The sequence below is a fragment of the Streptomyces sp. NPDC058671 genome (assembly GCF_042716475.1).
Classification (GTDB): domain Bacteria; phylum Actinomycetota; class Actinomycetes; order Streptomycetales; family Streptomycetaceae; genus Streptomyces.
On sequence record NZ_JBHXSA010000004.1, the window covers coordinates 100,928 to 213,976 of the forward strand.

The 113,049-nt window shown below is 72.2% G+C and carries 98 protein-coding genes and 2 pseudogenes (1 of these 100 running past the window's edge); 45 read left to right on the forward strand and 55 right to left on the reverse strand.

Annotated features, from left to right (window positions below; translation table 11 throughout):
- The coding region (locus tag ACFWV2_RS06865; protein ID WP_384402768.1) for a CARDB domain-containing protein at nt 1-3,183 on the forward strand (3,183 nt) is incomplete at its 5' end.
- 183 nt (nt 3,184-3,366) lie between these two features.
- On the opposite strand, the gene ACFWV2_RS06870 is transcribed toward ACFWV2_RS06865, so the two are convergent.
- Nucleotides 3,367-3,951, reverse strand: a complete 585-nt coding sequence (locus ACFWV2_RS06870; RefSeq protein ID WP_384402771.1) for an excalibur calcium-binding protein — start codon at nt 3,949-3,951, stop codon at nt 3,367-3,369.
- 490 nt (nt 3,952-4,441) lie between these two features.
- Here ACFWV2_RS06870 and ACFWV2_RS06875 point away from each other — a divergent pair, with 490 nt between their 5' ends.
- The 5 genes from ACFWV2_RS06875 to ACFWV2_RS06895 all read left to right on the forward strand — a co-directional run bounded on the left by ACFWV2_RS06875 (nt 4,442) and on the right by ACFWV2_RS06895 (nt 11,635).
- Complete coding sequence (locus ACFWV2_RS06875) at nt 4,442-5,857, forward strand: ABC transporter substrate-binding protein (protein WP_384402774.1); 1,416 nt, start codon at nt 4,442-4,444, stop codon at nt 5,855-5,857.
- 121 nt (nt 5,858-5,978) lie between these two features.
- Nucleotides 5,979-6,938: a carbohydrate ABC transporter permease gene (locus tag ACFWV2_RS06880; protein ID WP_384402777.1), complete on the forward strand. Its 960-nt coding sequence runs from the start codon at nt 5,979-5,981 to the stop codon at nt 6,936-6,938.
- 15 nt (nt 6,939-6,953) lie between these two features.
- On the forward strand, nt 6,954-7,829 hold the full coding sequence (locus ACFWV2_RS06885; RefSeq protein ID WP_384402779.1) for a carbohydrate ABC transporter permease: 876 nt from the start codon (nt 6,954-6,956) through the stop codon (nt 7,827-7,829).
- Between the two features lie 117 nt (nt 7,830-7,946).
- Nucleotides 7,947-9,551: a glycoside hydrolase family 13 protein gene (locus ACFWV2_RS06890; protein ID WP_384402782.1), complete on the forward strand. Its 1,605-nt coding sequence runs from the start codon at nt 7,947-7,949 to the stop codon at nt 9,549-9,551.
- A 47-nt stretch (nt 9,552-9,598) separates the two neighbouring features.
- Nucleotides 9,599-11,635 (forward strand): glycosyl hydrolase family 28-related protein, encoded by a 2,037-nt coding sequence (locus tag ACFWV2_RS06895; RefSeq protein WP_384402785.1) that lies wholly within the window; start codon nt 9,599-9,601, stop codon nt 11,633-11,635.
- 68 nt (nt 11,636-11,703) lie between these two features.
- On the opposite strand, the gene ACFWV2_RS06900 is transcribed toward ACFWV2_RS06895, so the two are convergent.
- The 4 genes from ACFWV2_RS06900 to ACFWV2_RS06915 form a co-directional block, all read right to left on the reverse strand.
- Nucleotides 11,704-12,390, reverse strand: a complete 687-nt coding sequence (locus ACFWV2_RS06900) for a class I SAM-dependent methyltransferase (RefSeq protein WP_384402788.1) — start codon at nt 12,388-12,390, stop codon at nt 11,704-11,706.
- 152 nt (nt 12,391-12,542) lie between these two features.
- Nucleotides 12,543-12,824 carry a hypothetical protein gene (locus tag ACFWV2_RS06905; RefSeq protein ID WP_384402791.1) on the reverse strand — a complete coding sequence of 94 codons (282 nt, stop codon included), beginning with the start codon at nt 12,822-12,824 and terminating at the stop codon, nt 12,543-12,545.
- 308 nt (nt 12,825-13,132) lie between these two features.
- Nucleotides 13,133-14,044: a glucose-6-phosphate dehydrogenase assembly protein OpcA gene (gene opcA, locus ACFWV2_RS06910; protein ID WP_384402794.1), complete on the reverse strand. Its 912-nt coding sequence runs from the start codon at nt 14,042-14,044 to the stop codon at nt 13,133-13,135.
- 224 nt (nt 14,045-14,268) lie between these two features.
- Complete coding sequence (locus ACFWV2_RS06915; protein ID WP_384402797.1) at nt 14,269-14,802, reverse strand: DoxX family protein; 534 nt, start codon at nt 14,800-14,802, stop codon at nt 14,269-14,271.
- Between the two features lie 245 nt (nt 14,803-15,047).
- On the opposite strand from ACFWV2_RS06915, the gene ACFWV2_RS06920 reads away from it, so the two are divergent.
- Nucleotides 15,048-15,650, forward strand: coding sequence for an HdeD family acid-resistance protein (locus ACFWV2_RS06920; RefSeq protein WP_384402800.1), 603 nt, complete (start codon nt 15,048-15,050; stop codon nt 15,648-15,650).
- Between the two features lie 166 nt (nt 15,651-15,816).
- Entirely contained in the window at nt 15,817-16,239 is a 423-nt protein-coding gene (locus ACFWV2_RS06925) for a DUF350 domain-containing protein (protein ID WP_384402802.1), read from the forward strand.
- 22 nt (nt 16,240-16,261) lie between these two features.
- Here the strand turns inward: ACFWV2_RS06925 and ACFWV2_RS06930 are convergent, their stop codons facing one another.
- Nucleotides 16,262-16,741: a hypothetical protein gene (locus tag ACFWV2_RS06930; protein ID WP_384402805.1), complete on the reverse strand. Its 480-nt coding sequence runs from the start codon at nt 16,739-16,741 to the stop codon at nt 16,262-16,264.
- 337 nt (nt 16,742-17,078) lie between these two features.
- Between ACFWV2_RS06930 and ACFWV2_RS06935 the strand changes: the two genes are divergently transcribed.
- Nucleotides 17,079-17,675 (forward strand): DUF1349 domain-containing protein, encoded by a 597-nt coding sequence (locus tag ACFWV2_RS06935; protein WP_384402808.1) that lies wholly within the window; start codon nt 17,079-17,081, stop codon nt 17,673-17,675.
- 140 nt (nt 17,676-17,815) lie between these two features.
- Here ACFWV2_RS06935 and ACFWV2_RS06940 read toward each other — a convergent pair whose 3' ends face one another.
- From ACFWV2_RS06940 to ACFWV2_RS06955, 4 genes are read right to left on the reverse strand one after another with little or no spacing between them, the layout of a single operon-like run.
- The gene (locus ACFWV2_RS06940) at nt 17,816-18,841 is read right to left on the reverse strand and encodes a LacI family DNA-binding transcriptional regulator (RefSeq protein WP_384402811.1); all 1,026 of its coding nucleotides are present in this window, start codon (nt 18,839-18,841) and stop codon (nt 17,816-17,818) included.
- Nucleotides 18,842-18,870: 29 nt separating this feature from the next.
- The gene (locus ACFWV2_RS06945) at nt 18,871-19,749 is read right to left on the reverse strand and encodes a carbohydrate ABC transporter permease (RefSeq protein ID WP_384403268.1); all 879 of its coding nucleotides are present in this window, start codon (nt 19,747-19,749) and stop codon (nt 18,871-18,873) included.
- Nucleotides 19,750-19,772: 23 nt separating this feature from the next.
- Nucleotides 19,773-20,696, reverse strand: coding sequence for a sugar ABC transporter permease (locus ACFWV2_RS06950; RefSeq protein WP_360787503.1), 924 nt, complete (start codon nt 20,694-20,696; stop codon nt 19,773-19,775).
- The gene (locus ACFWV2_RS06955) at nt 20,693-22,009 is read right to left on the reverse strand and encodes an ABC transporter substrate-binding protein (RefSeq protein WP_384402815.1); all 1,317 of its coding nucleotides are present in this window, start codon (nt 22,007-22,009) and stop codon (nt 20,693-20,695) included. The genes ACFWV2_RS06950 and ACFWV2_RS06955 overlap by 4 nt, the downstream gene beginning before the upstream one ends.
- 204 nt (nt 22,010-22,213) lie before the next feature.
- Between ACFWV2_RS06955 and ACFWV2_RS06960 the strand changes: the two genes are divergently transcribed.
- Together ACFWV2_RS06960 and ACFWV2_RS06965 are read left to right on the forward strand one after the other, a co-directional pair.
- Nucleotides 22,214-24,238 carry a beta-galactosidase gene (locus tag ACFWV2_RS06960; RefSeq protein ID WP_384402819.1) on the forward strand — a complete coding sequence of 675 codons (2,025 nt, stop codon included), beginning with the start codon at nt 22,214-22,216 and terminating at the stop codon, nt 24,236-24,238.
- A gap of 148 nt (nt 24,239-24,386) precedes the next feature.
- Nucleotides 24,387-25,976: an arabinogalactan endo-beta-1,4-galactanase gene (locus ACFWV2_RS06965; protein ID WP_384402822.1), complete on the forward strand. Its 1,590-nt coding sequence runs from the start codon at nt 24,387-24,389 to the stop codon at nt 25,974-25,976.
- Between the two features lie 59 nt (nt 25,977-26,035).
- Here ACFWV2_RS06965 and ACFWV2_RS06970 read toward each other — a convergent pair whose 3' ends face one another.
- A complete protein-coding gene (locus tag ACFWV2_RS06970; RefSeq protein WP_384402825.1) occupies nt 26,036-26,167 on the reverse strand; it encodes a hypothetical protein in 132 nt (43 codons plus the stop codon).
- A 403-nt stretch (nt 26,168-26,570) separates the two neighbouring features.
- Between ACFWV2_RS06970 and ACFWV2_RS06975 the strand changes: the two genes are divergently transcribed.
- Nucleotides 26,571-27,599 carry a LacI family DNA-binding transcriptional regulator gene (locus ACFWV2_RS06975; RefSeq protein WP_384402828.1) on the forward strand — a complete coding sequence of 343 codons (1,029 nt, stop codon included), beginning with the start codon at nt 26,571-26,573 and terminating at the stop codon, nt 27,597-27,599.
- 152 nt (nt 27,600-27,751) lie between these two features.
- Here the strand turns inward: ACFWV2_RS06975 and ACFWV2_RS06980 are convergent, their stop codons facing one another.
- Genes ACFWV2_RS06980 through ACFWV2_RS06995 form a run of 4 tightly spaced genes read right to left on the reverse strand, consistent with a single transcriptional unit; the run spans nt 27,752 to nt 33,715 of the window.
- Complete coding sequence (locus ACFWV2_RS06980) at nt 27,752-30,037, reverse strand: glycoside hydrolase N-terminal domain-containing protein (protein WP_384402831.1); 2,286 nt, start codon at nt 30,035-30,037, stop codon at nt 27,752-27,754.
- A 35-nt stretch (nt 30,038-30,072) separates the two neighbouring features.
- Nucleotides 30,073-30,990, reverse strand: a complete 918-nt coding sequence (locus ACFWV2_RS06985) for a carbohydrate ABC transporter permease (RefSeq protein WP_384402835.1) — start codon at nt 30,988-30,990, stop codon at nt 30,073-30,075.
- On the reverse strand, nt 30,987-32,009 hold the full coding sequence (locus tag ACFWV2_RS06990) for an ABC transporter permease (RefSeq protein WP_384402838.1): 1,023 nt from the start codon (nt 32,007-32,009) through the stop codon (nt 30,987-30,989). Before ACFWV2_RS06990 ends, ACFWV2_RS06985 begins: the two co-directional genes overlap by 4 nt.
- 2 nt (nt 32,010-32,011) lie before the next feature.
- Entirely contained in the window at nt 32,012-33,715 is a 1,704-nt protein-coding gene (locus tag ACFWV2_RS06995) for a Tat pathway signal sequence domain protein (protein WP_384402842.1), read from the reverse strand.
- A gap of 668 nt (nt 33,716-34,383) precedes the next feature.
- On the opposite strand from ACFWV2_RS06995, the gene ACFWV2_RS07000 reads away from it, so the two are divergent.
- The 12 genes from ACFWV2_RS07000 to ACFWV2_RS07055 all read left to right on the forward strand — a co-directional run bounded on the left by ACFWV2_RS07000 (nt 34,384) and on the right by ACFWV2_RS07055 (nt 48,048).
- Nucleotides 34,384-35,034 carry a GntR family transcriptional regulator gene (locus ACFWV2_RS07000; protein WP_360787479.1) on the forward strand — a complete coding sequence of 217 codons (651 nt, stop codon included), beginning with the start codon at nt 34,384-34,386 and terminating at the stop codon, nt 35,032-35,034.
- Between the two features lie 14 nt (nt 35,035-35,048).
- Entirely contained in the window at nt 35,049-35,957 is a 909-nt protein-coding gene (locus tag ACFWV2_RS07005; protein WP_384402846.1) for a dihydrodipicolinate synthase family protein, read from the forward strand.
- The gene (araD, locus tag ACFWV2_RS07010; protein ID WP_384402849.1) at nt 35,954-37,792 is read left to right on the forward strand and encodes an L-arabinonate dehydratase; all 1,839 of its coding nucleotides are present in this window, start codon (nt 35,954-35,956) and stop codon (nt 37,790-37,792) included. Before ACFWV2_RS07005 ends, araD begins: the two co-directional genes overlap by 4 nt.
- A 144-nt stretch (nt 37,793-37,936) precedes the next feature.
- Nucleotides 37,937-38,875 (forward strand): sugar ABC transporter permease, encoded by a 939-nt coding sequence (locus ACFWV2_RS07015; RefSeq protein ID WP_360787470.1) that lies wholly within the window; start codon nt 37,937-37,939, stop codon nt 38,873-38,875.
- Nucleotides 38,872-39,786, forward strand: a complete 915-nt coding sequence (locus ACFWV2_RS07020) for a carbohydrate ABC transporter permease (protein WP_384402852.1) — start codon at nt 38,872-38,874, stop codon at nt 39,784-39,786. Before ACFWV2_RS07015 ends, ACFWV2_RS07020 begins: the two co-directional genes overlap by 4 nt.
- A complete protein-coding gene (locus ACFWV2_RS07025; RefSeq protein ID WP_384402855.1) occupies nt 39,783-40,976 on the forward strand; it encodes a Gfo/Idh/MocA family protein in 1,194 nt (397 codons plus the stop codon). Before ACFWV2_RS07020 ends, ACFWV2_RS07025 begins: the two co-directional genes overlap by 4 nt.
- A complete protein-coding gene (locus tag ACFWV2_RS07030) occupies nt 40,973-41,818 on the forward strand; it encodes a PmoA family protein (protein ID WP_384402858.1) in 846 nt (281 codons plus the stop codon). The genes ACFWV2_RS07025 and ACFWV2_RS07030 overlap by 4 nt, the downstream gene beginning before the upstream one ends.
- Nucleotides 41,815-43,362 (forward strand): family 43 glycosylhydrolase, encoded by a 1,548-nt coding sequence (locus ACFWV2_RS07035; RefSeq protein ID WP_384402861.1) that lies wholly within the window; start codon nt 41,815-41,817, stop codon nt 43,360-43,362. The genes ACFWV2_RS07030 and ACFWV2_RS07035 overlap by 4 nt, the downstream gene beginning before the upstream one ends.
- Nucleotides 43,363-43,456: 94 nt before the next feature.
- The gene (locus tag ACFWV2_RS07040; protein WP_384402864.1) at nt 43,457-44,797 is read left to right on the forward strand and encodes an ABC transporter substrate-binding protein; all 1,341 of its coding nucleotides are present in this window, start codon (nt 43,457-43,459) and stop codon (nt 44,795-44,797) included.
- Nucleotides 44,794-45,600, forward strand: coding sequence for a rhamnogalacturonan acetylesterase (locus ACFWV2_RS07045; RefSeq protein WP_384402867.1), 807 nt, complete (start codon nt 44,794-44,796; stop codon nt 45,598-45,600). The genes ACFWV2_RS07040 and ACFWV2_RS07045 overlap by 4 nt, the downstream gene beginning before the upstream one ends.
- Nucleotides 45,597-46,892 (forward strand): polysaccharide lyase family 1 protein, encoded by a 1,296-nt coding sequence (locus ACFWV2_RS07050; protein ID WP_384402870.1) that lies wholly within the window; start codon nt 45,597-45,599, stop codon nt 46,890-46,892. Before ACFWV2_RS07045 ends, ACFWV2_RS07050 begins: the two co-directional genes overlap by 4 nt.
- 25 nt (nt 46,893-46,917) lie before the next feature.
- Nucleotides 46,918-48,048, forward strand: a complete 1,131-nt coding sequence (locus ACFWV2_RS07055) for a pectinesterase family protein (RefSeq protein WP_384402872.1) — start codon at nt 46,918-46,920, stop codon at nt 48,046-48,048.
- Between the two features lie 79 nt (nt 48,049-48,127).
- Here the strand turns inward: ACFWV2_RS07055 and ACFWV2_RS07060 are convergent, their stop codons facing one another.
- A complete protein-coding gene (locus ACFWV2_RS07060) occupies nt 48,128-49,630 on the reverse strand; it encodes a carboxylesterase/lipase family protein (protein WP_384402875.1) in 1,503 nt (500 codons plus the stop codon).
- Between the two features lie 71 nt (nt 49,631-49,701).
- Complete coding sequence (locus ACFWV2_RS07065) at nt 49,702-49,881, reverse strand: hypothetical protein (RefSeq protein ID WP_384402878.1); 180 nt, start codon at nt 49,879-49,881, stop codon at nt 49,702-49,704.
- Between ACFWV2_RS07065 and ACFWV2_RS07070 the strand changes: the two are divergent.
- A pseudogene (locus tag ACFWV2_RS07070) lies at nt 49,880-50,289 on the forward strand (hypothetical protein). The gene ACFWV2_RS07065 and the pseudogene ACFWV2_RS07070 sit on opposite strands and share 2 nt — an antisense overlap.
- 15 nt (nt 50,290-50,304) lie before the next feature.
- On the opposite strand, the gene ACFWV2_RS07075 reads toward ACFWV2_RS07070, so the two are convergent.
- The 4 genes from ACFWV2_RS07075 to ACFWV2_RS07090 form a co-directional block, all read right to left on the reverse strand.
- On the reverse strand, nt 50,305-50,976 hold the full coding sequence (locus ACFWV2_RS07075; protein ID WP_384402880.1) for a hypothetical protein: 672 nt from the start codon (nt 50,974-50,976) through the stop codon (nt 50,305-50,307).
- The gene (locus tag ACFWV2_RS07080) at nt 50,976-51,515 is read right to left on the reverse strand and encodes a SigE family RNA polymerase sigma factor (protein ID WP_384402883.1); all 540 of its coding nucleotides are present in this window, start codon (nt 51,513-51,515) and stop codon (nt 50,976-50,978) included. Before ACFWV2_RS07080 ends, ACFWV2_RS07075 begins: the two co-directional genes overlap by 1 nt.
- Nucleotides 51,496-52,569 carry a LacI family DNA-binding transcriptional regulator gene (locus ACFWV2_RS07085; RefSeq protein ID WP_384402886.1) on the reverse strand — a complete coding sequence of 358 codons (1,074 nt, stop codon included), beginning with the start codon at nt 52,567-52,569 and terminating at the stop codon, nt 51,496-51,498. Before ACFWV2_RS07085 ends, ACFWV2_RS07080 begins: the two co-directional genes overlap by 20 nt.
- A gap of 192 nt (nt 52,570-52,761) precedes the next feature.
- A complete protein-coding gene (locus tag ACFWV2_RS07090) occupies nt 52,762-55,683 on the reverse strand; it encodes a glycoside hydrolase family 48 protein (protein ID WP_384402889.1) in 2,922 nt (973 codons plus the stop codon).
- A 277-nt stretch (nt 55,684-55,960) separates the two neighbouring features.
- Between ACFWV2_RS07090 and ACFWV2_RS07095 the strand changes: the two genes are divergently transcribed.
- The 3 genes from ACFWV2_RS07095 (at nt 55,961) to ACFWV2_RS07105 (ending at nt 60,244) form a co-directional block, all read left to right on the forward strand.
- The gene (locus tag ACFWV2_RS07095) at nt 55,961-57,511 is read left to right on the forward strand and encodes a cellulase family glycosylhydrolase (RefSeq protein WP_384402892.1); all 1,551 of its coding nucleotides are present in this window, start codon (nt 55,961-55,963) and stop codon (nt 57,509-57,511) included.
- A 38-nt stretch (nt 57,512-57,549) separates the two neighbouring features.
- Nucleotides 57,550-59,292, forward strand: a complete 1,743-nt coding sequence (locus tag ACFWV2_RS07100) for a glycoside hydrolase family 6 protein (RefSeq protein WP_384402895.1) — start codon at nt 57,550-57,552, stop codon at nt 59,290-59,292.
- Nucleotides 59,293-59,551: 259 nt separating this feature from the next.
- Nucleotides 59,552-60,244 (forward strand): D-Ala-D-Ala carboxypeptidase family metallohydrolase, encoded by a 693-nt coding sequence (locus ACFWV2_RS07105; protein WP_384403271.1) that lies wholly within the window; start codon nt 59,552-59,554, stop codon nt 60,242-60,244.
- Between the two features lie 398 nt (nt 60,245-60,642).
- Here the strand turns inward: ACFWV2_RS07105 and ACFWV2_RS07110 are convergent, their stop codons facing one another.
- Nucleotides 60,643-61,665 (reverse strand): LacI family DNA-binding transcriptional regulator, encoded by a 1,023-nt coding sequence (locus ACFWV2_RS07110; RefSeq protein WP_384402898.1) that lies wholly within the window; start codon nt 61,663-61,665, stop codon nt 60,643-60,645.
- Between the two features lie 370 nt (nt 61,666-62,035).
- Between ACFWV2_RS07110 and ACFWV2_RS07115 the strand changes: the two genes are divergently transcribed.
- The 4 genes from ACFWV2_RS07115 to ACFWV2_RS07130 all read left to right on the forward strand — a co-directional run bounded on the left by ACFWV2_RS07115 (nt 62,036) and on the right by ACFWV2_RS07130 (nt 66,916).
- The gene (locus ACFWV2_RS07115; RefSeq protein WP_384402901.1) at nt 62,036-63,385 is read left to right on the forward strand and encodes an ABC transporter substrate-binding protein; all 1,350 of its coding nucleotides are present in this window, start codon (nt 62,036-62,038) and stop codon (nt 63,383-63,385) included.
- Between the two features lie 93 nt (nt 63,386-63,478).
- A complete protein-coding gene (locus ACFWV2_RS07120) occupies nt 63,479-64,483 on the forward strand; it encodes a sugar ABC transporter permease (protein ID WP_360787414.1) in 1,005 nt (334 codons plus the stop codon).
- 4 nt (nt 64,484-64,487) lie between these two features.
- Nucleotides 64,488-65,402, forward strand: a complete 915-nt coding sequence (locus tag ACFWV2_RS07125) for a carbohydrate ABC transporter permease (RefSeq protein ID WP_384402904.1) — start codon at nt 64,488-64,490, stop codon at nt 65,400-65,402.
- 80 nt (nt 65,403-65,482) lie between these two features.
- Nucleotides 65,483-66,916, forward strand: a complete 1,434-nt coding sequence (locus ACFWV2_RS07130) for a GH1 family beta-glucosidase (protein WP_384402907.1) — start codon at nt 65,483-65,485, stop codon at nt 66,914-66,916.
- A 77-nt stretch (nt 66,917-66,993) separates the two neighbouring features.
- Here ACFWV2_RS07130 and ACFWV2_RS07135 read toward each other — a convergent pair whose 3' ends face one another.
- A complete protein-coding gene (locus ACFWV2_RS07135) occupies nt 66,994-67,464 on the reverse strand; it encodes a hypothetical protein (RefSeq protein WP_384402910.1) in 471 nt (156 codons plus the stop codon).
- A 168-nt stretch (nt 67,465-67,632) separates the two neighbouring features.
- Complete coding sequence (locus ACFWV2_RS07140; protein ID WP_384402913.1) at nt 67,633-68,352, reverse strand: IclR family transcriptional regulator; 720 nt, start codon at nt 68,350-68,352, stop codon at nt 67,633-67,635.
- A 149-nt stretch (nt 68,353-68,501) separates the two neighbouring features.
- Here ACFWV2_RS07140 and ACFWV2_RS07145 point away from each other — a divergent pair, with 149 nt between their 5' ends.
- Nucleotides 68,502-69,449, forward strand: coding sequence for a glycerophosphodiester phosphodiesterase family protein (locus tag ACFWV2_RS07145; RefSeq protein ID WP_384402916.1), 948 nt, complete (start codon nt 68,502-68,504; stop codon nt 69,447-69,449).
- 97 nt (nt 69,450-69,546) lie between these two features.
- On the opposite strand, the gene ACFWV2_RS07150 is transcribed toward ACFWV2_RS07145, so the two are convergent.
- From ACFWV2_RS07150 to ACFWV2_RS07165, 4 genes are all read right to left on the reverse strand, one after another.
- Nucleotides 69,547-70,602, reverse strand: coding sequence for a CU044_5270 family protein (locus ACFWV2_RS07150; protein ID WP_384402919.1), 1,056 nt, complete (start codon nt 70,600-70,602; stop codon nt 69,547-69,549).
- Entirely contained in the window at nt 70,599-71,309 is a 711-nt protein-coding gene (locus ACFWV2_RS07155; RefSeq protein ID WP_384402922.1) for an RNA polymerase sigma factor, read from the reverse strand. Before ACFWV2_RS07155 ends, ACFWV2_RS07150 begins: the two co-directional genes overlap by 4 nt.
- The gene (locus tag ACFWV2_RS07160; protein ID WP_384402925.1) at nt 71,306-71,860 is read right to left on the reverse strand and encodes an HD domain-containing protein; all 555 of its coding nucleotides are present in this window, start codon (nt 71,858-71,860) and stop codon (nt 71,306-71,308) included. Before ACFWV2_RS07160 ends, ACFWV2_RS07155 begins: the two co-directional genes overlap by 4 nt.
- A gap of 63 nt (nt 71,861-71,923) precedes the next feature.
- Nucleotides 71,924-72,628, reverse strand: a complete 705-nt coding sequence (locus ACFWV2_RS07165) for a DUF2470 domain-containing protein (protein ID WP_384402928.1) — start codon at nt 72,626-72,628, stop codon at nt 71,924-71,926.
- A 172-nt stretch (nt 72,629-72,800) separates the two neighbouring features.
- Here ACFWV2_RS07165 and ACFWV2_RS07170 point away from each other — a divergent pair, with 172 nt between their 5' ends.
- Nucleotides 72,801-74,120: a hypothetical protein gene (locus tag ACFWV2_RS07170; RefSeq protein WP_384402931.1), complete on the forward strand. Its 1,320-nt coding sequence runs from the start codon at nt 72,801-72,803 to the stop codon at nt 74,118-74,120.
- 100 nt (nt 74,121-74,220) lie between these two features.
- Entirely contained in the window at nt 74,221-74,691 is a 471-nt protein-coding gene (locus tag ACFWV2_RS07175) for a hypothetical protein (RefSeq protein ID WP_384402934.1), read from the forward strand.
- Nucleotides 74,692-74,776: 85 nt separating this feature from the next.
- Here ACFWV2_RS07175 and ACFWV2_RS07180 read toward each other — a convergent pair whose 3' ends face one another.
- Nucleotides 74,777-75,052: a hypothetical protein gene (locus tag ACFWV2_RS07180; RefSeq protein ID WP_384402937.1), complete on the reverse strand. Its 276-nt coding sequence runs from the start codon at nt 75,050-75,052 to the stop codon at nt 74,777-74,779.
- A 155-nt stretch (nt 75,053-75,207) separates the two neighbouring features.
- On the opposite strand from ACFWV2_RS07180, the gene ACFWV2_RS07185 reads away from it, so the two are divergent.
- Genes ACFWV2_RS07185 through meaB form a run of 3 tightly spaced genes read left to right on the forward strand, consistent with a single transcriptional unit; the run spans nt 75,208 to nt 80,173 of the window.
- Nucleotides 75,208-77,019: a methylmalonyl-CoA mutase family protein gene (locus tag ACFWV2_RS07185; RefSeq protein WP_384402940.1), complete on the forward strand. Its 1,812-nt coding sequence runs from the start codon at nt 75,208-75,210 to the stop codon at nt 77,017-77,019.
- Complete coding sequence (scpA, locus tag ACFWV2_RS07190) at nt 77,019-79,193, forward strand: methylmalonyl-CoA mutase (protein ID WP_384402942.1); 2,175 nt, start codon at nt 77,019-77,021, stop codon at nt 79,191-79,193. The genes ACFWV2_RS07185 and scpA overlap by 1 nt, the downstream gene beginning before the upstream one ends.
- A complete protein-coding gene (meaB, locus tag ACFWV2_RS07195) occupies nt 79,190-80,173 on the forward strand; it encodes a methylmalonyl Co-A mutase-associated GTPase MeaB (protein WP_384402945.1) in 984 nt (327 codons plus the stop codon). Before scpA ends, meaB begins: the two co-directional genes overlap by 4 nt.
- A gap of 143 nt (nt 80,174-80,316) precedes the next feature.
- On the opposite strand, the gene ACFWV2_RS07200 is transcribed toward meaB, so the two are convergent.
- Nucleotides 80,317-80,667 (reverse strand): winged helix-turn-helix transcriptional regulator, encoded by a 351-nt coding sequence (locus tag ACFWV2_RS07200; RefSeq protein ID WP_384402948.1) that lies wholly within the window; start codon nt 80,665-80,667, stop codon nt 80,317-80,319.
- A 78-nt stretch (nt 80,668-80,745) separates the two neighbouring features.
- On the opposite strand from ACFWV2_RS07200, the gene ACFWV2_RS07205 reads away from it, so the two are divergent.
- Entirely contained in the window at nt 80,746-81,648 is a 903-nt protein-coding gene (locus ACFWV2_RS07205; protein ID WP_384402951.1) for an NAD(P)-dependent oxidoreductase, read from the forward strand.
- A 64-nt stretch (nt 81,649-81,712) separates the two neighbouring features.
- On the opposite strand, the gene ACFWV2_RS07210 is transcribed toward ACFWV2_RS07205, so the two are convergent.
- Nucleotides 81,713-82,930 carry a nitric oxide synthase oxygenase gene (locus tag ACFWV2_RS07210; RefSeq protein WP_384403274.1) on the reverse strand — a complete coding sequence of 406 codons (1,218 nt, stop codon included), beginning with the start codon at nt 82,928-82,930 and terminating at the stop codon, nt 81,713-81,715.
- Nucleotides 82,931-83,124: 194 nt separating this feature from the next.
- Here ACFWV2_RS07210 and ACFWV2_RS07215 point away from each other — a divergent pair, with 194 nt between their 5' ends.
- Complete coding sequence (locus ACFWV2_RS07215; protein WP_384403277.1) at nt 83,125-83,769, forward strand: DNA alkylation repair protein; 645 nt, start codon at nt 83,125-83,127, stop codon at nt 83,767-83,769.
- A gap of 16 nt (nt 83,770-83,785) precedes the next feature.
- Here ACFWV2_RS07215 and ACFWV2_RS07220 read toward each other — a convergent pair whose 3' ends face one another.
- The 13 genes from ACFWV2_RS07220 to ACFWV2_RS07280 are packed head-to-tail and all read right to left on the reverse strand — an operon-like array spanning nt 83,786 to nt 95,763.
- Complete coding sequence (locus tag ACFWV2_RS07220; RefSeq protein ID WP_384402954.1) at nt 83,786-84,490, reverse strand: hypothetical protein; 705 nt, start codon at nt 84,488-84,490, stop codon at nt 83,786-83,788.
- A 49-nt stretch (nt 84,491-84,539) separates the two neighbouring features.
- Nucleotides 84,540-85,094 carry a hypothetical protein gene (locus ACFWV2_RS07225; protein ID WP_384402957.1) on the reverse strand — a complete coding sequence of 185 codons (555 nt, stop codon included), beginning with the start codon at nt 85,092-85,094 and terminating at the stop codon, nt 84,540-84,542.
- A 26-nt stretch (nt 85,095-85,120) separates the two neighbouring features.
- Nucleotides 85,121-85,732: a hypothetical protein gene (locus ACFWV2_RS07230; protein ID WP_384402960.1), complete on the reverse strand. Its 612-nt coding sequence runs from the start codon at nt 85,730-85,732 to the stop codon at nt 85,121-85,123.
- Nucleotides 85,729-86,289, reverse strand: coding sequence for a hypothetical protein (locus ACFWV2_RS07235; RefSeq protein WP_384402963.1), 561 nt, complete (start codon nt 86,287-86,289; stop codon nt 85,729-85,731). The genes ACFWV2_RS07230 and ACFWV2_RS07235 overlap by 4 nt, the downstream gene beginning before the upstream one ends.
- On the reverse strand, nt 86,286-87,575 hold the full coding sequence (locus tag ACFWV2_RS07240) for an MCE family protein (protein ID WP_384402965.1): 1,290 nt from the start codon (nt 87,573-87,575) through the stop codon (nt 86,286-86,288). Before ACFWV2_RS07240 ends, ACFWV2_RS07235 begins: the two co-directional genes overlap by 4 nt.
- On the reverse strand, nt 87,572-88,798 hold the full coding sequence (locus ACFWV2_RS07245; RefSeq protein WP_384402968.1) for an MCE family protein: 1,227 nt from the start codon (nt 88,796-88,798) through the stop codon (nt 87,572-87,574). Before ACFWV2_RS07245 ends, ACFWV2_RS07240 begins: the two co-directional genes overlap by 4 nt.
- The gene (locus ACFWV2_RS07250) at nt 88,795-89,829 is read right to left on the reverse strand and encodes an MCE family protein (protein ID WP_384402971.1); all 1,035 of its coding nucleotides are present in this window, start codon (nt 89,827-89,829) and stop codon (nt 88,795-88,797) included. Before ACFWV2_RS07250 ends, ACFWV2_RS07245 begins: the two co-directional genes overlap by 4 nt.
- Complete coding sequence (locus tag ACFWV2_RS07255; RefSeq protein ID WP_384402974.1) at nt 89,826-90,872, reverse strand: MCE family protein; 1,047 nt, start codon at nt 90,870-90,872, stop codon at nt 89,826-89,828. The genes ACFWV2_RS07250 and ACFWV2_RS07255 overlap by 4 nt, the downstream gene beginning before the upstream one ends.
- Nucleotides 90,869-91,930 (reverse strand): MCE family protein, encoded by a 1,062-nt coding sequence (locus ACFWV2_RS07260; RefSeq protein WP_384402977.1) that lies wholly within the window; start codon nt 91,928-91,930, stop codon nt 90,869-90,871. The genes ACFWV2_RS07255 and ACFWV2_RS07260 overlap by 4 nt, the downstream gene beginning before the upstream one ends.
- Nucleotides 91,927-93,180 (reverse strand): MCE family protein, encoded by a 1,254-nt coding sequence (locus tag ACFWV2_RS07265; protein ID WP_384402980.1) that lies wholly within the window; start codon nt 93,178-93,180, stop codon nt 91,927-91,929. Before ACFWV2_RS07265 ends, ACFWV2_RS07260 begins: the two co-directional genes overlap by 4 nt.
- Nucleotide 93,181: 1 nt before the next feature.
- Nucleotides 93,182-93,988 carry an ABC transporter permease gene (locus ACFWV2_RS07270; RefSeq protein WP_056555096.1) on the reverse strand — a complete coding sequence of 269 codons (807 nt, stop codon included), beginning with the start codon at nt 93,986-93,988 and terminating at the stop codon, nt 93,182-93,184.
- 3 nt (nt 93,989-93,991) lie between these two features.
- Nucleotides 93,992-94,756, reverse strand: a complete 765-nt coding sequence (locus ACFWV2_RS07275; protein WP_384402983.1) for an MlaE family ABC transporter permease — start codon at nt 94,754-94,756, stop codon at nt 93,992-93,994.
- Nucleotides 94,753-95,763 carry an ABC transporter ATP-binding protein gene (locus ACFWV2_RS07280; RefSeq protein ID WP_384402986.1) on the reverse strand — a complete coding sequence of 337 codons (1,011 nt, stop codon included), beginning with the start codon at nt 95,761-95,763 and terminating at the stop codon, nt 94,753-94,755. Before ACFWV2_RS07280 ends, ACFWV2_RS07275 begins: the two co-directional genes overlap by 4 nt.
- A 628-nt stretch (nt 95,764-96,391) precedes the next feature.
- On the opposite strand from ACFWV2_RS07280, the gene ACFWV2_RS07285 reads away from it, so the two are divergent.
- The 4 genes from ACFWV2_RS07285 (at nt 96,392) to ACFWV2_RS07300 (ending at nt 101,247) form a co-directional block, all read left to right on the forward strand.
- A complete protein-coding gene (locus ACFWV2_RS07285; protein ID WP_360787329.1) occupies nt 96,392-97,027 on the forward strand; it encodes a hypothetical protein in 636 nt (211 codons plus the stop codon).
- Nucleotides 97,028-97,145: 118 nt separating this feature from the next.
- On the forward strand, nt 97,146-98,789 hold the full coding sequence (locus tag ACFWV2_RS07290) for a DUF6801 domain-containing protein (protein ID WP_384402989.1): 1,644 nt from the start codon (nt 97,146-97,148) through the stop codon (nt 98,787-98,789).
- An 83-nt stretch (nt 98,790-98,872) separates the two neighbouring features.
- A complete protein-coding gene (locus ACFWV2_RS07295) occupies nt 98,873-99,817 on the forward strand; it encodes a hypothetical protein (protein ID WP_384402992.1) in 945 nt (314 codons plus the stop codon).
- A gap of 218 nt (nt 99,818-100,035) precedes the next feature.
- Nucleotides 100,036-101,247, forward strand: coding sequence for a helix-turn-helix domain-containing protein (locus ACFWV2_RS07300; protein WP_384402995.1), 1,212 nt, complete (start codon nt 100,036-100,038; stop codon nt 101,245-101,247).
- A 23-nt stretch (nt 101,248-101,270) separates the two neighbouring features.
- On the opposite strand, the gene ACFWV2_RS07305 is transcribed toward ACFWV2_RS07300, so the two are convergent.
- The 4 genes from ACFWV2_RS07305 to ACFWV2_RS07320 all read right to left on the reverse strand — a co-directional run bounded on the left by ACFWV2_RS07305 (nt 101,271) and on the right by ACFWV2_RS07320 (nt 104,572).
- On the reverse strand, nt 101,271-102,062 hold the full coding sequence (locus ACFWV2_RS07305; RefSeq protein ID WP_384402998.1) for an ABC transporter permease: 792 nt from the start codon (nt 102,060-102,062) through the stop codon (nt 101,271-101,273).
- Complete coding sequence (locus ACFWV2_RS07310) at nt 102,059-103,042, reverse strand: ATP-binding cassette domain-containing protein (protein WP_384403001.1); 984 nt, start codon at nt 103,040-103,042, stop codon at nt 102,059-102,061. Before ACFWV2_RS07310 ends, ACFWV2_RS07305 begins: the two co-directional genes overlap by 4 nt.
- A gap of 80 nt (nt 103,043-103,122) precedes the next feature.
- Nucleotides 103,123-103,971 (reverse strand): DUF4097 domain-containing protein, encoded by an 849-nt coding sequence (locus ACFWV2_RS07315; RefSeq protein ID WP_384403004.1) that lies wholly within the window; start codon nt 103,969-103,971, stop codon nt 103,123-103,125.
- A gap of 82 nt (nt 103,972-104,053) precedes the next feature.
- Nucleotides 104,054-104,572, reverse strand: a complete 519-nt coding sequence (locus ACFWV2_RS07320; protein WP_384403007.1) for a toxin-antitoxin system HicB family antitoxin — start codon at nt 104,570-104,572, stop codon at nt 104,054-104,056.
- Nucleotides 104,573-104,789: 217 nt separating this feature from the next.
- Between ACFWV2_RS07320 and ACFWV2_RS07325 the strand changes: the two genes are divergently transcribed.
- A complete protein-coding gene (locus ACFWV2_RS07325; RefSeq protein ID WP_384403009.1) occupies nt 104,790-105,326 on the forward strand; it encodes a hypothetical protein in 537 nt (178 codons plus the stop codon).
- An 81-nt stretch (nt 105,327-105,407) separates the two neighbouring features.
- On the opposite strand, the gene ACFWV2_RS07330 is transcribed toward ACFWV2_RS07325, so the two are convergent.
- The 7 genes and pseudogenes from ACFWV2_RS07330 to ACFWV2_RS07360 form a co-directional block, all read right to left on the reverse strand.
- Nucleotides 105,408-106,808 (reverse strand): aspartate aminotransferase family protein, encoded by a 1,401-nt coding sequence (locus ACFWV2_RS07330; protein WP_384403280.1) that lies wholly within the window; start codon nt 106,806-106,808, stop codon nt 105,408-105,410.
- Nucleotides 106,809-106,988: 180 nt separating this feature from the next.
- Nucleotides 106,989-108,263 (reverse strand): annotated as a pseudogene (locus ACFWV2_RS07335) (methylaspartate mutase); the annotation flags it as partial.
- Nucleotides 108,256-108,702, reverse strand: coding sequence for a cobalamin-dependent protein (locus tag ACFWV2_RS07340; protein ID WP_384403012.1), 447 nt, complete (start codon nt 108,700-108,702; stop codon nt 108,256-108,258). The gene ACFWV2_RS07340 and the pseudogene ACFWV2_RS07335, both read right to left, overlap by 8 nt.
- Before the next feature lie 50 nt (nt 108,703-108,752).
- Nucleotides 108,753-109,970, reverse strand: a complete 1,218-nt coding sequence (locus tag ACFWV2_RS07345) for a fatty acid desaturase (protein WP_384403015.1) — start codon at nt 109,968-109,970, stop codon at nt 108,753-108,755.
- 46 nt (nt 109,971-110,016) lie between these two features.
- A complete protein-coding gene (locus ACFWV2_RS07350) occupies nt 110,017-111,540 on the reverse strand; it encodes a pyridoxal phosphate-dependent decarboxylase family protein (protein ID WP_384403019.1) in 1,524 nt (507 codons plus the stop codon).
- A gap of 146 nt (nt 111,541-111,686) precedes the next feature.
- Nucleotides 111,687-112,964, reverse strand: a complete 1,278-nt coding sequence (locus ACFWV2_RS07355; RefSeq protein WP_384403022.1) for an MFS transporter — start codon at nt 112,962-112,964, stop codon at nt 111,687-111,689.
- Nucleotides 112,961-113,049, reverse strand: partial view of an ATP-grasp domain-containing protein gene (locus tag ACFWV2_RS07360; protein WP_384403025.1) — the final stretch only. It continues 2,545 nt past the right edge of the window; only the last 89 of its 2,634 coding nucleotides appear in the window; its start codon lies off the right edge, out of view; it ends in the stop codon at nt 112,961-112,963. Before ACFWV2_RS07360 ends, ACFWV2_RS07355 begins: the two co-directional genes overlap by 4 nt.

The window sequence follows — 113,049 nt, forward strand, 5'->3', positions numbered from 1 at the left end:
ACGGACAACCGCCCCGCCAACCAGACCGTCACCTACCACGTCAGGGCCAAGGACGCCGCCGGAAACCAGTCGGGCAACAGCAACACCGTCACCCGGCAGGCCGACTCGGGGGACACGCAGGCGCCGACGGCCCCGGCGAACCTGGCGTACACCGAGCCCGTGACCGGCCAGGTGAGACTGGTGTGGAACGCCTCCACCGACAACACCGCCGTCACCGGCTACGACATCTACGCCAACAACACCCTCCTCACGAGCGTCGCCGGCAACACCACCACCTACACGGACAACCGCCCCGCCAACCAGACCGTCACCTACCACGTCAGGGCCAAGGACGCCGCCGGAAACCAGTCGGGCAACAGCAACACCGTCACCCGTAACGGCAGCGGCTCCACCGGTTCCAACCTGGCCGTCGGCAAGCCCATCAGCGCATCCTCCACGGTCCACAGCTTCACGGCGGAGAACGCCAACGACAACAACACCGGCACCTACTGGGAGGGCGCGGGCGGCAGCTACCCGAACACCCTCACCGTCAAGCTCGGTGCCAACGCCGACCTCGACCGGCTGGTCCTGAAACTGAACCCCGACACCGCCTGGGGCGCGCGCAACCAGACCATCGAGGTCCTCGGCCGCGAGCAGAACGCGTCGGGCCTCACCAGCCTGGTCGCCCCGAAGAGCTACACCTTCGACCCGGCCGGCGGAAACACGGTGACCGTCCCGGTCACCGCTCGCGTCGCCGACGTCCAGCTGAGGTTCACGGCCAACTCCGGATCCGCGGCGGGGCAGCTCGCCGAGTTCCAGGTCGTCGGCGTCCCCGCGCCCAACCCGGACCTGGAGGTGACCGGCCTGGCCACGACGCCGGCCGCGCCGGTCGAGTCGGACGTCATCACCGTGTCGGCCACGGTCCGCAACAGCGGTCCTGCCACCGCGCCGGCCAGCTCCGTCGCGCTGCGCCTGGGCGGCACCAAGGTCGCCACCGCCCCGGTCGGCGCCCTCGCCGCGGGAGCGCAGACGACGGTCACCGCCACCCTCGGGGCGCGGGACGCCGGGTCGTACCAGCTCAGCGCCGTCGCGGACGAGGCGAACGCGGTCGTCGAGCAGAACGAGACCAACAACACCTTCACCAGCCCGAGCGCGCTCGTCGTCAAGCCGGTGTCGAGCTCCGACCTGGTCACCGCCTCGGTGACCACGTCACCGTCGAGCCCGGCCGCCGGTGACACGGTCACCTTCAAGGTGGCCGTGCGGAACCAGGGCACCCAGGCGTCCGCCGCGGGCGGCCACGGCGTCACCCTCAGTCTGGTCGACTCCACGGGCGCGACGGTCAAGACCCTCACGGGGGCGCACACCGGGACCATCGCCGCCGGAACCACGGCGGAGGTGAACCTCGGCCCCTGGACCGCGGCCAACGGCTCGTACACCGTGCGGACCGTCCTCGCCGCGGACGCCAACGAGCTGCCGGTCAAGCGGGAGAACAACACGTCCGCCCAGCCGCTCTTCGTGGGGCGGGGCGCCAGCATGCCGTACGACATGTACGAGGCGGAGGACGGTACGGCCGGCGGCGGCGCGACCGCGGTCGGTCCCAACCGGACCGTCGGTGACATCGCGGGCGAGGCCTCGGGCCGGAAGGCGGTGAACCTGGACGCGACCGGCGAGTACGTCGAGTTCACCACCCGGGCGTCCACCAACACCCTGGTCACCCGCTTCTCGATACCGGACGCCCCGGGCGGCGGCGGCATCGACTCGACGATCAACGTCTACGTCAACGGGGTGTTCACCAAGGCCCTCCCGCTGACCTCGAAGTACGCGTGGCTCTACGGCGCCGAGACCATGCCGGAGAACGCGCCGTCGGCCGGTGGCCCCCGCCACATCTACGACGAGGCGCACCTCGTGCTGGGGCAGACGGTCCCGGCGGGCAGCAGGATCCGCCTCCAGAAGGACGCCGCCAACAGCGCCGCCAACTACGCGATCGACTTCGTCAACCTGGAGCAGGTCGCCCCGGTCGCCAACCCCGACCCGGCCGCGTACGCCGTCCCGGCCGGCTTCGGCCAGCAGGACGTCCAGAACGCGCTCGACCGGGTGCGGATGGACTCCACGGGCAAGCTCGTCGGCGTCTACCTCCCGCCCGGCGACTACCAGACGTCGAGCAAGTTCCAGGTCTACGGCAAGCCGGCGAAGGTCGTCGGCGCGGGCCCCTGGTACACGAGGTTCCACGCGCCCGCCTCCCAGAACAACACCGACGTCGGCTTCCGGGCCGAGGCCGCGGCGAAGGGCTCGACCTTCCGTGACTTCGCCTACTTCGGCAACTACACCTCGCGCATCGACGGTCCCGGCAAGGTCTTCGACTTCGCCAACGTGACCGACATGCAGATCGACAACATCTGGACCGAGCACATGGTGTGCCTCTACTGGGGCGCCAACACGGACCGGATCACGATCAAGAACTCCCGGATCCGGAACATGTTCGCCGACGGCATCAACATGACCAACGGCTCCACGGACAACCACGTGGTCAACAACGACGCCAGGGCGACCGGTGACGACAGCTTCGCGCTGTTCTCCGCGATCGACGCCGGCGGCGCCGACATGAAGAACAACGTCTACGAGAACCTCACGTCGACGCTGACCTGGCGGGCGGCGGGCGTGGCCGTGTACGGCGGCTACAGCAACACCTTCCGCAACATCCACATCGCCGACACCCTGGTCTACTCCGGCGTCACCATCTCCTCGCTGGACTTCGGCTACGCGATGAACGGCTTCGGGACCGAGCCGACGACGCTGGAGAACATCTCGATCGTCCGGGCCGGCGGCCACTTCTGGGGGAACCAGACCTTCCCCGGCATCTGGCTGTTCTCCGCCTCCAAGGTGTTCCAGGGCATCCGGGTGAACAACGTCGACATCGTGGACCCCACCTACAGCGGCATCATGTTCCAGACCAACTACGTCGGTGGTCAGCCGCAGTTCCCGATCAAGGACACCGTCCTCACGGACATCTCCGTCACCGGGGCCCGCAAGAGCGGTGACGCCTGGGACGCCAAGTCCGGCTTCGGTCTCTGGGCCAACGAGATGCCCGAGTCCGGGCAGGGCCCCGCCGTCGGCGAGGTCACCTTCAACGGGCTGCGGATGAACGGCAACGCCGTCGACGTCCGCAACACCACCTCCACCTTCAAGATCAACATCAACCCGTAGCCGGTCACTCCCCCGGCGGCCTCCCGTAGGCCGCCGCCCGACGGCGCGGGCCTCCAGGAGGCCCGCGCCGGCGGACCGCCGCGGTGGGATCCCGCTGCCCGAAGGACCCGGCCGCCCGCAGCCCCGAGCGCGGGCGGCCGCCTGCTGTCCGGACCCGGAGCCGCCGCCTCCTGGGCCTCACGGTCACGGCTGCTTCGATCCGCGGCGCAGGCGCCGTGCGGTGAGGTATCCGCCCGCCACGGTGGCCCCGACGGCCAGGGCGAGGCCGATGCCCACGCTGAGGCCGGACGGGCCGGACGCTCCGCCGATCCCCGCCCGGGTGCCACGGCTCGGAACGACGGGGGCCGTGGGCTGCGAAGGGGCGGCGCCGGGATCCGCCGGCTGGACGGCGGTGGAGCGCGGGCTCACCGGCGGCACAGTCGGGACGTTCGGAAGCAGCGGCGCCGCGGTCGGGGCACTCGGAAGCGGCGGCGACACCGTGGGAGCGCTCGGGCGCACCGGCGGCATGCTCGTAGCGCTCGGGCTCACCGGCGGCACCGCGCCCATGCCGCTGCGGCGGGGAAGTGCCTCGCAGGCGATGCCGTCATCGGGGCCCTGGTCCTCGTCGAGCCGGTTCGGATCGCGCGTGTCCCGGTCGAACTCCTCCTGGGCGTCTTCCTGATACCGGAAGTGCCGACAGTCGAGATCCTGGGCGTGCGCGACACCGGACACCGGTGCGACGGAGGCGATCGCCAGGGCTATGCCGACGACCACGCTGCGACTGCTCATCGGAAGACCTCCTCAGTACCTCGTAGGCGTCACCCCACGCTAAGAGCGGCCGGCGACCGGGGCCGCGTGACGCTAGGCCGAACGGGCATCACGCCGGGTGGCCCACCCGCGCGCCCGAGGGCGTCCTGCCCTGACGTTCCGTGGCGCGCCGCGACTCCGACGGTCGGTGCGAGCGGCACGCGGACCGCGGCGACGACCTCGCCCACCCGCCTTCCCCCCGCCTTCCGATCCCAGGGCGGAGGCGCGTGCGCGGCATGCGAAACGTGGGTGCTGTGCCCTCATCCCCGTCGGGCGGCGTCCCTGTCCCCCGCCCGACCGGGCTGTCGATTCACTGCGACGTGATCACGGTTGCGTTACACGTGACTGTCAGGCAATTACGAAATCAGCGCGAGATCTTGCGTTCACTTGTTCGTGGTGATTGAGTGTGCCGCGCCCCACAACGCACCGGCGATGGGGCCACCTCCACGTTCTTGCCCGAAGGGGTCCACCCATGAGAAGTGCCCGGTTCCGCCGCAGCCGCCGTGCCGCCGCAGTCACCCTCGTCTCCGCACTCTCGCTGACCGCGCTCGCCGCCTGTGGCACGAGCAGCAGCGACGACGGCAGCGACGGAGCCCAGCAGAGCGGGTCCTCCGACCCGTCGGCCCCGCTGGACCCGAAGACCAAGGTCACGCTCACGATCGACTGCATGCCGCCCACGGCGAAGGCGGCCGAGCTGAAGGAGTGGAAGGAGGACGTCGCCGAGTTCAACAAGACGTACCCGAACGTCACGATCGAGGGCCGTTCCACCCCCGGCCAGTGCCTCGAACCCCCGCGCTTCACCGCGATGCTGAAGGCCAAGTCGCAGCCGGACGTGTTCTACACGTACTTCACCGACCTGCCGCAGGTGCTGTCCGAGGACGGGGCCGCGGACATCACCGCGTACGTCCACGACAAGAGCGTGCCGGCGCTGAAGGACATCGACCCGAACGTCCTCGACTCCCTCAAGCAGGGCGGAAAGCTCTACGGGCTGCCGACCAGCAACTACACCATGGGCCTGCTGATCAACCGCAAGCTCTTCAAGGACGCCGGTCTCAACCCCGACGCCCCGCCGCGCACCTGGGAGGAGGTCCGCGCCGCCGCCAAGAAGATCGCGGGCCTGGGCAAGGGCGTCGCCGGCTTCGGCGAGTACAGCGCGGGCAACACCGGCGGCTGGCACTTCACCGCGCAGATGTACAGCATCGGCGGCGAGGTCGTCGACGCGAGCGGCAAGAAGGCCGCGTTCAACAACGACCTCGGCAGGCAGGTCGCCGCGAACCTCCACGCCATGCGCTGGGAGGACGACTCCATGGGCAAGACCCAGCTGCTCAAGTGGGGTGACCTGCAGAAGCAGATCGCCACCGACAAGCTCGGCATGTTCCTCGCCGCCCCCGACGACATCGCGTACATGGTCCAGCAGTTGGGTGCCCAGTACGAGAACTTCGGCATGGGACCGATACCCGGCGGCAAGAACACGCTCGCCGGCGGCAACAACTACATGATCAAGAAGGGCATCTCCGGCGACAAGATCAAGGCCGCCGTCGCCTGGCTCAACTTCAAGAACCTCACCGTCGGCAAGGGCCAGTTCGACTGGGCCCGCACCAAGGCCGACGGCCTCCCGGTGGGCATCCCGCAGCCCAACTTCTGGCTGAACGGGTCCAAGACGACGGACGACGCCGCTCGGGTGCAGCACGCCACCATGCCGGTCGCCAACTTCAAGGCGTTCATGGACAACCCCGTCGCCGGCAAGAACGAGCCGCCGAAGGCGCAGGAGGTCTACAAGGTCCTGGACAACGTGATGTCGGGGCTCCTGACCAACAAGGACGCGGACATCGACAAGCTCCTCGCCGCCGCGGAGGCGCAGGTCAACCAGGTCCTCGCCAACCAGTGACGGGCCGGGCGGGGGCGGGGCCGCGCCCGCCCCCCGCCCGCGGACCGGACCTTCACGACCGGCCCCTCCCCCACCGCCCGTCCCGATCTCCCGAACCGGCAGCCAGTACCAAGGAGCGACGATGTCGGCCCCCAGCCTGACCCCGAGCAAGGCGGACAGCCCCCGCCCGTCCCCGCCGACCGAGGCCGGTCCCGTGCCCGCCGGCGGCCGGTTCGCCCGGAGCCTGCGGCGCAATCTGACCGCCCACGGATTCCTCATCGGCGCGGTCCTGTGCTTCGGGGTCTTCTCCTGGTACCCGATGGTCCGGGAGTTCTTCCTCGCCTTCCAGAAGACCGAGAACGGCCGCACGACCTGGGTGGGGCTCGACAACCTGGCGACGGTGGTCAACGACCCGGCGTTCTGGCAGGCCTGGGGCAACACGGCCCTGTTCACCGTGCTGGCGCTCGTCCTCGGCTTCGCGGTGCCCTTCCTCGTCGCGATCGTCATCAACGAGTTCCACCACGGCCAGGGCTACCTCCGGCTCCTCGTCTACCTGCCGGTGATGCTGCCGCCGGTCGCCTCCGTCCTCCTCTTCAAGTACCTGTACGACCCGGGCTACGGCCTCCTCAACGAGCTGTTCGCCTCCTTCGGCCTGCCCGAGCAGCAGTGGCTCCAGGACCCCGACATCTCGATGGTCGCCGTCGTCGTCGCCTCCACCTGGATGAACATGGGCGGCGCGACCCTGATCTACCTCGCCTCCCTCCAGTCCATCCCCGGCGAGCTGTACGAGGCCGCCGAGCTCGACGGCGCGGGACTGCTGCGCAAGATCTGGCACGTCACCGTCCCGCAGACCCGGCTCATCCTGTCGCTGATGGCGCTCATGCAGGTCATCGCCACGATGCAGGTCTTCGTGGAGCCGTTCCTGCTCACCGGCGGCGCCGGCCCCGAGGGGTCGACGACCACCGTCGTCTACCTGATCTACCAGTACGCCTTCAACTTCAACAACTACGGTGCCGCGGCGGCGCTCGGCCTGCTCCTGCTCGTACTGCTCGCCGGATTCTCGGCGGTGTACGTCAGGCTCAGCCGCGCCGAGGACGAGTAGGACCGGAGAGCAGCCATGTCCACACGCACACTCATCTCGCCGGCGGTCCTCGCCAGGCCCCGCGGCAAGGTCCTCTACTGGACCGTCTTCGCCGCCGTCGTCCTCCTGTTCACCCTGGTCTTCCTCGGTCCCCTCTACTGGCTGGTGTCCAGCGGCTTCAAGGACGCCCAGGAGGTCATCCAGACCCCGCCCACCCTCGTCCCGGACAGCTTCGAGCCCGAGAACTACTCGCGGGCCTGGGAGGTCATGGACCTGGCCACCCTCCTCTTCAACACCCTCTACTACGCCTTCGGAGCTCTCGCCTTCCAGCTCGTCCTGGACGTGGCGGCCGCGTACTCGCTCTCGAAGCTGCGGCCCCTCTTCGGCAAGGCGATCCTCGGCATGATGCTCGCCACGCTGATGATCCCGGCGACGGTGCTCGTCGTGCCGCAGTACCTCACCGTGCTCGACGTACCGGTGATCGAGCGCAACCTGCTCAACACGCCGTGGGCGATCTGGCTGCCGGCCGTCACCAACGCCTTCAACATCTTCCTCCTGAAGCGGTTCTTCGACTCCATCCCCAAGGAGCTCCTCGACGCCGCCTCCATGGACGGGGCCTCGTCCACACGGGTCCTGTGGTCGATCGTGCTGCCGATCTCGCGGCCCATCCTCGGCGTCGTGTCGATCTTCGCGGTCGTCGGCGTGTGGAAGGACTTCCTCTGGCCGATGCTCACCCTCCCCGACCCGACGAAGCAGACCCTCAACGTCGGCATCTACTCGCTCTCCAACGGCGTCCCGGTGAACGTCCTCATCGCCGCCCTCACCATCGCCTCCATTCCCACCCTGCTGCTCTTCCTGATCTTCCAGCGCAACATCATGAGCGGCCTCACCGCCGGCGGGCTCAAGGGCTGACCGAGCCCCTCCGTCCTCCCCACCGCACCCCAGAACCTCGTCGCCGGCCCGTCTTCCCGTGCCCCGCCGCACCGGGCCGGCGACGAGGAACCCCGACCTGCCCGAAAGGACCCTCACGTGGCAGCCCCTGACCTCCCCCGCACCGATGACTGGTGGCGCAGCGCCGCCATCTATCAGGTGTACCCACGCAGTTTCGCCGACGGCGACGGCGACGGCACCGGGGACCTCGCGGGCGTCCGGGCGAGACTGCCCTACCTCGCCGAACTCGGTGTCGACGCGCTCTGGTTCACGCCCTGGTACCTCTCTCCACTGGTCGACGGCGGCTACGACGTCGCCGACTACCGCACCATCGACCCCGCCTTCGGCTCCCTCGCCGAGGCCGAGAAGCTCATCCAAGAGGCCCGCGACCTGGGCCTCAGGGTCATCGTCGACATCGTCCCCAACCACGTCTCCGACCAGCACGCCTGGTTCCGGGCCGCCCTGGCGGCGGGCCCCGGCAGCCCCGAGCGGGCCCGCTTCCACTTCCGGCCCGGCCGGGGCGAGAACGGCGAACTCCCGCCCAACGACTGGCCGTCGCAGTTCTCCGGGAACACCTGGACCCGCGTCGCGGACGGCGAGTGGTACCTCCACCTCTTCACCCCGGAGCAGCCCGACCTCAACTGGTCCCACCCCGACGTCCGCCGCGAGCACGAGGACATCCTCCGCTTCTGGTTCGAACGAGGAGTCGCCGGCGTACGGATCGACTCCGCGGCCCTGCTCACCAAGGACCCCGACCTCCGCGACTTCGTCGAGGGCGTCGACCCGCACCCGTACATCGACCAGGACGAGATCCACGACGTCTACCGCGCCTGGCGCGCGATCGCCGACGCGTACGGCGGTGTCTTCGTGGGGGAGGTCTGGCTGCCCGACGCCGAGCGCTTCGCCCGCTACCTCCGCCCGGACGAACTGCACACCGCCTTCAACTTCAACTTCCTCTCCTGCCCCTGGGAGCCGGACCGGCTCCGCCGGACCATCGACGACACCCTCGCCGAACACGCGCCCGTGGGCGCCCCCGCGACCTGGGTCCTCTGCAACCACGACGTCACCCGCACGGTGACCCGGTACGGCCGCGACGACACCGGCTTCGACTTCGCCAAGAAGCGCTTCGGCACCCCGACCGACCTGGCCCTCGGCACCCGTCGGGCCCGGGCCGCCGCCCTCCTCACGCTCGCCCTGCCCGGCTCCGTCTACCTCTACCAGGGCGAGGAACTCGGCCTTCCCGAGGCCGACATCCCCCGCGACCGCATCCAGGACCCGATGCACTTCCGCTCCGAAGGGGTCGACCCCGGCCGCGACGGCTGCCGCGTCCCGCTCCCCTGGGAGGCCGGCGCCCCGTCGTACGGCTTCGGCGCCGGTACGGATCCCTGGCTGCCGCAGCCCGCCGACTGGGCCCGCTACGCCGTCGACCAGCAGGCCGCCGACCCCGGCTCCATGCTCCATCTCTACCGCACCGCCCTGGCGCTGCGCAGCACGGAGGCCGGGCTCGGGGACGGTCCCATGGGCTGGCTGCCGTCCCCCGACGGGGTGCTGGCCTTCGCCCGCGCGGAGGACCTCCTCTGCGTCGTGAACCTCTCCGGCGAGCCCGTACCCCTTCCGCCGCACGCCGGCGTCCTGCTGGCCAGCGACGAGCTGTCGGCCGGCGGCGCGCTCCCCCCGGACACCGCCGTCTGGCTGCGTACCTGACCGCGCCGCCCCACGGCGGCATCACCTCTGACAGAAGCGAGCCCGACATGCATCCGAGCCGATCCGGCCGCGGCGCGCGCGGCGGCCGAAGAGCCGTCCTGGCGACCGCCGCCCTCGCACTGAGCCTGAGCATGGCCCTCGACGGCATCGCGGCGGCGGGGACCGCGGACCGGGAGGCCGCGGCCGGTCCCGTGGTCACCAGGGCGGCCCTCGCCCCGGACCTCGTCGCCGGCCGCGGTGCCACCGTCGCCTTCGACGAGCAGGAGGCGGAGAACGCCACCACCGACGGCACGGTCGTCGGACCGGACCGGACTCCCTACACGCTTCCGTCCGAGGCGTCAGGACGCTCCGCCGTGCGCCTGACCGCAGGGCAGTACGTCGAGTTCGTCCTCCCACGGGACGCCAACGCCCTCACCGTCCGCTACAGCATCCCCGACGCGCCCGGTGGCGGCGGCATCACCGCCCCGCTGGACATCAGCGTCGACGGACGCCACCGCAGGACGATGACCCTGACCTCCCAGTACTCCTGGCTCTACAACCAGTACCCCTTCACCAACGACCCCCGCGCCGACCTGCTCCACCCCGACTGGTGGATCACCGAGTGCGCCTGCGTCCCGGCCGCCACGACCCCCGCGCCGGAGATCACCAAGCCCTTCCGGCCCACCCACTTCTACGACGAGCAGCGCCTCCACCTCGACCGCACCTTCGAGGCGGGCGACCGGGTCCGGCTGAGCGTCCCCGCGGGCAGCCCCGCCGCCTGGACGGTGATCGACCTGCTCGACACCGAACTGGTCGCCCCGCCGCACGTGGAGCGCGGCGGCGTGAACGTCCTGGCCTTCGGCGCCGATGCCACCGGCCGCCGCGACGCCGCCCCCGCCATCGAGCGCGCCATCGCCCTCGCCCGCAGGACCGACCGGCCCGTGTACCTGCCGCCGGGCACCTTCCGGGTCGACCGGCACATCCTCGTCGACGACGTCACCGTCGTCGGCGCGGGCAACTGGCACACCGTCCTCAAGGGCCGCCAGGTCACCCTGGCCGAGCCCGCACCCGACGGTTCCCGTCACACCGGTGTCGGCCTCTACGGCAGGAGCGCCGCCGAGGGCGGCAGCCGGAACGTGCACCTCTCGGGCTTCGCCGTCGAGGGTGACGTCCGCGAGCGGATCGACAGCGACCAGGTCAACGCGATCGGCGGCGCCATGAGCGACTCCACTATCGACGGCCTGTACCTCCACCGCACCAAGGTGGGCCTCTGGTTCGACGGCCCGATGCGGAACGTGAAGGTCACGGACAACGTGATCACCGACCAGATCGCCGACGCCCTCAACTTCCACACCGGCGTCACCGACTCGCTCGTCCACGACAACTTCATCCGCAACACCGGGGACGACGGCCTGGCGATGTGGTCGGACGGGACGGCCGACGCCCGCAACACCTTCTCCCGGAACACCGTCCAGTCCCCGACCCTGGCGAACGGCATCGCGATCTACGGCGGCGAGGACAACACCGTCAGCGGCAACCTCGTCGCCGACCCCGTACGCGAGGGGAGCGGACTCCACGCCGGCGCCCGCTTCGGCGCCGAGCCGTTCACCGGCACGCTCCGCTTCACCGACAACACCACGGTCCGCGCGGGCACCCTCGACCTCAACTGGAGGATCGGCCTCGGGGCTCTCTGGTTCTACGCCCTCGACGGCTCGATCGACGCCGACGTCCGGGTCACAGGGGACCACTACCTCGACTCCACCCACAACGCGATCATGCTGGTCAGCGAGTACGGGGTGAAGGACCGCCACGGCATACCGGCCGTCCACTTCAAGGACATCCGGGTCGACGGCACCGGCAACTCGGTGCTCAGCGCCCGGACCAAGGGCTCCGCCACCTTCGAGAACGTCGACGCCCGCAACGTCGGGGCCGTCGGCGTGAACAACTGCGGCTCGTTCAACTTCCCGGCCACCGGCGCGGAGTTCGCGCTGACCGACCGCGGAGACAACGACGGCGGCTGGCTGGCGCCCTGGCTGCTGCCCAACACCATCACGTGCGACGACCGCCCGCCCGTCGTCGCACCGCCGGCACCGTCCACCTGGTGACGCGCGGCCGGAACGCCTGAGGGGCGCGGGCCGGCCCCGGTCCACGGACCGGGGCCGGCCCTCCGGACTCAGCGCAGTCGGCGGGCGCGCAGGACCACGTCGTCGGTGTGGTGCGCGCCGGCTCCGCCGTCCGGTGCCACGCGCGGGCGCTGCTCGTCCACCTCCACCACCCAGTCGTCGTCGAGCAGCGCCATGACCATGGAGGGCCAGACGTAGTCCGCGGGGTCGAAGCCGCTCTCGTCGACCTGCTGCGATTCCATTCCCGCGTGATGGACGAGCAGGAGCACACCGCCGACCGCGACGGCCGAGAGCAGCGCGCGCTCGGCCGAGGCGTCGGGAGTGCGCTGCAGTGCCGGGTACTGCGCGGAGACCAGGTCGAAGGAGCCGGCGGGGAGCGCCGCCTCCGTCAGCGTGGCGTGGACCCAGTGGATGTCGACGCCGGCGTCCCGGGCGTGCCCGGCCGCCCGCTCCAGGGCCACGCCCGAGACCTCCAGGGCGGTCACGTCCCAGCCTTCGCCCGCCAGCCATACCGCGTCCGCGCCCTCGCCGCAGCCGACGTCGAGCACCCGGCCGGGGGTGAGTCCGGCCGCGGCGACCTCGGCCACGAGCGCGCCGTTGGGTCGGCCGCTCCACAGTCGTTCCCGGTCGGCGTACCGGTTGTCCCACTCCGCCCGTACCGCGGGGTCTCCGACGTATCCGTCGGCGGGCGGGGAGGTGTCGGAGGCGGGCGTTCCCGCTGCGATGTCGTCGGTCATGGGTCCACCGTCGCCGACCCCGCCCCCGTCCCGCCACTGCTGTTGCCGGTCCGGCAAAACGCTGTTCGGTCGAGGGTGGGGGTGAGGAGGCAAGGCGCTGGGTGGTGGAGGACAGGCCGTGGGCCGCTGTCCGCCGGGCGGGAGCCCGCCGTTCACTCGCCGGACACGCCCAGGAGCCGGCGCGTGCGGGAGCTCGCCCCGCTGAGCGCCAGCGGAATGCCCAGGCTCGCGCACATCCGGTGGGCGCGGGTGAGGGTGCTGAGGGTGGCGGGGGTGGGGTCGGCGCTCGGGACGGCGATGACCACCCTGGTGGGCCGGTGCGCCTGCACCAGGGCCTGGATCTGGAGCGCGCCGGCGGCCCGGTTGGTGACGTCCAGGTCGCGGTGGAGGGTGACCGTCAGGACCTGGTCGCTTACGGCATGGCTGATGAGCATGGTGATCCTCCGCGCGGGACGAGGAAGACCCACGTCCGGACACGGGGTGGGCGATTCGTCCGAGGATGTCACGGAGATCGTCCCGACGACGTGCTCGTGGCGTCGGCGGCGCGGAGTGTCCGGCCGGACGGGGCCCCGGCCGCTCCCGCGCGGGAGCGGCGTCGACGGCACGGGAGTGGCCGGGTCGTCCGGGCCACGGCCGCTCCGGCCCGCGGCGAGGTACGGCGCGGGGGCATCGTGCGCGGCATGGCGACGCTGTCGGCGGACGTTCACCTCCGTGGGCTGAACGTCCGCCGGAGCGAAGGGCGTCAGGCGCGGCCGCGCAGCGCGGCCGCGTAGGCCTCGTCGGGGTCGAGACGGCGCAGTTCCTCGGCGATCAGCTCGGCGGTGGTCCGCACCTTCAGGGCGAGGACCCGGCTGGGCTGGCCGGGGATCGCGAGCCTGGCCACCGGCCCCTCGGGACGGTCGATGCGGATCTCGCCGTCCGCGGTGCCCATGCGGACGGCCGTGACGACGGGACCGTCGGTGACGACCCGGTCGACGGGGACGCCGAGCCGCACCTCGAACCAGCGGGCGAGGAGTTCGGCGCTGGGGTTCTCCGCCTCGCTCTCGACGGCGGCCGAGGTCACGGTCAGCGGGGCCTGGTCGAGCGCGGCGGCCAGCATCGACCGCCAGGGGGTGAGCCTGGTCCAGGCGAGGTCCGTGTCCCCGGGCGCGTAGGAGGCGGCTCGGACCTCCAGGGCGGCGAGGGGGTCTTCGACCGCGTACATGTCGGTGATGCGGCGCTGCGCGAGGGAGCCCAGCGGGTCCCGGGAGGGCACGTCCGGGGCGTCGACGGGCCACCAGACGACGATGGGCGCGTCCGGCAGGAGCAGCGGCAGGACCACGGAGTCGGCGCGGGCGCCGAGTTCACCGTGGAGCCGGAGCAGGACCGTCTCCCCGGATCCGGCGTCGGTGCCGAGGCGGACCTCGGCGTCGAGCCGGGTCCCGTGGCGCTCGCGGGGTGAGCGGGCATGGCGCTTGATGACCACGAGGATGCGGGAGGGGTGTTCCCGGGAGGCCTCGTTGGCGGCCCTGACGGAGTCGTAGGCGTGCTCCTCGTCGGTGACGACGACAAGGGTGAGCACGACGCCGGCGGCGGGGGTGCCGACCGCCCTGCGGCCTTGCAGAATCGCCTTGTTGATCTTACTGGAGTCGGTGTCCGTCAGATCGATCTTCATGCGCGGCGGCCGTCCCTTCCTCTGTGGCGAGCCTAACCCTCCCGCGCGGCGCAGGCGTTGCGGACCCCCACCCCGGGACGGGCCGGCCGGCTTCCGGACCCGGCTGGGGGTCACGCGGCTTTCGGATCCGCCCTTGGGGGTTCCGGGGGGGGCCGGGGTCCCACCGGGGTGGGGGCCCGACCGAACTGGGGGCCTGACCGAAGGGGGGCCCGACCGAAGTGGGGTTACGCCTCTTCCGCGTCCGGCTCCGCGGCGGACTGGGCCTCGGCGCGGCGGCCGACCACGGCGGCGGCGGCGAGGGCGGTGCCGAGGAAGGCGGTGGCCACCACCCAGGGGCGGTCGAGGACGTGCCCCGTGGCGTGGTCGACCGAGTACCGGCCCGCGCCGGTGACGCCGATCGCGGCGGCGACGAAGCCGAGGAACGCCGGGTACTCGTAACCGCCGCCCTGGGCGAAGAAGCCCGCGGGGGCGTGGACGGCGACGGCGCCCGCCATGGCCCCCGCGGCCGCGGCTCCGGCGGCCGGGGTGGCGAGGCCGAGGGCGAGCAGGACACCGCCGCCCGCCTCGCCGAGACCGGCGGCGACGGCGCTCTCCCGGCCCGGCCGGAAGCCCATGGCCTCCATCGCCTTGGTGGTGCCCTCGATGCCGCCCCCGCCGAACCAGCCGAGGAGTTTCTGGGTGCCGTGCGCGGCGAGTACGGCACCGGTGCCGACCCTCAGGACGAGGAGGCCGAGATCGCGCCGGTTGGGGTGGCCCATGTGTTTCTCCTGTGCGGGTGGACGGACACGTACGCCCTCCACTGTCGTCGCCCTCTCCGGCCCGCGCCTGCCGGGGCGGCGGCCGGATACTCCGCTTGAGTCATGTTTTGCGGCATGTGTTCGCTGTTGCTTTAGTGGGAGGGCCGTCACCGTCCACGAGGGCCTCACGAGCCGCGCCTCGCGGCGGCCCGGGGACGTGCGTACGCATGACCGCCGAGTCCACCGCGAAGGGACGGAGACCGTTCATGACACAGACTCATGACCGCTCGCGACAGCAGGACATACCGCCGGGACCGCTGAGCGCGCTCGCGGGCGCCGCCTGGCAGGCGCTGCTGGTGGCCGGAGTCGCGGCGCTGGTCCTCGGTGTCCTCGTCCTGGTCTGGCCCGGCGCCTCCCTGCTGGTGGCCGGAGTGCTCTTCGGTCTCTACCTGCTGTTCAGCGGGGTGATGCAGCTGATCGCCGCGTTCGGTACGCACGCGAGTACCGCGCTGAGGGTCATGGCCTTCATCAGCGGCGCCCTGTCGATCCTGCTCGGCCTGCTCTGCTTCCGTGGCCCGATGCAGTCGATCCTGCTGCTTGCGCTCTGGATCGGCATCGGCTGGCTGTTCCGCGGCATCACCCAGACCATGGCGGCGGCGTCCGATCCCGCGATGCCGGCGCGCGGCTGGCAGATCTTCCTGGGCGTCGTCAACGCGCTCGCCGGCGTGGTGCTCATCGTGTCCCCGCTGGAGTCCGCGGCGGTGCTCGCGCTCCTCGGCGGGATCTGGCTGGTCGCCGTCGGCGCGGTCGAGATCGTGACGGCGGTCCAGGTGCGCTCGCGCGCCAGGCACCTGCCGACAGGGGCGTGACGCGACGGTTCGCCCTCTCCCCTCTGTCCCGTCCGTCGCACGCGTCCCACCCCGCCGTCCGCCCGATTCCCGGGCGGGCGGCGGACACTGTTGACGCGTGCGCTACATTTTGCCGGTCCTAGACCACCGATCCCCCGTGATCGCGACCTTGCGGAGCCGGCACCCCATGAGCGACATCGTCAACGGCCTCGGCCGGGCCGGCGCCTACGGCGCCCTCGGCGTGGTCCTGCTGATCCTCGGCATCGTGCTCGTGGACCTGCTGACCCCCGGGAAGCTCGGGCGCCAGATCTGGGAGGAGCGCAACCGCAACGCGGCGACGCTGCTGAGTTCGGCGCTCCTCGGCATCGGCGGCATCGTCTTCACCTCGATCTGGACGACGTACGACGACTTCGGCAAGGGCCTCGTCTCGACGGCCGCCTTCGGGCTCCTCGGCCTGGTGATGATGGCCGTGGCGTTCCTGGTCGTGGACCTGGTCACGCCGGGGAAGCTGGGCGCCACACTGGTCGACCCGCAGCCGCACCCGGCGGTCTGGGTGACCGCCTCCTGCAACCTCGCGGTCTCGGCGATCGTCTCCGCCTCGATCGCCTGACACCCGGCTCCTTGCCCCCGGTTCACCCTCGGATGGGCTCCACCTCCAGGAAGCGGCGCCCGCGCGGGCCCTTGTAGAGGAGGGCCTCCCAGCCGAGCCGCGCCAGGGCCGGCACACACGCGCCGAGCGCCGCCTCCTCCTCCCGCGCGGCGCCCGAACCCGACGGGCCCAGCCACTCCACCACCGCCGTGCCGGACCGGTCCCCCGCGCGGACCCGGTATCCGGTGGTGACCCGCACTCCCGAGGCGTCCACGGCCGAGGCCACGAGTCCTCCGGACTCCAGGGCGAGGGCCACGGCACGAACGGGCTGCCGGCGCTCCCAGTCGGCGGGCGCCGTCCTCGGGTCCCCGCCCCGGCCCCGGGTGAGCCGTCTGATCTGAAGCAGCCCGTCGACAGCGGCCCGTATCTCCCGGGACCGCTGCTCGGCATCGGCAGGGGGCAGCGGCGGTCCGTCGCCGGTGGCCGCCTCGAAGGCGCCACCGGCCCCCGGCCCCGCCGTCATCGCAGCCGCCGTCCGGCGGCGGTGACATCCTGCGGCCGCCTCGGCCTGGTCGTCGTCGTCATGGTGAAAACCGTAGGGGCACCCACTGACATCGGTACGCATGGGCGAGGAGACGGGACCGGCTGCCGGACGAGCGTCGGTCCCCGGCCTCTGACAGGTGCCCCTAGCGCGGCAGCCTGTCCATCCGCGGGAACGGGCGGGCGTCGGGCATGTGGCGACGCCCGCCCAGGGGCCTGGTCCTGGCGGGCGGAGGTCGTCGGCTTGGACTTTCGTGCCGGTTCGTGGATCCTCTTCCGACCCCGTGGCGGGCGGTCGGCCGGCTCGCGATCATGGCCGTATGAACGATGACATCCCGCTCCCGCTCGCCATGGCCTGGGTGACCGCGCCCAAGGCGTGGTCCCTCGCCGCAGGCGTCCTCTCGGTCACGGCCGCCCCGCACACGGACGTCTTCACCGACCCGATCGGCGGTGGCGCCCGCCGCGACGCCGCCGTGGCCCTGACCGTTCCGCCGGAGGGCGACTGGCAGCTCTCGGCCCGGCTCCGGGTCGACTTCCGGTCCGCCTGGGACGCGGGCGCGCTCGTCGTGTGGGCGGACGACGACCACTGGGCCAAGCTCACCTTCGAGCAGGCGCACGACGGAGCTCCGAGCGTCTACTCGGTCGTGACCCGCGGCCGGTCCGACGACGCGCTGGCGGGCCCGGTCGCGGCGGACGCACTGTGGCTGCGCATCAGCCGGACCGGGGAGGGCTACGCCTTCCACGTATCGGACGACGGCGCGATCTGGCGCCTGGTACGGCAGTTCGCCCTGGGCGGCGACGGTGCCGCACGGGTGGGCGTCGTGGCGCAGTCGCCCGTCGGCGAGGGCTGCCGCGTCGACTTCGACGCGTTCCGTCTCGCCCCGACGACGCTCGCGCACCTCTTCGACGGTCGGTGACCGTCGGCGGACGCGTGCGTACGGGCGTCAGCGCCCGGTCGACCTCCAGTGACGGACGACCGGTTCCGTGAGGAGCGGCACGTGTTCGTGCGGGTGGGCGCCGCCCGCTCGCCCACCGTCGAGCAGGCGCCGCCCTGCGCCTACGCCGATTCCCGGTGGACGAGTTCCGTCGGCAGGATCACCGCCGACGGTTCCTCGCCCGCGATCCGGGCCAGCAGCATCCGTACCATCTCGGAACTGATCCGGTCCCAGGGCTGGCGGATCGTGGTGAGCGAGGGCCGCGAGGACAGGGCGGCCGGGGAGTCGTCGAAGCCGCCCACGGCGATGTCCTCGGGCACCTTGCGGTCGGCGCGGGCGAGCGCGTCGAGGACTCCCTGGGCCATCAGGTCGGAGGCGACGAACACGGCGTCGACGTCCGGGGCCCGTTCCAGGAGGGCGCGGGCCGCGTCCTCGCCGCTGGCCCGGCTGTAGTCGCCGGCGGCGATCAGCGTCTCGTCGACGGGCAGCCCGCACTCGGCGAGCGTCTCGCGGTAGCCGGCGAGGCGTTCCACCCCGCCGGGGGTGTCGAGCGGTCCGGTGACGGTGGCGATCCGGCGCCGCCCGGAGGCGTACAGGTGGCGGACCATGTCGCGGGCGCCGTCGCGGTCGTCCGCGGCGACGTACCCGATCTTGGCGGTCTGACCGAGCGGCTTGCCGCAGGCGACGACGGGGACGCCGGCCTCGTGCAGCCGGGCCACCACGGGGTCGCCGGAGTGGCTGGAGACGAGGAGGACGCCGTCGACGTGGCCGGCCTCGATGTAGCGGAGGTTGCGGCGGCGCTCGTCCTCGGTGCCCGCGATCATCAGGAGCAGCGGGATGTCCTGGGCGGCGAGCGCCTGGGTGCAGGCGCGGAGCAGCACGTTGAAGTTGGGGTCCTCGAAGAAGCGCTCCTGCGGCTCGGTGAGGAGGAAGGCGACGGAGTCCGACCTGCCGGTGATCAGCGAGCGGGCGTGCCGGTTGACGACGTAGCCCGTTCTGCGGATGGCGGCGTCGACGGCGGCCTTCGCCGTCGGGCTGACGTAGTGGCCGCCGTTGAGGACCCGGGAGACGGTGCCGCGCGAGACCCCGGCCTCGCGGGCCACGTCGTGGATGGTCGCCGGTCGGCGCCTGCTCGCTGCTGCGCTCATGCTCTGTGTTTCCCCTCGATCCCCTGTGCTCAGGACTTTACGGCGCCGGAGAGCAGGTCGAGGCTCCAGAAGCGCTGGATGACCAGGAACAGGGCGATGAGCGGGACGATCGCGAGGAGCGCGCCGGTGATCACCAGGGTGTAGAGGGCGGGCGTGTTGGAGCCCTGGGCGAGCAGGGTGAAGAGGCCGACGGTCATCGGGAACTTCTCGTCGTCGCTGAGCATGATGTACGGCAGGAGGAAGTTGTTCCAGATGGCGACGAACTGGAAGAGGAAGATCGTCACCAGGCCGGGGCCCATCATCGGGACGGCGATCCTGAGGAAGATCCGCCACTCCCCCGCGCCGTCCATCCGGCCGGCCTCCACCAGCTCCGCGGGGACGGCGGCGCCGGCATAGACGCGGCCGAGGTAGACGCCGTACGGGGAGAGGATCAGCGGCAGCAGGACGGAGAGATGACTGTCCGTCAGGTCGACTTTCGCCATGAGCAGGTACTGCGGGACGGCGAGGATGACCGGGGGCATCAGGACGCCGGTGAGCAGGACGTTGAAGACGGTCTCCCGGCCGCGGAAGCGGTACATCGCGAGGGCGTAGCCGGAGACGGCCGAGACCATGGTGGAGAGGATCGCGCCGAGGCCCGCGTAGAACAGCGAGTTGCCCATCCACTTCCAGTAGACGCCGTCCCGGTAGGCGTCGAGGTCGGCGAGGTTGTCGGCGAATCCGCTGCCGGGGAGGAAGGTGAAGGTGGAGAAGAGTTCGGTGCCGGACTTGGTGGAGGCGACCACGACCCAGGCGACGGGGAGCAGGCAGTAGGCGGCGCCGAGCAGCAGGGCCGCCGTGGGCAGGACGGCGGTGCGGCGGGGGCGCGGGGGGCCGGGGGTGGTGCCGGCGGCGGGGGCGGACGTGCGGATCGGGGCGGTGGTGTCGAGCGTGCTCACCGGCTCCCTCCTTGCTTCGTGCGGGTGGTGGTGAGCCTGAGCAGGCCGAAGGAGAGCAGGAACGTGGCGAGGGCGAGGACGACGGCGGTGGCCGACGCACTGTGGACGTTCCCGGCGACGAAGGCGTCGCTGTACACCTTCATCAGGGGGCTCCAGGTGGTGGAGATGCCGTTGGTGAGCGGCTTGAGCGTGGTGGGCTCGGCGAAGACCTGGAGGGTCGCGATGATCGAGAAGAAGAAGGTGAGCACCAGGGAGGGGGCCACCATCGGGATCTTGATGCGGAGTGCGATCTGGAGCGGGGTGGCGCCGTCGAGCTCGGCCGCCTCGTACACCTCGGTGGGGATGGAGCGCAGCGAGGTGTAGATGACGATCATGTTGAAGCCGGTGCCGCCCCAGACGGCGATGTTGGCCATGGCGCCCATGAGCATGCCGCCGTCGAGGAGGTCGGGGCGGGGCAGGCCGGCCCGGTCGAGCAGGTGATGGAAGGGGCTGACGTCGGGCAGGTAGAGGAAGCCCCACAGGAGCGCGGCGACGACGCCGGGAATGGCGTACGGGAGGAAGATCGCGAGTCGGGCGAAGGAGCGGGCGCGGACCCGTTCGGTGTCCAGGAGCAGGGCGAAGAGCAGGGCGAGGCCCAGCATGACGGGGACGACGATCGCTCCGTAGCCGAGGACGCGGAGGGCTCCGTGGCCGAGTTCGGGGTCGGTGAGGGCGTCCGTGTAGTTCTCGATTCCGGCCCACACCTCGGAGCGGGCGCCCTTGCCGAGGCCGAGGCCCTTCACCTGGACCTTGTGGAGGCTGAGCCAGAGGGCGTAGCCGATGGGCAGGGCGAAGAAGAGGGCGAAGAGGACGACGGCGGGGAGGAGGAAGCCGTACGGGGCGGCCTTCACCCCGTACGGCGTCCGGCGTGCGGTGGTCACCGAGCGACCTCGAAGCCCTGCTTCTCCAGGTCGGCGACGGTGGCGTCCCGCATCGCGGTGAGCGCCTCGCCGAAGCCCGACCTGGCCTTGGCGGCCTTGCCGTAGCCGTCCTTGAAGGCGGAGTAGGCGACGTTCACGTTGGGGCCCCAGGCGGCCGGCGCGGTGGTCTTCGCGATCTCGGCGGCGCGGGCGTAGAAGTCGGGCTGCTGGGGGAAGTGGTCGGGGGCCTTGGCGAGGGCGCCGCTGGTCTGGGCGGCGGTGGCCGCCGGGTAGATGCCGCTCTCCTTGACGAGGGCGGCGAGGGCCTTCGGGTCGGTGTTCAGCCAGACGGCGAACCGGGCGGCGGCCTCCTTGTGCTTCGAGTCCGCGGTGACGGCGGTGGAGGAGCCGCCCCAACTGCCGGTGACGGAATCGCCCTTGGTCCACTGCGGGAGGGGCGCCATGGCCCACTTGCCCTTGGTGTCGGGGGCGGCGGTGGTCAGGACGCCGGGGGCCCAGACGGCGCTGACCCAGCCGATCTGCTTGCCGGTGTTGAGGGCCTTGTTCCAGGCGGGGGTGTACATCGGCTGGTTGTCGACGGCGCCTTCGGCGACCAGGCCGCCCCAGAAGTCGCTGACCTTGCGGGTGGCGGCGTCGTCGATGCCGACCTTCCAGGTGTCGCCCTCGAAGGTCCACCACTTGGCGCCGGCCTGCTGGGCGAGGCCGGCGAACTGGCCGGCGTCGTTGGCGGAGAACGTGGTGAGCGCCTTGCCGGGGGCCTTCTTCCGCAGCTCCCTCGCGGTGGTGGCGAACTCGTCCCAGGTGGTGGGGACGGAGAGGCCGTACTGCTGGAAGAGGTCCTGGCGGTAGAAGAACATCATCGGCCCGGAGTCCTGCGGCAGCGCGTAGACGGCGTCGCCGCCGAAGGTGGTCTGCTGCCAGACGCCGGGGGCGAAGTCGTCCTTCGCGTCCTGGGTCTCCTTCGCTATGTCGGCGAGGGCGTCGTTGCTGACGAGGGTCGGCAGCGCCTGGTACTCGGCCTGCACCAGGTCGGGGCCCTTGTGGGCCTTGGCCGCTGTGATGATCTTGGTGACCAGGTCGTCGCCGGAGGCCTGCTTCTGCACCGTGACCCGGATGTCGGGGTGTTCGGCGTTCCACAGGGCGGCGACCTTGTCCATGCCGGGCGCCCAGGCCCAGTAGGTGAGCTCGACGGGGCCGGATCCGGCGCCCGCCCCGCCGTCGGAGCCGGAGCCGGACCCGCAGGCGGTGAGCGTGGTGGCGCCGACGAGGACGGCGGTGGCGGCGGCGAGGCCGCGGCGCGTGAGGTGGGGCATGGGGATTCTCCCTGACCGAAAGGGGCCTCATCCAGGGAGGGTGAGGCCGGCCATGCATCTGTGAGCGTTCACAGTAGAGAAATGTTCCGGACACTTGTCAATGGTTGTTCGTGTGCGGTTATGTTGCGTTGCCCGCTCGTCATCGAGTGTGTGCACGTTCCCAGTTAACACGGCTTTCATCGATCGAGGTTTCAGGAGAGACTCATGACGCAGCCCACGCCCAAGGGCCTGCACCGGCTCGCGTTCGGCGGGGACTACAACCCCGAGCAGTGGCCGGAGAGCGTCTGGTGGGAGGACGTCCGGCTCATGCGGGAGGCCGGCGTCACCATGGTGAGCGTCGGGATCTTCTCCTGGGCCCTCCTCGAACCGGAGCCGGGCCGCTACGACTTCGGCTGGCTCGACCGGCTGCTCGACCTGCTCCACGAGCACGGCGTGCGGGTCGACCTCGGCACCCCTACCGTGGCACCACCCGCCTGGTTCTACCGCGCCCACCCGGAGGCCCTGCCCGTCACCGCCGAGGGAATCCGGTACTCGTACGGCTCACGCGGAGCGATCTGCCACAGCTCCGCCGCCTACCGCACGGCCGCCGCCGGCATCACCACCGCACTGGCCCGCCGCTACGGCGACCACCCCGCGCTCGCGCTCTGGCACGTCCACAACGAGTACGGCGTCCCCGTCAGCGCCTGCTACTGCGACAGCTGCGCCGCCCACTTCCGCCGCTGGCTCCACGGGACGTACGGCTCCGTGGAGGCCGTGAACGAGGCCTGGGGCACCGCCTTCTGGGGGCAGCGGTACGGCTCGTACGAGGAGATCGACCCGCCCCGGCTCACGCCCACCGTCGGCAACCCGGCGCAACGCCTCGACTACCGCCGCTTCACCGACACCACCCTCCGCGAGAACTTCCTGGCGGAACGGGACATCCTCCACGAGCTGGCGCCCGGCATCCCCGTCACCACCAACTTCATGACCGCCCTCAGCCAGTGCGACTCCCTCGACTACTGGGCCTGGGGCCGCGAGGTCGACCTCGTCACCAACGACCACTACCTCATCACCGACGGACGCCGCACCCACGTCAACCTCGCCATGGCCGCCGACCTCACCCGCTCCGTCGCCGGCGGCGCGCCCTGGCTGCTCCTCGAGCACTCGACGTCCGGGGTGAACTGGCAGCCGCGCAACCCGGCCAAGCGCCCCGGCGAGATGGCCCGCAACTCGCTCGCGCACGTCGCCCGCGGCTCCGACGGCGCCCTGTTCTTCCAGTGGCGGCAGTCCCGGCGCGGTGCCGAGAAGTTCCACTCCGCGATGCTCCCGCACGGCGGCACCGACACCCGGATCTGGCGCGAGGTCGTCGCCCTCGGCGCCGGCCTGGACGCGCTCAGCGGGGTACGCGGCACCCGGACCGTCCCCGACGTCGCCGTGCTCTGGGACTGGCACTCCTGGTGGGCGCAGGGCCTGGAGTGGCGCCCCAACGAGGCCCACGACGCCCGCGAGCGCGCCGACAGCTTCTACGAGGCCCTCTACGACCGGCACCTCACCGTCGACTTCGCCCACCCCGAGTCCGACCTCTCGGCCTACCCCCTGGTCGTCGTCCCCGCGCTCTACCTCACCACCGAGGCCTCCGGGCAGAACCTCCGCGCCTACGTCGAGAACGGCGGCACCCTCGTCGTCTCGTACTTCTCCGGGATCGTCGACGAGCACGACGCCGTGCACCCCGGGTCCTACCCCGGCGCGCTGCGGGACGTCCTCGGCGTGACCGTGGAGGAGTGGTCGCCGCTCCTCGACGACCAGCGCGTACGGATCGCGGGGCCGGACGGTGCCACCCTCACCGGCGACGTGTGGACGGAGTTCGTCCGGCCGTGCGGCGCCGAGACCGTCTGGACGTACGCGGACGGGCCCGCCGCCGGCGGGCCCGCCGTCACCCGGCACCGGCTCGGCCGGGGCACCGCCTGGTACGTCTCCACCCGGCTGGACGCGGCCGCGCTCGACGCGATCGTCGCCGCCGCCTGCGAGGACGCCGGAGTCGCCCCGCGCACCGCGCTCCCGCGAGACGTGGAGGTGGTGCGGCGCGCCGGGGAAGGCGGGACGTACGTCTTCGTCCTGAACCACACCGGCGAGGACGCGGAGGTGCCGCTGGACGGCGCCGGGACCGAACTCCTCACCGGCGGGACTCCGGCGGTCGGCACGCTCACCGTCCCGGCCGGCGCCGTCAGGGTCGTACGCCTGGACGCCTGACCGCACCGCCCCCTACCCCGGCCGGTCGCCGGGGCCCCCGTTCTCCCCGGGGACGGCGGCGCCCGCCGCCCCGCCCCCGGGCGAGCCGTGCCCCACGAGGAACCACCGCACGACACCTCCCGTCCGCCACCGTCGAAGGGACTCGACCATGCACCCCGCCCCCCGCAGACGCCGCTTCCGGCTGCGCGCCTCTGCCGTCGCCGCCGCGCTCGGCGCCCTCCTCCTGGCGCCGTTGCCCGCTGCCCCGCGAGCCGATGCCGCCGCCACCCTCACCAACGCCGGGTTCGAGGCCGGCGCCACCGGGACCGCCACCCCGGCCGGCTGGTCCACCTACTCGGCCGCCGGGCAGCACGCGGCCTCTTTCACCGAGGCCGGGGGCCGCGGCGGCGGGCACCGCCTCAGCCACTGGTCGGCGTCCGCGTACAAGGTGGAGACGTACCAGTACCTCTCCGGGCTCACCGACGGCACGTACACGCTGAGCGCCTGGGTGCGCTCGGGCGGCGGCCAGAACGCGGCCTACCTGGCCCTGCGCGGCTGCGGCTCCGCCGAGCGGCGCACCGACCTCCCGGTGACCTCGAACGGTGCCTGGATACGGCTCGTCACCTCCGTCGAGGTGACCGGCGGCGCCTGCACGGTCAGCATCAACTCGGACGCCGGAGCGGGTCATTGGCTCAACGTCGACGATCTCGCCTTCACCCCGGGGTCGACCGGGCTCACCGTGAAGGGCGTCGACCTGTCCACGCTCAAGAAGAGCCAGGACCTGGGCGGCGTCTACCGGACGAGCGCGGGCGCCGCCGGAGACCCGGTCGCGATCCTGCGGAACGCGGGCGCGAACTACGGACGTCTCAAGGTGTGGGTGAACCCCGCCGACGGCTACAACGACAAAGCCCGCGTCCTCGCCACCGCCCAGCGCGTCAAGGCCCAGGGCATGAAGCTGCTCGTCGACTTCCACTACTCCGACATCTGGGCCGACCCGGGCGCCCAGACCAAGCCCGCCGCCTGGCAGGGCCACTCGTACGCACAGCTGAGGACGGACGTGTACCAGCACACGTACGACGTCCTCAACGCCCTGAAGGCGCAGGGCACCACGGCCGACATGGTGCAGATCGGCAACGAGATCAACACCGGCATGCTGTGGCCCGAGGGTTCGACGAGCAACTGGTCACAGCTCGCGGGGCTGCTCGACTCGGGGATCTCGGCCGCCAAGGCGGTCTCCTCCGGCACGCAGATCGCCCTGCACCTCGCGCACGGCGGCGACAACGCCCTGTACCGGACGTGGTTCGACAACGCGAAGGCGCGGGGCGTGAACTACGACGTGATCGGGCTGTCCTTCTACGGCTACTGGCACGGCGCCCTCTCCTCGCTCCAGACCAACCTCGACGACATCTCGGCCCGTTACGGCAAGAAGGTCCTCGTCGTGGAGACCGCGTACCCGTTCCGCCTCGACAGCGAGGACACGCACGAGAACATCATCGACCTGCCGTCGGAGCTGGTCCCCGGCTATCCGGCGAGCCCGGCCGGGCAGTCGGCCTGGCTGCGGGACGTCATGAACGTCGTCGAGGCCGTCCCGAACGGCCGTGGCCTCGGAGTCGTCTACTGGGAGCCGGCCTGGACCGCCGTCGACGGCAACGGCTGGGACCCCGCCGACCCCTCCTCCGGCAACGGCTGGGAGAACCAGGCCCTGTTCGACTACGACAGCAGGCTGCTGCCGGCGGCGGGCCGGTTCGCCCACCGCTGACCGCACACCAGGAGGAGGGGGCGGGCTCGTGTCCGGGCCCGCCCCCTCCGGCTTCCCCCCTACCACTCGGCCGGCGAGCCGTCGTCCCGGCGCCAGGCCGGGTTGCGCCAGCGGTGCCCGGCCTCGGCCGTCCGCTCGACCGCCTTCGCGTCGACCTCGATGCCCAGGCCCGGTCCGGTGGGCAGGGCCACGTGCCCGTCCTCGTACCGGAAGACCGAGGGGTCGACCGGGTGGCCGAGGAGGTCGGAGGGCCCGATCGGCCGGATGCGCCGGCCCCGGGAGCGGCGGGACGGCCGGCGTGCCGGGTCCGCAGCCGCGGAGGCCTGAGGGGAGCGTCCGGAGCCTGGGCGGTCCCCGGTTCGCGCCCTCGGTCCGCGCCGCCCGCGGTCCGCGCCCCCGGGTCCGCGACCCCGTCAGGGCCTCCTCTGCGTCGAAGCGCTTCGATCTTCCTCTGCTCGTTCTCTGGACACGTCCACCCGGCCGCGTTACGGTCTCGCTGAGCTGCCGACGTGATCGTTCGACCGTGATCCTCCGACGGCGCGGCAGATCTTCGTCGAAGCGATTCACCACAGTCACGGCCCGCGGGGAGAACGGATGGTCACGCTTGCCGAGGTCGCCCGGCACGCCGGGGTGTCGGCCAGCACCGTGAGCTACGTCCTCAGCGGCAAGCGACCCATCTCGGAGGACACCCGGCAGCGGGTGCGGGACAGTATCGACCGGCTCGGCTACCAGCCCCACGCCGGCGCCCGCGCGCTCGCCAGCAGCCGGTCACGGATCATCGCGCTCATGGTGCCGCTGCGCACCGACATGTACGTTCCGGTGATGCTGGAGATCGCGGTCGCCGTCGCCACCGCCGCCCGCGCCCACGGCTACGACGTCCTGCTCCTCACCGGGGAGGAGGGCCCGTCGGCGCTGCGCCGGGTCACCGGCAGCGGGCTCGCCGAGGCGGTGATCCTCATGGACGTGCAACTCGACGACGAGCGGCTGCCGGTGCTGCGCGCGGAGGGCCCGCCGGCCGTCCTCGTCGGCATGCCCGCGGATCCCGCGGGGCTCAACTGCGTCGACCTGGACTTCGCGGCGGCCGGGGCGCTGTGCGTGGAGCATCTGGCCGGTCTCGGACATCGGGAGATCGCAGTGATAGGCGAGTCCCCCGGTGTCTACGCGCGGCACACCGGCTTCGCCGAGCGGACCCTGCGCGGGCTGCGCGACCGGGCGGCCGGACTCGGGGTCCGCCTGCTCCACCGGCCGTGCGAGGGCGGTCACGACGCCGTGGCGGCGGTGCTCGCCCGGATCCTCGACGAGCGGCCGGCGACCAGTGCCTTCGTCGTGCAGAACGAGACGGCCGTCGAGCCGCTGCTCGCGCTGCTGCGGCGGACGGGCAGGGCCGTACCGGAGGACGTGTCGGTGGTCGCGGTGTGCGCCGACCAGATCGCCGCCCAGGCCTCGGTGGCCGTGAGCTCGGTGCCGATCCCGGCGCAGGAGCTGGGCCGCAGGGCGGTGGAGCGGCTCGTCGGGCGCCTGACCCGGCCGGAGGGGGAGGGCGCCGTCGGAGTCGAACTCCTGACTCCCGCACTGACGGTACGGGCCAGCTCGGGCCCGGCACCGCGCGCCGGCGGGGACTGACGGCCCGCGCCGGACGCCCCACGCGGGTAGGGGGAACCCGCGCGCGCCGCACCCCCGCGAGACGGGCCCTGCACCCCCACGAGACCCGGGTCCCCCACCCCCACCGCCACGAGACGCCGGCCCCACGCCCCCCACCCCCGCGAGACGCGCCCTCAGGAGTCGACGGTCCGCTCCTCGCCCGCGTGCAGGACCAGGCGGCTCGTCCCCCTCGGGGTCCTGAGGTCGATCTCCGCGTCCCGGTCGGGGTGGAGGACCGCCCGGTACGCCCCTGGTGACCACGTGAGGTCCAGGCGGGCGCCGAACCGGGTCCGTACGCCCGTCAGTCGCCCGCGCGGGCACCGGTCCGGCGGCGCGGGCAGCAGGACGAGCCGCCCGGGCGTGGACTGGACGAGGGCCTCGATGAGGAGTGCGGGCAGGGTGTGCGCGGCGTCGGCGTTGTAGACGTCACGGGCCGGGTAGTGCGCGCTCATCAGGGAGTCGTGGAAGTAGTCGCCGGTGAGCACGCGCGCGAGTGCGGCGCCCGTACGGCCCGCGTCCCCCAACCGGGCCGCGACCAGGCCGTGGTGGAGGTGTCCGTGGGCCGAGTCGTTCTCGGGGCCCCGGAGTTCGAGGGCGCGCAGGGCGGCCCCGGCGAGGGCGGGGGTGTCGTACGGGTTGATCTCGTCCAGCGGCCAGACGGGGTAGAGGTGGCTGAGGTGCCGGTGGTCGTAGCGGTCGTCGAGTCCGGCCCAGGCCCATTCGGCGAGCGCTCCGTCGCCGTTGACCCGGTACTCCGGGAGCCGGGCGGCGAGCGCCCGCAGACGGGTGGCGTCCGGGGCCGACGCCCGCTCGGCGGCGGCGCGCAGGGCGTGCCGGGCGGCGGCGACGTCCATGGTGGCGTTCACGGCCGCGCCCCCGCTCCATCCGCGCGGCCGGTTCTCCGGGGAGTAGGAGGGGACGACGGCGATCCGCCCGTCGGGGCCGGTCCGGGTGAGGAAGTCCTCGTAGAAGAGGGCGAGTTCGCGGAGGAGGAGCGAGGTCCTGGGGTCTCGCCGTCCGTGTGCCTCCTCGTCGTCGAGGAGCGGTTTGAGGAGCCAGTCGGCGCCCGCCGTCCACAGGTGGAGCGGGTAGTCGCGGCTGAAGTGGTACGAGTGCCCCGAGATGCCGTCGGTGTGGGAGGGGGCGACGATGCCACGGGTCCCGAAGATCGCGCGGGCGTTGTCCCGCCAGTCCTCCACCTGCCGGTGGAGCAGGGCCGCGTGGGCCTCCGTCACCTCGGGGAGGTCGGCGACGACGGCGGACGCGGTCTGGAGGTTGAGGTTGGCGTCGGTGGTGAACGCCCCGGACCAGGCCGTCTCCCACTCCCCCGTCCAGAGGCCCGTGAGCCGGGGCGGGTGCGTACCGGAGGAGGAGAGCAGGTGGTAGCGGCCCGCGGCGAAGAGGCGTTCCAGGAGGGCGGGGCTGTCGGGGCGACGGAGGAGGGCCGAACCCGGCAGGGCCCGGTCGGCCTCGTCCGCGCCGAGGTCGAGGGTGACACGCCGGTAGGCGGTGCCGTGCAGGGCGGTGTGGCGGGCGAGCAGCCGGGCGTGCAGCGCCTCGGGGTCGACGGGCGGTCCTCCGCCGGCCAGCGCCCGCAGGGCTTCCGTCCCTCCGGTCGTGTCGGGGTCCCCGGTGTGGCTTCGTACCCGGGTGAGGAGCAGCAGCCGTCCGGCGCCCTCGACGCGGAGGCCGGAGGCCGTGACGGTGGTGCGTCCGCCGTCGGTGAGCAGGAGGGTGAGGCCGGTGTAGCCGAGTGCGCTGCCGGGGTAGCGGACCCGCAGGGTGAGGACGGTCTCCCCGCGGGCGGTGGCGACGCCGCGCCCCGCCTCCAGGTCGGCGGGGACGCCGGGCAGCCGGTGGTCGAGCTCGATCTCCACGACGGGCCCGGGCGAGGTGACGTACTGGACGAGGACGTCGTCGGCGCGGGAGACGAAGACCTCGCTCCGCCGCTCCCCGCGGAGGCAGGAGACGACCCCGGTGGTGAAGTCCACGGAGCGGCGTACGGGGAGGGCGGGGATGTCGGGCGGTCGCCGGACCCGGGTCAGGAAACCGGGGTGGAAGGGCCGCACCCAGCGCAGGGGTCGCCCGTCCGTGAACGCTGCGGCCGCTGTCGGATCCCCCGCGAGCAGGGCGTCCTGGAGGGCGGGGAGCGCGGCGGCGAGCCGGGGCGGCGCGGTGGCGGCGGGCGGGTTGTTCGGCCGTACGAGGGTGTGGTGGGTGACGATCACCCGGTCGTCCTCGGGGTCGCCGTGGACCAGCGCGCCGTGGCGGCCGTTGCCGGTGAGGAAGGCGTCCTCCCAGCGGGAGGCGGGCGCGGGTTCCCAGGTGCCGTGCACGACGGACGTTCCCCCGCCGCCGTGACCGGTGGCGGAAGCGGTCGCGTACGTGCGGGGCGGGGTCACGTCATCGGGGATCGGCATCCGGCTCTCCGTGGGCGAGGGGGACTTCGGGTGGGTCAGCCCTTCACGGCGCCGGTGAGCATGCCCTTCCTGAAGTGCTTCTGGACGAAGGGCGAGAGGACGGCGACGGGGAGCAGCGCGAGGACCATGACCGCCATCTGGACCGCGAGCCCGGAGAGGTCTCCCGCCTTGACGGCCTGGCCGAGACCGACGGGGATCTCCTGCTTCTGGACGAGCTGGATGAGGACGTTCTGCAGCGGCATCATGTTCTGGTCGCTGAGGTAGATGGAGGCGTTGAACCAGGCGCTCCAGTAGCCGACCGCGTAGAAGAGGGTGATGACGGCGATGACCGCCCGGGACAGCGGCATCACGATCTGCCAGAGGATCCGCAGGTCTCCCGCACCGTCGATACGGGCGCTGTCGACGAGTTCGGGCGAGACGCCCATGAAGAAGCCGCGCAGCACGAGGATGTTGAAGACGCTGACGGCGCTCGGGAGGATCAGCGCGAGGTAGGTGTCGGTCAGACCGAGGGTCTGCACCAGGAGGTACGTGGGGATGAGGCCGGCGCCGAAGAACATGGTGGCCATCAGGGTCAGCAGCAGGAAGCGGTGGCCGAGCGAGCCGGGCCGGGAGAGTCCGTACGCGCAGAGGATCGACACGGCCATGGAGAAGAGCGTGCCGGTCAGGGTGACGAGGACGCTGACGACGGCGGCGCGGGTGACCTGGCCGCCGCTGAGGAGTTCCTGGTAGGCGATGAAGGTGATGTCCCTGGGGACGACCACCAGACCGCCGGTCTCCGTGATCGTCCTCTTGGAGGAGAGGCTGGTGACGACCACGATCCACAGGGGGAACAGGACCGCGAGGCAGGCGAGGACGAGGACCGCGCCCTTGGCCGCGAGTCCGGCCCTGCCGGGCGGTTCCTCCCACACGGGTCGGGTGGGCGCCGCCCACCGGGACCTGGGACTCCGGGTCACTTCCGGTACACCCCCTGCTCGCCCATGAGGTGGGCCGCCTTGTTCGCCGAGAGGACGAGCACGAGACCGACGACTCCCTTGACCAGTCCGGCCGCGGCCGCGTAGCTGAAGTCCTGGCTGCGCAGACCGGTCCACCACACGAAGGTGTCGAGGACTTCGGCAGCCCCCGGCCCGACGGCGTCGCGCTGGAGCAGCAGTTGTTCGAAGCCGACGGTCAGGGCGTCGCCCACGCGCAGGACGAGCAGCAGCGCGATGACGGGACGCAGCGCGGGCAGGGTGACGTGCCACATGCGGCGCCACCGGTTCGCGCCGTCCATGGCGGCGGCCTCGTACAGGTCCTGGTTGACGGCGGCGAGTGCGGCGAGGAAGACGATGACGCCCCAGCCCGCGTCCTTCCAGATGCCCTCGGCGGTGACGAGGAACTTGAAGACGGCCGGGTCGGTCATCAGGTCGAAACCCTCGTGGCCGTGCTGCCGGAGCGTCTGCGCGATGATCCCCGCGCCGCCCAGGATCTGCTGGAAGACCGTGATGACGAGGACCCAGGAGAAGAAGTGCGGCAGGTACAGGACGGCCTGGACGATCGCCCTGACCCGGGGCCGCAGGACGCTGTTGACCAGCAGGGCGAGCGCGATGGGCACCGGGAAGAAGAGCAGCAGCTGGAGGAGGAACAGGACGAGGGTGTTCTCGACGGCGTGCCAGAACCCGGGGTCGGCGAGGACCCGTTCGAACTGGGCGAGTCCGACCCAGGGGCTCTCCAGCATGGCCGTGACGCCGTTGGTGGAGACGTACGGGTCGTAGTCCTGGAAGGCGACCACGTTCCCGAGGATCGGCACGTAGTGGAAGACCAGGACGAGCGCGAGGGCGGGGGCGGTCATGAGGAGGAGGGTCCGGTCGCGCCGGAGCCGTCTGCCGAGCGGGACGCGCCCGTCCGTTCGGCTCCGGCGGCGGTCGCCGCGCGGAGGCGGGCCGGCGGCGGCCCGCCCTGCCGGGTCCGGCCTGTGGGTGTCGAGCGTGCTCACGGTCAGCTCGCCGTGGAGCCGTTGGTGTCGAGGAGCTTGCGGTACCAGTCGCGCAGCTGGTCGCCGCCCTTCGTCTTCCACTCGGAGACGGCCTGCTGCATGTCGGAGATCTTCTTGCGGCCCCGGACGATGTCCTTCTCCAACTGCTCGAAGTCGTTCATCAGGCCGGTCCACCGGGAGGGTTCGGTGACCGTCATGCCGTAGAAGGAGGACTTGGAGGTGACGGCGCCCATGCGCTGCTGCCACTCGATCATGGCCCGGGTGACGTCGGGGGTGTCGGGGTGGGCGATGTAGGGGGCGGGGCTGGCGACGAACATCCAGGAGCTGCTGACCTCCTGGTTGCCCTTGTCGGTCTTGACCGGCAGGCCGTCCTTGACGGTGTGGTGGACGCCCTCGACCCCGTAGTCGGTGAGCATCCGCTCCTTGGTGCCGTAGGGGGCCGCCGTGAAGTCGGCCATGGCGAGGACGTCCTCGATGAGCGCTTTGGAGCTGCCCTTCCTGACGAAGGCCCAGATGTTGGCGGGGTTGGTGGCCCACAGCTTCGGGAGGCCGCCCGCGTGACCCGGGATGTCCATCGCGGCCATGGCGAACGACGGGTTCTGCGCCGCCTGTTCGGCGGACTTGGCGTACCAGTGGGAGAGGTCGTTGTTGTAGATCAGGCACTGGCCGGCGGTGAAGCGGTTGCCGGTGTCGCCCTGGTTCTGGGCCCTCTCGTCGGGGTGGACGACTCCGGCGTCGTAGAGCTTGCGGGTCCACTCCAGGGCTTCGAGGTACTCGGGGGTCTCGATACGGTTGACCAGCTTGCCGTCGACCAGGTGCCAGCCGAGCGCCTTGTCGCTGCCGGGCAGCACGCCGAACATGTTGTACGCGGTCCAGGTCATGTCGCCGCAGGCCCACACCTTCGCCCTGGCGCTGGTGATCTCCTTGGCGAGCGCGAGGAACTCCGCCGCGCTCTCGGGGAGTTGCCAGCCCTTGGCGTCGAAGAGGTCCTTGCGGTAGAAGGGCGCGATGTTGGTGACGGAGGAGGCCGGCATGGGCAGGCCGCGGAGCCTGCCGCCGAAGAGGGAGCGCTGCCAGGCGTCGGTGGGGATCGCCGCGAGGTTGGGGTAGGCCTTGACCTTGTCGCCGGAGAGGTACGGGCCGAGGTCCTCGAACTTGGCGTCGATCGCGCTCGGGATCTTGCCTCCGAGGTTCCAGCTGGGGACGACGACCACGTCGGGGATCTCGCTGGACGCGAGGACGGCGCCGAGCTTCTGGTCGTAGACGTTGCCGTCCTGGTTCTGCCAGGCCGCCCGGACGCCGATGGCCTCGTTCATGGCCGTGTAGTACGGGTTGTCGGGGGCGGGCGGGGGTCCCCAGAAGGGGGCCATGACGGTGACGGCGCCGCCCTTGCCCCGCTTCGCGGCGACGGAGGCCTTGAGGTCGGCGCTCGGTACGGCGCGGGTGAAGCCGGCCGCCGAGCCGTTCTTCGGCGCGATGTCGGGGGCGACGACGGCGCTGGGGACGAAGGCGGGGAGGAGCTTCGCCGCGTCCTTGCCGGTGGTGGTGCCGTCCTTCTTCCCGTCGTCCGTTCCGCCGCCCCCGCAGGCCGTGAGCAGCGGTGCGCCGCCGGCCACCGCCGCGGCGGCGACGGCGGTGGAGGCGAGGAAGCCCCTGCGGCTCGGGGCGGCTCTCCGGGAGCCCGTGGAGACGGCGTTCGGCGTCATTGCGTCAACCCTTCATGGCACGCGCCAGGACCAGCGGCCCGTGGAGGTGCCGGCCGGCTGCGGTGGTGGAGGTGGTGCGGGGCGGGGCGGATCCCGGGCGCCTGCGACGGTGGAGTCGAAGCGCTTCGACATTGCTGCGAGGTTAAGTGAACGTCACGGACGCGGCAAGGGTCGTTCCGCAGAAACTCACCGGATCTCCGCGCCCAAGTGCGGCCGGACGCGGGGGAGATGACCGTCGAAGCGCTTCGAAATGACTGCCCGGCCAGGAGCCGACGTGGTCCTGGTGGGGGGACGGAAACCTCCTTCGCGACCGTGGACCCGTGGACGGGTGGCTACGTCTCTGTCGCCGCCGGGGGCGTGGAGGTTGCCGCCGACCTGAGATCCGCGGATCCGCGGGGCGGGCGCGAACGCGCGGCGGCCAGGGCGCCGGGCAGCGCCACCGCGACGAGCACCTTGCGCCACACCGGTCCTCGTACCGCCCGTGTGTTCGTCATGACCCCCGGCCCCAGGGCCGCCGCCCGCGGGCGACGGAAGGAAGGCCCCAGGCCGGGGCCGTAGAAAACGCTTGCGCGAAGCATTGACGAAACACCCACGTCCCCCTAGCTTCATGCCCGTTGCACTTCGTACGTCATATATGAGACGCGATACATGAGATCTGAGAGCGCGCCATGTCCTTCGCCCCCAGTCCCATCCCCTCCCGCACCCAGTACGTCCTCGAAGCGATCAAGCACGACATCCTCACCGGGGGACTCAGACCCGGCCAGGCGCTGGTGGAGACCGAACTCGCGGCCCGTTTCGGGGTGTCGAAGACCCCGGTCCGCGAGGCGCTCAAGACCCTCGCGGGCAGCGGACTCGTGGTGATGAGCCAGTACAAGGGCGTCACGGTCCGGATGGTCGACGCGGACATGGCCCGTGCCGTCTACGACGTACGGCTGCTCCTCGAGCCCGAGGCGGTCCGCCGCGCCGTCGCCTCCGGGGCCCCGCTCGACACGGCCCACGAGGCCCTGCGACGCGCCGCCGGCGCCGAGGACCCGGCCGAACGGTCCCTGGCCAACCGGGACTTCCACCGCGCGCTCTACCTGCCCTGCGGCAACCCGCTGCTCGGCCGCATGCTCGACGAGGTTCGTGACCAGGCCGCGCTCGTCTCCACGGTCGCCTGGGCCGCCGTCCCCTCCTGGGAGCGCGAAGCGGCGGAGCACGAGGCGATCCTGCGGCTCGCCGTCGCGGGTGACGTCGACGGGGCCGGCCGGGCCGTGCACGCCCACATCGCGTCGTTCGTCGAGCGCGCCTTCCCCCACTCCCCCCTGGACAGCGAATGAGCGGGCAGCAGCACGTGAGCATCGATTTCGAGACCCTCAGGACCGCCCTCGCCGACGTCGTGGCCATCCCGGTGACCCCGTTCGCCGAGGACGGCTCCGTGGACACCGTCACGCACCGCGCGCTGCTGCGCCGGCTGCTCGACGGCGGGGTCCGCACCCTCACCCCCAACGGCAACACCGGGGAGTTCTACGCCCTCACCCCCGAGGAGCGCCGCCTCCTCACCGAGGTGACCGTGGAGGAGGCCGGCGACCGCGCCGCGATCCTGGTCGGCATCGGCCATGACGTACCGACGGCGGTGGAGGCGGCCCGGCACGCACGGGCCACCGGTGCCGGGATGGTGATGGTCCACCAGCCGGTCCACCCGTACGTCTCCGAGAGCGGCTGGGTCGACTACCACCGGGCCATCGCCGAGGCCGTCCCGGAACTCGGTGTCGTCCCCTACATCCGCAACCCGCTGCTGAGCGGGGCCCGGCTCGCCGAACTCGGCGCCGCCTGCCCCAACGTCATCGGGGTGAAGTACGCGGTCCCCGACGCGGCCCGGTTCGCCGGCTTCGCCCGGGACGCGGGCCTCGACCGGTTCGTGTGGGTGGCGGGGCTCGCCGAGCCGTACGCCCCCGCCTACTTCGCGAGCGGCGCCACCGGCTTCACCTCGGGCCTGGTCAACGTCTCCCCCGCCGTCTCCCTGGAGATGCTGGGCGCCCTGCGGGCGGGCGACTACACGGCCGCCATGAAGGTGTGGGAGCGGATCCGTCGCTTCGAGGAGCTGCGCGCGGCGAACGGCAGCGCCGACAACGTGACCGTGGTCAAGGAGGCCCTCGCCTCCCTCGGGCTCTGCCGCCGCTCCGTCCGCCCGCCGAGCCGGGAACTCCCGGAGTCCGAGCGGGCCGAGGTCGCCGCGATAGCCGCCGGCTGGTCGGCATGAGCGGCGACGGGACCCGGCGCACCGAGCAGGGACCCGACGAGCTGCGGTCCACCGGACAGGGGCCGATCGAACAGCGTCCCGCCGCGCCGCGGTCAGCCGGGCAGCCGTCCACGGGAGGGCTGCGGCCCGAGCAGCTCCGGAGCCACCAGTGGTACGGCACGGACGGGCTGCGGTCGTTCAGCCACCGTGCCCGCACCCGGCAGCTCGGCTATCTGCCCGAGGAGCACCTCGGCAAGCCGGTGATCGCGATCCTCAACACCTGGTCCGACATCAACCCGTGCCACGTCCATCTGCGCGACCGCGCCCAGGCCGTGAAGCGGGGGGTGTGGCAGGCGGGCGGCTTTCCGCTCGAGTTCCCGGTCTCCACCCTTTCGGAGACCTTCCAGAAGCCGACCCCGATGCTCTACCGCAATCTGCTCGCCCTGGAGACCGAGGAGCTGCTCCGCTCGTACCCGGTGGACGGGGCGGTGCTGATGGGCGGCTGCGACAAGACGACCCCGGCGCTCCTGATGGGCGCGGCCTCGGTCGACCTGCCGACCGTGTTCGTGCCGGCGGGGCCGATGCTGCCGGGGCACTGGCGGGGGGAGACTCTCGGGTCCGGCACGGACATGTGGAAGTACTGGGACGAGAAGCGGGCCGGTCTCATCGGGGACTGCGAGATGGCGGAGCTGGAGAACGGCCTCGCCCGCTCCCCCGGTCACTGCATGACGATGGGCACGGCCTCCACGCTGACGGCGGCCGCCGAGACCCTGGGCGTGACCGTGCCGGGCGCCTCGTCGGTGCCGGCGGTGGACTCGGGGCACGACCGGATGGCTGCGGCGTCGGGGCTGCGGATCGTGGAACTCGTACGGCAGGACCTGCGTCTTTCGCGGCTCCTGACGGCGGAGGCCTACGAGGACGCGGTCGCCGCGGTGCTCGCGCTCGGCGGCTCGACCAACGCGGTCATCCATCTGATCGCGATGGCGGGGCGGTCGGGGGTGAAGCTGACGCTCGACGACTTCGACCGGATCGCGCGGACGGTCCCGGTGCTCGCGAACCTGCGGCCCGGCGGCCGGTATCTGATGGAGGACTTCCACTTCGCCGGCGGGATGACGGGCTTCCTCTCCCGGCTGACCGACGTCCTGCACCTGGACCGGCCCACCGTCTCCCACCCCACGCTGCGGGAGCAGCTGGAGGGGGCCCTCGTCCATGACGACGAGGTGATCCGGGTCCGGTCGAGGCCGCTGGCGGCCGAGGGCGGGGTGGCGGTGCTGCGCGGCAACCTGTGCCCCGACGGCGCGGTCATCAAGCACATCGCGGCCGAGCCCCGGTTGCTCGCGCACACCGGTCCGGCGGTCGTCTTCGACGACTACCGCTCGATGCAGCGGACGATCGACGATCCGGCGCTCGGCATCACGGCCGACCACGTGCTGGTGCTGCGGGGTGCGGGTCCCAAGGGCGGTCCGGGGATGCCGGAGTACGGCATGCTGCCCATCCCCCGGTACCTCCTGGAGCAGGGGGTACGGGACATGGTGCGGATCTCCGACGCGCGGATGAGCGGGACGAGCTACGGGGCGTGCGTGCTGCACGTGGCGCCCGAGTCGTATGTCGGCGGGCCCCTCGCCCTGGTCCGCACGGGCGACACGATCACCCTCGACGTCGCGGCGCGCTCCCTCCACCTGCACGTCCCGGACGAGGAGCTGGACCGCCGCAGGGAGGCGTGGACCCCGCCGCCGCCCCGGTACGAACGCGGCTACGGCGCGCTCTACATGGAGCAGATCTCGCAGGCCGACACCGGCTGCGACTTCGAGTTCCTGGCGCGGCCGGGCGCCACCCCCGATCCGTACGCGGGCTGAGACCCCACCCGTACACCCCACCGGCCGCAGCCGCGCCACGCGCCCCTCCGGCCCCCTGTCTCCACCCTGCCCGCACCCCGTCCGACCTGTCCGACATCTCGCACGTCGTTCGCGAAGCGCTTCACCGAGAACGGAGCCGCCGTCATGGCCTCAGCTGTGACCCCACCGCCCCAAGCCGTCACGGCACGGGTACGCCGCCGCACGGGGGCGGCCCCCCGCCGCCTGCCGTACCTGCTGATCGCCCCCGCCGGACTGCTGATGCTGGGCTTCATCGCCTACCCGGTGCTCAGCGTCTTCTACTACAGCCTCCAGCACTACAACCCGACGAAGCCCTGGCGGAACGGCTTCGCCGGACTGGAGAACTTCACCCGGATCTTCACGGACGACCCGCACTTCTGGGGGACGCTGACCTTCAGCCTCAAATGGGTCGTCGTCGAGGTGACGCTCCAGCTCCTCTTCGGTCTCGCGCTCGCCCTGATCGTGAACCAGACGTTCGTCGGCCGCGCCCTCGGCCGGGCCCTGGTCTTCTCGCCGTGGGCCGTCTCGGGTGTGCTGACCTCCGCGATCTGGGTGCTGCTCTACAACTCGCAGACCGGCATCAGCCGTTACCTGGCGGACATGGGCCTCGGCACGTACGGCACGTCCTGGCTCTCCGACACGGCCACCGTGTTCCCCGCGGCGATCGTCGCCGACCTCTGGCGCGGGGTGCCCTTCTTCGCCATCCTCATCCTGGCCGACCTCCAGTCCGTACCGAAGGACCTGTACGAGGCGGCCGAGGTCGACGGGGCGGGCCGGGTCCGCCAGTTCGTCCACATCACGCTGCCCCACATCCGGGACGCGATCGTCCTGTCCACGCTGCTGCGCGCGGTGTGGGAGTTCAACAACGTCGACCTGCTGTACACGCTGACCGGCGGCGGCCCCGCGGGCGTGACGACCACGCTGCCGCTCTACATCGCCGAGACCAGCGTCGAGGCCCACAACTTCGGTTACGCGTCCGCCCTCACCACGGTGGCGTTCGTGATCCTTCTCTTCTGCTCCGTGATCTATCTGCGCCTGAGCAAGTTCGGAGGCGACGGCAAGTGACTGCCGAGTCCATCCTCAGCCCGGCCCCGGCCCCGGCCGCGCAGGCGGCGCCGCCGCCCGACCGGACCCCGCCCGTCCCCGCCCGCTCCAGGCACCGCGCCTGGGACGAGGTGCCCCGCTGGCAGATCTACCTGCCCCTCGGGATCTACCTCCTCTTCACCCTGATCCCCTTCTACTGGATCCTGCTCTTCGCCGTACGGCCCGCCGGGTCCACGTCGCTGCTGCCCTGGCCGATGACGACCGCGCACTTCGAGAAGGTGTGGAACGAGCGCAGCTTCGGCGTCTTCTTCCAGAACAGCCTGCTCATCGGCGTGGCGGTGCTGATCAGCACGACGTTCGTCGCCCTGGCCGGCGGTTACGCGCTCGCCCGCTTCGACTTCCGGATCAAGAAGGGCTTCATGCTGGCCCTGCTCTGCTCCCAGTTCGTGCCGGGCGCCCTGCTCCTCGTCCCGCTGTTCCAGATCTTCGCCGAGCTGCGGATGATCAACTCCCTGGGCAGTGTGATCATCGCCGAGACCGTCTTCCAGCTGCCGCTGTCGATGATCCTCATCAGCGGGTTCATCAGGAACGTGCCGTACTCCCTGGAGGAGGCGGCGTGGGTCGACGGCTGCAACCGCTTCCGCGCCTTCCGGGTCGTCGTCCTCCCACTGCTGAGGCCCGGTCTGGTCGCGGTCGGCTCCTTCGCCTTCGTGCACGCCTGGAACCACTTCCTGTTCGCCCTGATGTTCCTCAGCAGCCAGGACAAGCAGACGATCCCGGTCGGTCTCAACACCCTCATGGGCGCCGACAGCGTCGACCTCGGGGCGCTCGCCGCGGGCGGGGTCATCGCCGCCGTCCCCGTCGTCATCGTCTTCGGCTTCATCCAGAAGTGGCTGGTCACCGGGTTCAGCGCCGGGGCGGTGAAGGGATGAGCGGCGCCCACCCGAGCCAGGAGGGCGTGCGCGCCGCACGCGGCCCGCTGCCCGTCGTCCTCGCGGGCGCCCGCGGCCACGGCCGCAGCCACCTCCTCAACATCCGCCGCATCGAGGAGCGGGGGCTCGTCCGGCTGGCGGGGGTGTGCGAGCTGCGCCCCCTCGACGCGGCCGAACTCGACGGCATCGGGAACCCCGAGCAGTCCACTGACTTCGAGGCGCTGCTCGCCTCGACCGGAGCCCGGATCGCCGTGCTCAGCACCCCCATCCAGACCCACACCGACATGGCCCTCGCCGCGGCCCGGCACGGGGCGCACATCCTCCTGGAGAAGCCTCCCGCCCCGTCGTTCGCGGAGTTCCGCAGGATGACCGAGGGCGTCGAGGCGGCCGGGGTGGCCTGCCAGATCGGTTTCCAGTCGCTCGGCTCGCACGCGGTGCCCGCGATCCGCCGACTGGTCGAGGAGGGTGCCATCGGCGAACTGCTCGGGGTCGGCGCGGCCGGGGCGTGGGTCCGCGACGAGGCGTACTTCCGCCGCTCCCCCTGGGCGGGACACCGCCGGCTCGGCGGGGTCGACGTCGTCGACGGGGCGCTCACCAACCCCCTCGCCCACGCCGTCGCCACCGCGCTCGCGCTGTCCGGCTCGACCCGGGCCGAGGACGCCGTGCACATCGAGACCGAACTGCTGCGCGCCCACGCCATCGAGTCCGACGACACCTCCGCGGTACGGGTGGTGACCTCGGCGGGCACGCAGGTCACGGTCGCGACGACGCTGTGCGCCGAGACGTCGTCGGAGCCGTACGTGGTCGTCCACGGCAGCCACGGCCGGATCACCTTCTGGTACCGGCAGGACCGGGTCCTCGTGCAGCGGGCCGGGCACGGCCCGGTGGAGACCGAGTACGGCCGCACCGACCTCCTGGAGAACCTCGTCGCGCACGTCACCGACGGTGGGGCGCTGCTCGTGCCGCCGGCGGAGACCGGCGCGTTCATGCGGGTCGTCGAGGCGGTACGGACGGCACCGGACCCGGTGGAGATCCCCGCCGCGCACTGGCACACCGAAGCCGGTGGCAGCGCGCCGCGCCGCGTCGTCGACGGCGTCGACGCGCTGGTGGACGCCAGCGCCGACGAGCTGCGCCTCTTCTCCGAACTCGGCGCAGCCTGGGCGCCCCCGACCCGGGCGGGGGTCCGATGACCCCGGATGCCCCGACGGTACTGCGCTGCGCGGGGCGGGTGGTCGCCCACTACACCACCCGGCCCGGCCTCGCCCTCGACCACTCCCCCCGGCCGTACCTCCACCCCGTCACCACCCTCGGGGGGCGGCCGGTGACCGAGACGGTGCCGGCGGACCACCGGCACCACCTGGGGGCGGGCGTCGCCGTCCCCGATGTGGCGGGCCACAACTTCTGGGGCGGCCGCACCTTCGTCCGCGGTCGCGGTCCCGTCGCGCTCGACAACCACGGGGTGCAGCGGCACGACGGGTTCAAGCTCCTCGATCCGGACGGGTTCGTGGAGGAGCTGAGCTGGACGGCGGGTGGCGAGCGGCTGCTCCGTGAGCACCGTACGGTGGCGGCCGTCGCGCTCACCGACTCCGCCTGGGCGCTGGATCTCACGTTCTCCCTCACCAACGCGTCGGGGCGGGACCTGTCGATCGGCAGCCCGGCCACCAACGGCCGGCCCGGCGCCGCGTACGGCGGCTTCTTCTGGCGGGCGCCGATGGAGGCGACGGCCCCGGTGGTCTTCGGGGCGGACGCCGACGGCGAGGAGGCGGTGCACGGGGTCCGCTCCGACTGGGTGGCGCTGGCGGGCGAGGGCTGGACCCTGGTGTTCGCCGGGGCGACCGCGCGGACCAGTGAGGACCCGTGGTTCGTCCGCGCCGCCGAGTACCCGGGGGTCGGCTCCTCCCTCGCCCACGGGGAGCGGCTCGCGGTCGGGGACGGGGAGACCGTCGTACGGAGGGTGGTGACCGTCGTCGCCGACGGCCGTCTCGACCGTGACGGGGCCGCGGCCCTGGTCCGCAAGGCGGTGGCGTCATGAGCGCGGCGACCGTCACCGGTGACCTGGGCGACGGTACGTACCGCAATCCGGTCCTGGCGGCCGACTGGTCCGACCCGGACGTCCTGCGCGTGGGCGAGGACTACTACCTGACCGCGTCCAGCTTCGGCCGTGCTCCCGGCCTGCCGCTGCTGCACTCACGGGACCTCGTCAACTGGACGCTCGTCGGCCACGCCCTCGAACGGCTCGAACCTGCCGCCGCGTTCACCGAGCCCCGGCACGACCGGGGGGTGTGGGCGCCCTCGCTCCGGCACCACGACGGGCGGTTCTGGATCTTCTGGGGCGACCCCGACCACGGGATCTTCCAGGTCAACGCCCCTTCCGTGCGCGGCCCCTGGACGGCGCCGCACCTGGTGAAGGCCGGCTTGGGGCTGATCGACGCCTGCCCCCTGTGGGACGAGGAGTCGGGCGAGGCGTACCTCGTGCACGCCTTCGCCAAGTCCCGCGCCGGCTTCAACAACCGGCTCCTGGGACACCGGATGAGCCCGGACGGCACGAAGGTGCTCGACGAGGGCCGGGTCCTCGTCGACGCGGACCGGATACCGGGCTGGTTCACCCTGGAGGGTCCGAAGCTGTACCGGCACGACGGGCGGTTCTGGATCCTCGCGCCGGCCGGGGGCGTGGCCACCGGCTGGCAGGGGGCGTTCCGGTCGCGGTCGTTCCTCGGGCCGTACGAGGAGCGGATCGTCCTCGCGCAGGGCGACACCGACGTCAACGGCCCGCACCAGGGCGGCTGGGTGCGCACCCAGCGCGGCGAGGACTGGTTCCTGCACTTCCAGCAGTCGGGCGCGCACGGCAGGATCGTCCACCTCCAGCCGATGCGGTGGCAGGCGGACGGCTGGCCCGTGCTCGGCGACGGCGGCGCGCCGGTCCTGGTCCATCGCAAGCCGGACCTGCCGGAGCAGCCGCCCGCACGGCCGGCCGTGGACGACACGTTTCCGGGCGGGCGGTTCGGGCTCCAGTGGCAGTGGACCGCCAACCCGGTCGAGGGCTGGGCCGGTCAGCACGCGGGGGACGGTCTGCGTCTCGGCTGTGTGCGCACGGACCGCCTCGGTGATCTGCGGGGCGTGCCGCACGTGCTCACCCAGCGGCTGCCGGCCGGGGCCCTCGTGGTCGAGGTCGGGCTGCGGCTGGACTCCGCGGCGCCGGGGGCCCGCGCGGGGCTCGTCGTCCTCGGCGACGCGTACGCGTGGATCGGTCTCGAGCGTGCCCCGGACGGCACGGCCCGGCTCGTGCACCGCTTCGCCCCGGCCAGCGCCGACGTCGAACGGGACGCGGCGCACCCGGTGCCCGTCGCCGGTGACCGGGTCCTGTTACGGATCGAGGTCACGGCGGACGCGCGCTGCCGGTTCTCGTACGCCGACGCCGCCGACGCCGCCGCCGGTCCGGTCCGGCTCGGTCCGGAGTTCGCCGCCACGCCCTGGCGCTGGGTCGGCGCGCTGCTCGGTCTGTTCGCCGGGGCTCCGGCCGGCGCGGGACACGCCGGGACGGCCGTGTTCTCCGCGTTCCGTGTCACCCCCGCCTGAACGGTTCCTCCCCCGGGCGTCCCCGACGCCCCCGTACTCCCCCACATCGCATCCCCCGTACGTCCCCATCACATCCGAGAGAAGAGAGCCGACGATGACCATCTTCCCCGGCGGACGGCGCAGAGCCGCCCTCGCCCTCGCCCTGTCCGGTGTCCTCGCCCTGACCGCCACCGCCTGCGGTGACGACGGCAGCGGCGCGGGCGGCGGCAAGGGCACCGAGGGATCGGGCAAGGGAAAGATCACCTTCTGGGACAACAACGGCGGTGTCCGCACCGACATCTGGAAGGAGATCATCGCGGACTTCGAGAAGGCGAACCCCGACATCGACGTCGAGTACGTCGGGATCGCCTCCAAGGAGGTCCAGTCCAAGTACGACACCGCGATCCAGGGCGGTGGACTGCCGGACGTGGGCGGCGTCGGCGCGGCGATGCTCGCGGGGATCGCCGCGCAGAACGCCCTCGAGCCGCTGGACGCCCGTGTCGAGGCGAGCTCGCTCAAGGGCAAGCTGAACACCGCCATGGTCACGAGCGTCACGGCGGCGGGCGGTCAGGACAAGCTGTTCACCGTCCCCACCTCCGCCAGCAACGGCGTCCTCTACTACCGCACCGACCTGTTCAAGGCGGCTGGTCTTCCGGAACCCTCCACCTGGTCGAAGTTCTACACGGCGGCCGAGAAGCTGACGGACACCGACAAGAACCGTTTCGGCTACACGATCCGCGGCGGCGCGGGCTCGATCGCGCAGGCCCTGGACGCCATGTACGGCCAGAGCGGCATCACCAGCTTCTGGAACGGCGAGAAGACCACCGTCAACGATCCGAAGAACGTGGCGGCCCTGGAGAAGTACGCGGGCCTGTTCAAGCGGACCACCCCCGCCGCCGACGTCAACAACGACTTCACCAAGATGGTCGCGCAATGGGACAGCGGCGAGATCGGCATGCTGAACCACAACCTGGGCTCCTACCAGGACCATGTGAAGGCGCTGGGCACGGACAAGTTCCGGGGCATTCCCAACCCGACCCTCGACGACGGCACCCGGGTCCAGGTCTCCAACCCGGTCGACGGTCTCGGTCTGTTCTCCACGAGCAAGAACAAGGCAGCCGCCTGGAAGTTCATCGAGTTCGCGGCCTCGCACGCCTCCAACAGCAAGTGGAACAAGTCGGCCGGCGCCATCCCCGCGAACACGGACGCCGCCAAGGACCCGTGGCTCCAGGAGTCCGAGCCGACGAAGCTGGGCGCGGAGGTCCTCTTCAGCGGCGAGGCCACCATCGTGGAGCTGCCGTACTACCTGCCGGACTGGAACACGATCTCCAAGGCCGAGAACGAGTCCGGCTTCCAGAAGGTCCTGCTCGGCACGTCCACGGCCAAGGCGTTCCTCGACCACCTGGCCGAGCAGCTGAACGCGGCGCAGGCCGAGTGGCAGCAGCAGAACTCGTGAGCGTAGGCCGCCGCGCGGTGGTCACGGCCGGGGCGGGCCTCGCGCTCGCCCTGGCCGGGGCTCCCCCGGCCCGTTCCCAAGGACACCCCCGTATGCGCACCCTCTTCCTCGCGGGCGACTCCACGGCCGCCCAGAAGTACGCCGACGCGGCGCCCGAGACGGGGTGGGGGATGGCCCTCCCCTTCTTCCTGCACCGGGGCGTACGGGTCGCCAACCACGCCGTCAACGGGCGCAGCACCAAGAGCTTCCTCGACGAGGGGCGCCTCGACGCGATCCTGACGGCGATCCGCCCCGGCGATCTGCTCCTGGTCCAGTTCGGCCACAACGACCAGAAGGTCGCCGACCCCTCCCGCTACACCGAACCGTGGACCACGTACCAGGACAACCTGCGGGTCTTCGTCGAGGGCGCGCGGGCCCGGGGCGCCCTCCCCGTGCTCGCGACCTCCGTGGAGCGGCGGAAGTTCGGCGCCGACGGCACCGCCCTGCGGACGCTGGGCGCGTACCCGGCGGCGATGAGGGAGACCGCCCGCGCCTCGGACGTCCCGCTCCTCGACGTCGAGGCCCTGTCGTTCGCGCTGTGGCACCGGCTCGGCCCCGAGGCCACGAAGCCGTACTTCAACTGGACCGCGACCGAGCAGGACAACACCCACTTCAACCCGCGGGGAGCGATCGAGGTGGCCCGTCTGGTCGCCGCCGAACTGCTCCGCACCCATGTCCTCGCGCCGCGTGAGACGCGCCGCCTGGACGACGACATCCCCACCGACCTGATCACCTGGCCCGATGCCGAGGAGAGCCGTCCATGAATCGACGCAAGCAGCTGGGAGTGGTGGCCGCGACCGCGCTCGCCCTGACGGTCACCGCCCCCGCGGCCGGCGCGCACGCCGGTCACCGGCCGGGGGCCGACCCCGCCCGCGCGACCCTGCCGGCCGGTGACGGCTGGGCGTCCACCGGGACCGGCACCACCGGCGGGGCCGCCGCCGACGCCTCCCGGGTCTTCACCGTCACCACCTGGGAGGAGTTCCGGGCCGCGCTCGCCGTCCCGGGCACCGAGCCGAGGATCGTCAAGGTGGCGGGCACGCTGAACGCGACCGCCGCCGGCTGCGCCGCCTTCGAGGCCCCCGGCTACGACTTCGCCCGCTACCTCGCCGACTACGACCCGGCCGTCTGGGGGTACGAGACGGAGGTCAGCGGTCCCCAGGAGGACCTGCGGGCCGCGTCCGCGACCGCCCAGGGCCAGGCGATCAAGGTCAAGGTGCCGTCGAACACCACGATCGCCGGGGTCGGGAGGCACGCCGGGATCACCGGTGCCAGCCTCCAGGTGCAGGGCGTCGACAACGTCGTGATCCGCGACCTCACCCTGGAGAGCCCGCTCGACTGCTTCCCGCAGTGGGACCCGACGGACGGTGCGACGGGGGCGTGGAACTCCGAGTACGACAGCCTCGTCGTGTACGGCTCCACCCATGTGTGGATCGACCACAACACGTTCACAGACGGCGCCCACCCGGACAGTTCGCTGCCCTCGTACTACGGGGAGGTCTACCAGCAGCACGACGGCGAGCTGGACGTCGTACGCGGCGCTGACCTCGTCACGGTGTCCTGGAACGTCTTCACCGACCACGACAAGACCCTGATGATCGGCAACAGCGACAGCGCGGGCGCCACCGACCGGGGGAAGCTGCGGGTCACCCTCCACCACAACCTCTTCAAGAACGTGATCGAGCGGGCGCCCCGGGTCCGGTTCGGTCAGGTCGACGCGTACAACAACCACTTCGTGGTGCCGGACGCGGCCTACGCGTACAGCCTGGGCATCGGGCAGGAGTCCCAGCTGGTCGCGGAGAAGAACGCGTTCACGCTGGCCGCGGGCGTGCCGGCCGGGAAGATCCTGAAGAAGTGGAAGGACGCGCCGGTCACCACCGTCGGCAACTACGTGAACGGCAGGCCGGTGGACCTCCTCGCCGTCCACAACGCGCAGTTCCCCGAGGAGCTGCTGCGCGCCGACGCGGGCTGGACGCCCGTCCTGCGCACCCGCGTCGACCACCCGAGGGCCGTGCCCTGGCTCGTCGGCCTCGGCGCGGGCGCCGGCCGTTCCCGCTGAGCTCCCACCCTCCAGGAGACCCCGCATGCCCTCGTACCCCACCGGAGCCGTCCCAGGACGCCGCTCCCTGCTCCTGGGCGGCGCCGGAGCCGCGCTCGCCCTCGTCCTGCCGGCCGCGCCCGCCGCGGCCTCGCCGCTCCGGCGCCCGTTCGGCCGGTTCGGTTCACCCGCCGACCGGCTCACCGGGCGGACGCTGTACGTGCATCCCGGCGGTCTCGGCGACCACACCACGGTCCAGGCCGCGGTCACCGCGGCCGACGGGCCCGGCCGGACCCTGGTGCTGGCCCCCGGGACGTACCGGGAGACGGTCGCCGTCGGTCCGTCCCGTACCGGCATGACCTGGATCGGCGCGAGCGGGGACCCCCGGGACGTCGTCGTCGTGTACGCCAACGCGGCCGGGACGCCCCGGCCGGAGGGCGGTACGTACGGCACCTCCGGCTCCGCCACGACCACCGTCCAGGCCGACGGCTTCACCGCCCAGGGGGTCACCTTCGCCAACGACTTCCTCCGCACCGACCTGCCGGGGAACCCCGGCACCCAGGCGGTCGCCCTGAAGGTGCAGGGCGACCGGTCGGCCTTCTTCCACTGCCGGTTCCTCGGCCACCAGGACACCCTGTACGCCGACTCCTCGGCCCTGTCCGCCTTCGCCCGCCAGTACTTCGCGCACTGTCACGTGGAGGGGGACGTCGACTTCGTCTTCGGCCGGGGCACCGCCGTCTTCGAGCACTGCCGCTTCCGTACGCTGCTCCGCCCGGACCTGGCGTCGGCGCCGCACGGCTTCGTCTTCGCCCCGTCGACGGCCCGGGCCAACCCGTACGGGTTCCTCGCCACCCGCTGCCGGGTCACCGGCTCGGCCCCGGACGGCTTCTACAAGCTGGCCCGGCCGTGGGTGCCGAGTTCGGACCTCACCGCCCGGCCGTCCCTCGTCGTCCGGGACAGCTTCCTCGGCGCGGGCGTCGACGCGGTGACCCCGTACGCGAACATGCGGGAGACCTTCCCGTGGCAGGAGCAGCGCTTCGCCGAGTACCGCAACACCGGTCCGGGCGCGCGGATCGACGTCCCGGCGAACCGTCCCCAGCTCACGGCCGACGAGGCGGCCACCGTGACGGCGGCGGCGTACCTGGGCGACTGGGTCCCCCGCCGCCCCTGCCCCTGACGGGAACACCCCACCACCGGGCCCCTCCACGGGGTCCGGTGGTCTTCCCGTTCCCCGGCGGGCTCCGGCCGGAGAGTCCTCACGGGCGCAGCAGGGGGAAGCGGGCGTCGGCCCACAGGGTGCGGGGGGCCGTGGGGACGTCGTCGGCGGGGGTGTCGTCGGTGCGCCATGTCCGTGCGTGGGTGCCGGAGTCGTCGACCGGAGGCCAGCCCGGGTCTCCGGTGGCGGAGAAGTCGGCCCAGGCCCGCACCATGCGGTGGGAGAGGTCGTGGTCCTCGGGGGTGGGGGCGCCGCCGATGAGGAAGGCGATGTCCTCGCTGTCGACGTTGCCGAAGGCGAAGGGAATGTCCGCGCAGTGCCAGGCCCGCACCTCCCCGTCCGGGCCGGTGCGGCGTCGGTCGAAGCGCGCGAGGTACGTCCGGCCGCCGGCGCGGGCGTGCAGCTCGGCGAGCCGGTGGGCGTACTCCGCGAACAGGAGGTCGCCGAAGACGGCGAGGTAGACGTCGAGCACCGGCGCCCCGGGCAGCGCGGCGCGATAGCCGGCCACCAGACCGCCGGGGAGGCCGAAGTCCTGGGCGAAGCGGGCCAGTCGCGCGTCGGTGGTGACCTTGGCGCTGCTGCCGACGGCGTCGAGCAGCCAGTACTCCTCGGTGGTGTGGCAGACGAGGAGGTCCACTCCCGTGCTCAGTCCCGCGGCCATCCCGGTGAGGGGGTCGGTGGGCAGGACGTCGCCGTCGAGGACGGGGGCGTAGAGGGAGGGGTCGTAGTGCCGGGACCCGGAGGCGGGGTCTCTCCGGTAGGTGTCGACCACCTGGTCGGAAGCGAGCACCAGGGCCTGCGGGGTCGCGCCCGCGAGGCCGTCGGGCGTGGCGGGGCAGCCCGCGGCGGCGGCGACCTCGCGGGTGGTCGCGGCGGCGACGTCGAGCGGGTGGCAGGGGCTGGCGGGGCTGTGGACGACGGCCCGGCGGAACAGTCCACGGGCGCGGTCCATCACCATGAGGCAGGCCACCGAACCGCCCCCGGAGGACTGCCCGGCGACCGTCACGTTGTCGGGGTCGCCGCCGAACGCGGCGATGTTCTCGCGCACCCAGCGCAGGGCCGCGACCTGGTCGAGCAGGCCCCGGTTGTCCGGGTGGGCGGTGGTCCCGTCGGCTGGGACGTGGCCGAAACCCTCGAAGCCGACGCGGTGGTTGAAGGTGACCACGACCAGACCGGCGCGGGCGAGCGCGTCGCCGTCGAAGTCGGGCTGGGCCGACGAACCGAAGGTGTAGGCGCCGCCGTGGATCCAGACGAGAACGGGCAGGGCCCCGCCGTCCGGGGCCGGGGTCCAGACGTTGACGGTGAGGATGTCCTCGTCGCCGGGTGACCACACGGGCGCGCCGGGCAGCTCCGCCGACTGGGGGGCGACGGGGCCGAAGGCGGTGCCGTCCCGTACCCCGGTCCACCCGGACGCGGGGGCGGGCTCTCGGAACCGGTGGGCGCCGAACGGCGGGGCGGCGTAGGGGATGCCGAGCACGGCGACGACATCGGCGGAGGCCCGGAAGCCGCGCACCGCGCCGTGTGTCGTCCTGAAGAGGTCCATGGCCCCAGCGTGGCATCGCGGTTGCGGGCGGCGCCAACACCGAGATCGCCACGATTCACGCGCGGGTGATGTCAATACGAGGGCAGGGGCGGCGACTTCGGCTCCGGCAGCCGGGCGCAGCGGCGGCAGGCGCGCGCCGAGGTCGCCACCGCCGCGTGGGAGGCGGCCGCGAGGGCTCCGGCGCAGGCGAGCAACGGCCAGTTCACGGCGAGGGCGGCGGCGGTGGCGAGGGCCAGCGTCGTCACCGCCATGGCGACGCCCGCGCGCCACGCGCTGCGGGCCTGCCGCGGGGAGACGCCGGACGGCAGCCCCGAGGGGCTCGGGACGGCCGTCCTCCTGCACCGCGTCTGCTCCGTCTACGCCGTCGCGGGGTCGTCGTGCCGGTGTTCGGAATCGCCACCGGCGCCCGGCTCGGCGTGCTGACCGACGCCTGGCTGATCGCCTCGCTCCTCCTCACCACGATCGCCGCGGCCCTCCTCGGGCTTGCCGTCCTGCCCGGCCAGCGACGCCTGCTCGCCCTGGCCGAGGGCCCCACGACCGAGACGGAGGCCCGGCCCACGGCGACCCGTCTGGCGATGCTCACCGGCGTCTTCAACGTCCTCTGGGCGGTCGTCGTCGTCCTGATGATCGTCCGGCCCGGCTCCACCACGGGCGCGTGACCGCACCCCCGCGGGTCACTTCGCGGAAGTCGCCCCGAAGGCGCCCCGAAGCGTGGACCGGCCGCCGTCGGAGCCCGTCAGGACGACGGTGTACGTGTCGGCCGAGGCGTCCCGTACCCCCTCGGCGTGGTTGTACTGGCCCGCGAAGACATGGGGGCCGGGCGGAACCGTGCGGCCCGGCCTGAGGGTCCAGCGGTAGACCAGGGCCCCGGCCTCCTCGGCCACCGTCACGGTGAAGTCCTCGGCGGGGCGGGTGCGCCAGTGGCCCGTGCTCACGACATCGGGGGTGCGGGCCACCCGCAGTTCGACGGTGAGCCCGCCGACCGGGGTCTCCGTCGTCAGGGCCAGCTCGCTCTGCGCCCACCAGCGGTTGCCGGCCGGGTCGATGGTGGCGGCCACCCGCGCCAACGGGCCGGGCGCCGGCACCGCGGTGGCGGGTCCTTCGGGCCGCTCCCCCAGGGTGGTCGCCGCGAGACCGCCGAGGCCGACCAGCCCGGCGACGGCCGCGGTCACGGCCACGACCGCCGTCATGCGCCGCCCGCTCCACCGGCCTGCCGGCCGTGGCGGCCGGGCTCCCGGGGCGGGCTCGGCGAGGCCGCGTTCCACCCGGGCGAGGATGCGGGCCCGGTCGGGCCGGTGCGCGAGCGCCGCCTCCCGCAGCTCGCGACGGAGCCGTGTCTCGTCCATCAGTGCCTTCCCGAGGCGAGTTCGGATGCGGCCCGGGGACCGAGCGACCGCTGGAGTTCCGCCATGCCCTTGGCGGTCTGGCTCTTGACCGTACCGACCGAGACGCCGAGCGCGAGGGCCGTGTCCCGCTCGGAGAGGTCGAAGGCGTGCCGGAGCACGACACAGGCGCGCTTGCGGAACGGCAGGGCCCGCAGCGCCGCCCTGACGTCGAGGACGGCGGGCACGTCGGGGCCCTCGGTGTGGTCGGGGCGCCGGTCCCAGAAGGCGGCGATACGGCGCCGCTCGCGGACGGTCCCCCGGATCCGGGTGCGGACGAGGTTGGCGACGACGCCCCGGGCGTAGGCGGCGGGGTGGTCGGCGGCGCGGACCCGGTCCCAGCGGTGCCAGAGGGCGAGCATGGCGTCGGCCGCGAGGTCGTCGGCGGCGTCGGTCTCACCGGTCAGCAGATGCGCGAGCCGGGCGAGTTCGGCGTAGTGGCGCTCGAAGAAGTCCCGGAACTCCGCGGCCTTTTCGCCGCCCTCAGTGTCCGTCGTGATCACGCCGGTCCTCGGTGCGGGCGGAGGGGGCGCCGGGCGCGGCCGGACCCGTGCTGGCGCGGGCGGTGAGCCGGGGCGCGATGAGCTCCGTGCCCCGGGGGTCCTGCCCCGAGAGGCGTCGGACGACCCGCTCGACCGCGAGCCGCCCCATGTCCTGCGCGGGTACGGAGACGGCGGTCAGCGGTACGGAGGCGTGGACCGCGACCTGGTCGGGGCAGATGGCGACGACGGAGACGTCCTCGGGCACGGCGCGCCGCTGCTGGCGCAGGAGCGCGAGCAGCGGTTCGACGGCGGCCTCGTTCTGGACGACGAGCCCCGTGGTGCCGGGGCGTTCCTCGAAGATCCGGGTGAGGGCGGCGGCGACGGCCGCGTAGGTGCCGTCGACGGGCCGGTGGAGCAGCCCGACGCCGTGGGCGCGGGCGGCGGCGCGCAGACCGGTGAGGGTGCGGGCGGCGAAGCCCGTACCCCGTGCGTACACGGCGGGCGGTTCGCCGAGGACGGCGATCCCGGTGTGGCCGAGGCCGGCGAGGTGATCGACGCAGCGGGCCCCCGCGGCCTCGAAGTCCAGGTCGACGCAGTCGAGTCCGGCGGTGTCGGCGGTCTCGGCCGACTCGGTGGGGAGCCCGATGAGGACGGCGGGCCGGCGGGCCTCCCGGAGGCAGGGGAGCCGGGGGTCGTCGATCCCGACGTCCATGACGATCATGGCGTCGGCGATGGCGCTGCCCTCGACGCGGCGGACGGCCTCGGGGCCCTCCTCGCCGGTGAGCAGCAGGACGTCGTAGCCGTGGGAACGGGCCGTGGTGGTGACGGCCATGGCGATCTCCATCAGGACCGGTACGTAGAGACCGGTGCGGAGCGGCATCATCAGGGCGAGGATGCCGGTCCGGCTGCTGGCCAGCGCGCGGGCGCCGGCGTGCGGCCGGTAGCCGAGGGCGTCGATGCTGTGCTGGATCCGCTCGCGGGTGGGTGCGGATATGGAGCGTTTGCCGCTCAGCACGTAGCTGACGGTGCTGGCCGACACCCCGGCGTGGCGGGCGACATCGGCGAGGGTGACCACGTGCGCGCTCCTCGGCAGTCCCGGTGTTCCGGGCGTCCGGTGCCCGTCGGTGATTCGAACCCTGACCCTAAGCGGCCGCTCGGCGGGCTGTCCAGGCGGGTTCGGGTCAGGACGGCGGTCGGGACCGGGCGGTCCCCTCGCGGGGCCCGCCCGGTCTCGTCGTACGCGGAGTTCCTCCGTGCGGGGCGGCTGCTATTCGAGCAGCTCCGCGTACGAGCCCATGGCCAGGGCGATGTCCGCCTGGGCCCAGAACCGGTGGTACGTGAAGACGGGGGCGGCGCCGCCCGCCAGGTAGGCCTCGATCTTCGGCCAGGCCGGGTCGTCCTGGTAGAAGCTGCGCATCGAGGCGAAGGTGGAGGTGTTGTTCACCGTGTCGCCGTTCGGCATGACGCCGGTCCAGCCGCTCGGCACGTACACCGGGTCGTCGAAGCGGTTGTAGTCGGCGCGGGTCTCCTCGACGGCGACGCCCAGCGGGTCCTGGTGGTGGTCCCACATGCCGTCGAGGAGGGCCTTGGCGACCCGCTTCGCCTCCGCGTGGCCGGACTTGGCCGCGTAGTAGGTGAGGGTCTTGGCGTAGGCGGCGGCGACACCGACGTCGTTCGTGTAGTCGGCGACGGTGACGTGCAGGCCGGCGTTGGCGCCGGGGTTCGCCGCGTTCCAGGTGTCGGGCCTGCCGGACCACTGGAGGGTCGACGGGATGCGGTAGGTGCCGTCCGGGTTGATCGTGGTCTTGGACAGCGCCCAGGAGACCCACTTGTCGAGGACGGTCTTCGCCTCGGCGTCACCGGTCTGCTGGTAGTACTCGGCGACCCGTTCCATGGACCAGGCCTGGAAGCCGAACCACTGGTTGGACGCGGGGTCGTGGTAGACGGGCTTCTCGTCGTAGTACAGGCCGTGGAAGGTGGGGGTGCCGGCCGGCGGGGTGGCGTAGCGGCCCTGCCAGCTGTTGGTGGCGCCGCCCGCGATGGCGCCCTCGTCGGACTGGAGCCAGCGGTAGAACTCCAGCTGCCGGTCGAGGCTGGTCGCCCAGTCCGCCTGTCCTGTCGCGGACTTGGGCTTGAGCGGGGCGTAGGAGCTGAGGGCGTAGGCGGCCAGCGGGTTCTGGTAGCCGCCGTGGGCGTGGCTGGATCCGATGCGCCAGGACCAGCCGGCGGAGGTGTCGGTGGCGCCGCCCCAGGCGTAGTACCAGGACATCAGGTAGTGGGCGCTGTTCTTTCCGGTGCCGGCCGGGCAGGCGGTCGGGCCGACGCAGTTCCCGGCCCTCTTGAAGTACTTGTCGAACATGGCGTACCGCAGGTAGTCGCCCATCTTGGCGGCCTTGCCGACGGTCGCGGACACCTGGGTGCCCTTGCCCTGCTGCTTGGCCCAGAGATCGGCCCAGTAGGCGGCCTGGACGGCGCGGGCGTCGGCGTCGGGGGCGTTGGTGAACTTCCACTGCTTGGCGTAGGAGGCGTCCCCGGTGAAGAGGTCGAGGTAGCCGTTCTTCCCGCCGTACGTGAAGTTGTCGCAGGTCGGGTGGGTGACGGTCTCCCAGACGGACTCCTGCGGGCCGCGCTGGAAGGTGTTGATGTACGAGGGGCCGGTCGCCGTCGGTCCGGCGGAGCACTTGCCGGGTTCGTTGCCGAAGCCGTAGACGTTGTCGACGTCCTGGATCCAGTGCATGCCGTAGATGTCGTCGGTGCCGTAGGCGCTCTTGAGTTCCGCGGCGATCGGGTCGGGGCCGGAGGTGACGCCGGAGTCGAGCCGGGCCGGGTACTGCGAGGGCAGGTCCCACTCGGGGGCGTACGTCGCGGGCTTCGAGGCGTTGTAGGAGCCGGTGGTGGGCGTGTCGGCGTGGGTGGGGATCATGAACTTCTCCATGGTGTCCCAGGCGCCGTTGAACTTGGTCCAGTCACCGGTGATCTTGCCGTACATGGCCTGGAGCCAGATCAGGTAGCTGTACGCCTCCGAGGTCGTCTCGTGCCCGTGGTCGGGGGCCTCGACGATCAGGGTCTCCACGGAGTGGTACGGGATGCCCTCGGGCGAGAAGTAGCCGTTGGCCGGGTTGGTGATCTTCCCGTGGAGGTCGAGGAAGCGGGCGTCGTACGTGGAGTCCGCGGCCAGCTGGGCGACGGTCACCTCGGCCCTGGTGTGGCCGGGGGCGGACGCGGTGAAGACGGCGGAGCCGGTGCCGGTGGCCGCGGCGGCGACGGTCACCTTCTGGGCGGTGTTCCAGTTCGCCGGGGTGAAGGTGAGCGCGGCCGGGGTCGCGGTGAGGTTGGTGTTGCCGGAGGTACGGGCGACGCTCACCGTGACGTTCGCGCTCGGGGCGGTCGACAGCTTCAGGTCGAAGGTGCCGGTGGCGCCCTGGCGGACGCCGAGCTGGCTCGGGGAGGCGACGAGCGCGGGTCCCGCGGCGACGGTGATGCCGACGGGGGCCGACTCGGCGGAGGCGCCCAGGCTGTCGTAGGCCTTGGCGTAGAGGGAGTGGGCGCCGGCGCGGAGGCCGGCCGCGCTGTGGGTGAAGGGCGCGGTGGTGTCGGTGCCGAGGAGCGTGGTGTCGTCGTAGAACTCCACCTTGGCCACGGTGGCGCTGTCGGCCGCGGCGGCGGTGGCGGCCAGCGGCACCGGGTCACCCTGGGTGTAGACGGCTCCGGCGGTGGGGCTGGTCAGGACGGTGACCGGGGGCTGGTGGGCGCCCGTGCAGGGGGCGCCGTTGACCGCGAAGGAGGTCGGGGCGGCGTTGGTCCCGCTGTAGGTGAACTGGGCGCCGGTTGTGACGGCCGCACCGGCGGCGAGGGTGCGGTTCCAGGACGCGTTGGTCACGGTGACGTTTCTGCCGGACTGCGTCCAGACGCCGCTCCAGCCGTTGGTGAGCTTCTGGTCACCGGCGTAGGAGTAGGTGAGCGTCCAGCCGTCGAGCGCGGTGGCGGCCCGGTTGGTGAGCGTGAGCTCGGCGGTGAAGCCCGAACCCCAGTCGTTGGTCTTGTAGTCGACGCTGCACTGGACGGCGGCGGCCTGGGCTGTGGTGGCGGTGGTGGCGCCGACGGCCAGCAGGCCGAGGGGGAGGGAGAGCGCCGCGGCGAGGGCGGTCAGCGGCCGGCGTGGGCTCGTTCTTGGTCGTAGGCGTGGCATGCGGGTGGTTCTCCTCGCGGCTCGGGAGGTCGGGGGGGAGCGAAGAGCGCGGTAGGTGCCTGGAGACAAGCTCTGAACCAGTGGGAGCGCTCCCACTGTGCAGTTGGGACGCAACGGCGTCAAGGTGCGCGAAGAGTCGAAGGCAATCGACGAGGAAATTTACCCAACCCCTCTTTTGCTTGGCGTGAGTTGACGCTACGGTCTGCCCGACCAGTGGGAGCGAATCCGTCCGGTCGGCACACCGTCAGGGGTGTGCCCTCGCTGCGAGGACTCGCTCATGCGACATCCCCCACGTCTGACCGCGCTGCTCTCCGGAGTGGCGCTCACGATGGCGAGCAGCGCGTTCGCCCTCATGGGTACGGCCGCTGGAGCCGCGGCCGCACCCGACTGCACGGTGGAGTACTCGGTCTCGAACCAGTGGGCCGGGGGCTTCCAGGGTGCCGTCACCGTCTCCAACGGCGGTGCCGCCCTGAACGGCTGGAACCTCCGCTTCTCCTTCCCGGCCGGCCAGGTCGTCGGTCAGGGCTGGGGCGGCAAGTGGTCCCGGTCCGGGACGGACGTCACGGTCGTGAACGAGAGCTGGAACGCCGTGCTCGGCACCGGCGCGAAGGTGACGGCCGGCTTCATCGCCTCGTGGACGGGGAGCAACCCGGCCCCCACCGCGTTCACGCTCGACGGCACGCCCTGCACCACGGACGGACCCACCCCGACCCCGGCACCGACCGACCCCACCACTCCTCCGACCGACCCGCCCACCACTCCCCCGACGACTCCCACCACCCCTCCGACCAGCCCCCCGCCCACGCCGGTGTCCGGCGCGCCCGAACTCGGTGTCGTCGGCGACAAGTTCGTCGACCAGAACGGCGCGGTCCGCCGCCTGCTCGGCGTCAACCGCTCCGGCGGCGAGTTCATGTGCGTCCAGGGCCACGGCATCTGGGACGGTCCCGTCGACGACGCCTCGATCAGGGCGATCGCCGGCTGGAAGGCCAACACGGTCCGCATCCCCCTGAACGAGGAGTGCTGGCTCGGCCTGGACAACATCAAGCCCGAGTACCGCGGCGCGCACTACACGGACGCCGTGAAGGACCTGGTGACCAGGGTCCTCGCCCACGGCATGACCCCGGTCCTCGAACTGCACTGGACGTACGGCGAGTACACCGGCAACTCCGCCGGCTGCTCCGACGTCCACGCCTCCTGCCAGAAGCCGATGCCGAACGCGCGGTACACCCCGGCGTTCTGGACCTCGGTCGCGAACACCTTCAAGAACGACGAGCGGGTCGTCTTCGACCTGTTCAACGAGCCCTACCCGGACCGGGCGACCTCCACCGCGGCACAGGCCTGGTCCTGCTGGCGCGACGGCGGCACCTGCCCCGGCATCGGTTACGAGGTCGCCGGCATGCAGGACCTCCTGGACGCCGTCCGGGCCACGGGGGCGAAGAACCTCGTCCTCGTCCCCGGCATCGCGTACTCCAACGACCTGAGCCAGTGGCTCGCGCACCGCCCCACGGACCCGGCGGAGAATCTGGCCGCCGCCTGGCACGTCTACAACTTCAACACCTGCTCCACCGAGACGTGCTGGAACGACACCCTCGCCCCGGTAGCCGCCCAGGTACCTCTGCTGGCGGGCGAGATCGGTGAGAACACCTGCGGACACGCGTTCATCGACCGCGTCATGAAGTGGTTCGACGACCGCGGCCTCTCGTACCTGGGCTGGACCTGGAACACCTGGAACTGCGCCTCGGGTCCCGCGCTGATCAGTTCGTACGACGGCACCCCCACCGCATTCGGCATCGGGCTGCGCGACCGCCTGCGCGCCCTCACCCCGTGAAGTCCCACGAAAGTCACCTGAAAGGAACCCCCACCCGCATGAGCCGCACCCGTCGCACCAGTCGCACCGCCCTCCTGGCGGCCCTCGGCCTCGTCACGGCCACAGGCGCCACCGCCACCGTCTTCGGCACCGCCACCGCCGGCGCCGCCGCCCCCGGCTGCAAGGTCGTCTACCAGGTCACCAACCAGTGGAGCACCGGCTTCGGGACCAACGTGACCGTCACCAACACCGGTGACCCGGTCTCCGCCTGGACCCTCGAATGGTCCTACGCCGGCAACCAGCAGGTCACCCAGGGCTGGAACGCCACCATCACCCAGTCCGGCGCCGCCGTCACCGCGAAGAACCTCTCCTACAACGGGACCCTGGGCACCGGCGGTTCCACCTCCTTCGGCTTCAACGGCTCGTACAGCGGCACCAACGCCGTGCCCGCGACCTTCAAGCTCAACGGCGTCGTCTGCAACGGGGCCACCGAGCCGACGGAGCCCCCGACCACCCCGCCGACCACGCCGCCGACGACCCCGCCGCCGGGCACCAAGGCCGACAACCCGTACGCCGGCGCCAAGGTGTACGTGAACCCCGAGTGGGCCGCCAAGGCCGCCGCCGAGCCGGGCGGCACCAGGATCTCCGGCCAGCCCACCGGTGTCTGGCTGGACCGCATCGCCGCCATCAACGGCTCCGCCACCTCCATGGGGCTGCGCGCCCACCTCGACGAGGCCCTGAAGCAGAAGGGCAGCGGAGAGCTCGTCGTCCAGCTGGTCGTCTACAACCTGCCCGGCCGCGACTGCGCCGCGCTCGCATCGAACGGAGAGCTCGGCCCGACCGAGATCGGCCGCTACAAGACCGAGTACATCGACCCGATCGCCGCGATCGTCGGCGACCCCAAGTACGCGGGTCTGCGCATCGTCACCACGGTCGAGATCGACTCGCTGCCGAACCTGGTCACCAACGTCTCGGGGCGTCCGACGGCCACCCCCAACTGTGACGTCATGAAGGCCAACGGCAACTACATCACCGGCGTCGGCTACGCGCTGAAGAAGCTGGGCTCGATCGGCAACGTCTACAACTACGTGGACGCGGGTCACCACGGCTGGCTGGGCTGGGACGACAACTTCGGCGCGTCCGCCGAGCTGTTCAAGCAGGCCGCCACGGCCGAGGGCTCCACGGTGTCCAACGTCCACGGCTTCATCGTCAACACCGCCAACTACAGCGCCCTGAAGGAGGACCACTTCAAGATCGAGGACTCCGTCAACGGCACTTCGGTGCGCCAGTCGAAGTGGGTCGACTGGAACCGGTACACCGACGAGCTGTCCTACGCCCAGGCCATGCGGACCAAGCTGGTCTCGCTCGGTTTCGACAGCAACCTCGGCATGCTGATCGACACCTCCCGCAACGGTTGGGGCGGCGCCCAGCGGCCCACCGGTCCGGGCGCGCTGACCAACGTCGACACGTACGTCAACGGAGGCAAGTACGACCGGCGCATCCACCTCGGCAACTGGTGCAACCAGGCCGGCGCGGGCCTCGGCGAACGGCCCAAGGCGGCCCCTGCCGCGGGCATCGACGCGTACGTCTGGATGAAGCCCCCGGGCGAGTCCGACGGCGCCTCCAAGGAGATCCCGAACAACGAGGGCAAGGGCTTCGACCGGATGTGCGACCCGACGTACACGGGCAACGCCCGTAACGGGAACAGCATGTCGGGCGCGCTGCCGGACGCGCCGATCTCGGGCCAGTGGTTCTCGGCCCAGTTCCAGGAGCTCATGAAGAACGCCCACCCGGCCCTGTAGCGGACCGGCGCACACGAGCGCACGCGGTGCCGCATCCGTCCGGGGGGACGGGTGCGGCACCGTCGCGCGCGCCGGGGAACCGTCATTGGTCGGACATGTGGCAGTGCTCCCGCGTGGTTGACGCGCGTCGACCGAGCGTCCACTCTGCCCGTGGCAGGTGCACATCAACCGACTGACGGAGGCCCGCACGATGGCCCGCACGATGCACGGACACGTTCTCGGTTCCCTTCTCCCGAGGTTCCTCCTCGCCTTCGCCTTGATGGTCACCGGTCTGGCGGGCGTCGTCGCCACGGCCGGGACCGCCCGGGCGGACGGCTGCTACACCTGGTCGCGCACCCTGTCCCAGGGAGCCTCCGGCGCCGATGTGACCCAACTGCAGATCCGGGTGGCCGGCTACCCCGGCAGCGGGGGCGTGCTCGCGATCGACGGGTCCTACGGGCCCGCCACCGTCGCCGCCGTCAAGCGTTTCCAGACGGCGTACGGCCTCGGCTCCGACGGAGTCGCCGGACCCGCGACCTTCGCCAAGATCTACGACCTCCAGGACGACGACTGCACCCCGATCCACTTCTCCTACGCCGAACTGAACAACTGCAACAGCACCTGGGCCGGGGGCGCGGTGAGCGCGGCCACCGCCAAGTCCAACGCCCTGCGCACCATGTGGAAGCTGGAGGCGCTCCGCCACGCCCTCGGCGACGCGTCGATCCGGGTCACCAGCGGCTTCCGCAGCCACGCCTGCAACGACGCGGTCGGCGGCGCCTCGTCGAGCCGTCACCTCTACGGTGACGCGGCCGACCTCGGCGCCGGCCCGCACTCGCTGTGCCGGCTCGCCCAGCAGGCCCGCAACCACGGCTTCAACGGCATCCTCGGCCCCGGCTACGCGGGCCACGACGACCACACCCACCTCGACCACCGGGGCAGCCGCTTCTGGTCCGCCCCCAGCTGCGGCATCTGACCCGCCCCACTGACCCCGAACACGCCGGGGCCCGCCCGGGAAGCCGAACCGGCCACGCTTCCCGGGCGGGCCCCGGTGCGCACGCCCACGCTGAGCCCCTCCCCCCAGGCCGGGCCGGCCGGCCCCGCGGGCCCGCGCAGGTCCGGCGCACGACCGCACTCGGCCCGCCCGGGAAGCCGAACCGACCGGACTTCCCGGACAGGCCCGGCACCCCACGCTCGACCCTTCCGGCAGGCCGAGCAGGCGGTGCCTCCCTGGAGGGCCCCGGCGCACGCCCCAGCCAGCACCGGCGGGAAGGCGAGCCAGTCGGCCTTCCCCGACAGACCCGGCGCGGCCGCCCGCACTCCGCCCCTCCGCTCAGGCCGCGCCGGAGGCGGCGGGCCCCCCTGGCCCCGGGCTCAGCAGGACTCCCGTGCCACCAGCTCCGTCGGCAGGACGTGGCGGCCGGCTCCTTCCGGCGCGCCCGCGATCTCCTGGAGCAGCATCCGCGCCATCGTGCGGCCCATCTCCTCGATGGGCTGCCGCACGCTCGTCAGCGGCGGGTCCATGAGCCGCGCCACCGCCGAGTCGTCGACGCCGACCAGGGCCACGTCCTCGGGCACCCGGCGCCCCGCCTCCCGCAGCGCCCCGCGCGCGCCCGCGGCCATCACGTCGGACGCGGCGAAGACGGCGTCCAGGTCCGGCCTGCGGTCGAGGAGCGTCCGCATGGCCCGCCGGCCACCCTCCTCGGTGAAGTCCCCGGTCGACACCAGCGCCTCGTCGGGCCCGATCCCGGCCTCCGCGAGCCCCGCCCGGTAGCCGCCGAGCCGGGCGCGTGCCACGTACATGTCGAGCGGCCCGGTGACGGTCGCGATCCTGCTCCGGCCGCGTCCCACGAGGTGCGCGACGGCCGCGCGCCCGGCCCCGATGTTGTCGGAGTCGACGTACGGCACGGGCTCGGCCTCCGCGCGGCGTCCGTTCATGACGACGGGGAGGCCCAGTTCCCTGATCCGGTCGGGCAGCGGGTCGTCGCCGTGGACGGAGGCGAGCAGGACGCCGTCGACGCGCTGGGCCGCGAGGTACTGCTCGAAGCGCTGTCGCTCCTGCTCGCTGCGGACCAGCGTGAGCAGCAACTGCTTGTCGGCTTCGGCGAGTTCGACACTGACGCCGCGGATGAGGTCCAGGAAGTAGGGCTCGGCGAAGAGCCGCGCCTCGGCCTCGGGGATGACGAGCGCGATCGCGTCGGTGCGGCTGCCGGCGAGGGCGCGGGCGGCCTGGTTGGGTACGTAGCCGAGTTCGGCGACGGCTCGGGCGACGGCCGTACGGGTCTGTTCGCTCACCCGGGGGGAGCCGTTGATGACCCGGGAGACCGTGCCCCGGCCGACCCCTGCCCTGGCGGCCACCTGCTCCAGGGTGGGTCTGCCGCTCTGCCGTCCGCTCACAACTCCCGAACTCCCCTCGTAGGACAACGCGCAGCTCACCACACGCCCGCCAAGAACGAAAGCAGCGATGGGAGCGCTCCCACCGTAGTCCACTCCCACGCCCCCGCGCCACGCGCGTGCGTTCAGGAGATGACGCGAACATCACGCCCCTGAGCCGCGAAACCCCCGGAAAACCTTCCGGTAACGAATCCGCGTTCATGTCTTGACACCCGTACCCGCCAGGCAGCAACCTTCCGGCAACGACGTGGGAGCGCTCCCATCCGGGACGCGTACAGCCTTGCATCAGGTCCTGGCGGACACCGCCGAGCCGCGATCATTCGGCCGGACCTCTTGGCGCACAACGAGCACCACCTTGGACGAGGAGAGTGGAATGCGCACTTCCAGCAGCAGACGCGGACGCCGGGCGGCGATCGCGGCGGTCGCCGTCGTCGTGACCGGCACGACCCTGCTCACCGGTTGCGGCAGCGACGAGGACAACGGCAAGGGCGGCACCGGCGCCAAGGCCGGCGAGAAGATCACGCTGCGGGTCGGGACCTTCGGTTCCTTCGGCTACGACAACAAGACCGGCGCCAAGCTCTACGCCGAGTACGAGCGGCTCCACCCGAACATCAAGATCGAGGAGTCGAACGTCTCCGACGGTCAGAAGTACTGGGACACCCTGAAGCTGCGCCTCTCCCAGAACAGCGGCCTCGCGGACATCCAGGCGGTCGAGGTCGGCTACATCGCCGAGGCGACCGGACCGGCCATGGCGAACAAGTGGGTCGACCTGGGCAAGGAGGGCGGCGCCAAGCCCGAGGACTTCCTGGACTGGAAGGTCAAGCAGGCGACGACCGCCGACGGCAAGCTCATCGGCCTCGGCACCGACATCGGCCCCATGGCCATCTGCTACAACAAGGACCTCTTCGCCAAGGCCAAGCTGCCCACGGAGCGCGACGCCGTCGGCAAGCTGTGGTCCGGCGACTGGGCCAAGTTCATCGCGACCGGCGAGAAGTACAAGGCGGCCGCGCCCGCCGGCACCGCCTTCCACGACTCCGCGAGCGGCCTCTTCAACGCGGTCGTCTCCAGCGACCCCGTGCAGTACGCCAACACCAGCGGCGAGCTCGACTGGGAGAACAGCCCCGGGGTGAAGAAGGCCTGGGAGACCGCCGTCAAGGCGGCCCAGGGCGGACTCACCGCCAAGCTGCGCCAGTTCGACGAGAAGGGCACCTGGAACGCCGCCTTCAAGAACGGCAAGTTCGCCACCGTCGCCTGCCCCAGCTGGATGACCGGCATCATCAAGGACCAGGCGGGCCCGGCCAACCAGGGCAAGTGGGACATCGCCGCACCGCCGGTGGCCGGCAACTGGGGAGGCGCCTTCCTGTCCGTGCCGAAGTCCGGCAAGCACACCAAGGAGGCCGCCGCGCTGGCCGCGTGGCTGACGGCGCCGGAGCAGCACGCCAAGGTGTTCGCGGTGAACGGCAACATCCCCTCCTCCAAGGACACGCTCACCTCGTCCACCGTCCAGGAGGCCAAGCTGCCGTACTTCGGTGACACCCCCGTCGGCAAGATCTTCTCCAGCGCGGCCGCCGGGATCACGCCCGCGTCCATCAGCCGCTACGACGGCCAGGTGAAGACCTTCCTCACCGACAACGGCATCCTCGACATCGAGCAGCGCGGCACCGACCCGGCCAAGGCCTGGGAGAACGTCAAGAAGCTGGTCGACGACAAGATCGACCAGTAGCGGGGGGCGTCTGCCGGTCCGCCGCCGCCCGTGAGCGGCGGCGGACCGGCACCGTCCGCGCCACCGCACGCATCGACCTGGAAGGACGCCCCCGTGGCCACCTCCGTTCGGGCGAGGCCCGACGGCTCCCCGCCGCCCGCCGTACCGCCCTCCTCCCCCGGCCCGCGCGGCCGCCACTCCGCCCGGAGCGGCTGGCGGAGCACGCTCTACCGCTGGGACCTCAAGGCGATCCCGTACGTCTTCATCGCCCCCTTCTTCCTCACCTTCGCCGCCTTCGGGCTCTTCCCGCTCATCTACACCGGCTGGCTCTCGCTCAACCGGGTCGAGCTCGGCGGTGACCCGACGTGGAAGGGCCTGGAGAACTACACCGACCTCGCGACCAGCGAGTTCTTCTGGAACGCGCTCTTCAACACCTTCACCATCGGGGTGCTGTCGACCGTTCCGCAGCTGCTCATGGCCCTCGGTCTCGCGCATCTGCTCAACTACAAGCTCCGCGGCCGGGGCTTCTTCCGGGTCGCGATCCTCGCCCCGTACGCCACCTCGATCGCGGCGGCGACCCTGGTCTTCGCCCAGCTGTTCAACACCGACTACGGGATGATCAACGGCGTCCTCGGCTGGGTCGGGTTCGACCCGGTGAACTGGGAGTCGTCCAAGTGGCCGGCGCAGATCGCGATCTCCGTGATCGTCACCTGGCGCTGGACCGGCTACAACGCGCTGATCTACCTGGCCGCCATGCAGGCCGTGCCGCAGGACCTGTACGAGGCGGCGTCGCTCGACGGGGCCTCGCGCTGGCGCCAGTTCGTCAGCGTCACGATCCCCTCCATCCGGCCGACCATCCTCTTCACGATCGTCGTCTCCACGATCGGCGCCACCCAGCTCTTCGGTGAGCCGATGCTCTTCGGCGGCAGCGTGGGCATCAGCGGCGGCAGCGGCAACCAGTTCCAGACGCTGAGCCTGCTGATGTACGAGAAGGGGTGGATCACCGGCGCGCTGGGCCAGGCCTCGGCCATCGCCTGGGTCATGCTGCTGCTCCTGCTGTTCGTCGGCGGCGTCCAGGCGCTCGTCTCCCGCCACAACCGCAAGAAGCTGGGGGGCTGACCTCATGGCCCGCACACTCGACACGACGCCGCAGACCGAGACCGAGGCCCCGAAGGCGGCCCGGCCGGGAAGCCGGTTCCGGCAGTCCGCCGGACGCCAGCACCACGCGGGACCGCTCACCTACGTCCTGCTCGCCGTGGCCGCGTTCGTCTCGCTCTTCCCGCTGTACTGGAACGTGGTCGCCGCCTCGCACACCGGCGAGCGGGTCGTCGAGGCCCCGGCCCCGCTGCTGCCCGGCTCCCGCCTCATGGACAACCTCAGCTTCGCCTGGAACCAGGTCGACATGGGCGAGGCGCTGATCAACACCACGGTCGTGGCGAGCCTGGTGGCGCTGTCCACCGTCATGTTCTCCACGCTCGCCGGGTTCGCCTTCGCCAAGCTGCCCTTCCGGGGCCGGGGCATGATGCTCTCCCTGGTGGTCGCCACCATGACGATCCCGCCGCAGCTCAGTGTCATCCCGCTGTACCGGATCATCACCGACCTCGGCTGGTTCGACCAGCTCCAGTCGGTCGTCCTGCCCTCCCTCGTGGCCGCCTTCGGCGTGTTCTTCATGCGCCAGTTCCTGGTGGAGGCACTGCCGATGGAGCTGGTGGAGGCGGCCCGGATGGACGGGGCGCACAGCCTCCGGATCATCTGGCACGTGGTCTTCCCGGTGGCCAGGCCCGCCATGGCCGTGCTCGGCATGCTGGTCTTCGTCCAGGCGTGGAACGACTTCTTCTGGCCCTTCATCGCCCTCACCCCCGACGGCAGCCCCACCCTGCAGGTGGCGCTCGCCGGTCTCGGCGCGGGCAACCACTCGGTGGACCACGCCATCGTGCTGACCGGCGCCCTGATATCCACCGTGCCGCTGCTGCTCGTCTTCGCCTTCCTCGGCAAGCACATCGTGGGCGGCATCACGGCCGGCGCCGTCAAGAGCTGACCGACGTCACCTCTCCGCACCGCACGCATCTCACGTACCGCACGTCCTCACCCCGTACCCCGCGTTGGGAGCTCTCTCCTATGACCGCGTCCGAAACCCGGCCGCTCACCGCCACCCGCTCGTTCCCGTCCGACTTCCTCTGGGGCGCGGCCACCGCCGCGTACCAGATCGAGGGAGCCGCGGCGGAGGACGGCCGTACCCCGTCCATCTGGGACACCTTCTCGCACACCCCCGGCAAGGTCTTCGAGGGCCACACCGGCGATGTCGCGGTGGACCACTACCACCGGTTCCGCGAGGACGTCGGCATCATGTCCGAACTCGGTCTGAACGCCTACCGGTTCTCCGTCTCCTGGTCCCGGGTGCAGCCCACCGGCCGGGGGCCCGCCGTCCAGAAGGGTCTGGACTTCTACCGGGCGCTCGTCGACGAGCTGCTCGCCGCCGGGATCGAGCCGGCGCTCACCCTCTACCACTGGGACCTGCCGCAGGAGCTGGAGGACGCGGGCGGCTGGCCCGAGCGCGCGACCGCCGAGCGGTTCGCCGAGTACGCGGGGATCGTCGCCGACGCCCTCGGCGACCGCGTGAGCCGCTGGACCACGCTCAACGAACCCTGGTGCAGCGCCTTCCTCGGGTACGGCTCCGGGGTGCACGCCCCGGGCCGCACCGACCCGGTGGCGTCCCTGCGCGCCGCCCACCACCTCAACCTCGGGCACGGTCTCGCGGTCCAGGCGCTGCGGTCGGCGCTGCCCGCGGACCGGCTGCTCTCGGTGTCGCTCAACCTGCACGAGGTGCGGCCGTTGACCGCTTCCGCCGAGGACCGGGACGCCGCCCGCCGGATCGACGCAGTCGGCAACCGGGTCTGGCTGGGCCCGATGCTGGAGGGCGCCTACCCCGAGGACCTGATCCGCGACACGGCGCGGCTGACCGACTGGTCCTTCGTCGAGGACGGGGACACGGCGGCGATCCACCAGCCGCTGGACCTGCTGGCGATCAACTACTACGCGCCGACGATCGTCTCGCAGGTGGCGGAGGGTGCCGAGAAGCCGCAGGACGACGGTCACGGCAACAGCGAGTTCTCGCCGTGGCCGGGCGCCGACGAGGTCGCCTTCCACCGTGGGCCGGGCGAGCCGACCGCGATGGGCTGGGCGGTCGACCCGGACGCCCTGTACGACCTGCTGAAGCGGGTGTCGGACGCGTACCCCCAGCTCCCCCTGGTGATCAGCGAGAACGGGGCGGCGTACGAGGACGTGGTGTCGCCGGACGGTTCGGTGCACGACCCGCAGCGGGCGGCGTACGTGCACGCCCATCTGGAGGCGGTGCACCGGGCGATGGGCGACGGGGTGGACGTGCGGGGCTACTTCCTGTGGTCGCTGCTCGACAACTTCGAGTGGGGCTACGGCTATTCGAAGCGGTTCGGCGCGGTCCGGGTGGACTACGACACCCTGGAGCGGACCCCGAAGTCGAGCGCCCGCTGGTACGCGCGGGTGGCGCGCACGGGTGAGCTGCACGCTCCCTGATCCCGCGACCACGGGAAGCGGGGAGAAGGCCGTGCCGGGTTCCCCGGCACGGCCTTCCCTCATGGGGTGGGCGTCGGTCAGATGTCGATGACGCGGTAGCCGATGACGTAGGCGCCGCCGGAGCCCTCGACGGTGCGCCACTGGGTCTCGGCGCCGAACTCGCTGCCGGTGACGAGCGTGGCACCGAGCTTGTCGTCCGGGCTGGTCGAGTCGTAGTCCCAGACGGTCATCGTGCGGGCCTGCTCCTTGCCGAGGATGAGGGCCGCGCTGCCGTTGCCGTCGGCCATGGAGCGGACGTAACCGGTGCCCATGGTCTGGTACTTGAGGCCGTTGCCGGGCCAGACCTTGACGGCGTTGCCGTTGGCGTCGGTGATCTTGAGGTACGCCTCGTCGTGGTCGCCCTCGCTGTTCTTCTGGCAGTGCAGTTCGAGCAGCTCGATCTTCACGTAGTCGATCGGCTCGGCCTGGGCGGTGCCGGCGAAGACGCCGACGCTGCCGAGTCCGAGGAGGGCGGTGGCGGCCGTTCGGACGAGTCGGTTCTTGCGCATGTGGTCCCCCCACACATCGGGTCACTCGCGTGACGGTGGTTCCGGCCCGCCTCTTCTCGGCGGGGCCGGTGTGCCGTTCCCCTCGGCACGTCCCCTACTGTGCCCCTCCGCCCCGCCCGGTTCTACGCGCGTTCCGCTGGACGGAACAACGCCGCTCGGCCGGTGGGCTCAGAGCACGGGGGCGGCCGCCGGGACCCTGGTCCGCGGCCCGCCCCGGGCGAGGGCGCGGCCGATCGCGGCGCCCGCCTCGGCGACCCCCCGGGCGAGCGGGTCGAGCGGCCGGCCGGCCGGGACCATGCCGGCGAGGGCCGCGACGGTACGCCCGTCCGGGGTGCGGACCGGCAGCGAGGCGCAGCACACCCCGTCCATCACGTCCTCGCGGTCGAGGATCGCGCCGCCGCGGAGCGGGCCCCGCAGGGCCTTGCCGGCGGCGGTGTCGAGCCGGAACGCGAGGCCGTCCCGCACCGGGAACAGCGGTTCCAGGTCTCCCGGCACCGAGCTGATCGTGAGGGCCATGTCCTCGCGGAGCACGGCGAGGACCACGCTCGCGCCGGTGGCGGCCCGGAGCCGCTGGATCGGAACCCGGGCGGCGGGCCGCAGTCCGGGGTGCGGCTCCCAGGCCTGACCGAGGCGGTACAGCTGGGGCCCGACCCGGTAGCGGTTGCCCTTCCGTTCGACGGCGCCGAGCGTGACCAGTTGGTCGAGCAGCCGGTGGACGCTGCCCTTGGGCACCCCGCAGACGAGCGCGAGTTCGGTCACCCCGGCCTCGTCGCCGCTCCGGCGCAGGGCGTCGAGCAGGGCGAACGCCCCTTCGAGCACACTCCGGCCGCGTACCTTCACGGTGTCGTGGCCCTCGCCGGCCGGTCCGCGTGCCTCACCGGTGTCCATGAGTCCCCCCCCGATCCCCGCGCCCGGCCGTGGACCCCCGATGGTTCGGCTCCGGGCTCCCTCCCACCATGCCGCAGTCCGGGGGATTCCCGCCAAGGGCTCGGGGCGCCCGTCGTGTCGCCGCCGGCAGGCCCGTAGGGTGTCCGGTCATGAGAGACGCTCAACCGCCCGCCTCCCGGAACCGTCGGCGCACGGTCGTCGGCCTGGTCGTCGTGGCCACCGCCGTGGCGGGGCTCGCGACCGCGTTCGTCGTCGCCGCCCCGCCCTCGCGGTCCGCGCCCCGGCCGGCGCCGGAGGTCACGGCGACGAAGGCCCCGACGTCGCGGGCCACGGCGACGAGCCCCTGGATGCGCGCGCCGGGTGCGCCGCCGACGGTGATCGCCCACCGGGGCGCCTCCGCGGCCGCCCCCGAGAACACCCTGGTCTCCGACGAGGTGGCCCGGCGGGGCGGCGCCGTCTGGATCGAGAACGACGTCCAGCCCAGCAAGGACGGCGTGCCGTACATCCTCCACGACACGACCGTCGACCGGACGACGGACGGCACGGGCCCGGTCCGCTCCCTGACGTCCGCCCAGCTGGACGCCCTGGACGCCGGTTCCTGGTTCGCCCCCGCCTACGCCGGGACCCGCGTCCCGACCCTCGCGGCCCAGCTGGCGGACCTCCGGGTGCGCGGCGGGAAACTGCTCCTGGAGATCAAGGGCCGTCACAGTCACGCCGAGGTGGCCCGGATCGTCCAGGACGTCCGGGACCAGGGCATGACGGACCGGGTCTTCGTCCAGAGCTTCGACATCACGTCCCTGAGGCACGTCCGCGACCTGGCGCCCGAGCTGCCGGTCGGCCTGCTGCGGAGCACGCTCGACGCGGACCCGGTCGCCCTGGCCGGGGAGCTGGACCTCGCCGCGTACAACGTCTCGGACACCGCGCTGTCCACCCGCCCGGGGCTGGTGGCCGAGCTGCACGCGGCGGGGGTGGCCGTCAACGTGTGGACGGTGGACCGGGCGGACCGCTGGAAGGCCCTGGACGATCTGGGGGTGGACGGCATCATCACCAACCGCCCGACCGAGCTGGGCGGCTGGTGGGCCGGGCGTACTCCCTGAGGACGCCGGCTTCGAACTCGCCGCCAAGAACCCCGGCCGACGCCACCGTCTGCAAGGGCGACGCCGGAGCCCCCGCGCTCGGCCCCGGCCCGGGTCCCTACGGCGTGACCTTGATGTCGTCGACGAAGGCCCTGACCATGATCGCGTGGGTGAAGACGACGGTGCCGGGCTTGATGAGGCCGCCCTCGCCGCCGCTTCCCTTCACCTGGACGGTGCGTTCGCCCAGGAAGGTGAGGGTCTTGCTGTCGAAGATCCATTCGGTGCGGACGCCGCTGGTCTCGTCGAGCCGCGCGACCGCGACGCCCTCGCGACCGGCGGCGTCGGTGGCGCTGTCCACCAGGACGACACCGGGGATCTTGGCGGCGGCCCGGTAGAGCGCGGCCGTCAGCTGCGGGGACGGCCAGCTCTCGACGAGCAGGTCTCCGATGGTGGTGAAGGCCTGCTGGTCCTTGCCGTTGCCCTGCCCCTCGGTCTCCTCGTAGATCTTCCGCAGCAGCGCGTCGGGGTCGGTGGGGAGGGTGGCCAGGTAGTCGTGCGTGGGCGCGCCGAGGTGCGGCTTCGGGGTGTTGCCGGTCTCGTCGGGGCCGGCCAGGGTGATGCCGCCGGGCTCGGTCGTGCCGGGTTCGACCAGCCAGCCTTCGAGGCCGTCGGGGGACCGCCAGGTCTGCCGGGTGTGCAGGGGCACGCTCACGAGGCTGCTCACGCCGTTCACCGTCCTCACGTGCGTGTTCGCGGCCCGCGTCTCGATGTAGAGGTACTGCCCGGCGCGGCCCTTCGGGGCGTCCGCCCCGGCCGCGGCCAGCGAGATCCGGTCGAGGAGGCGGGGTGCGCCGTGGGCGTCGACGGTGCCGATCGAGGTGGTCAGGGCGGGTCCGGCGGCGAGGTCGCCGGGGCCCTGGGCTCCGCCGGGGGTGAGGAGGAGGACGCCGACGGCGAGGGCGCCGGCGAGCGCGGTCGCGGCCGGCAGGAGGATCGCCTTCCGCAGGAACGGGTTGCGCGGGGCGGCGGCGCGGCGGTCGTCGTGGATCTGGCTCATCAGGCGCTCCTTGTGGAACTGGTGGCGGCCCGGAGGAAGGTCGTGTTCCTCGGTCGCCGGGAGGTCTCCGCTCTCGTGCCGGTTCGCCGTACGAGGCTGGGTCGGGTCGAGGCTCATCGGATTCCTTCCTGCGCGGGCCGGACCGCGTTCACGCGATCACCTGTTGTCTGTCGGGGGCGGGGGGCGGGTTCCCGTTTCTCCAGGGCGGGTTCCCGTTTCTCCCGGAGAACGGGGTCGCGCTCCTCCCGGGCGGGAGCGGCCGCCTCAAGGGCGAGTTCGGCCTCCGCGCCGGTGCGGAGCCTGGCTCGGGCGCGGGAGAGCCGGGAGCGGACGGTGCCGACGGGGACGCGCAGCGCCTGGGCCACCTCGGTGTAGGCGAGGCCCTCCCAGAGGCAGAGCACCAGGACTTCGCGTTCGGTGCGGCGGAGCGTGCCGAGCGCCCGGAGGGTGGCGGCGATGCGGCGTCGGTCGTCGATCCGGCCGGCGACCTCGGAGGCGTGGTCGGGTACCGGGGCCGCGGCCGGCCCCGCCTCGGCGTACGCGGCGGCGGCCGCCCGGTACCGGCGGTTGCCCCGGCAGTGGTTGCGGGCGACGTTGGTGGCGACGCCGAGCAGCCAGGGGCGGAGCGAACCCCCCTCGGGGTCCACCTTGCGCCGTAGCCTCCAGGCCTCCAGGAAGGTGGCCGCCATCACGTCCTCGGCGACCGACCAGTCGCCGGTCAGCCGGAAGGCGTGGTTGTAGACGCTCCGGGCGTAGGAGTCGAAGAGTCCGGCGAAGGCCGAGGGGTCTCCGTCCCGTATGCGTGCGCGCGTGTCTGTGTTCACGTCTCTGGTCTGTCCGGGCCCCGGGACGGGTTCCCGTGACCCCGGTCACACCGGGCTGCCAGCTCTTCGAGGAGTGCGGGGTTGACCACGCGCAGGATCGTGGCGATGTGCTCGGGGTCGGCCGCCGCCCACAGCACCTCCCGGGCCGCCCGGTACTTGAGGGCGAGCCGCTCGCGCCGGTCGGGCGGCAGGGCGTCGGCCCGGTCCGTGCGGCTGTTGTGCGCGTTGTCGGCGATCTTCACGAGGGTGGCGTCGGGGTCCCGCGTGATGCGGCGGATCTTCTCCTCGTAGGGCGTGCCGGGGGTGTTGGTGACGGCTTCGACGAGGGCGACGACCCGGTCGGGGATTCCGGCGGCGCGGAGTCCGTCCGCCGTCCACGGGGTGTCCTCGATGACGTCGTGGAGCAGCCCGGCCATGGTCAGGTGCGGTCCGAACGGCTCCAGGCCCGCGGCGACCGCGCGGACGTGCCGGACGTACGGGACGCCCGCCTTGTCGGTCTGTCCGGCGTGGGCCCGGTCGGCGAGCGCGTCCACCTCGTCGAGAGTCTTCATCGCCCCATCATCGCGGGGAGGGAGGCGGCCGGTCGCCCGCTCCCCCGCCGCGCGGGTGTTCGGTCAGGTCAGCAGCCGGTTGGGGTGGGTGGAGCGGCGGGCCGCCGCGAGGAGGGCGTGGATTCGGGGCCCGGCCTGGTCGATGTCGGTGACCGGGGTGGGGAAGGGCAGCCGGACGTCCTGGTGTCCGGTGGGGTGTTCGAGCCGCAGGGTGATGCCGTAGCGGTCCAGGGCGACGGGGAGGGCGCGGACCATGTCCCGGTGGGGGCGCGGGCGGACGAGGCGGAGGAGGAGCGGCACGAGTTCGCCGTGGCCGTCGACGAGGTGGGTCAGCATGGACGCCTCGCAGGCGGCCATCGGGTCGATGTCGGTCGCGTGGAGTTCGTCGAGGGTGAGGTACGTCCGGCCCTCGGCGTCCTCCAGGAGGGCCTGGCCGAACTCCACGCAGATGTCGGCGCTCGCCTCCGGCTCGTAGGGCGCCGCCAGAAGGCCCGTCAGGGTGACGCGGGCGCGGAGCCGTTCGCGTACGGGGGTGGGGGCGATGTCGGTGAACTCCAGGCGTACGGGGATCCGCGCGGCCTGTCCGGCGTGGCTCTGCTCGGACGGGTCGTGGAGGTGGATGTGCCCCATCGGCCCGGTCCCGTCGAGGAGGTGGACCTCCTGGTGGACTCCGTCGGTGACGACGGTCATCGAGTGGGCGGCCGCGAGGATCGATCGCACGCGCTCGGCGGGGGTGGGCCGCGCGGCGCGGGGGCTGAAGGGTCGCATCCGAGTTCTCCCGGGGCAGGTGACGAGACGGCTACTAAGGTAAGCCTAAGCTAACTTAATGTCTCGGGGTGCGGGAGCGCCTGCGCGGCCTCCCGAGAACGGCGACGGAGGCGCCATGTGATGATCTTCTCTTCATCGAGCGGATCCCCTCAGGGATCCCGGGGGAGAGAACATGGCATACACGGACGCCAACGGCGTCGATCTGTCCGGCGTCACCGGCAGGCTCATCCAGACGGTCGACCTGGTGAAGAGCCCGGCCCCGCAGGCGATCGCCACCGACACCGTCAACGGGCACGTCTTCGTGCTCCAGGTGGAGAGCTCGGCCACGGCGCCGCAGGGCAACATGTACCTGAACCGCATCGACCGCAGGACCGGCAAGGTCACCGGCTCGATGCAGCTGAAGGGCTTCGGGCACGGGCTCTCGATGGGCGCCGAGCCCGTCGGCGCAGACACGTACCTCTGGACCGAGGTCGGCCCGCTGCACGTCACCTCGGACGGCACGACCTTCGGCAAGGCCGTCACCCGTTTCCGCTTCGTCGACGGCTCGGTCGTCGACGGAGCCGCGATACCGGTGGAGCGGAAGTTCACGCCGCCCGGCAGCACGTCGGGCGTCGGCCCGTCGCTCGACCCGGTGAACAACCTGCTGTGCGTCATGTACCACAAGGACGGAAAGCGGCACTTCACCCGGTACGACCCCGCCGCGGCCGCCGCCGGCTCGTGGACCCCCGTGGGCACCACCTTCGTGATGCCGGCCGGTGAGGACGTCACCCCCGCCGTGCCGTCGCCCCACCCGCTGAGGAAGACCCTCGTCTCGCAGGGTTTCACCGCGCTCGGGGACGTCCTCTACTCGTACCAGTGGGCGCCGTACGACAAGGAGAACAACCCGACGGTCCCCAGTGAGTTCCCCGGGATCGCCTTCCTCACCTCGTACTCGTGGACCACCGGGACCCGCCTCGACCGGCAGGTCGTCACCAACGCCGACGGTCTCACCCGGCGCGAGCCCGAGGGCGTCGCCGTCGAGGTCGACCCGGCGACCGCCGAGACCCGGCTGCTGTTCGGCTTCAGCAACACCGTCCCCGGCACCACCGGTTCGCGTGACGTCACGATCGGCTGGTACCCGACGAAGCCCGCGGTGGACGGGGTCAAGGTGCTCGCGGAGTGGGAGGACCTGGCCCTCGAAGCCGGTGTCTCCCCCGGCGCCCAGCCCCCGCGCGGACGGCTGATCGCCCTCGCCGGCACCACCTACCTCCAGCTGCGGGGCACCGTCACCTGCTCCCCCGGCCTCACCGCCGACAGCAGGATCGGGACGCTGCCGCACCGGCTGCGCCCGACCCACCTCACCCGGCAGAACGTGCCCCGCAACAACAACACCGGCCGCTACGTGTGCCGGGTCGAGGCGGACGTCCACGGCGCCCTCTGGGCGTACGGCGCCACCAGCGACAACGCCATCACCTGGATCGACCTCGACGGCGTCACCGTCGCCTGGCGGTGAGCCGCCGCCGCGCCGCCGCGACCGCGCTCCGCACCGGCCGCCCCGGACCCGCCGCATCCGTCCCCACGCCCGCCCGCCCCACCGATCCGGAGGATCGAGCATGACCCAGCACACCACCAGCCGCCGCTCCCTGCTCACCGCGGCGCTCGCCGCCCCCGCCGTCGCCGTCGGCGCCCCGCTGCTCACGGCCACCCCGGCCGCCGCCGTCGACCCCGTGGACGGCTGCCAGACCGTCGTCGACTGGACGGCGATCACCGTGGACCCGGCCGTCACGAACGTGACCGGCGCCCCGGCCGAGGCCCGGGTGATACGTCTTGCGGGGACGGAGTTCCTCCAGCTGCGCGGCACGGTCACCTGCGACTTCAGCGCCGACGGCAGGCTCGGCACGCTGCCCGCCACCATCCGTCCGCCCAAGCTGACCCGCGGTGTCTGCCCGCGCAACAACAGCCAGGGCATCAACGCGATCCGCATCGAGGCCAACACGGCGGGCGCCGTCAACGTCTACGGCCCGCAGGCGACGAACAAGGTGACCTGGATCCAGCTCGACAACTTCTCCTCCGTCCTGCGCTGACCCCGCGCCGCGACCCGTGGTCGCGGCGGACACGCGCGTGTGACCGCGGCGGGGCCCTTCTCGGGCCCTGCCCGGTCACGGCCCGTCAGGGCGCGTCGCCGGCCCAGTCGAACCGGCCGGGGTCGCCCGGACGCGGGTCGTAGAGCGACCGGCCGTCGGCGCCGTAGCGGCCGAGCTCCGTCTCCAGGGCGACACCGTCGGCCACGGCCTCCGGCGGCCGGCCGGTGACGTCGAGGAGCAGCCCGTCGAGCGGCCCGCCGACCAGCTCGGCGTAGACACGGCCGGGCCGGGGGCCCGGCCGCGGGTCGTCGTGCTCCTGGCCGTAGACCCGGCCTCTCAACAGCTCCTCGTCCCTGTCCATACGGCCAGCGTCCCAGCCACCACTGACAACGCCGTACGGGCGCCCACCGCCCGTCCGCCGCACGCCCCACCACACGGATCGCCGCAGGTCGACGAGAAGAAGGTCACAGTCGTACGCCCTCCTGCTCCTTTGTCGATCTCCCCTAGCATCCGAGCATGACGGTCCTGCCTGACGACGGGCTCCCCCTGGCGTCCGAATTCCCCGACGCGCCACACGAGCAGTGGCAACACCTCGTGGCAGGTGTCCTGCGCAAGTCCGGCAAGGAGGTCTCCGGCGACGCCGCCGAGGACGCCCTGTCCACACTCCTCGAGGACGGCCTCGACACCCGGCCCCTCTACACCGCGCGCGACACCGCCCCCGACGCCGGACTCCCCGGCTTCGCGCCCTTCGTGCGCGGCGGACGCGCCGAGGGCAACACGCCCGGCGGCTGGGACGTACGCCAGCGCCATCTCGCGGCCGACGGCGACGCCGTCCTCGCCGACCTGGAGAACGGCGTCACGTCCCTGTGGCTGGGCGTCGGCGGCACGGGCATCCCGGTCGCCTCCCTGGCCACGGTCCTCGACGGCGTCTACCTCGACCTCGCACCCGTCGTCCTCGACGCCGGCGACGAGACGGAGGCGGCCGCCGAGCGGCTCTTCGGGCTGTACGAGGAGCGGGGCGTCGCGACGGACGCCGTCCGGGGCAACCTGGGCGCGGACCCGCTGGGCCACGAGGCCCGCACCGGCCGCCCGGCGTACGACCTCGCGTCCGTCGCCGGTCTCGCGCGCCGCTGCGCCGACCGGTACCCGGGACTCCGGGCCCTGACGGTGGACGCGCTGCCGTACCACGAGGCGGGCGGCTCGGCCGCGCAGGAGCTGGGCTGCTCGCTCGCGACGGGCGTGGCCTATCTGCGCGGTCTGACCGGCGCCGGACTGGGCGTCGCCGAGGCGTGCGCCCAGCTGGAGTTCCGTTACGCGGCGACCGCCGACCAGTTCCTGACGATCGCCAAGCTCCGTGCGGCGCGCCGACTGTGGGCCCGGGTGGCCGAGGTCTGCGGTGCCCGGGAGGCGGGCGCGCAGCGCCAGCACGCGGTGACCTCGCCGGTGATGATGACCCGCCGCGACCCGTGGGTGAACATGCTGCGGACCACGGTGGCGACGCTCGCCGCGGGAGTGGGCGGCGCCGACAGCGTCACCGTGCTGCCCTTCGACGAGGCGCTCGGCCTGCCGGACGCGTTCGCCCGGCGTATCGCCCGCAACACCTCCACCGTCCTCATCGAGGAGTCGCACCTGTCGCGGGTGATCGACCCGGCGGGCGGTTCCTGGTACGTGGAGCGGCTGACCGACGAGCTGGCCCACGCGGCCTGGGAGTTCTTCCAGGACATCGAGCGGGCGGGCGGGCAGCAGGCCGCGCTGCGGTCAGGGACCGTCGGCGAACGCCTCGCCGAGACCTGGTCGGCGCGCAGCGCGAAGCTCGCCACCCGCCGTGAACCGATCACCGGAGTCAGCGAGTTCCCGAACCTCGGGGAGAAGCCCGTCGACCGCGCTCCCGCCCCCGAGCCGCCGGCCGGCGGTCTCCCCCGGGTCCGGCGCGACGAGGCCTTCGAGGCGCTGCGCGCCCGTTCCGACGCGCACCTCGCGGCGACCGGCGCACGCCCCCGTGTCTATCTGGCCGCGCTCGGACCGGCGGCCGCGCACTCGGCCCGTCTCGCCTTCGCCGACAACCTGTTCCGGACCGGTGGCATCGAGCCGGTCACCGACGGCGGCTTCGAGGAGAGCGGGGCCCAGGAGGTCTGTCTGTGCTCCAGTGACGCGGTGTACGAGGAGCAGGCCGAGGCCACGGCCCGGAGCCTGCGGGCGGCGGGTGCGCGGCATGTGTTCCTCGCCGGCCGCCCCGGGCCGTACCCCGGCGTCGACACGTACGCCTTCGCCGGTTGCGACGCCGTCGCCCTGCTCTCCACCACCCTCGACCGCATGGGAGTGTCCTGATGTCCATCCCCGACTTCTCCGGGATCGAGCTCGGGACGCCGACCGCCGACGGCGACCCCGAGGCCTGGCGCACGGCGGTCGAGAAGGCGACGGGCGGTGACGACCCGCTCTGGGAGACCCCGGAGGGCATCGGCGTCAAGCCGCTCTACACCGGGCAGGACCTGGAGGGCCTGGACTTCCTGGGCACGTACCCCGGCATCGCCCCGTACCTGCGCGGCCCGTACCCGACGATGTACGTCAACCAGCCGTGGACGATCCGGCAGTACGCGGGCTTCTCCACGGCCGAGGAGTCCAACGCCTTCTACCGGCGCAACCTCGCCGCGGGCCAGAAGGGCCTGTCGGTCGCCTTCGACCTGCCCACCCACCGCGGCTACGACAGCGACCACCCCCGCGTCACCGGTGACGTCGGCATGGCGGGTGTCGCCATCGACTCGATCTACGACATGCGGCAGCTGTTCGACGGCATCCCGCTGGACCGGATGACGGTGTCGATGACGATGAACGGCGCCGTGCTCCCGGTGCTCGCGCTGTACATCGTGGCGGCCGAGGAGCAGGGCGTACCGCCGGAGAAGCTGGCCGGGACCATCCAGAACGACATCCTCAAGGAGTTCATGGTCCGCAACACCTACATCTATCCGCCGGGGCCCTCGATGCGGATCATCTCCGACATCTTCGCCTACACCTCGCAGCGGATGCCGCGCTACAACTCCATCTCCATCTCCGGCTACCACATCCAGGAGGCGGGTGCGACGGCCGATCTGGAGCTGGCGTACACGCTCGCCGACGGCGTGGAGTACATCCGCGCGGGCCGGGAGGCCGGGCTCGACGTCGACGCGTTCGCGCCGCGCCTGTCGTTCTTCTGGGCGATCGGCATGAACTTCTTCATGGAGATCGCGAAGCTGCGCGCCGCCCGGCTCCTCTGGGCCAAGCTGGTCAAGCAGTTCGACCCGCGGAACGCCAAGTCCCTCTCCCTGCGCACCCATTCACAGACGTCGGGCTGGTCGCTCACCGCGCAGGACGTGTTCAACAACGTCACCCGCACCTGTGTCGAGGCGATGGCGGCCACCCAGGGCCACACCCAGTCGCTGCACACCAACGCCCTCGACGAGGCGCTCGCCCTGCCCACCGACTTCTCCGCCCGCATCGCCCGCAACACCCAGCTCCTCATCCAGCAGGAGTCGGGCACCTGCCGGACCATCGACCCCTGGGGCGGCAGCGCGTACGTCGAGAAGCTCACCCACGACCTCGCCCGCCGTGCCTGGAAGCACATCCAGGAGGTCGAACAGGCCGGCGGCATGGCGAAGGCGATCGACGCCGGCATCCCCAAGCTGCGCGTCGAGGAAGCCGCCGCCCGCACCCAGGCCCGGATCGACTCCGGCCGGCAGCCGGTGATCGGCGTCAACAAGTACCGGGTCGCGACCGACGAGCGGATCGACGTCCGCTCGGTCGACAACTCCTCCGTACGGGCCCAGCAGATCGCCAAGCTGAAGCGACTGCGCGAGGAGCGCGACGAGCGGGCCTGCCAGGACGCGCTCGCCGCGCTCACCCGGGCGGCCGGCGGCGACGGCAACCTCCTGGAACTCGCCGTGGACGCGGCCCGCGCGATGGCGACGGTCGGGGAGATCTCCGACGCCCTGGAGAAGGTGTACGGCCGGCACGCCGGGCAGATCCGTACGATCTCCGGTGTGTACCGCAACGAAGCCGGCGAGTCCCCGTCCGTGGAGCGCACCCGGGCCCTGGTCGACGCCTTCGGCGAGGCCGAGGGGCGCCGGCCCCGCATCCTCGTCGCCAAGATGGGCCAGGACGGCCACGACCGCGGCCAGAAGGTGATCGCGACCGCCTTCGCCGACCTGGGCTTCGACGTCGACGTCGGCCCGCTGTTCCAGACCCCCGCCGAGGTCGCCCGCCAGGCCGTAGAGGCGGACGTGCACATCGTCGGGGTCTCGTCGCTCGCCGCCGGGCACCTCACACTCGTCCCCGCGCTGCGGGAGGCACTGGCCGCCGAGGGCCGCGAGGACATCATGATCGTGGTCGGCGGGGTGATTCCTCCGCAGGACGTGGCGACGCTCCTGGAGATGGGCGCGGCGGCCGTGTTCCCGCCGGGGACGGTGATCCCCGACGCGGCCCACGACCTGGTGACGCGCCTGTCGGCCGACCTCGGGCACGAGCGGTGATCGATCTCGACACGTACGTACGGGGTGTACGCGAGGGGAAGCGGGCGCTCGTGGCCCGCGCGATCACCCTCGTCGAGTCGACCCGTCCCCAGCACCGGGCGCTCGCCCAGGAGCTCCTGACGGAACTCCTCCCGCACAGCGGGAACGCCGTGCGGATCGGGATCAGCGGTGTGCCCGGTGTCGGCAAGTCGACGTTCATCGACGCGTTCGGGACGATGCTGACGGGACTCGGCCACCGGGTCGCGGTGCTTGCCGTCGACCCGTCGTCGAACCGTACGGGCGGCTCCATCCTCGGTGACAAGACCCGGATGGAGCGCCTCGCCGTCGACCCCGCCGCGTTCGTCCGCCCCTCCCCCACCGCCGGCACGCTCGGCGGCGTCGCGAAGGCGACCCGGGAGTCGATCGTCGTCATGGAGGCCGCGGGTTACGACGTGGTGCTCGTCGAGACGGTGGGCGTCGGCCAGTCCGAGACCGCCGTCGCCGACATGGTCGACTCCTTCCTGCTGCTCACCCTCGCCCGCACCGGCGACCAGCTCCAGGGCATCAAGAAGGGCGTCCTCGAACTCGCCGACGTGGTCGCCGTCAACAAGGCCGACGGCCCGCACGAGCGCGACGCCCGCGCCGCGGCCCGCGAACTCGCGGGCGCGCTACGCCTCATGCACGGCGCCGAGGCCTTCTGGACGCCCCCGGTCCTCAGCTGCAGCGCCCGGGAGTCGGCCGGTCTCGACGAGGTCTGGGAGCGCCTGCGGCAGCACCGGGCCCTGCTCGACTCGACCGGCCGCCTCACGGCCAAGCGCCACGACCAGCAGGTCGACTGGACCTGGGCCATGGTCCGCGACGAACTCCTGCGCCGCCTCCACACCGACCCGGCGGTCCGGGACCTGGCCCCCGCGCTGGAACGGCGGGTCCGCGCCGGGGAGCTGACGGCGACCCTGGCCGCCGAGCGCATCCTGCACGCCTTCGGCGAGCCGGGCGCCTGACGACTCCTCTCCCGGGGGCCTCCTTCGCGGGAGGCCCCCTTCTTCGCGCGCTCCCGCATACCCACTTTTTTGTGCGTACTGGTCGGGGGCGCCCTCCCGGGCGAAGCTGGGAGCGGCCCGGAGGAAGGGAGCGGGACAGGGCCTCAGGAAGCGGTGAGAACGGTCGTGAGCCTGTCCAGGCGCCGGTATCCCCAGGCGGACAGCGGGGCCAGGGCCTCGGAGAGTTCGAGACCGAAGCCGGTCAGCGAGTAGACGGTCTTCGGCGGCAGGACGTCGTACACCTCGCGGTGCACGAGGCCGTCGTCCTCCATCTCGCGCAGCGCCTGGGTCAGCACCTTCTCGCTGATCTCGGGGAGCTTCCGGCGCAGTTCGCCGGGGCGGTGCGGGCCGGACTCGAGCAGCCACAGCAACGCCGTCTTCCATTTGCCCTCGATGACCACGATCGCGGCGGTCACTCCGCACACGTCGGTGTCCTGGGCCCGGGCGCGACTCATCCGCGTCCCTCTCCTTCTCCTCCGGCTTTTCCTTCTTCCGTACGTCTACAAGGGAGTTCACCCGTGTCTTCTTCCGCCATGCCTTCTCCTGTCACGTCCTCGTCCCCCGGGCGGCGTGCCGTCACCGTGCTGGGTCTCGGGCCGATGGGCCGGGCACTCGCCGCCGCGTTCCTGGAGGCGGGTGTGCGGACCACCGTGTGGAACCGCACGCCCGGCCGGGACGGGGAACTCGTCGCCGGGGGCGCCGTCCCGGCCGCGAGCGCGGAGGAGGCGGTCGCGGCGAGTCCGCTGACCGTGGTCTGCCTGGTCAACTACGACGCCACCGACTCCGTGCTGCGGCAGGACGCCGTGACGCGTGCGCTCAAGGGGCGGACCGTGGTGAACCTGAGCGCCGACACCCCCGAGCGCGCCAGGGACACCGCGAGCTGGGCCGGTGAGCACGGCATCGGCTATCTCGACGGCGCCATCATGACCCCGACGCCGACGATCGGGAAGCCCGAAGGGGTGTTCCTCCACAGCGGCCCCGAGGCCCTCTACGCCGAGCACCGCGCGGTGCTCGACGCCCTCGGCGGGACCCACACCCACCTCGGGGAGGACATCAGCCGGGCGGCCGCCTATGACATCGCGCTGCTCGACATCTTCTGGACGTCGATGACGGGCTATGTGCACGCCCTCGCGGTGGCGCGGGCCGAGGGCGTCACCCCCCGCGAGCTGGCCCCCTTCGCCCAGGGCATCGCCGCGATCCTGCCGCCGCTGTTCCAGGAGTGGGCGGAGGACGTGGAGGACGGCGGGTACTCCGGCGAGGGCAACCCGCTGACCTCGGCGGTGTCGACGATGACGCATGTCGTCCACGCCTCGGAGTCGCACGGCATCGACGCGGGCGTGATGCGGGCCGCCGAGGGCCTGGCGCGCCGCACGGTGGCCCTCGGCCACGGCGCGGAGGGCTTCACCCGGGTCGCCGAGGTCCTCGGCCGCCGCTGATGCGCCGCCCCGCCGGGTGCGGCTCCCTCCGGATGCCGTCCCGGGCGGGTCGTGAGGTGACGGCTCACGTACGCGGCAGGAAGGCCGGGCGGAGCGTCGGGTCGACCGGGTCGTAGTACCGGTGGAAGACGGGGGTGGCGGAGCCGGAGACCGGGGGGACGATCCAGCTCCAGTCGGCGGGGGTGGCCCTGCCGTGGCGGCTCTCCTGGGCGATGTGCCGGAGGAACCGCCGGGACTCGGTGTGGTGGTCGGCCATCGTCACCCCCGCCTCGTGGAAGGAGTGCAGCACCGCCAGGTTGAGTTCCACGAGCGCCCGGTCCCGCCAGAGGGTGCGCTCGGTCGAGCGGTCGAGTCCGAGCCGGTCGGCGACCACGGGGAGCAGGTCGTACCGGTCGGCGTCCGCGAGGTTCCTGGCCCCTATCTCGGTGCCCATGTACCAGCCGTTGAACGGCGCCGCCGGATACCGTACGCCGCCGATCTCCAGCGTCATGTCGCTGATCGCGGGCACGGCGTACCACCGCAGCCCGAGGTCCGCGAACCACGGGTGCCCGGGGTGGGTCAGCCGCACCTCCCGTACGGCGTCGTCCGGCAGCTCGTACCACTCCGGCCGCCCGCCGGGGTGCTCACGCACCATCAGCGGCAACACCTGGAAGGGCTCCTCGTTCCGTTTCCATCCCAGCTCGCGGGCGTGTGCGGTCAGGGGCGCGCCGCGCGGGTCGCCGCGCCGGGCGCCTTCGGGCGTGCGGTGTCCGGCGTAGCGGACGAGCTGGTCGTTGAGGATCCGGGGCGCGGGGCGGCCGGGCCGGTCGGGGGCGAAGACGGAGATGACCGGCCGGATCCTGCCGTCGTTGCCGGCCAGCCGCAGATGGGCGAAGCACTCGGCGGCGACGGCGTCGGAGGTGGTGACGTGCCGCAGGTCGCGCACGACGAGGCTGCGCCAGTAGAGCCTGCCGATGCAGCGGGCCGCGTTGCGCCACGCGACGCGGGCGCCGAAGGCCAGCTCGGCCGGGGAGTGCTCGTACGTCCCGGTGCGGTCGATCTCGGCGAGCACCTCGCGGACCCGGCTCTCCCGCTCCCCGGCGCCGGGCTGTTCGTCGTGGAACTGCCTGATGAACCGTTCCGCCTGCCGCGGGTCCGTGAGGTGCGGGGCCGGTGCGGGTGGCTCGGGGGCCGGGGCGGTGGGGGCCGGGGCCCCGGGCGCGTAGGGGCAGGTACCCGTGCTGGGGGCAGACTTCCGGCGGCGGTTGCGACTGAAGATCAAGGTGTTCCCTCCCGCCGCCATGACTACCGTACGGACGCGCACGGACGCGGAGAGTACGTGAATCCCGCCCCGGGAGGCTGTCCCACTGGTACGCTGCCGCCCCCTCCGCCCAGACCGGACGCGGCGCTTCCGTCGTAGGCTGAAGCCCGTACGTGACGGAAGAGGAGGCCGTGGTGGCCGAGAAGGCGGTGGCGGGGACGACGGTGGACGAGGTGATGGCCGAGCTGGCCGCGCTGGAGGACCCGAGGGCCCGTGCCGTGAACGAGCGGCACGGTGACGACCACGGGGTGAACCTCGGCAGGCTGCGGGGGCTCGCGAAGCGCCTGAAGACGCAGCAGGAACTCGCGAACCGGCTCTGGGAGACGGGCGACACGGCGGCGAGGCTCCTCGCCCTCCTGATCTGCCGTCCCAAGGCCTTCGCCCGTGACGAGCTGGACGCCATGCTGCGCGAGGCCCGCACGCCCAAGGTGCACGACTGGCTCGTGAACTACGTGGTCAAGAAGAGCCCGCACGCCGAGGAGCTGCGTGTGACGTGGTCGGCCGACCCTGATCCGGTGATCGCGAGCGCCGGCTGGGCGCTGACCACGGAGCGCGTGGCGAAGAGGCCCGAGGGCCTGGACCTCGCGGGGCTGCTCGACGTCGTCGAGGCGGAGATGAAGGACGCCCCGGACCGCCTGCAGTGGGCGATGAACCACTGCCTGGCGCAGATCGGGATCGAGCACCCCGAGCACCGCGCCCGCGCCCTCGCCATCGGCGAGCGTCTGGAGGTGCTCAAGGACTATCCGACGCCCCCGGGCTGCACGTCTCCGTTCGCGCCGGTCTGGATCGACGAGATGGTGCGCCGGCGACAGGCCTCGTGACCACGCGGCCCGGGACTCAGCGGCCGAAGGTGTCGAGGTTCTCGACGATCCAGCGCCCGTCGCGGCGCACGACGTCGACGGCGAACATGGCTCCCGCGTATGCGCCCCGGTCCTCGGCCTTCGTCCGCTGCCCGCCGGCCGTGCTGACGCTGCTCTGGTCGGCGTAGACCAGGACCCGGGCGCGGTCGCCGTCGATCCGTTCGACCGCGCTGTCGGTGACCGTCGTGGTGATCGCCGTCTTCTGCCGGCCCGCCTGGGCCAGCACCCCGGCGAGCAGTGCGCGGTGCTGGGCGACGGCCTTGCCCGTGAGGAGGGTCTTCCCGGCCTGGTGGAAGGGGGCGGGGTCGGCGTGGTCGTAGGAGAAGAGCGCGGCGACGGCCGCCGCGGTCTGCCCCTTGACCTCGCTGGTACGGGCGAGGTCGGTGAGGGCCGTGTTGCCGCGCGCGGGATCGTCACGGAGCTCCTCCGCCCTGCCGGCCGCCCACCCGGCGAAGCCGCCGAGGAGGAGCGTCAGGACGCACAGGATGACGAGCGGGACGAGGTGACGCGGACGTGCCGCCGTGTCCTCGGCGGTGGCTCCCCGCTCCTGTGCCGGGGCCGTCTCCCGTACGGGCGTCCCCGCCGGTCGCGGCCCGGTGGTCCGTACGACGGGCTCGGCCTGCGGCCCCGCGAGGGCCTGGCGGCGGCGCTGGCGGTTGAGGTGGTGGCGGGTGGTCGGCATCGTGCGTGTCCTTTCGGGTGCGGGCGGCTGTCGCGGGTGCGGGCCCGGTTCAGCCGGCCGCCGTACCGCCCACGGGGGCCTGCCCCAGCGCGCTGAGCTTCCAGTGGCCGTCGGCGCGGGTGAGTTCGCCCAGCATGCGGCTGTCCTTGTCCGTGCTTCTGCTGTCGGGCGTCGTGACGGTGATGCGCAGGGCGACGAGCACCCGGGCCCGGCCGGCCCGGTCGTCGAGTTCCGTGACGGCCCCGGACAGGACCCGCGCCGTGGTCACCGTCCTCGCCGTCCGCACCTGACTGGTGAACTCGTCCCGGCCGTCGACGAGTTGCTGGTGCAGCTCACCGGTCGTGGAGGTCTCCCAGAGATCGAGCCCCTGCTCCACGCGCCGGTGGTCGAGCGTGTTGAGGTTCTGCACGGCCTGCTCCCCCGCCGCGAGGGCCCGGTCGCGCTGCACGGCGTACGCGGCGGAGTCGTCGTGGGCGGCGGCGTACCAGTCCCGCCCGGCCCAGGCCGCGAAGGCGCCCGCGACGAGGGTGAGGACGAGGGCCACGGCCAGGGCCGGCCGGATGCCCGCCGCCGTGCGGACCGGTGTGCGGACCGGGGGTGTCATGGAGTGCTCCCGTCTCCCGCTCATCGTCAGCGGGCCTTGATGTCGACGATCAGCCACCGGTCTCCCCGGAGTTTCGCGGTGACGGTGAGCTGGGCCGCGGCGGAGGTGGCGGCGGCCCTGTCCCGCCGCGAGGTCTGGTCGAGGAACACGAGGAGACGCGCGCTGTCCCCGTCGAGTTCGATCACTCCGGTGCGGACGGCCTGGGTGGTGAGGGTGATCCGCTGCTCGACCAGGCTCGCGCGGACCTGGGCGAACAGGTCGTCGTACTGACGGGCGGCGCGTCCGGCCAGCACGGACTCGGCGGAACGTTCGGCGGCGTCGGCGCCGGCCGGGGCGTAGGAGAAGATCCGGGCGAGACCCTCGGCCACGTCGCCGCCGACGCGGGTGGTGGCCTCGGTGTCGGTGAGCGCCTGGTTGCGCGCGGACGGGGTCGACCGCAGCTGGTGGGCGCTGTGGAAGAACGCGCCGCCGCCGATGAGCAGGCCGGCGACGGCAGCGGCGAGGGCGGCCCTGCGCCAGGCGGTGGCGGACCGGCGACCCCCGCCGTCCCGGGGCCCCGACGGGACGTGGGTCTCGTCCTGGTCGGGCCCTTCGGCTCCGGGTGTCCGGTCGGTCTCCTCGTGCGGAAGTCCCGTCACTCGCCGCTCCCGTTCTCGTCGCCGCTCCGGTCGCCGCTCGCGCCGCCGCCCGCACCGCCTTCCGCTCCGGTGACGGGGACCGCGCTCAGTGCCGCGACCCTCCAGGTGTCCTCGCCGGTGCGCGTCAGGACGGCCTCCAGACGTTTGCGGTCGGTGGTCGCGGCGGCGGCCCCGCGCGGGGTGACGTCGACGCGGACGGTCGCGATGAGTTTCGCCGTACCCGCTCTCGCGTCCAGCGCGGTGAGGGCGGCTTCGGTGACCGTGGCGCGTGCCGAGGCGCCCACCGCGGGCTCGGTGCGCCCGAGTTCGGTGCGGAGCGGTCCGGTGGAGGCCTCGCGCCAGGCCCGGATGCCCGCTTCGGCGCGTTCGCGGGTCGAGGCGTCGAGGGTGTTCAGGACGGTGACGCCCTGCCGTCCGTCGGCGAGCGCGGTGTCGCGTTCACGGCTGAAGGCGAGTTCCTGGTCGGTGCGGGCCTGCGCGTAGGTCCACGCGCCGGTGCCGCAGAAGCCGAGGGCGACGACGAGGGCTCCGGTGGCGAGTGCTCCCGCCCGCCTCACCGTGCGCTCCCCGCGCTCAGGCCGAGCAGGCCGGCCATGTCCGTCGGCCCGCCGCTCTGGGCGGGCAGCTCGAGCGCGCCGGGCAGGGTCGGCCGCGGGCCGGTCGTGGTGCGGGCGCCGTCCTTCGGGGCGTGGGCGGAGGGCAGGGAGCCGGGCTTGGCCGGAGCGGGCACGGGGCCGCCCTTCGGGGCGTGGGCCGAGCCGCGGACGTTGACCCCGGCGGCGGCGGAGCCCGTACAGGCGGCGCCGGTGTTGAGGGCGGGCGCGGTGCCGAGGTCGAGGCCGTTGCGGTAGCGCGTCCCGCCGTATCCGGAGGTGCAGGGCAGCGGCTTGAAGAAGGTGACGGCAAGGCCGATGTTCACGCGGCCGGCGTCGACGGCGGTGGCTCCGGCCGAGACGGCCGCCGGGAGTTTCACGAGGAGTTCCTCCGTGCCGCGCTGCCGGGTGACGGCGATTTCCGAGGTGGTGAGGAGGTTGGCGAGGACGACGCTCAGGCTGGGGTCGAGGTCGCGCAGAAGGCCGCTGACCTGCCCGGCGGCGTCCGGAGTGACGCTCAGGAGGCGGCGCAGGTCCGCGTCGGAGCCCTTGAGGGTGGCGGCGAGGTCGCGCGCGCCGGTGGCGAAGTCCCGGATGGCGCGGCTCTCGTCGGCCTGGGTGCGCAGGACGACCTCGCCGTCCTGGATGAGGCGGGTGGTGGCCGGCAGCGACCTGTCGGCGGCCTCCACGAAGCTGCTGCCGTTGTCGAGGAGGACCCGGAGGTCGTCGCCGTGTCCCTCGAAGGCCTTGCCGAGTTCGTCGACGACGGTGCGCAGGGACTCCAGGGGTACGGAGCCGGTGAGGTCGTTCATGCCGGCGAGCACGTCGGTGACGGGCGCCGGTACCTGGGTGTCGGACTGTTCGATGCGGGCGCCGTCGGCGAGGTAGGGGCCGTCGTCGCTCTCCGGGCGCAGGTCGATGTACTGCTCGCCGACGGCGGAGAGTCCGGCGACCACGGCCCGTGCGTCGGCGGGGATCCGGGGGGCCGACTTCTTGATGCGCAGTTCGGCCACGACTCCTTCGGCGGTGAGGCCGATGTCTCCGACGCGGCCCACGGAGACGCCCCGGTAGGTGACGTCGGAGTGGGTGAACAGTCCTCCCGTACGCGCGAGATGGACCCGGACGGTGTAGTGGTCGGCGACGCCGACGTAGCGGCCGAGGTCGGCGTAGCGGACGCCGACGAAGCCGAGGACGAGCACGGCGATGACGAGGAACGCGAGGTTCTTCAGCCGTACGGTACGGGTGATCACCGGTTCCCACCTCCGTCCTTCGGTGCGGTGGCCGGCCCGGAGGGGCCCGCCGGCTGGACGGGCGGCAGGGGCAGCGCCGTCCGCGGGGTCTGGGCGCCGCCGCCCTTCCCCGGTCGCCGGTCGGAGGCGGGGCCCGGGGTCGGGGCCGGGGTCGGTGCGGGTTCGGCTCTGGGGATCAGCGGCGGGATCACCTGGGTCCCCGGGGCGGCGGCGAGGTGCAGATAGGTGTTGAGGTAGTCGCCCTTGATGCCCCGCATCACCTCGTCGGTGAAGGGGTACGTCAGGAGGACCTGGAGCGATTCGGGGAGGTCGGCACCGGCGTCGGCGAGTGCCGTCAGGGTCGGCGCGAGGGCCTTGAGGTCGGCGACCATGTCCTTCCTGCTCGCGTCGATGGTGCTGACGGCGACACCGGACAGGGTGTCCAGGGCGCGCAGCATGGTCAGCAGGGAGCCTCGCTGGTGCTCCAGGGTCTTCAGGCCGGGCGCGAGGCCGGTGAGGACCGTGTCGACGTCCTCCTTGCGGCCGGCGAGGGTGGCGGAGAGCCGGTTGACGCCGTCGAGGGCGCGGGTGATGTCGCCGCGGTGGGCGTCGAGGTTCGCCACGAGCGTGTTCACCCGCCTCAGCATGGAGCGCACTTCGGGCTCGCGGCCGCCGAGCGCCGAGTTGAGTTCCCGGGTGATGGTCTTGAGCTGGTTGACGCCGCCGCCGTTGAGCAGCAGGGACAGCGCGCCGAACACCTCCTCGACCTCCGTGTTGCGGCTGGTGCGGGCCAGGGGGATGACGCTGCCGTCGGTGAGCCGTCCGCCCTTGCCCTTCGCCGGGGCGACGAGCTGGAGGTACTTCTCGCCCAGGAGGCTCGACTGTTCGAGGCGGGCGCCGGCGTCGGCGGGCAGCCGTACGTCTCCGTTGATCTCCAGGGTGACGCGGGCGGACCAGGTGCCGGTCCCCAGTTCGATGGCGGTGACGCGGCCGACGGCGACGTCGTTGACCTTGACCGCGGACTGGGGCGCGAGGCTGAGGACGTCGTCGAGTTCGGCGGTGACCGTGTACGGGTGCGAACCGAGGTCGGCGCCGCCGGGCAGCGGCAGGTCCTCGATGCCGTCGAACCGGACGGGGTTCGCGGGGAGCGCGCCGAGGACGACGGCGAGCCCGAGGCCGAGCGCGACCAGTCCGGTGGCGCCGACGCCGACGGCCTTCCCGGAGGGCAGGGTGCCGCGTCTCACCGCTCCCCCTTTCCGGTGCCCGCCGCGGCGCCGCCGGTCACCGGCAGCGGGAGCAGCGGTCCGCCCATGCTGATCTCGTTGAGGTTGGCGCGGCCGTGGATGGTGCGGGAGTCCTTGTCGTACGCGTCGACGAGGTTGTCCGCGGCGAGCGGGGCGACGTCGAGTGCCTCGGCGAGGGAGGCGCGCTGGTCGACGAGGGTCTGGGTGAGGGGGACGAGCCGGTCGACGTTCTTCTTCAGCTCGCCGCGGTTGTCCTTGATGAACGTCTTGACCTGGGCGAGGGCCTTGCCGAGTTCCTTGAGGGCGCCGGCGAGGTCGTCCTTGTTCTCGGCGAAGTATCCGACGACCTCGTCGAGGCGTTCCTGCGCGGCGCGGACGTCGCCGTCCTTGTTCTTGAGCATGGTGGTGAAGGTCTGGAGCTGGGTGAGGGTGGCGAACAGGTGGTCGCTACTGCCGTCGAGGGTCTTGGCGGCCTTGCCGAACTCCTCGATGGAGGTGCCGATGGCGGTGCCGTTGCCCTTGAGGTTCTTCGCGCCGGTGTCGAGGAGTTCGGAGAGGGCTCCGCTGGAGTTGGCGCCCTCGGGGCCGAGTGCCCGGCTCAGTTCGGTGATGGAGGCGTAGAGCTGGTCGATCTCGACGGGGGTGCGGTTGCGGGAGGCGGGCAGCTCGGCGCCGTCCGCGAGGGCCGGGCCGCTGCCGCCGCGGTAGGCGGGGGTGAGCTGCACGTACCGGTCGGCGACGATGCTCGGGGCGACGACGAGGGCGCGGGCGTCGGCGGGGACGCGTACGCCCTCGTCGAGGCGGAGTCCGACGCGTACCCGGGTGCCCCGCGGTTCCACGGACTCCACCTCCCCGACCCGTACCCCGAGGACGCGCAGGTCGGATCCGGCGTAGATGCCGACCGCGCGGTCGAACCAGGCGGTGACGCGGATGCCGCCGGTGTCGAGGGCGCGTACGGCGACGAGGCCGCAGGCGGCGAGCACCGCGAGGGCGAGGCCGGCGACGAGGGGTGTTCTGGTCCTGGTCTTCATTCACCGCTCCCCTTGGCCGTCGCCGTCTGTTTCGGCGGCTGGCATCCGGTCTTGGGCTGGGAGGCCTCGGGCAGGTAGGTACGGGGCACGACGCCGCACAGGTAGCTGTCGAACCAGCGTCCGCTGCCGAGGGTGTTGCCGACGAGCCGGTAGTAGGGGCCGATGAGCGCGAGCGTCCTGTCGAGCTGGCCGCTGTTCTTCTCCAGGACGCCGGTGACCCGGCTGAGGGCCTTCAGGGTCGGGCCGAGCTGCCGGTCGTTGTCGCCGACGAGGCCGCTGAGCTGCGTGCCCAGGTCCCGGCTGCCCTTGAGCAGGGCGCGGATGGCGTCGCGGCGCTTCTTGAGTTCCCCGAGCAGTGAGCCGCCGTCCTCGATGAGCGTCTCGAAGCTGGACTTCTTGTTCTCCAGGGTCTTGGTGAACTTCTCGCTGTTCCGCAGGAGCCTGGCGAGTTCGGTGTCGCGTTTGGAGACGGACTTCGACAGTTCGGACAGGCCGGTGGCGGCGTTGCGCACGTGCGGCGGCGAGTTCTTGAAGGTGGCGGAGATCGTCTCGAAGCTCTCGGCGAGCTTCTCGGTGTCGATGGCGTCGACGGTGCCGCTGAGGTCCTGGAAGGCCTGCGTCACGTCGTACGGGGAGGTGGTGCGGGACTGCGGGATGCGGGCCCCGGGGTCCTGGGGGGCGGAGCCCAGCGGGTCCAGCGCCAGGTACTTCTCGCCGAGGAGGGTCTTGATGGCGATGGCGGCGGTCGTCCGGTCGCCGAGCCAGGCGTCCTCGACCTCGAAGGTCACCTTGACCTTGGGTCCGTCGAGGGAGACGCCCGTGACCGTGCCGACCTTGACCCCGGCGATGCGTACCTCGTCGCCCTCGTCGAGCCCGGCGGCCTCGGAGAAGTCGGCGCTGTAGGCGGTGTCGCCGCCGACGAGGGGAAGCCGTTCCACGTGGTAGGCGAGGGCGGCCAGCAGCGCGAGGACCATGAGTCCGACGACGGCGACGGCGATCGGGTTGCGTTCCCTGGCCGGCTTGAACCGGGGGCGGGGGCTCATCCTCGGCACCTCGGTTCGGTCACGGCGATGCCGGTCGGCGGCTTGGAGCCGTCGGAGGTTTCCACGCCGCTCACGCGCGCCTCGCAGAGGTAGAGGTTGAACCACGAGCCGTACGAGGAGAGCCGGGCCAGGGCCGTCATCTTGGCGGGGGTGTTGGCGAGGAACCTCTCGATGGCGGGAGTGTGGTCGCCGAGGGTTCCCGAGAGCCGGCCCAGTTCGCGGATGTCCTTCTTGAGGGGGGCGCGTCCTTCCTGGAAGAGCCCGGCGGTGGTCGTGGTGAGGTCGCCGATGGCCTGGACGGCCTCGCCGAGGGGTTTGCGGTCGGTGTTGAAGCCGGTGACGAGTTTCTGGAGGGTGACGACGAGGTCGCCGAACGCGGCCTCGCGGTCGTTGAGGGTGGTGAGGACGGTGTTGAGGTGGGTGACGACCTGGCCGATGACCTCGTCCTTGGCGGCCACGGTCTTCGTGAGCGAGCCGATGTGCCGCAGGAGGCTGTCGACGGTTCCGCTCTCGCCCTGGAGGACCTGGACGAGCGAGCCGGCGAGGTCGTTGACGTCACCGGGCGAGAGTCCTTCGAAGAGCGGCTTGAATCCGTTGAACAGCAGGGTCAGGTCGAGCGCGGGCGTGGTGCGGTCGAGCGGGATGGTGTCCCCGGCGCGCAGGGTGCCGGTGCCGGTGAGGTCCCCGCTGCCCCGGCCGAGGGAGATGTAGCGCTGCCCGACCATGTTGAGGTATTTCACGGCGGCGGTGGTCGACAGGGGCAGGGAGCGGTCCTCGCGGACCGAGAAGGTGACCTCGGCGGTGCGCCGTTGCACGACGCGTACGGCGGTCACCTCGCCCACCTTCACTCCGGCGATGCGCACGGAGTCACCGTCGACGAGGCCGGTGACGTCGGTGAACAGCGCCTTGTACGTGCGGGTGGCGGAGCCGACGCCCGTGTTGGCGATGCTGAAGCCGAGCACGGTGGTGGCGAGGGCGGTGACGAGGACGAACGCGAGGGACTTCAGCAGGGTCCCGGTCAGGCCGCGTCGGCGTGTGTGGGTGGGCCGTGTCGTCATCGCAGGGTCACCTCCGCGCCGCGGAACACGGGTCCTGCGAGCAGGCTGCTCCAGTCCGGCAGGTCGCCGGGGCGCTTCTTCGCCGTGGGCGCGAGCAGTTCGTTGACGAGGTCGTTCTCCTGGGGGGAGTTGGCGGGCCCGAGCTGCTGGTCGGCGGCGGCGGAGGCCCGTGCGGCGGGTGCGGCCGGGACGCCGAGGTAGGGCACGGGGTAGCAGCGGGGGCCGCCGCCGGATCCGTGGGTGGGGGTGTCGCGGCCGGGGACGTAGGCGCCGCGCGAGGGAACGGTGGTCACGTTCACGTGCAGTCCGGGCCGGTCGGTGCCCTTGCCGAGTGCCTTGTCCATGGCGGGCACGAACTGGGCGAGGGTGCGCAGGGTGCAGGGGAAGGACGGGGAGTACCGGGCGAGCAGTTCCAGGGTGGGTCTGCTGGTGGCGCTGAGCCGGATGATGTTGTCCTTGTTCTGCCGCAGGAAGGCGGTGAGGTCCTGGGCCGTGCGGGTGGTGACGCCGAGGGTGCCGGCCAGCTCGCCCTCCTTCTCGGCGAGGGTGCCGCTGGTGGTGGTGAAGTCGGTGAGCGCCGTGACGATGTCCGGGGCGGCGTCCGCGTAGAGGTGGCTGACCTTCACGAGTTCTTTCAGGTCGCGGGTGAGGGTGGGGAGTTGGGGGTTGAACTTCCGCAGGTGGGCGTCGAGCCGGGCGAGGGTCTCGCCGAGTTCGTCGCCGCGTCCTTCGAGGGCCTGGGAGACGGCCGACAGGGTCGCCGACAGTTTCTGCGGCTGGACGGCGGTGAGCAGGGGCAGGACGTTGTCGAGTACCTGCTGGAGTTCCACGGCGTTGCTCGAACGGTCCTCGGGGATCACGGCGCCGGGGTCCAGGGGCCGCGCCGAGGGGTTCCCCGGCGGTACGAGAGCCACGAACCGTTCGCCGAACAGCGTCGTCGGCAGCATCTGCGCGCGTACGTCGGAGGGGACGTGCCGCAGGGTTCCCGGCCGCATGGCGAGGGTGAGCCGGGCTCCGCCGTCGGTGGCGTCGATGGCGCGGACCTCGCCGATGACGACGCCGCGCAGTTTCACCTCGGCGCCGAGGTGCATCTCGTTGCCGACGCTGCCGGTCTCGACGACGACCGGGTCGGACGCCGTGAAGCGTTTGTCGTAGACGGCGACCGCCAGCCAGGCGAGCAGGGCGGGCACAAGCAGGAACACGACGCCGGCGGACCGGCGGCGCAGGGTCTCGGCCGTCGAGTCGCTCATCTCACCCCGCCACCTTCACGGTCGTGGTCGCGCCCCAGAGGGCCAGCGACAGGAAGAAGTCGGTGACGCTGATCAGCACGATCGCGTTGCGTACGGAGCGGCCGACGGCGATGCCGACGCCGGCGGGCCCGCCGGAGGCCCGGAAGCCGTAGTAGCAGTGGGCGATGATCACCATCACGCTGAAGATCAGGACTTTGAGCACCGAGAGGAGGACGTCCGTCGGTGACAGGAACAGGTTGAAGTAGTGGTCGTACGTCCCCTGGGACTGGCCGTTGAAGAGGACCGTCACGTAGCGGGAGGCCAGGTAGGAGGAGAGCAGGCCGATCGCGTAGAGCGGGACGATGGCGACGACGCCCGCGATGATGCGGGTGGTGACCAGGTACGGCATGGAGCGGATGCCCATGCCTTCGAGGGCGTCGACCTCCTCGTTGATGCGCATGGCGCCGAGTTGGGCGGTGAATCCGGCGCCGACGGTCGCGGAGAGGGCGAGTCCGGCGACGAGCGGGGCGATCTCCCGGGTGTTGAAGTACGCGGACACGAACCCGGTGAAGGCGGCGGTGCCGATCTGTTCGAGGGCCGCGTGGCCCTGGAGGCCGACGACGGTTCCGGTGAACAGCGTCATCGCGATCATGACGCCGATGGTGCCGCCGATGACGCCGAGGCCTCCGGAGCCGAAGGCGACCTCGGCGAGCAGGCGCTGCACCTCCTTGAGGTAGCGGCGCAGCGTCCGGGGGATCCAGAGCAGGGCCCTGACGTAGAAGAGGAGTTGGTCGCCGGACCGGTCGAGCCAGACGAACGGGGAGGCCATCGGTCAGCCTCCCTTCGGCGGGACGATCTGGAGGTAGATGCCGGTCATCACCATGTTCACGAAGAACAGCAGCATGAAGGTGATGACGACGGACTGGTTGACGGCGTCGCCGACTCCCTTGGGGCCGCCGCGGGGGTTGAGTCCCCGGTAGGCGGCGACGATGCCCGCGATGAACCCGAAGATCAGGGCCTTGAGTTCGCTGATGTAGAGGTCGGGCAGCTGGGCGAGGGCGGAGAAGCTGGAGAGGTAGGCGCCGGGGGTGCCGCCCTGGAGGACGATGTTGAAGAAGTAGCCCCCGAGCGTGCCGACGACGGAGACCATCCCGTTGAGGAGCACGGCGACCGCCATGGTGGCGAGGACGCGGGGGACGACCAGGCGCTGTACGGGCGAGACGCCCATGACCTCCATCGCGTCGAGCTCCTCCCGGATCTTGCGGGAGCCGAGGTCGGCGCAGATGGCGGAGCCGCCGGCGCCGGCGATCAGGAGGGCGACGATCAGCGGGCTGGCCTGCTGGATGACGGCGAGGACGCTGGCGCCGCCGGTGAACGACTGGGCTCCCAACTGCTGGGTGAGCGAGCCGACCTGGAGGGCGATCACCGCGCCGAAGGGGATGGAGACGAGGGCTGCGGGCAGGATGGTGACGCTCGCGATGAACCAGAACTGCTCCAGGAACTCGCGGAACTGGAAGGGGCGCCGGAAGACGGCCCGGCTCACCTCGGCGGTGAGGGCGAAGAGACGGCCGGTCTGCCGCAGCCCGCCGGTGATCACTTGCCGCTCCCCGGGGCCGGCATGGTCAGGGTGGGTGCCGCCGCGCTGCCCGCGTAGGTGTCGCGGATGGCGGCGCGGGCCGCGGGCGGCAGTCGGTCGAGCATGCCGAGGACCCGTTCCCGGCGGCGGGCGACGGCGGCGCGCGGCGGCAGACCGGGCGAGGGCTCCAGCTGCGGGACGATGCCGGGAGGCCCGCCCGCGTGGTGGGCGGGGTTGACCGACTCGGCGGCGAGCAGAGCGGCGTCCTTCTCCTCGGACATGCCGATGGGGCCTTCGCGGCGGCCGGCGAGGAACTGGGTGACGACCGGCTCGTCGCTGGTGAGGAGCACCTCGCGCGGTCCGAAGGTGACGAGGTTGCGCCGGAAGAACATCCCCATGTTGTCGGGGACGGTGGCCGCGATGTCGAGGTTGTGGGTGACGATCAGCATCGTCGCGTCGATCCGCGCGTTGAGGTCGATGAGGAGCTGGGACAGATAGGCCGTGCGGACGGGGTCGAGCCCGGAGTCCGGTTCGTCGCAGAGGACGATCTGCGGGTCGAGGACGAGGGCTCGGGCGAGGCCGGCGCGCTTGCGCATGCCGCCGCTGATCTCGCCCGGCAGTTTGCCCTCCGCGCCGAGGAGGCCGACGAGGTCGATCCGCTCCATGACGATGCGCCGGATCTCGGACTCCCGCTTGCGGGTGTGCTCGCGCAGCGGGAAGGCGATGTTGTCGAAGAGGGTCATGGAACCGAAGAGGGCGCCGTCCTGGAACATGAGGCCGAAGAGTTTCCGGGTCTCGTAGATGTCGCGTTCCGGACTGCTGACCATGTCGACCCCGTTGATGAGGACGCGGCCCTGCTGGGGTTTGAGCAGTCCGATGAGCGATTTCAGGAAGACGGTCTTTCCGGTTCCGGAAGGGCCGAGCATGACGCTCACCTCTCCGGCCGGCAATGTCAGCGTGACGTCCTGCCAGATGTTCTGCTTGCCAAAGGACATGGTCAGACCCTCAACGACTACTTCGATTCCCATCCCACCTCCAGCAAGCGTGTGTCGGGTGTGCGCCGCGGGCGCACGGTAAGTCGGTGCGGATCATCCGGACAAGAGCCGGGCACCGAAAACCTAGATCCGGTTCCGTGTTTGTCACGGCGGAGACAAAGCCGGGATCGGCTTTTGTCTCCGCCGAGACAGAGCGGGCCGCAGAGCCGTGCCGACCTGCACCTTGGCACCGCCCCGGGAACGCTACGGCCGAGTAACCTTCCACGGCAATACCGGATTCCGAGTTTTCCCGAGTCGGGGCCGAACCCCGGCGCATTTGTCAGACGGGAGACAGTTCCGCTTCTCGGTCTGTCACCGGAGAGAGCAGGTAGGGCGCTTTCAGCCATGGGAACTGTCGAATTCGGGACACATCTCCCGGGCCCGGGTGATCGATCATTATTGTCGACTTTGCGCACCCCGGAACCAAGGGGATTACCGGCACCGCTCACCCGCCTGACAGGCAATACGACCACTTCAAAGAATCATGGGCTGCGCCATTGTTCAGCTAAGTTTCCCGCAAGTAACGTCAGGTTTCGCGGCCGAGAAATGTCGGGCCGTCGGCCGCTCGACCCCCACCGCGGCCACCCTCTGCCGGTCAATCCCCAAGGAGAGTCCCAGAGCCATGAAGAAGCAGATCAGAAACCTCGCCGTCGTCGCCGGAGCCGCCACGGCCGCCTTCGCCCTCGCCGCGGCCCCCGCCTCGGCGGTGCCCTCGACCGTCTGGACCGTCAACCCGACGCCGACCAGCTTCACCGCGGCCAACAGCGGCAACGTCGTCCTCAGCGTCAACGGCATCGCCATGACGTGTACGAAGTCGAACGCCTCGGGCTCCATGGCGAGCGCCACCGGCAACCCGGCGACCGTCGCCTCCATCAGCGCCATCGCCTTCGGCGCCACCGGCGCGCCCTGCACCAGCGTCCTGGGCAACGTGACCACCGTCGCGACCACCCCCTGGACCGTGGTGGCCCAGGACTACACCGCCGGCACCGGCGTCACCAAGGGCTACGTCGGCAACGTCGACGCCAAGGTGACCGTCGGCGCCTGCGTCTTCCGCGTGACGGGCAAGGCGTCCGGCACGTACACCAACTCGACGGGCGCACTCGCCGTCAACAGCGTCGCCGGCGAGCTGACGGTCGTCTCGTCGACCAACTGCGGCTCCGCCGTCCCGGTCGGCGCCAAGCCGACCTTCAAGGGCACCTACCTCGTCAAGAAGGCGGGTACCACCACCATCCCGACGATCGTCGGCTCCAACCCGTAGGACGCAGGAACCCGCGTCCGTCCGGCCGGCGACCCGGCCGGGCGGACGCGGGTCTGTCCGTGCCCCGGACCGCCCTCACCCCCGCGCACGCACGCGCACGACCCGAGCGGAGCACCAGATGAGAGGCCAGCGAGCCGCCCTGCGACCCTCCCGCGCCCACGCGCGCGGCGCGGCGATCGCCGCCCTCGTGGCACTCGCCCCCCTCCTCCCCGCGGCCGCGGTGGCCCTGGGCTCCCACGAGGTCGACACCGAACTCCCCTATCTCTGCACGCTCCCCTCGGGACAGCAGCCCGCGACGGTACGGATCAGGGCCACCGTCCCCGAGGGGGCGGCCGTCGGCGAGGAGGTCCGGCCCACCGGGGTCAGCACGACGGTGGAACTCCCGGCCGCCGCCGACCTCGTCGCGCTGAAGGCCGCCACCGTACGGGCGGAGACCCTGCTCACGGTCGGCGCCGTACAGAACGGTCGACGTACCGACGTCACCTGGCGCGGAACGGCGCAACCCCTCGACGTACCCGCCGAAGGGCCGCTCGTCCTCACGACCACCGGCGACGTCCCCTCCCTGACGACGGACAGCACCGGCGAACTCACTCTCAGCGCGGAGGCCTTGAGCGTCGACCTCGCCCTGGGCACGGCCGACGGCGCGCCCACCGACCCCGCCTCGCTCTCCGTCTCCTGCGTCCCAGGTCAGGACACGGAGGACGGGCGGGTGCTCGCCAGGGTGCCGGTCGGCGCCGGCACACCCGGCGGAGGACCGGGCTCACCCGCCACGCCGTCGGACACCCCTTCCTCGGCGTCCCCCTCGTCCGCTTCCCCCTCCTCTCCCGTCCCGCCCTCCTCGGCGCCGCGACCGGCGCCCCCGACGGAGCGCGAGACGGCCGGCGGGACCGGCGGGACACCGGAGGACCCCGAGCCAGGCAAGGGGGCTGTCGGCGGGCCGAAGGTGGCCGCGGAGGAGACGCCCGGCGCCCCGGCGGGCCCACGGCCCGCACCGCCCTGCCGCAACGACAGGCCGACCCCCACGTCGCTGACCGCGTACATCACGGGCTACGCCAACGTGCGGAAACTGAACGGCGCCACGCTCGTCCCGGTGTCCTGCGTCCTGATCGAGCAAGGCATACCGGAGATCGAATTCCGCCCGGACGGCACCCTCCACCTGGTCCAGAAGTCGGACGCCGCCCTCTCCCACCAGGGGCGCAAGCAGTCCCCGCCCTTCCAGGCCACCTTCCTCACCTTCGACTTCATGCCGGCCACGGCGACGATGGTCCTGGAGCAGGCGGGTCCCATGACCGTCGAGTCGGACATCCTCCTCGTCTTCCCCGACAACATCGCGGAGACCTGGATCCGCGTCCCCCTCGTCCTGCGCGTCCTCGACGTCCGCGTCGACGGCACCCGCCTGGACGTCGGGCCCTCCTGCCGTACGGCGGCGCCCCTCAGCTCTCCGGAACCCGACCCCGCCACGTACCCCGGGGACCATCTGGTGCTCCTGGGCAAGGGACAGCTCCTCAACGGCACCGACGCCACCGGCTACGTCCTCACCAGTGGCGGCCCGCTCACCGGTGAGGTGACCGTCCCCGCCTTCAAGGGCTGCGGCGCCGGCGGCGAGAACCTCGACCGGCTCCTCACCGCGTCCATCTCGGGCCCCGGCAACCACATCAGGCAGATCCAGGGCCAGACCTGCGCCGTGGGTGTGGAGGTGCCCACCGAGGGCCAGTGCACCGAGGACCGCCAGCCGTACGTCGTGCCCAAGCCCGAACGCTGAGCCGCCGCACCCCGCCCCACCTCCTTCCCCACCCGCTTCTCCCCCGGCAACTCCCCTCCCCCCCCTCAACGGAAGGCATCGCCATGCCCGTCCTCTCCTCCCGCACCCGACTCGCCACGCTCTCCGCCCTCACCGCGCTCGGCGCCTTCGTCTCCGTGGGCACGGCGACCGCGGCCGCCCCGCAGCTGAACGGTGCCTGGGGCCCCTTCCCCCGCTGCCCCGTCGACGCCCCCGCGATGCTCGCCGCGGACGGCCTGGAGACCTCGCCGCAGTGCGTCTCCTCGTCCTCCGCCAGCGGCTCCATCAAGCTGGGCAACACGACCGTGGTCACCGGCAGGACCGACCTCCAGATCGGCGTCGTCCAGAACCCCGACGGCACCAGCACGGTCGTCGCCCCCGCCGCCGGCTCGCTCATCGCCGACTCCGCCACCGTCCCCGGCGGCCTGCTCGGTCTGATGTGTCCGAGCGACATCCCCTTCATCACCGAGATCTGCAAGCAACTCACGGACGCCAAGCTCAACAAGATCACCGCCACCGTGGAATCGATCGGGACCCCCTCGGACTTCGACCAGATCGCGGGCGTCCTCACCGACATGCCGATCGTCAACATCCCGGTCCGCATCCACCTGCAGAACCCGTTCCTCGGCAGCAACTGCTACATCGGCACCAAGTCCAAGCCGATCATGCTGCGCCCGAGCAACCTCACGTCGCCGTCCTTCGCCGTCGAGCGCTACAACGGCGACGGCTCCCCCAACGAGGAGGGCGACATGAGCCGCCTCAACATCCTCGGCTCCACCCAGGTCGACCGGACCTTCGCCGTCCCCGGCGCCAGCGGCTGCGGCCTCGGGCTGTTCGGCCTGATCGACGGCGCGGTCAACCTCAAGACCGGACTGCCGTCCGCCGCCGGGAAGAACAGCCTCACCCTCAACAACACGCAGACCTATCTGACCGGTCTCTACGCTCCCGGTCTCGTCGCCCCCGACGCCGGAAAGGTGCTGTCCCGGAACTGGCACTCCGCCGTCAAGTAACGGCCAACCAGCGGCGATTCCCGGCCTACTCGGCGACGTACGCCCTCCAGGGACGCCAACTCCTGCGCAAGTTGTGTACAGCACACAGCAGGTGTCCTAGCTTCGGCAGTCCACGTCGGTACGCGCCTGACGGCCCCCGCGGCGCCCGCCCCACCAGGTCGGGCGCCGTCGACCGTCACTCCCCCCACCGGTCGCGCAGGAGAGCAAGGGATCGGTCCATGCCCGCAATCGCACACTCACCGGCCACCGGTGAACCGCTCGACCCGCTCCCCAGGGAGTTCGCCGACCTGATGCGGCCGGAGATCCCCGGACTCATCAAGGAGATAGGCGTGGAGGTCCAGCGGGCCTACCCCGTGTACGCCCACCTCTTCAACGGCCCCCACTCGGACGCGATCCGCCAGGGCGTGGAGCAGGCCCTGGCGGCGTTCGTGGAGCGGGTCGCGGCCCCCGGGACCAACTCCGCCCTCCGGGACGAACTCCTGCGCAAGTTCGGCCGGGTGGAGGCGTACGAGGGTCGTGACCTCGACACCCTGCAGGGCGCCTACCGTCTCGGCGCGCGCATCGCCCTGCGCCGGGCCAAGAGCATCGGGCGCACGTACAACCTCTCCCCCACCCTCATCCTGGCCTTCGCCGACGCCCTCTTCGCCTACGTCGAGGAGCTGGAGAACCTCTCCCGCGAGGGGTACGTCATGGTCCAGGCCCGCGGGACGTCCGACGTGGCGGCCCTGCGCAGACAGCTGCTCCACCTCGTCGTCGCCGGCCCCCCGCTCCCCCGGGCGACGATCGCCGAGCTGTGCCAGGAGGCCTCCTGGCAACTCCCCGCCGAGTGCACCCTCGTCGCCCTCCGCCCGCCGGTCGCCGAACTCGTCCAGGCCGGCCTCGACCGGGACGTCCTCGCCGACCTCGGCCTCCCCCAGCCGCATCTGCTCATCCCCGGCCCCCTCACCGCCGAGCGCCTCTCGATGCTCCGCTCCGCCCTGGCCGGGACGCCCGCCGTCGTCGGTCTGACCGTGCCGCCGGGGCAGGCCGCCCACTCCGTCCGCTGGGCACGGCGCGTCCTCGAACTCATCGACGACGGCGTCGTGGCGGACTCTCCCCTCGTGCACTGCGAGGACCACCTGACAACGTTATGGCTGCTGGCCGATCCCGCTCTCACCGCCCAGCTCGCCCAGCGTGAACTCGCCCCGCTCGACGGCCTGTCCGGCACCCGGCGCGAGCGGCTGATCGAGACCCTGCGCGTCCATGTCTCCACCCGCGCCCCGGCCGAGCAGGTCGGCGAGATGCTGGGCGTGCACGCCCAGACGGTGCGCTACCGCCTGCGCAACCTGGACAACCACTTCGGGGACCGGCTCCTGGACCCCGACCGCCGCTTCGCCCTGGAAGCGGCACTCCGCGCGCTCCACCTCCGGGAGGCGAAGCGCGCGGACTGAGAGCTGCGCCCGGTCGGGTCGGGTCACTCGGGGTCGCGGTCGTAGACGGCCTTGGACCAGAAGTAGCCGAGTGCGGTGAGGGCGAGGCACCAGGCGACGGCGAGCCATCCGTTGTGCCCGATCCCGGTGCCGAGGAGCAGACCTCGCAGGGTCTCGATGGCGGGGGTGAAGGGCTGGTACTCGGCGATGGGCTGGAACCAGCCCGGCATCGTGTCGGCCGGGATGAAGGCGCTGGAGATGAACGGCAGGAGGATCAGCGGCATGGCCATGTTGCTGGCCGCCTCCGGGTTCGGACTGGCCATGCCCATCCCGACCGCGATCCAGGTGAGCGCCAGGGCGAACAGCGCGAGCAGTCCGAACGCCGCCAGCCACTCCAGGGCCGTGGCGTCGCTGGACCGGAAGCCGATGGCCACGGCGACGGCACCGACGAGGACCAGGCTGGCGAGCACCTGGAGCACGCTGCCGACGACGTGCCCGATGAGCAGGGAGCCGCGGTGGATCGCCATCGTGCGGAAGCGGGCGATGAGGCCCTCGTTCATGTCCATGGAGACGGCGATCGCGGCTCCGATCACGGTGCTGCCGATGGTCACCGTCAGCAGGCCCGGGACGATGTAGGCGATGTACTCGGAGCGGTCGGCGCCGCCGCCACCGATGCCCGCGCTCATGACGTCTCCGAAGATGTAGACGAAGAGCAGCAGCAGGACGATCGGGGTGAGGAGCAGGTTGAGCGTCATGGACGGGTAGCGGCGGGCGTGGAGGAGGTTGCGGCGGAGCATCGTGGTGGTGTCGCGGGCGGCGAGGGCGAGGGTGCTCATCGGGTGGCCTCCTGGGGCGGGTTGTGCTGGGTGGGGACGGTGGCGGTGAGGGCGAAGAAGACGTCGTCGAGGTCGGGGGTGTGGACGGTGAGTTCGTCGGCTTCGATGTGGGCGGCGTCGAGGCGGTCGAGGATGGTGCGCAGGTTGCGCTGGCTGCCGTCGGAGGGGAGTTGGAGGGTGAGGTCGTCGTCGTGGCGGGTGGCGTCCTGGAGGGTGGTGGCGGCGGTGCGGTAGGTGGCGGGGGTGGTGAAGCGGAGGCGGACGTGGCCGCCCGGGACGAGGCGTTTGAGTTGTTCGGCGGTGCCTTCGGCGGCGATGGTGCCGTGGTGGAGGACGGCGATCCGGTCGGCGAGCTGGTCGGCTTCCTCGAGGTACTGGGTGGTGAGGAAGACGGTGACGCCGGTGGTGACGAGTTCGCGGATGATCTGCCACATGGTGTGGCGGGAGCGGGGGTCGAGGCCGGTGGTGGGTTCGTCGAGGAAGATCACGCGGGGGTCGCCGACGAGGGTCATGGCGATGTCGAGGCGTCGTTTCATGCCGCCGGAGTAGGTGGAGGCGGGCTTCCTGGCGGCGTCGGCGAGGTCGAAACGGGCGAGGAGTTCGGCGGTGACGCGGCGGCCCTCGGCTCTGGGCAGGTGGTGCAGGTCGGCCATGAGGAGCATGTTCTCCTCGCCGGTGATCAGTCCGTCGACGGCGGAGAACTGCCCGGTGACGCCGATCGCGCCACGCACGGCCTGGGGGGCGGTGGCGAGGTCGTGGCCGGCGACCTGCGCCTGTCCGCCGTCGGCGGTGACGAGGGTGGAGAGGATCTTCACGACGGTGGTCTTGCCGGCACCGTTCGGACCGAGCAGCGCGAACACCGACCCGGCCGGGATGCGCAGGTCGATGCCGTCGAGGACGGTCTTGTCGCCGTAGGACTTGCGCAGTCCGAGGGCGGAGACGGCGACCGGGGAGCCGTCCCCCGGGCCAGAGATGGGCATGGGCATGACAGAAGAAGGCATGGAGCCCTCCGTTCGAAGGTGGGAGCGGGCGGAAGGACGGGCGGGTGAGGGGCTGACGCTCAGACCTTGGCGCGGCGAACGTCGATGTTGCCCCAGCGGGTACGGGCACGGATCCTGACGGTCTCCTCCGTGTCCTGCGGGGTGTCGGAGGCGGCGAGCGTGTTGCGCACCTGCCCCCGGTCGGAGCTGACGTCGAGCCAGGCGGCGGTGCCCTCGCGGATGCCGACCTCGATGGAGCCGTATGACGTCTCCAACTGAACGGTGTCGCGGGCCACTTCGGCCACACGGAGGGCGCCATGGGCGGTGGTGGCGGTGACCGCCGCCTCGGCGCGGCCGATCTCGATGTCACCGTTGGCCCCGCTCACCCTCAGGTCGCCGGTCGCGACGCCGACGGTTGTGGTGCCGTGCGAGTTCTTCAGGACGGCTGCGCCGTCGACGAGGCCGACGCGCAGCCTGCCGGAGCTGGTGGTGATCTCGGCCGCGCCGTAGACGCGGTCGACGACGATGGACCCGTGCGAGGCGTTCAGGTACAGCGGCCCGGTGGTGTCGAGGCGGACGTCCCCGGACGAGGTCTTCACATGGACCTCACCGAGCCGGCCCTCGCCGAGCACCTGGGCCCAGGCGCCGGTCATGTCCACGCGCGAGCCCGTGGGCAGCTCGACCGTCACGTCGACGACGCCGGTGCGGCCGAGGCCGAGCAGCGTGGACTTGGGCGTCCTGACGGTCAGTACGCCACCGGCGTACGCGATCTCGGTCCGCTCGGCCGCCCGCACGTCCTGGTCCTTCTTCGGGTCACGCGGCCGCACCTCGACGAGGGTGTCGACGCGGTCACCGGCGGAGAACCGGATGGCGCCGCCTTCCACGTGGGCGGTGACGGAGATCGCTTCAGGGGTGTCGAAAGAAGGCATGGCTGTCCCGTCCTCTTGGGTCATCAGGGCGTCCCCGCTGGTGGGACGTGGTGTGAGGTGAGGTGGCGCGGACCGGGTGCGGCTAGCGCACCCAGCCCGTGATGCTCTGGCCGATGGTCTGGGCCCGCTCGGTCGTACGCGGCCGGGTGCCACCGTCGACCGCGGCCGAGACGGCGCGCACCAGCCACGCGTTGACCGACAGGCCCTCGCGGGCCGCGGCCTCCTCGGCACGGGCCTTGAGGTGGGCCGGCAGACGCAGGTTGACGCGGGCGGTGCCGCCCTCGTCGCCCTCGGCGGAAGCCGGTGCCGGGAGCGGTTCGGCGGGCGCGGCCGGCTCCGCGTGGCCGCCGGCGTCGGTGGACGGCAGCGTCACCACGAAGTCGGGGTCGAGTCCGCGCAGCCGTACGTCGACGGAACCGGGGGCGAGTTCACGGGTGATCTCGTCCGTCGCGGCGGAGAGCACATGGAGCATGGTCAGCCGGGCCGCCGACTCCAGTGGCGCGGTGAGCCGCTCGGCGAGCGCGCGCGCTTCGTCCCCGCCGGCTTCGGCGGCCACCGCGAGTTCGCGGCGGAGGGTGTCGACATACGGGGTGAGGTCCATGACGCCATCATGGCACCGCAATGGCGCCACATGCAAGCCTGTGGCGCCACTTGGCACCACATGGCACCGGGGCGGCACCACCGGGCGTCACACGTACTCGACTACGGCAGGACGGGGGGCGGGCTCGAACCCGCGAACCCCTCACCCCGGAGTGATCAGCCGACTACCGTACGGACATGCCGCGCTTGCCTGCCGCGGTCACACGAGGAGGGATCCTGTGTCGTCGCCCTGTGACCCCATGTACGCCCCGGCCGGCGATGTCGGTGCGGCGCTCATGATGATCGATTCCCAGCTCAAGGCCGTCTACGACGGAAGGACCGAGGCCGATCCCGAACAGCGGAAGCTGGTCGAACAGCTCACGACATCCATGGGCCCCACCGGGGTCGACGACGTGCTGGACGGCGCGTGCACGATCATCTTCATGTTCATGAAGTGGCTGCGGATGGCCTACGAGGACCACGACAGGGACGTCATCGAGTACGTCGTGCCCAACCTCGTGGCCTCGATGCGCATGATGCCGAGGAGCATCCGCCCCGAGACCATCCCCACGATGGCGGGCCTCGTCGTCGCGGCGGGCACCGGGCTGAGCCCCAGCCTGTGGCGTCGGCAGTACGGCGACTGGACCACGGAGGAGATGAACCCCCTGGAGGCCACCGCCTTCCTGCTCGCGGAGCACATCAACCGGCTCACCGACGACCGCCAGTTCGCCACCCGTCTGATCACCGAGGCGCTGTCCCGGGCGGAGGAGAGCTGAACCCACGGCCGGGGCCGGGCCGCCCGGGACTTCCCCGCGCGGCCCGGCCCCGTGCCCCCGTTCCCGGCTCGGAGGAAGCGGTCAGCCCACGTACTTGTCGGCGGCGTACAGGGCCTGGTCGAGGATGGCCAGGCCCTCTCGGGCCTCCTCGTCGGTGATGGTGCACGGGGGGACGACGTGGATGCGGTTGTAGTTGTACACCGGCCACATGCCGCCCTCCTTGCACGCGGCGACCACCTCGTCCACGGGGCGGGCCAGTTCGCCGCCGGCGGCGTACGGGACGAGCATCTCGCGGGTCTCCCGGTCACGGACCAGCTCCACGGCCCAGAAGACGCCGAGTCCGCGCACCTCGCCGACCGACGGATGCCGGTCCGCGATCTCGCGCAGGCCCGGGCCGATGACCTCCGCCCCGACCCTCGCGGCGTTCTCGTTGATGCCCTCCTCCCGCATCGCGGTGATGGTGGCCACCGCGGCCGCGCACGCCAGGGGGTGGCCGGAGTAGGTGAGGCCGCCGGGGTAGGGCATCTCGCGGAAGGTCTCGTGCACGGCGTCGGAGAGGATGACCCCGCCGAGCGGCACGTAACCGGAGTTGACTCCCTTGGCGAAGGTGATCAGGTCCGGGGTGACGTCCCAGTGGTCGACGGCGAACCAGGCGCCGGTGCGGCCGAAGCCGGACATGACCTCGTCCGCGATGTAGAGGATCCCGTACCGGTCGCAGAGCGCCCGGACGCCGGCGAGGTAGCCCGGCGGGGGGACGAGGATCCCGGCGGTGCCGACGACCGTCTCCAGGACGATCGCCGCGATCGTGGACGGCCCCTCGAACGCGATGACCTGCTCGAGGTGGGCGAGGGCGCGCTCGCACTCCTCGGCCTCCGTGGTCGCGTGGAAGTGCGAGCGGTAGAGGTAGGGGCCGAAGAAGTGGGCGACGTTCCCCGACGTGCTGCCGGAGTTCTCGTTCGCCCAGCGGCGCGGGTCGCCGGTGAGGCTGATCGCGGTCGCCGTCCCGCCGTGGTAGGAGCGGTACGCGGAGAGGACCTTGGGACGTCCGGTGTGGAGCCTGGCCATGCGGACGGCGTGTTCGTTGGCCTCGGCCCCGCCGTTGGTGAAGAACACCCGGTTGAGGTCGCCCGGCGCGATCTCCGCTATCAGCCGGGCGGCCTCGCCGCGCCGGTCGTTGGCGAAGGTCGAGGCGATCATGCAGATCCGGTCGGCCTGCTCCTTGATGGCGGCGACGACCTTGGGGTGGGCGTGTCCGATGTTCAGGTTGATGAACTGCGAGGAGAAGTCGAGGTAGCGCCTGCCCTCGTAGTCCCAGAAGTGACGCCCCTCGCCCCCGGCGACCGGTATCGGGTTCACGGCACCCTGCGCGGCCCAGGAATGGAACAGGTGGGCCCGGTCGTCGGCGACGACGCGCGCGCCCGCCTCCGGGTCGGGCAGACCGGCGGGGACGGGGGCGGCGGAGCCGGATGCGGTGCTCGTCATGGGTACCTCGATCGATGGTTGGGAGAACGATGTGCGAGAGGGGTCGGGGGGCGGGAGCCGGCGGTCGGCGGCCGGCGGCCGACCGGGGAACAGGGATCTCTCCTTGCCGACGAAATGGTGGATGTCGGCGTGGACCGCCGCCATCCGGCTGCGCGACGGGGCCCCCTCGGCCTCGCGCAGCAGCGCGGCCTGGCGGCGCAGTACCGGTCCGGAGAAGGGCAGGTTCCCGCTGCTCCCGTACCGGACCGCGCCGTGGGCGTCGCGACGCGGCACGATCGCGGAGCGGGCGTGGACGCTGGCGCTGAACGGGATGTCGAGCCTGCCGTCCCGGAAGGCCCGCTCGATCCCCTCGAAGAGGACGTCGGCCGCGAGGACCGGCTCGACGAGTTCGGCCACCTCGCGCTCGATCCAGTGCTGTTCCTCCGCCACGCGGTCCTCGTCCACGCGGACGAAGTCCAGCAGGTCCGACGCCCCGAAGATCGCGGTGCGCAGTCCGGAGGCGTTCGCGGCGGCGTCGGGGATCCCCCGCGCCTCCTGCACCGTCTTGGTGATCACCTTGGTGGCGCCGCCGAGCCGGGCGGTCAGACCGCCCAGCAGGATCAGCCCGCCGGCGAACTCGTGGGTGGTGGGGAACACGCCCATGAACTCGTGGAGGACGGGATACACCTCCACGTCCGGGCCGAGGTAGCGGCGGGCCAGGGTGCGCGTCGCCCGCAGGGCCGCGATGTCCTGGTGGGCCTCCCCGCTCTGGGGATAGGCGATCGACAGGCAGCGGACGCCTTCCGCGACGGCGGCGACCCCTTCCAGGAGCGTCATGGCGAGGCTCACCGACGGCGGGACGAGCACGGCGGTGAGCGTCCCGAAGAGCTCCCGGTCGACGACGACTCCGGAGCGGGCCAGCGCGCCGCACACGGCGTCGACCCGCTGCCACGCGCGCAGGGAGCGGGCCAGCGGAACGTCCTTGGAGTAGGGCAGGTTGTAGCCGATGCCGCCGCCCTCGAAGGAGGTGATGCCCGACGCCAGGGAGACGGCGAACAGTTCGCGCGGGTCGGGTGAACCGTGGCGCACCTCCAGGGGCACGCCCACCGTCCCGACGAGCTGCCGGCCCCGTCGCCACCCGTGGGTGACCAGCGGATAGCCGTTGAGTTCGGCCGGGTCGCGGAGCAGGACGTCACGCGCCGCGCGGAACTTCCGCAGCCGGGTGTGGGAGTCGATGGTGACGGACAGGATGTCCGGTCCCGCGCCCTCCAGTTCGCGCAGGAGCTTCCTCATCGGCGTGTGCCCGCCCACCCCGCAGCGCGGTTGCACGGCGGGGCGCCCCCGCGCCTCCGCGGCACGCAGCACGTCGACCACCCGTGGCAGGCGCGGTGAGGCGAGGTGGGCCAGGACGTCGGACCAGTCGGGAAGCGAGGCGGCGACGTCCGGGGCGAGTTCGAGTGCGTCGAGCTCAGTCATGCTGGAGTTCGGCCGCCTTGCCCGTGCTCCGCAGCCGGTCGAGCAGCAGCACGATCTCGTTGCCGTCGGTCAGGATGTGGTCGACCCCCAGGTCCCGGAGGCGCCGCAGGTCCGCGTCGGTCGTGCGGCTGCCGACGGACAGGTTGCCCCCGACGACGACGGGCGGGTGGAGCCGGCCCGCGGCCCGCAGTGCCGGCAGCTCGCGGAGGTCGTGGTGGGCGTGACCGTTGAGGCTGCCGATGAGCACGGCCTCGGCCTGCGGGTGTGCGTCCACCGCGTCGGCGAAGTCGCCGAGCGGGGTGCAGACGCCGAGGTTGACCACGATGAAGCCGTAGTCCCGCAGTTGGAGGGCGATGAGCTGGTTGGCGACGGCGTGGGCGTCGCTCTCGGCGACGCCGAGGACGACGAGGCGTTCGCCCCGGCCTGGCAGCGCGTGCATCGGCAGTTTCCTCTCGGATTCCGGTGTCCTGGGGACCCGTGGGTGGTCGGTCAGTCCTCGAACGCCATGAACAGCGCCCGGTGGTTGACCTCGGCGAGGCGTTCGGGGTCGAACTCCTCGGGATCGGCCGTCCGCAGCGAGTCGAGGACGTGGTCGACGGCCGGGACGAGACCCCACACCTCGTGGTACGGGGGCCAGCCGGGCGCTCCCCGGCGGTGGTCCTCCTCCCTCGCGAAGAGGTACGAGGCCCATTCCCGGCTCATGGGATGGCGGTGGTGGTAGTCGTGCACGACCGTGTCCCCGGTGAGGATCAGGTAGCGGGTGGGGAAGTGGACGAACAGCAGACGGAACCACCAGCGCGCCCAGAGGGCGTGGCGCCGCAGCGCCGGCAGCCGCGGCGAGGGCGCGGGCTCCCCGACGAAGATCGCGTTGGTGAGGCTCGCGAAGTACGCCCGGCCGCGGCGGGGGGCCTGGCCCGGTTGCGGGAAGCTGTGCTTCACACAGAGCCGGAAGACGTTGCTGATCTGGAAGAACAGGGTCATCGGGAGGACCCAGGCGACGAGGACCGGCACCCACAGGTCGAGCCGGGTGACGAGCGCGGCGAGGAGCGCGTACCCCAGGGTGGTGCCGACCCGCCAGGCGGGCGGGGCGTAGGTGTAGTACGAGCGGATCCGGGCGACCAGGAAGCGGGCGTGGAACCAGGGGGAGACGCAGACGCCCAGCACCCTGCGCCACATCCGGCCGCGGCTCATGCCGGGCCGCAGCTTCAGCGTCACCAGGAAGGCCTGGACGGTCGGGTCCCGGGTCGTCATGTGGTGCAGGGCGTGGTGGTCGCCGACGTGCTCGGCGCTGTAGCGGTCGAAGTCCTGGATCATGAGCGCCGCGGCGATGAGCCGGCCCACCAGTACGTCACGATTCCGCTTGCGCCACATGTTCTGGTGGGCGCACTGGTGGTAGATCATCATCCGCAGGTTGCGGGCGCCGTGCAGGGCCGCGGCCCAGCCGGGCACCAGCAGCACGAGGAGCGCGCCGCCGGCGGCGAGCCCGGTCGCGCCGAGGGCCACGCCGAGCACGCACGAGACGAGGGCGTTCACCAGGTGCCGGGTGGGCGTGTGGCGGACGGGGCGCTGCCCCGCGTACGGCCGGCCGGTCAGCAGGGTGAGCGGCGCGGCGAAGACACGCGGCAGCACCTGCATGGATTCGCGTACGGGGTCCGGCTCGCCGGAGCCGGCCGCGGGCACCGTGCGCGGGGCGTTCACGTCGGACATTGCCGGTCTCTCTCCACTGGTCTCTCCCGGGGCGTGCGGCGCGGTGTCACGCGTGCTCTCCGGTCCGCAGCTCCTCGGCGGCGGCGAGGAGGTCGTCCAGGACGTGGTCGAGCTGCTCCGGGGTGGTCTCCGGGTTGAGCAGCATGAGCTTCAGGTAGACGCGGCTGACGCCGTCCTCGCCCGTGATGTGGGTGCGGGCGATGAGGGAGCGGCCCTCCTCCATGAGGCGGCGGCGCAGGCGCCCGTTGAACGCGTCGGCCTCCGCGTCGCCGCCCCGCGGCGGGAGGTGGCGGAAGAGCACCGAGGTGAGCGGCGGCTCGGCGAACAGCTCCAGGCGGGCCTCGCGGTCGATCCGCTCCGCCGCGTACCGGGCGAGGTCGTGGCAGGTGTCCACCATGGCCGCCATGGTCCTGGCGCCGAGGGTGCGCATGGTGACCGCGATCTTCAGCGCGTCGGACCGGCGGGTGGTCTGCAGGGAGCTGCCCTGGAGGCCGATGAAGCCGGCGCAGGTGTCGTCGTCCGCGCTGAGGCAGGTGGTGGGCTGGAGCCCGAAGGACAGCAGCGTCTCGGCCCGGCGGACCAGGAGCACGGCCGAGGAGGCCGGGGACCAGCCGAACTTGTGCAGGTCGACCGTGATCGAGTCGGCCTCGGCCAGGCCGTCGAGGAGGCCGCGGAGCCGGGGGGAGAAGAGGGCTCCGGCGCCGTACGCCGCGTCGGCGTGCAGCCAGACGCCGTGGCGGCGGGCGACGGCCGCGAGTTCCGGCAGCGGGTCGACGATGCCGAGGTCGGTGGAGCCGGCCACGGCGACCATGGCGACGGCGATCCTGTCCTCGGGCAGCTCACGGAGGATGCGGTCGGCCTCCTCGGGGATCATCCGGCCGGCCTTGTCCACCGGGACGGTGACGATGTTCTCCTCGCCTATGCCGAGGAGGCGCACCGCCCGCTCTATGGAGAAGTGGACGCCGACGGGGCAGAGCACCACGGGCTGGCCGGCGCAGGCGCGCATCCCGCCGAGGAAGGGGTACTCGCCGGTCTTCTCCGCGAGGACGGTGTCGCGGGCCATGGTCATCGCCATGAGGTTGGACACGCTGCCGCCGGGTGTGAGGGTGCCTCCCGCCTCCTCGGGGTCGTAGCCGGCCAGCTCGGCCAGCCGGGCGACGACCCAGCGGTCGAGCTCCAGGGCGAAGGGGCCGCTCTCCCAGGCGTGGAGGGACTGGTTGAGCACGGCGGCGACCAGTTCGGCGACGGCGGCGGCGTCGATCGGGGGCGGCTGCATACGGGCGAGGGCGGCCGGGTGGGTGAGGTCGGCCGACCACTGCGCGTACGGACGGATCAGATCGGACAGGACCGTCTCGGGCGCGCTGCCGTCCTCCGGGAGGAGGGGGCCGCTCAGTGCCTCCCGGGCGGCGGCTCTGGCGCCTTCGGGGCCGCCGGGCGCCACCGGTCCCGTGCGCTGTGCCGACACTTCCTGGAGGATGTCGAGGGCCGCGTTCATCAGGGTCCGGACGCTCTCCAGACCGGCGGCGGTACCTGCGGTCCGGAACTGGGGTCCGGGTGCGGACGTGGACACGAGGGGTCTCCTCTGCGATGGGGGTGTGCCGCGCTCGGGACGAGGACGGCGTACGGCGGTGTCGGAGAGCCGGGTGGGGCTCCCGCGCGTGCGGGGCGCCCGGGAGCGGACCGGGCGCCTCGGCGCGGTGGGGAGAACGGGGCGGGTCACGCCCTCTCGTCGACCGGCTCCCCGATCGGCTGGGCGGGGAAGTCCTTCAGGCGTGGCACGGGCGAGAAGACGATCCACAGCATCGCGGTCAGGAAGGTGAAGGCCGTCGCGTACAGGGTGTTGCGCAGGCCGATCGCGTCGCCGAGGAGTCCGCCGGCCAGGGCGCCGAGCGGCAGCGGTCCCCACGCGATGAACCGGCAGCCCGCGTTCACCCGGCCGAGGAGGCGGTCGGGGGTGATCGCCTGGCGCAGGCTCACGACGTGGATGGTGGACATCGTGGAGCCGATGCCGCAGCAGGCGAAGGCCGTCACGTACATGGCGTACGACAGCGGTCCCGCCCCGGGGGCCAGCGGGATGAGGAGCGGGGCCGCGCAGCACAGCGCCAGTTCGGCGACGACCGCCCGGCCGAGGCCGAGTCGGTTCTTCAGCCAGGTCGCGGCGACCGCTCCCACCAGCGAGCCGATGGCGCCCACGCCGAGGACGAGGCCGATGGTGCCGGGGCTCATGCCCAGCTCCCTGGCCGCGTACAGCACGAAGACGGTCTGGAGGGACATCCAGCAGAAGTTGTAGGTGCCGGCCTCCAGGGCGATGGCCCGGATGGAGCCGTTGCGCAGCACCACGCGCAGCCCCTCGGCGATGCTCCGGGCGGTGGAGGTCTTCTCGGCGGGGACCTCCGGGGCGGGTTCCGGCTGCCGGATGGCGAGCAGGCTGGCCACGGAGACGGCGTACGAGAAGGCGTTGGCGAGCAGGGCGACCGGGGCCGTCAGCCAGCCGACGAGCAGACCGGCGAAGCCGGGTCCGCCGATCTGGGCGAGGGAGTTGCTGGCCTGGAGCTTGCTGTTGCCCTCCACCAGGTGCTCCCGCTTGATGAGCGAGGGCAGGTAGGACTGGTAGGAGACGTCGAACAGCACGGTCAGCACGCCGACGAGGAGCGCCGTCACGTACAGGTACTCGATCCTCAGCAGGTCCAGGTAGGCGCACAGCGGGACGCTTCCCACCAGCAGGCCCCGCCCGATGTTGCTCCAGATCATGAGGGGCTTGCGGCGCCGCCGGTCGACCCAGACCCCGATGAACAGGGTCGCCCCGAGGAAGGGGGCGAAGCCGGCCGCGTTGAGCAGCCCCAGCTGGGTCGACGACGCCTGGAACTGGTAGACCGCCGCCAGCGGGAGCGCCAGCTGGGTGATCTGGGCCCCCATCAGCGAGACCGACTCGCCGCCCCACAGCTTGAGGAACTCGCCGTCCCGCCACAGGCCGCCGGGGCGCCCGGCCTTCACGCCTCGCCTCCCGGCTCGTCGGTGACGTGGTAGCAGCAGCCGATCTGGGCTCCGTTGGACATGCTGACGATGCCGACCCGCGGGT

What these genes read in the sequence shown, in the direction of transcription:
- ACFWV2_RS07040 (WP_384402864.1), top strand. Translation starts at nt 43,457, where the DNA reads ATGACCATCTTCCCCGGCGGACGGCGCAGAGCCGCCCTCGCCCTCGCC.
- ACFWV2_RS07030 (WP_384402858.1), top strand. Translation starts at nt 40,973, where the DNA reads ATGACCCCGGATGCCCCGACGGTACTGCGCTGCGCGGGGCGGGTGGTC.
- ACFWV2_RS06900 (WP_384402788.1), bottom strand. Translation starts at nt 12,390, where the DNA reads ATGACCGACGACATCGCAGCGGGAACGCCCGCCTCCGACACCTCCCCG.
- ACFWV2_RS07295 (WP_384402992.1), top strand. Translation starts at nt 98,873, where the DNA reads ATGCCCGTCCTCTCCTCCCGCACCCGACTCGCCACGCTCTCCGCCCTC.
- araD (WP_384402849.1), top strand. Translation starts at nt 35,954, where the DNA reads ATGAGCGGCGACGGGACCCGGCGCACCGAGCAGGGACCCGACGAGCTG.
- ACFWV2_RS07300 (WP_384402995.1), top strand. Translation starts at nt 100,036, where the DNA reads ATGCCCGCAATCGCACACTCACCGGCCACCGGTGAACCGCTCGACCCG.
- ACFWV2_RS07055 (WP_384402872.1), top strand. Translation starts at nt 46,918, where the DNA reads ATGCCCTCGTACCCCACCGGAGCCGTCCCAGGACGCCGCTCCCTGCTC.
- ACFWV2_RS07280 (WP_384402986.1), bottom strand. Translation starts at nt 95,763, where the DNA reads ATGGGAATCGAAGTAGTCGTTGAGGGTCTGACCATGTCCTTTGGCAAG.
- ACFWV2_RS06955 (WP_384402815.1), bottom strand. Translation starts at nt 22,009, where the DNA reads ATGCCCCACCTCACGCGCCGCGGCCTCGCCGCCGCCACCGCCGTCCTC.
- ACFWV2_RS06935 (WP_384402808.1), top strand. Translation starts at nt 17,079, where the DNA reads ATGAACGATGACATCCCGCTCCCGCTCGCCATGGCCTGGGTGACCGCG.
- ACFWV2_RS06965 (WP_384402822.1), top strand. Translation starts at nt 24,387, where the DNA reads ATGCACCCCGCCCCCCGCAGACGCCGCTTCCGGCTGCGCGCCTCTGCC.
- ACFWV2_RS06870 (WP_384402771.1), bottom strand. Translation starts at nt 3,951, where the DNA reads ATGAGCAGTCGCAGCGTGGTCGTCGGCATAGCCCTGGCGATCGCCTCC.
- scpA (WP_384402942.1), top strand. Translation starts at nt 77,019, where the DNA reads ATGTCCATCCCCGACTTCTCCGGGATCGAGCTCGGGACGCCGACCGCC.
- ACFWV2_RS06930 (WP_384402805.1), bottom strand. Translation starts at nt 16,741, where the DNA reads ATGACGGCGGGGCCGGGGGCCGGTGGCGCCTTCGAGGCGGCCACCGGC.
- ACFWV2_RS07125 (WP_384402904.1), top strand. Translation starts at nt 64,488, where the DNA reads ATGGCCCGCACACTCGACACGACGCCGCAGACCGAGACCGAGGCCCCG.
- ACFWV2_RS07150 (WP_384402919.1), bottom strand. Translation starts at nt 70,602, where the DNA reads ATGAGCCTCGACCCGACCCAGCCTCGTACGGCGAACCGGCACGAGAGC.
- ACFWV2_RS07255 (WP_384402974.1), bottom strand. Translation starts at nt 90,872, where the DNA reads ATGAGCCCCCGCCCCCGGTTCAAGCCGGCCAGGGAACGCAACCCGATC.
- ACFWV2_RS06925 (WP_384402802.1), top strand. Translation starts at nt 15,817, where the DNA reads ATGAGCGACATCGTCAACGGCCTCGGCCGGGCCGGCGCCTACGGCGCC.
- ACFWV2_RS07160 (WP_384402925.1), bottom strand. Translation starts at nt 71,860, where the DNA reads ATGAAGACTCTCGACGAGGTGGACGCGCTCGCCGACCGGGCCCACGCC.
- ACFWV2_RS06905 (WP_384402791.1), bottom strand. Translation starts at nt 12,824, where the DNA reads ATGCTCATCAGCCATGCCGTAAGCGACCAGGTCCTGACGGTCACCCTC.
- ACFWV2_RS07285 (WP_360787329.1), top strand. Translation starts at nt 96,392, where the DNA reads ATGAAGAAGCAGATCAGAAACCTCGCCGTCGTCGCCGGAGCCGCCACG.
- ACFWV2_RS07170 (WP_384402931.1), top strand. Translation starts at nt 72,801, where the DNA reads ATGGCATACACGGACGCCAACGGCGTCGATCTGTCCGGCGTCACCGGC.
- ACFWV2_RS07075 (WP_384402880.1), bottom strand. Translation starts at nt 50,976, where the DNA reads ATGGACGAGACACGGCTCCGTCGCGAGCTGCGGGAGGCGGCGCTCGCG.
- ACFWV2_RS07250 (WP_384402971.1), bottom strand. Translation starts at nt 89,829, where the DNA reads ATGAAGACCAGGACCAGAACACCCCTCGTCGCCGGCCTCGCCCTCGCG.
- ACFWV2_RS07345 (WP_384403015.1), bottom strand. Translation starts at nt 109,970, where the DNA reads ATGTCCGACGTGAACGCCCCGCGCACGGTGCCCGCGGCCGGCTCCGGC.
- ACFWV2_RS07270 (WP_056555096.1), bottom strand. Translation starts at nt 93,988, where the DNA reads ATGGCCTCCCCGTTCGTCTGGCTCGACCGGTCCGGCGACCAACTCCTC.
- ACFWV2_RS06920 (WP_384402800.1), top strand. Translation starts at nt 15,048, where the DNA reads ATGACACAGACTCATGACCGCTCGCGACAGCAGGACATACCGCCGGGA.
- ACFWV2_RS07265 (WP_384402980.1), bottom strand. Translation starts at nt 93,180, where the DNA reads ATGAGCGACTCGACGGCCGAGACCCTGCGCCGCCGGTCCGCCGGCGTC.
- ACFWV2_RS07205 (WP_384402951.1), top strand. Translation starts at nt 80,746, where the DNA reads ATGCCTTCTCCTGTCACGTCCTCGTCCCCCGGGCGGCGTGCCGTCACC.
- ACFWV2_RS07100 (WP_384402895.1), top strand. Translation starts at nt 57,550, where the DNA reads ATGAGCCGCACCCGTCGCACCAGTCGCACCGCCCTCCTGGCGGCCCTC.
- ACFWV2_RS07340 (WP_384403012.1), bottom strand. Translation starts at nt 108,702, where the DNA reads ATGCACGCGCTGCCAGGCCGGGGCGAACGCCTCGTCGTCCTCGGCGTC.
- ACFWV2_RS07090 (WP_384402889.1), bottom strand. Translation starts at nt 55,683, where the DNA reads ATGCCACGCCTACGACCAAGAACGAGCCCACGCCGGCCGCTGACCGCC.
- ACFWV2_RS07210 (WP_384403274.1), bottom strand. Translation starts at nt 82,930, where the DNA reads ATGGCGGCGGGAGGGAACACCTTGATCTTCAGTCGCAACCGCCGCCGG.
- ACFWV2_RS07290 (WP_384402989.1), top strand. Translation starts at nt 97,146, where the DNA reads ATGAGAGGCCAGCGAGCCGCCCTGCGACCCTCCCGCGCCCACGCGCGC.
- ACFWV2_RS07220 (WP_384402954.1), bottom strand. Translation starts at nt 84,490, where the DNA reads ATGCCGACCACCCGCCACCACCTCAACCGCCAGCGCCGCCGCCAGGCC.
- ACFWV2_RS07135 (WP_384402910.1), bottom strand. Translation starts at nt 67,464, where the DNA reads ATGCGCAAGAACCGACTCGTCCGAACGGCCGCCACCGCCCTCCTCGGA.
- ACFWV2_RS07115 (WP_384402901.1), top strand. Translation starts at nt 62,036, where the DNA reads ATGCGCACTTCCAGCAGCAGACGCGGACGCCGGGCGGCGATCGCGGCG.
- ACFWV2_RS07130 (WP_384402907.1), top strand. Translation starts at nt 65,483, where the DNA reads ATGACCGCGTCCGAAACCCGGCCGCTCACCGCCACCCGCTCGTTCCCG.
- ACFWV2_RS06940 (WP_384402811.1), bottom strand. Translation starts at nt 18,841, where the DNA reads ATGAGCGCAGCAGCGAGCAGGCGCCGACCGGCGACCATCCACGACGTG.
- ACFWV2_RS07105 (WP_384403271.1), top strand. Translation starts at nt 59,552, where the DNA reads ATGGTCACCGGTCTGGCGGGCGTCGTCGCCACGGCCGGGACCGCCCGG.
- ACFWV2_RS07025 (WP_384402855.1), top strand. Translation starts at nt 39,783, where the DNA reads ATGAGCGGCGCCCACCCGAGCCAGGAGGGCGTGCGCGCCGCACGCGGC.
- ACFWV2_RS06915 (WP_384402797.1), bottom strand. Translation starts at nt 14,802, where the DNA reads ATGGGCCACCCCAACCGGCGCGATCTCGGCCTCCTCGTCCTGAGGGTC.
- opcA (WP_384402794.1), bottom strand. Translation starts at nt 14,044, where the DNA reads ATGAAGATCGATCTGACGGACACCGACTCCAGTAAGATCAACAAGGCG.
- ACFWV2_RS06895 (WP_384402785.1), top strand. Translation starts at nt 9,599, where the DNA reads ATGCATCCGAGCCGATCCGGCCGCGGCGCGCGCGGCGGCCGAAGAGCC.
- ACFWV2_RS07145 (WP_384402916.1), top strand. Translation starts at nt 68,502, where the DNA reads ATGAGAGACGCTCAACCGCCCGCCTCCCGGAACCGTCGGCGCACGGTC.
- ACFWV2_RS07225 (WP_384402957.1), bottom strand. Translation starts at nt 85,094, where the DNA reads ATGACACCCCCGGTCCGCACACCGGTCCGCACGGCGGCGGGCATCCGG.
- ACFWV2_RS07185 (WP_384402940.1), top strand. Translation starts at nt 75,208, where the DNA reads ATGACGGTCCTGCCTGACGACGGGCTCCCCCTGGCGTCCGAATTCCCC.
- ACFWV2_RS06885 (WP_384402779.1), top strand. Translation starts at nt 6,954, where the DNA reads ATGTCCACACGCACACTCATCTCGCCGGCGGTCCTCGCCAGGCCCCGC.
- ACFWV2_RS07000 (WP_360787479.1), top strand. Translation starts at nt 34,384, where the DNA reads ATGTCCTTCGCCCCCAGTCCCATCCCCTCCCGCACCCAGTACGTCCTC.
- ACFWV2_RS07180 (WP_384402937.1), bottom strand. Translation starts at nt 75,052, where the DNA reads ATGGACAGGGACGAGGAGCTGTTGAGAGGCCGGGTCTACGGCCAGGAG.
- ACFWV2_RS07200 (WP_384402948.1), bottom strand. Translation starts at nt 80,667, where the DNA reads ATGAGTCGCGCCCGGGCCCAGGACACCGACGTGTGCGGAGTGACCGCC.
- ACFWV2_RS07260 (WP_384402977.1), bottom strand. Translation starts at nt 91,930, where the DNA reads ATGACGACACGGCCCACCCACACACGCCGACGCGGCCTGACCGGGACC.
- ACFWV2_RS06995 (WP_384402842.1), bottom strand. Translation starts at nt 33,715, where the DNA reads ATGACGCCGAACGCCGTCTCCACGGGCTCCCGGAGAGCCGCCCCGAGC.
- ACFWV2_RS07165 (WP_384402928.1), bottom strand. Translation starts at nt 72,628, where the DNA reads ATGCGACCCTTCAGCCCCCGCGCCGCGCGGCCCACCCCCGCCGAGCGC.
- ACFWV2_RS06875 (WP_384402774.1), top strand. Translation starts at nt 4,442, where the DNA reads ATGAGAAGTGCCCGGTTCCGCCGCAGCCGCCGTGCCGCCGCAGTCACC.
- ACFWV2_RS07310 (WP_384403001.1), bottom strand. Translation starts at nt 103,042, where the DNA reads ATGCCCATCTCTGGCCCGGGGGACGGCTCCCCGGTCGCCGTCTCCGCC.
- ACFWV2_RS07035 (WP_384402861.1), top strand. Translation starts at nt 41,815, where the DNA reads ATGAGCGCGGCGACCGTCACCGGTGACCTGGGCGACGGTACGTACCGC.
- ACFWV2_RS07305 (WP_384402998.1), bottom strand. Translation starts at nt 102,062, where the DNA reads ATGAGCACCCTCGCCCTCGCCGCCCGCGACACCACCACGATGCTCCGC.
- ACFWV2_RS06975 (WP_384402828.1), top strand. Translation starts at nt 26,571, where the DNA reads ATGGTCACGCTTGCCGAGGTCGCCCGGCACGCCGGGGTGTCGGCCAGC.
- ACFWV2_RS07015 (WP_360787470.1), top strand. Translation starts at nt 37,937, where the DNA reads ATGGCCTCAGCTGTGACCCCACCGCCCCAAGCCGTCACGGCACGGGTA.
- ACFWV2_RS07065 (WP_384402878.1), bottom strand. Translation starts at nt 49,881, where the DNA reads ATGGCGGTGACGACGCTGGCCCTCGCCACCGCCGCCGCCCTCGCCGTG.
- ACFWV2_RS07140 (WP_384402913.1), bottom strand. Translation starts at nt 68,352, where the DNA reads ATGGACACCGGTGAGGCACGCGGACCGGCCGGCGAGGGCCACGACACC.
- ACFWV2_RS07060 (WP_384402875.1), bottom strand. Translation starts at nt 49,630, where the DNA reads ATGGACCTCTTCAGGACGACACACGGCGCGGTGCGCGGCTTCCGGGCC.
- ACFWV2_RS07330 (WP_384403280.1), bottom strand. Translation starts at nt 106,808, where the DNA reads ATGACGAGCACCGCATCCGGCTCCGCCGCCCCCGTCCCCGCCGGTCTG.
- ACFWV2_RS06880 (WP_384402777.1), top strand. Translation starts at nt 5,979, where the DNA reads ATGTCGGCCCCCAGCCTGACCCCGAGCAAGGCGGACAGCCCCCGCCCG.
- ACFWV2_RS07095 (WP_384402892.1), top strand. Translation starts at nt 55,961, where the DNA reads ATGCGACATCCCCCACGTCTGACCGCGCTGCTCTCCGGAGTGGCGCTC.
- ACFWV2_RS06980 (WP_384402831.1), bottom strand. Translation starts at nt 30,037, where the DNA reads ATGCCGATCCCCGATGACGTGACCCCGCCCCGCACGTACGCGACCGCT.
- ACFWV2_RS07050 (WP_384402870.1), top strand. Translation starts at nt 45,597, where the DNA reads ATGAATCGACGCAAGCAGCTGGGAGTGGTGGCCGCGACCGCGCTCGCC.
- ACFWV2_RS07315 (WP_384403004.1), bottom strand. Translation starts at nt 103,971, where the DNA reads ATGCCTTCTTTCGACACCCCTGAAGCGATCTCCGTCACCGCCCACGTG.
- ACFWV2_RS07175 (WP_384402934.1), top strand. Translation starts at nt 74,221, where the DNA reads ATGACCCAGCACACCACCAGCCGCCGCTCCCTGCTCACCGCGGCGCTC.
- ACFWV2_RS07320 (WP_384403007.1), bottom strand. Translation starts at nt 104,572, where the DNA reads ATGGACCTCACCCCGTATGTCGACACCCTCCGCCGCGAACTCGCGGTG.
- ACFWV2_RS06960 (WP_384402819.1), top strand. Translation starts at nt 22,214, where the DNA reads ATGACGCAGCCCACGCCCAAGGGCCTGCACCGGCTCGCGTTCGGCGGG.
- ACFWV2_RS07215 (WP_384403277.1), top strand. Translation starts at nt 83,125, where the DNA reads ATGGCCGAGCTGGCCGCGCTGGAGGACCCGAGGGCCCGTGCCGTGAAC.